Raw genomic sequence first — 81,291 nt, forward strand, 5'->3', positions numbered from 1 at the left:
CTGCAGCCTTGAGCTCTTCAAGGCAAATCGGTTTTTTCTATTCCCCTTCCCCTTTTGAATTAAAAGAACTTGCTACGTTCTATGCCGCTTATATTCAGCCGACTTCGATTGCCACATTTTCGGCGGGATTAATGAAATACGGGTTTGAACTCTATAACGTAAAGACGATTCAGACGGGCATTGCATTCAGCTTTTATGAACATTTTTCAGCAGGTATAAATTTTTCGATGCAAAATCTCGCTATCGCCAATTACGGCTCGCGGAATTTCTTTTTTGCAGACGTTGGTTTGACCGCTCAAATAAACGACAGAGTAATTACCGGCGTATTCGTAAAAAACATAACCGGCACATCAATCGGCGATTTCGACAATCAATTCCCGACGGTTTTTTGCGCCGGAGTTTTCTACAAAATAATCGACGCGATAGACCTATACGCAAGCCTATACAAAGAAATCGGATACATACCGGCTTTGCAATACGGCGTCGAATACAATTTGGCGGAATTTCTGAACCTGCGAGCGGGTATATCGGATTTTCCGGAAACATACAGCGGCGGCATCGGAATAACGTTCAAATCTTTCGAATTGGGTTACAGCGTTAATTCCCATTTCGAGCTCGGACTATCACATCAGTTCGATATCATACTCAGGACAGATTAAAATGAAATATCTTTCGGCAATATTGATGACGCTATTCTTAATGTCCGAAACGGTCGCTCAGCGGGACACCGCTTATGAAGAAGTAATGTCGCAATTACTCGAAGATAATTTGGGCGAAATTGAGGAATCGGAAATCGCAGATGAAATCGAAGAACTGCTCGATAATCCGATCGATATCAACAATGCATCTCAGGAAGAACTTTTAAGAATACCGTTGCTCGACAATCGCAGAGCAGTCGCTATTATACGATACAGAAAATCTCACGGAGGTTTCGATAACAAAAATGAACTCTTTCTTGTGCCGGAATTGAACGATAAGATTGCAAGGTGGATTTCGTATTTCATTACTATCGCGCCTGCAACGGAATCAGTTAATATTTTTTCCTATTCAAAAATTACGCTCCGCTCGAGAATTCAAAGCGACCTTCAGCTCCGCAGGGCTTACACTGAGAACAAATTTGCCGGCAACAGACTAAAATCTTACAATCGTATTCTTTATTACGGAAATTATTTCAGCGCCGGAATATTAACCGACAAAGACCCCGGCGAAAAGAGCTATACCGATTTTATTTCAGGATTTATTCAAATCAATACAAAAACTTTTTTGAATAAAATTATCTTAGGCAATTATATAATCGAGGCGGGCGGCGGATTGATATTATGGTCGCCTTACAACTATCGCAAAGGGAGCGAAGTTATTATACCAATCTCAAATTTCAGGAACAGGAGCAAGCCTTATAAAAGCTCGGGAGAATACGGTTATTTATCCGGCGCAGCGGCAAGTCTTTCTTCCGGGATTATCGAATTCACTCCTTTTCTATCTTTGAAGAAAATTGACGCGTCGCTCGACTCGACGGGCAACATTAATTCGTTCAGATACGACGGCTATCACCGCTCTTCGACCGAACTGGCTGTCAATTCTAATACAAAAGAATTTACTTACGGCGCGCTCATTAAAATTAATCCTTTGGAAAATTTAACCGTAGGATTAACTACCGTTGCATATCAATACGACAGAGATATTGCTTCGCTTGCTTTGCGTAAGATTCAAAATCATTCTATAAATTTTGTTTACGTCAATTCGCTGATAAATGTCAACGGCGAAACCGCTATGTTCAAGAACCATTTATCCTCAATAACTTCGATCGTATTTACTCCTGTCGAAGATATGAAAATAGGATTTTCCTACCGGAATTACTCTCCCGGCTTTTATTCTGTAACGGGCAATTCTTTCGGAGAGAATATGAATTCAAAGAACGAAAAAGGATTTTACTGTTCGGTCGAAGCAAACACGCGATTCGGTCTATTCTCGGTTTATTATGATATTTACTACTTCCCTAACGTTAAAAATAATTTTCCGTCGAAGGGAAAAGATTTTCTTATGACTTATAAATACAAGCTAAATAAAACAAACGGGCTATATTTATTATATAAAAACGAATCAAGCGAGAAGCTATCCGACAAAGAGACTTATCCTTTTTTGGAGCCGCAATCAAGGAGACGTTACAGAATTGAGCTTACAAATTTTTTCAGGGACAGGATAAGATTCAAAACCCGTTTTGAATATGTGCGTTTCTTCTCCGCGTCGAAAAAAGAGAACGGTTTTTTAATTTATCAGGACGCGCGCTACAAACCGTTTGAAAATTTAACCGTATATGCCAGAATCGTGTTTTTCGATACTGACTCATACGATTCCAGACTTTACGTTTATGAAAACGACCTGGAGGGCTTATTGACCAACGGATTGATGTACGGAGAAGGGATAAAATGGTATTTATTGATTAAGTATATAATCAAAGAATTTTCGATATCTCTAAAATATTCGGAATTATATAAACCTTTTGAGGACAAACTGGGAAGCGGATATTCCGAAATCGGAGGCAATACGGACAACAGAATTTCATTTCAAATCGACTATGCATTAAAATAAAGCGCGTCCCTGCGTCGAATAGGCGCAGGGACGCATTGAACTCAGATTTCGAATTTAATTCCCTGAGCGAGCGGAAGTTTAGCGCCGAAGTTTATCGTATTGGTTTGTCTGCGCATATAAAACTTCCAGGCGTCCGAACCCGATTCGCGGCCTCCGCCGGTGTGTTTTTCTCCTCCGAAAGCTCCGCCGATTTCCGCGCCCGAAGTTCCGATATTCACATTTGCAATTCCGCAATCGCTTCCCCATGCGGAAAGAAATTCTTCAGCCTCTCTCAAATTATTCGTAAATATCGACGAAGAGAGTCCCTGCACTACGTCGTTCTGAATATTTATCGCATTCTGAACGTCGCCCGAATATTTAATCAAATACAGAATCGGGGCAAATGTTTCCTCCTGTACAATCTTATAATGATTTTCGGCTTCGACTATTGCCGGAACAACATAGCATCCCGATTCATACCCGTTGCCCGACAGGACGTCGCCTCCGTATAAAATCTTTCCGCCTTCTTCTACAACCTGTTTAAGAGCGCTTTTGAAATCTTCAACGGCGGCTTTATCGATAAGAGGTCCGACATGATTTTTCTCGTCCAGGGGATTCCCTATTTTCAAACTTTTATATGCGGTTATCAAAGATTCTTTTACTTTGTCGTAAACGTCCTCGTGCACAATAAGTCTTCGGGTCGTGGTGCATCTCTGTCCGGCGGTTCCAACCGCACCGAAAACAACAGCGGGAACTGCAAGGTTAAGGTCGGCGTTTGGAGTTATAATTATTGCATTGTTGCCGCCCAGTTCGAGTATGGAACGCCCGAATCGTCCGGCAATTATGCCCGCGGCTCTTTTACCGACGGCAATCGACCCCGTAAGTGAAATCAACGGAATCCGTTCGTCGCTCAATAATTTGTTGCCGATAACGGAGCCTTTGCCGATAATCAGATTGAAAATACCTTCGGGCAGGTTGTTTGATTTAATAACGTTCGCCAAAATATTTTGCACCGCAATTGCGGATAACGGCGTTTTGGATGAAGGTTTCCAGAGATTGACGTCGCCGCATACGGTAGCAATCATTGCATTCCACGCCCATACTGCAACGGGGAAATTAAACGCCGTAATTATACCCACGATACCGAGCGGATGATATTGTTCGTACATACGGTGTTTTTCTCTTTCGGAGGCAATCGTTAAACCGTAAAGCTGCCTCGACAATCCGACGGCAAAATCGCAAATATCGATCATCTCCTGAACTTCGCCCAGCCCTTCCTGCAGAGATTTTCCCATCTCGTAGGAAACCAATTTACCGAGCGGCTCCTTATATTTTCTCAGTTCAATGCCGATTTGTCTTACGATTTCGCCTCTTTTTGGAGCCGGTACCGTTCGCCAATATTTGAAAGCCTGCGCGGCTTTTTCTACAACCCGGTCGTATTCTTCTTCTTCAGCCTGCGCCACTTTCGAAATCAATTTGCCGTCAACCGACGAAACCACATCGAGCTCTTCGCCTTTAGTCTTCATCCAATCGATGCCTGTGGAAGCTCCGTTATTTTTTTCGCCGATCAATAATTGATTTAAGAATTCCATAATTTTTCTCCTCCCTTTTTTTATGGGATTTTTTTGACGGTGTTTATGACGATATCAATTTCGTTATTATTATTTTCCCTCCCCGTCGTAAAATCGAACAATATCAGCTCTCCTTCGTCTTCGAATAAATTCTTCCTGTTGACGTTACTTTCTAATTCCGAAATTATTTCTGCCGTCTCATGCCCGTTAATGAAGTAACGATTTACATTGCCATTAAATCTCGTGGCGAGATATTCCAGATACAATTCCGCATTTTGTCCGACGCTATTTCCGCCGGCAAAGGAAATACGCGAAACGATCAAAATCGAGTTAGTCGAATCGTCATAAAATATTCTGCACGGTTGTATTCTGAATTCAATATTCTTAAAGATTTTCGAAATGCTTTTGACTTCGGCTGGAGTTTCTTCTCTCCATTCGGCGGGTATGTCGTAAGCGTACCCTACGAGAGAATCCGTCACCCTAACAAAGTTCATGTCGGTTTCATTTAATTCATACTTATCGCCGTCGCCGCAATAAGTCAACAGCAATACGCCGAAAAAGAATCCCCCTCTTAATAAATACAGATAGCTGAAATAGTTTTTATAATGATTCATTATTATTCCGATATATCAGAAGGGATTTAACGCATCCCTTAATTACGTTACCTAATTTAGTAAATTGAACGGTGCCAGGAAACAAAAATTCTTTTTTGAAAACTTGACGAATAGCAACTCATTCGATATATTGAGGCGTTAATATCGATATAAGATGAAGAACTTCAGAAAATTAACGGGCAGAAACACACTTCGAAACTATCTGGTTTCCCGCTTCGAACACGTCTTTTAAATTCCTTCTCCCTCCGCGCTTCATTAAATTAAAATAAGGGAGAAAGAAACATGATAACAAAAGAAAACGCATTGGAATTCTTACGTCGTTATATGTTAATCGACGGTTTTGATATTCTGCTCGATCTTTCCGGAAGCAGAGGAATTTATCTTACCGACAAGAGGAACGGGAACAAATTTCTCGATTTCTATTCCTTCTTTGCTTCCTCGCCGTTGGGCATGAATCACCCCGAATTATTCGACAAAGAATTCCTCGAAGAGATACAAAGAGCCGCTTTGACCAAACCGTCGAATTCCGATATTTACACAATGGAAATGGCTAAATTCGTAGAAGCGTTTTCCAAATATGCTTTACCTCCTGATTTCAAACACCTCTTTTTTATTGACGGAGGCGCGCTCGCTGTAGAAAACGCATTAAAAGCCGCTTTCGATTGGAAAGTAAAAAAGAATTTCCAAAAAGGTTATAAAGAAGAAAAAGGGACGCAGGTAATCCATTTTAATAACGCTTTTCACGGCAGGACGGGTTATACGCTCTCGCTTACCAATACCGACCCGAACAAGACGGCGTATTTTCCCAAATTCAATTGGCCTAGAATTTTGAATCCTAAGATTATTTTTCCGCTTGAAGATAATCTGGAGAAAATAATTAAAGCCGAAGCGGAAGCCGTCGATCAAATTTATGCCGCCATAAAAAATAATCCCGACGATATCGCCGCTCTCATAATCGAACCGGTTCAGGGCGAAGGAGGCGACAATTTTTTCAGAAAAGAATTTTTCGAAAAATTGCGCGACATAACATTGGAAAACGATATTATGATGATTTTCGACGAAGTCCAAACCGGTATCGGAATTACGGGTAAAATGTGGGCGTTCGAACATTACGTTCAACCGGATATGATTTCATTCGGTAAAAAAACTCAGGTTTGCGGTTTTATGTCGACCGGCAGAATCGACGAAGTTGAAGACAATGTATTTAGAAAATCGAGCCGTATAAATTCAACCTGGGGCGGCAATTTAGTCGATATGGTGCGTTCGCGAAAATACCTTGAAATAATAGCCCGGGAAAATCTTGTTAAAAACGCAGAGACAACGGGCAATTATCTTCTCGATAATTTAAAAATGTTGGAAACCAAATTTCCAAATCTTGTGTCGCAAGCCCGAGGTTTGGGGCTTATGTGTTCGTTCGATTTGCCTAATCCGGAATTACGAAAAAAATTTCTGGCAAAACTATTTGAAAAAAGGATGTTGATGCTCGGATGCGGCGTAAGCACGGTTCGTTTCAGACCGCCTCTCATTGTAAATAAAAACGATATTGATACGGGCATAGGAATTATTGAAGAAACGCTTGAGTCTCTTTAAACAGACTGACTAAAAAGTAATGCATTTGGGATCCGGTCGTCCGTGACTCGGTCTGCATCGATTACTTTTTAGTCAGTTCTTATTAATTGCCGCCGATTCCCTGGTCGTGCTTTTTGCTCATATTTTTTACGAGTTGAAAGCGGATCGGACCGTTGATTAATGTGCCCGAATTCCAGAGTTTATATCCGCCTGCCATACTGAGGTCCTCGCCCAGCCAGGCGTCGACATCTCCGTTGAGATCACCCATATTGGTGTCCTTCAGCTGGAATGTAAAAATGGTATGTTTATTTACCATCGTGCCTTCAAAATTGAATGTAATAGCATTCCAACTGCCGGTTCCGTAGACCTTGTTTCCTTCCTGTGTGTAAAGAAGAACTACGACGGGTTCTTCGGAAGCCGAGTTATAGGGCACCGATTGATACTGTCCGCTGAAGACTTCCGCATCGACGGGTTCGACTATCTTTTCGGCATTGCAGGCAAAATAAGAACGGCAGCAATACGAGAGCGATTAGCTTTTTCATAGTATCCTTCCTATGATTTTATTGTTTAGAAAGTATCCTTACTTCTGTCCTATTATCGATTGCCGCCTCTCTTTTGTTTAGTATTCTTCTAATAAAAATTTGAGGGATAAATTTTTCATTAAAATTATTTTTCCTGATTACGATAATCGAATTTATACCCCGTTCGGATTAATAATCGCAAGGATTTTATTACATTTGATTAAAAGAATGGTAATTTTTATGGCGGAAAAAGAATCGGGCAAAATCTACGTCGTTGCCACGCCCATCGGAAATTTAAAGGACATTACGTTCAGAGCGGTTGAAGTGTTAAATAATGTCGATTTTATCGTATGTGAAGACACGCGCGTTTCCGGCATTTTATTGTCGCATTACGGCATCGAAAAAAAACTGAAAGTATTAAACGCGCGAAACGAATCCGGAACAACCGATGAAATAATAGAAGAAGTCAAAAGCGGGAAAGATTGCGCATTGATATCGGACGCCGGCACGCCGCTTATTTCCGATCCGGGGAGCCGGTTGATAAATAAAGCCGTCGCCGAAGATATAAACGTTGCGCCCGTACCGGGTCCCAGCGCTTTGACGGCGGCGCTCAGCGTCAGCGGACTCCCTTCCAGTTCTTTTGTATTCGACGGTTTCCTGCCGCAGAAAAAAGGAAGACAAAAGAAACTCGAACAACTTTCGCGCGAAAACCGCACAATCGTACTCTATGAATCGACTTACAGAATAGAAAAACTTCTGAAAGAACTATCGGAATATATGCCCGAAAGGACAGTGGTGGTCTGCAGGGAATTGACTAAAAAATTCGAAGACGTTTGGCGCGGTAAACCTTCGGAACTATTGGAAGAACTCCCCTCCAAAAATACCAAAGGGGAGTTTGTAGTAATAATATCGCCATTGGAATGGACCGATCAAGATTATTCCGAATCGTAATCGATAAGCGAGTGGATTTCGTAACCGCTTAATTTATCGCGTCCGTTCAAAAACGACAATTCGATTAAAAATGAGATCTGAACTATTTTGCCGCCCAGCTTTTCGACCAGTTTACAAGCCGCTTCCATCGTGCCGCCGGTAGCCAGCAGATCGTCGTGCATCAGAACAATGTCGCCTTTTTGAATTGCGTCTTTGTGAATTTCGATTGTATCGGAGCCGTATTCGAGTTCGTAGGTTTCGGCCAATTTTTCGGCGGGTAATTTACCGGGCTTGCGAACGGGGACAAAACCCGCATTCAATTTCAGAGCCAGAGCCGCTCCTAAAATAAAACCCCTTGATTCGATTCCCACTACTTTTGTAATGCCTCTATCCTTGCTTATTTCGTACAATCTGTCGACGGCATAATTCAAAGCCCTACCATCCTTTAAAAGCGTTGTCACGTCGCGAAACATAATTCCCTTTTTGGGAAAATCAGGCACCGTTCGAATGTAATCTTTCAAATCCATTTTGAGCATCCTCATTTATTAATTGGAAAGTTGGCTTTCTGTCGCGTTCAATTCTTCGAGATATCTCATCAGTAAGTCTTCAATGGGAGCATATTCCGTATATTTCATCATTTCCTGTTTAACTTTGGAAGAATTTTTCAGCCCTTTCAGATATCCCGACCAAAATTTTCTGAAGGGAATAATAGCGGTTCTTTCGTCATTTTTTAATTCAATAGAATATTTAAGATGTCGCAGAGCAATTTCGAATCTTTTTTCGGGAGTATCCTCAAATTTAATTTCTCCGTATTCTAGAAGTTCTTTGGCTTCCCGGAAAATCCAGGGACGCTCGATCGCGCCACGGGCAATCATAACTCCGTCGGCCGCCGAAGTTTCGAAAGCGCGTTTAACGTCTTCTGCGGAAAATATACCGCCGTTTAGTATAACCGGAATTGAAACAACCTCTTTAACCCTATCGATCCACGACCAGTCCGGTTCGCCGCTGTGGCCCTGGCTTCTGGTTCTGCAATGGATTGTCAGCGCGGCTGCTCCCGCTTCCTCTAACCTTTTAGCAACTTCCTGAATATTAATCGTAGTTTCGTCCCATCCGATTCGGGTTTTAACAGTGACCGGCAATTTTACGTTTTTTACGATTTCTTTTACCATCGTTCCCATAAATTCCGGGTTTTTTAACAGCCCGGCTCCTGCGCCTCTATTGGCAACTTTTTTTACCCAGCAGCCTGCATTGATATCGATAATGTCGGGATTCAAGCCTTCGACTATTTTAGCCGATTCAATCATCGGTTCCAGATTGCCTCCGTAGATCTGAATTCCTACAGGGCGCTCCTGTTCAGTGATTTCCATTTTACGATGAGTTTTTTTATTCGAACGCACCAGCCCGTCGGAATTAATAAATTCAGTATAAACTATATCGGCGCCCAATTCCTTGCATAATTTACGGAATGCAATATCAGTAACGTCTTCCATCGGCGCCAGCAGCAGAGGTTTATTCAATTCGATATTACCAATTTTTAACATGCTCAATCAGTCCTTAAATAATAGTACGTCAATACGAGAGTAACAAACGTAAAGAAAGCGCCGGTTAAAAAAGGCGCATAGTAACCCAGATAGTCGAACGAAAATCCGCCCCAAAGCGGTCCCAGAACGCGCGCCAGAGACGCCAACGACTGATTTATTCCGAGTATTGCGCCCTGCTCGTTATCCGGCGAAAATTTTGATACCAAACTTAATATTGTCGGTTGTAAAATACCAGTGCCAATAGACAGGATAACCACTACAATCGATACGCCGATAAAATTATAACCGTACGGAATTGCGCCCAATCCTAACATCATCAAGACCGTTCCCCATATGACCAATTTCCTTTCGTTAATTTTGCCGCCGGCCGTTTTTACAAAAAATCCTTGAACCAATACGCCAACCGCTCCCATAATTCCGTAGAGGAATCCGTTTTGCTGATCCGTAAAGTTGAAATGTTTATAGCCTAATAACGCAAAAGTACCGTATAAATTTGCAATAGAAAAAATTATGATGAAAAAGAGAACAATCAGCAGTCCGACGCGCGGAATTTTCAAAACCTTTATAATGTATTTTACGTCGATTAACTTTAATGATATCTTGGAATCTTTCGATTTACTTAGATTGGATTCGGGCAGGAAAAAGAACGCAAAGAGAAAAGCCATAAAAGAAAATGCGGCGCTCCCGAATCCCGCAACGTAGTATCCGAATTTAGAAAGGAAGGCACCGATTAAAGGACCGAATACAAAACCGAGTCCGAATGCCACTCCGATTAATGCCATTCCCTTTGCCCTGTCTTCTTTCGAAGTTACATCTGCAATATAAGCCTGCGCCACTGCGATATTGCCGCCTCCGATACCCGCAAGCATTCTGGAAATGAGCAGAATCAGAAACGAGTCGGCAAAACTGAAGATTATATACGATGTAGCCGTCATCAAAAGCGTGGTTGTAATAATCGGTTTTCTGCCGATTCTGTCGGAAAGTTTACCCAAGATTGGATTGAATAAAAATTGCATCAGTGAAAAAATCGCCACAATAATTCCGATACCGAAATCGGAAACGGCAAGCTGCTTACTGGCAAATGTGGGCAGTAAAGGAATCAGTATTCCGAATCCCATTAAATCGATAAAAATCGTAAAGAATACGATTACAAGAGAAGTTCTATTTTTCATATATCGAAAATTTCTTGAGAAATAAAATTCAAAGATAGGAATTTTCGGATAAATAAGATGCGAAGTACGTATAAAAAGGAGGGCGACCCGAAGATGAGCTTGCCGGGTCTGCCCCGTTTGATATTATTCTTTTGGAGCCTTTCTTTGCGCTTTAACTTCCTGAACTTCATTGCGAATATCCTGAGCCATTTTTTTCAATTCGCTCAGTCCTTTTCTAAGGCGCGTTCCTGCTGCAGCCTGTCCTTTTTCGTAAAATTTGACTGCATCGGCTTCCAAACTTTTAACGAATTCTACCAACTGTTGATATTTTTGCATACTTCCTCCTTTTTTAGTTATTAATAACATTTTCGAGAATAATTTCAGCAATATCTTTAATTTCTATTTCTTCGGATTTATTGAGACTCTTCATACCGTCGTTCAGCATAGTCATACAGAAAGGGCAAGCCGAAGCGATTTTCCTGGCTCCCGTTTCAACAGCTTCTTTTGACCGGTTGATATTAATCCGTTCGCCCTCTTTTTCTTCAAGGAACATTCTTCCGCCTCCGGCTCCGCAGCAAAAACCTTTGTCTTTCGAACGTTCCATTTCGACCAGTTCAAAATTTCCCAATTTATTCAAAATTTCGCGCGGCGGATTGTAAATATTATTATACCTGCCGAGATAACACGAGTCGTGATAGGTTACCTTAATCTTTTCTTTGACTTCCTTACCGATCTCGATTTTACCTTCTTCGATTAATTTCGTCAACAATTCCGTATGATGCACAACCTCGAATTTGCCTCCGAACAGGGGATACTCGTTTTTAATCGTGTTCAGACAATGCGGACACGCAGTAATAATTTTCTTCACGCCATAATTATTCAAAGTTTCTACATTTTCCTGAATAAGCATCTGCGCCAGATACTCATTGCCCAGTCTTCGAGCCGTATCTCCGTTGCATTTTTCCTCAACGCCGAGAATTCTGAAGTTAATATTCGCAATTTGCAGCAATTTTGCAATTGCTTTCGTCACATTTTGATATCGGGCATCGAACGAACCGGCGCAGCCGACCCAGAAGAGATATTCGCATTCAGGGTCTTCCGCCATTGTTTTAATATCCATTCCTTCAGCCCAATTGGCTCGATCCTGCCAATTGAACGCCCACGGAGTGAAATTCGTTTCGATATTTTTGAAAACGGTATTTAATTCCGGCGGAAAATTCGATTCCATTAAAACAAGATTTCTGCGCATATCGATAATTGCGTCGAGATGCTCAATCGAAACGGGACATTCGTTAACGCAAGCGCCGCAAGTAGTACATGCCCACAATTCTTCATCGGATACATAATTATGGACGAGAGACTTTTCGAATAATTCGTTTTCTTTGTCGCCTCGTAATATCAGCGGGGCTTTTTCTTCGGTTCTGTGACGAATGCTGACGATTATTTCCCTCGGCGATAATTTTTTCCCCGTATTTGCGGCGGGACACGCGACTGTGCATCGTCCGCATTCAGTACAGGAAAAACCGTCGAGCAATTGCTTCCAGGTTAAATGCTCGATATCCGCCGCGCCGAATTGTTCGGCATCTTCGTCTTCAAGATCAATTGTTTTCGGAACAAATTTATCGTTGCCAATCTTTGAAAAGAATACATTCGGAATCGAAGTGACAACGTGGAAATGTTTTGAATACGGCAAAAAGTTCAGGAACAATAAGATCAAACCGATATGCATCCACCAGAAAAATTCGTAGTACGACCAGTTGATTTGATGCGGGTTGTCGAATAACACGCCGCTTAAAAGCATTGAAACAGGCTTAAACTCGTTTGCTGCATAATGAAAATCGTTATTTACAATATGAATGATATTTTGTCCGAACATTGAAAAGACAATGCCAAATATCATCAGAAGAATAAACGCCGCATCGAGATTGCCTTTCTTCCCCACATTCAGCCGGGGCACTTTAATTACAAATCTTCTGAAGAGCGCCGCCAGCACGGCTATCGTTACGAACAGTCCGAATAAATCCTGGACAAAAGTTATAATTAGATAAATTTTTCCAAGGAAGCTGAAATTAAAGCCTTCAAAAAATCCCTGAATTATCGATTCGACTACAGCCAGTAAGAAAAGCATGAATCCCCAAAAAATCAGAAAATGGATTGCGCCCGCTACCGGTTCTCGCAATAATTTGGACTGACCGAAAGCAATTTTAATTACGTTTTTAATTCTCTCAGGTATATTATCGAATCGGTTTTCAGGCTGCCCTACTCTCAGATACGAAAGGATTCTTCTTAAATTGAATAAGAAGAATCCCATCGCAGTTAAAAATATAATTGTAAAAACTATGGTTTTTGTAGTCATCAGTCTCTTCTTTTAAGTTTGATAAAACAAGAGCGATTTTATTTTTTCCTAATGGTAACTACCAAAAAAGCGGCTGCCGTAATTTTCAAAATATCCCATACCGAGAAGAGAACGGCTCCGCTGAATAAAGCCGCCTTGAGATTACCTCCGAAGAATACTGAAAGATAGAGCGCCCCGGACAATATAATCATAGCGTCGGCAAGGAGGAACGAAACGAAAACTCTCAAAAAGCTACGATTCTTTTCGAGCAGATAGCCTGCAATAAACGCCGCGAAAGGAAAAGCAAGCAGATATCCTCCCGTAGGTCCGAATAACTTCATAAAACCGAATCCGAAGCCTGCAAATACGGGAATTCCGATAGCGCCTGCGGCAATATATATAATTTGACTGTAAGCGCCGTTGCGCGCGCCCAGAAATGCACCCGAGAGCAACACTACCATTGTCTGCAATGTAAAAGGCACGGGTTGAGCCGGTATTATAATTTGAGCGCTCAAAAATGTAAGAGCTGAAAAAAGCAATACGAGAGCCGCGTCTCTGGATTTAGTCGCCGAAAGCGGCAGAATAAAACGCTTTGCATTTTCTTTGGTTGTCATAGTATCCCCTTTATTTGAGATTGTTATTAAAAAATGTCACAGTTTTATCGAGCAATTTATCAAATTTTTCGTTTGAATGCTTAAAAGGATGAACTATTCCGAAAGTATGTCCGGTATTGCGGATAATGTAGAGTTCGGTCTTTTCTTTGTTTGCCCAATTATAAAGTTCTTCTGCCTCCTCGGGTGGAACAGCCAAATCCCGGTCGCCGTGAGCAATCAACAAAGGTCGATCGAAATTAGAGACTGCTTTTTGAATATTGAGCAAATCCTCGCCGTTTTTTTCGATATCTTCCAGGAGAGTGAGGTTTAATTTCATTTTTTGTTTAGTGCGCATATTCATAACCTGGAAATAACCTTTCTTACGCCATTCTTCCTTTTGCCTTTCGGAATAGCGGTCTAATTTCGATACCGAAGCCCACAAAGCAACGGCGGGAATGTCGGTTCTGCGCGAAGCCGTCAGAATCGAAATGGCTCCTCCCCTGCTGTGTCCGATATATCCGATTTTTCCTTTGAAGTTCAGATTCAGACAATCATTGTAGACGGCGTCGGTAATTTCGTTTAATTCTCTTATCTCCCTGGAAAAAGTATTGTCGGCAAATTTGTCGAGCCGGGTAAATTCGTTATTCTCGTCTACTCCGTTGTGCGAAAAGTTAAAAGCCACGGTAAGATATCCGTTATCGGCAAAGAATTGCGAGGCATACGGACCAAATCCCCAGTCTTTAAATCCTTTAAAACCGTGGACAAGAACGAGTGCATTTCCCGAAAAGCGAGTTTCATTCAGGTATGCAGTAGCAAAAATCCGCTCGTTATCGGAAGCCGTAAAAGTGAAATTTCTTATCATATTGCACGAAATATCAAGATTCGCCCGTCTAAAGTCAAGTAATTTTCTTTAAAACTAAAGTCTTTTTACTTTTATCCGATTATTAAAGTAGAATAAATAAATACTAGTGCCATGACAATTGAAGAAAAAGCAAAATGGTTTGACGTAGCAATGAGATTTGGATTGGAGGGAAAGATACATCTTGTCATGAAATCGTATAAGGACGGTGTTGCAAAGTGGGCTATAGTCGATACAGCCAGTAACAAGGTGCTCAATTCAAATCTGGAATGGGAGCCGGAACCGCCGTTAAAACAACGGGACGAAAGTTTTTTAATAAGAACGCGCTTCGATTTCGAAAGCGCCGTTGCTCTTTATAAACAGTACAAAATGTTCGCCGTTGAAACGTCCGAAGCGGTTTAATTTTCTTTTAGCTCTCATTTATGTATTTTTGACCTTCAAAAAGGTCGAAAATCATCTATGTATCTGAAATTTACCGAAGAACATCTAATGCTGCGCCAAACCGTGAGGGAATTTGCGAATTCTGAAATTAAACCGCTTGCCCGAAAAATCGACGAGGAAGAATATATTCCGCGCGATTTGATCGAAAAAATTGCCGAAGTCGGACTTCTGGGAACGGCTTTTCCTGAAAAATACGGAGGAGGAGGATTCGGCGAAGTCGGCTATTGTATAGCTCAGGAAGAAGTTGCCCGGGTGTGCGGTTCTACCGCTACTTTTATCGGCGCTCATCAATCGATCGGAACAAATGCCATTTTTATCGGCGGTTCCGAAGAATTAAAAGAAAAATACCTTCCCCTTCTTACGTCGGGCAATAAAATTGCGGCATTCTGCCTTACCGAAGCGCAAGCCGGTTCGGATTCTTTCAATATAAAAACCTCAGCGGTTAAAAAAGGAAATAAATGGATTATTAACGGGGAAAAATTATGGATTACCAACGGCGCTATAGCCGACATATTTACGGTATTCGCCCGGACAGACAAAGGAATAACTGGATTCGTAGTTGAAAAAGATTTTGGCGGAGTAGAAGTGGGACCTAACGAAAAAAAAATGGGAATTCGCGGAAGCGTTACGAATCCGATCCGTTTTAACAACGTAGAAGTTCCGGAAGAAAATTTAATAGGCAAAGAAGGCAGAGGATTTCCGATTGCAATGAAAGCTTTGGACGCCGGCAGATTGACGGTGGGCGCCTGCTCGCTCGGCGCTGCCAAAGAGATGCTCGAACTTTCGGTTCAATATGCAAATCAAAGGATACAATTCGACCAGCCGATTTCCCGCTTCGAAGCAATTCAGTTTATGATTGCGGATATGACTTCAAAAATATATCTTATGGAGAGTATATTATTCCGAGCCGCGCAAAAATACGACGAAGGTCTCGATGTCAGTCAGGACGCGGCAATTGTAAAATTATATGCTTCCGAAGCCGTCCAGGAAATTGCGGATATGGCTCTTCAGATCCACGGCGGAATGGGTTATTCGCGGGAACTGCCGATAGAACGTTTTTACAGAGACGTCAGGATTTTGAAAATTTTCGAAGGCACAAGCGAGATTCAAAAGTTGATTATCAGCAGAAAGACAATTAAAAATAACGGTAAATGGCGCTTCGATGGCTAAGAAGATTTTAATTATACCTTCGATTGATATTCAGGACGGCAAAACCGTCAGGGTTGTTCAGGGCATTCCGGAATTAAACTGTCCCTCATACGGCAACGACCCGGTTGAGATGGCTCTTATCTGGCGCGCCGAGAACGCAAAATGCCTTCATGTGGTCGATTTCAATTCCGCATGGTATCATTCGCACGTCAATCACGACGTAATCAGAAGGATATGCGAAAGCGTAATAATTCCCGTAGAGCTCGGCGGCGGTATAAGCAATCTGGAAGACGCGGAAAAAGCATTCGATCTGGGAGCGGCAAGGATTGTTATCGGAACTCTAGCTCACGAAAATAAAAACGAGTACGTAAAAATACTCGAAAAATTTTCGCCCAATAAAGTTGTCGCCGCAATCGATGTTATTGAAGGTCAGGTGGTCACAAGAGGCAGAAGAGTTTTCACGGGTATCGATGCGCTCGATTATGCAAAAATGTTGAAAGAACTGGGAACCGAACGTTATATTGTCACCGACGTAAGGCGCAACGGAATGTTATTGGGTCCGAACATTGAATTATCCAAAAAAATTGCCGAAATTACAGAAAAGAAAGTTACACATTCGGGAGGCATTTCCGGATACCGCGATCTGATACAGTTGCAAAAAGAAGGCGGCAATCATATCGATTCGGTAATAATCGGAAGAGCTTTATACGAAAACCGTTTTTCGTGTCAAAAAATTTGGCGTGTGGCTGAAGCGGGATTATTTAATTGAGCCGAGATAAAATGGAACCCCAAATAAGAATACCGGAAAAAAGCAGTTTCTGGGCAAACCTGTTCAAAAGCCCGACGGACAAGAATGAATTGGAAGAAGTGCTGGCTTCAATACCTCCGTTTAAAAATCTAACTCCGAAATACCTGAAATTACTGATGAAATTAATACACAATCGTTTTTATAAAGCCAACGAATACATCTTTTATCAGAACGATCCCGGAATAGCTCTCTATATAATCGTCAGCGGCGAAGTGTTAATTACACAGGAAAACGAGGACGGCGAACAATTCGATCTTGCTCACCTTACAAGAGGCGACTTCTTCGGCGAGTTGGCTCTGATAGACGAAGAACGGCGAGCCGCCAGCGCCGTCGCTCTGAAAGATTCTTTTATAGCTGCCATTTTCAAACCCGACCTCGACGAATTTATCGAAGCTCATCCCCAGGAAGGCATTAAAATCCTGAAAGGTCTTATCCATATTATTGCAACTCGTCTGCGTAATGTTAACAAAGAATATCTGGAGCTTTATAATCAAATAAGAACAAGGGAGAAGCAGCTATGAATCTGATTAAAAAAATTTTGGTGCCCGTTGATTTTTCCGATTATTCCAAAGACGCCTTGAAATACGCAGTGCAATTTGCAAAACAATTCGACGCCAAACTTTATATTATCTACGTAATCGAACCGGTCATTTATCCTGCGGACTTCAGCATGGGTCAGGTTGCCATTCCGTCGCTCGAAAACGACATAAAGAACAGAGCCGAAGAAGAGATGGATTCACTCATAAAATCTTACGTCGACCCTTCGCTCGAAGCAGAAAGAATAATTAAAACCGGCAAGCCGTTCGTCGAGATAATCGAAACGGCGCGCGATGTGGACGCAGATATAATTATAATGGCTACTCACGGTCATACCGGCGTTGAACATCTTCTCTTCGGCAGCACGGCTGAAAAAGTCGTTCGCAAAGCTCCCTGTCCAGTTCTGACTTTGCGTAAACCGATCAAAGGATTCCAGTTTAACGCTCAAAACGGACAAGTCTGATTTTACCCGAGTCGATATGAAAAATTTCACGGACGACAATATTTCGGGCAGCAGCGAACTGCTCGAAGAAATGCATAAACATTTAAAATCCCAAAAGAACATACTCCCCCTTTTTCCCGACCTGCTCGATAATTTCGGAAATAAATTCGCAACTTTCGAAAATATCCGACATTATTTGCATGAATTAAGAAAAGCTGTTAAAACTAAAAAAAGCCTCGATGAATTTTTTGAAAAATACGACAAGCTCATATTAAATATCTACGATAATATCTATCAAAATTGCCGTAACCGGCTTATTAGATACTCCTCTTTCATAACCATATCCAACAGCAAAACTGTTTACGAGATATTGAAGCGGCTCTCCGAAGAAAGAGACAATCTAAAGGCGGCGGTAGCCGAATCTCGACCGCAGTTCGAAGGACGCGTACTGGCTCGCCGGTTACATAAAACGGGTATTAATGTTAAACTGATAACCGAAGCGATGATATATAATGAGACCTCGAAATACGAAGCGGGAATTATAGGCGCAGACGCAGTGCTTAAAAGCGGCAATGTGGTTAATAAAACCGGAAGCGGCATTTTGGCTCTGGCGTGTAAACACCGGAAAATCCCTCTCTACGTCGTGTGCGATAGAAAAAAATTTTCAGGCAAAAACAAATTCGAAAATAAAATAATGCCGCCCGAAGAAATCTGGAAGACCCGTTCCGGAATAAAGATTGAGAATTACTATTTCGAAGAAGTCGATAAAAATTTAATCAAGGAAATCTTTACCGATTAACGGTTTTAAGACTTTCCAGAATCTCCTTGGCGTTTTGAGCAGCCCGGCTGTTCGGATGTTTTTCAATCAATTTTTCCCAGTATCTGCGCGCCTCTTTTTCGTTGCCTTTCACCTGCTGGATGACGCCCATATTATAGAGTCCCAGCGGATAGTTCCCGTCGATTTTCAAAATTTTTGCCGTATATTCTTCGGCTTTGTCGAGTTCGCCGAGGTTAAAATGAATAAACGTAAGCTGCAGCATTGCGTCGATTCGTTTCGGATCGATTGAATGGAGTTTTTCATAGAGTTTAAGAGCCTCTTCCGGTTTATGCGCCATTGTAAGCATATCGGCATATTCTCTTATTCTAAGCGTGTCGTTCGGATTTTCTTCGTACGCCTTTTTAAGAGCGTTCAGTTTCTGAATTGCTTGTTCCATAACGTTCGAACCGGAGGGCATTTCCCCTTTCTTCTGCGACATCCCTTTATGGATTTCGTCGTTCGGCATATTCGGATGCGGATTGGTAGTATCCGTATTTACCGAAAGAAAAATTACCGTTACGATAAAAGCGGTAAAGAGCAATAAATATATATAAACTGATTTGAATTTCATTTCTGGCTCCGTATTTATAACTCCACAAACTTAGTAAATTTCGTAATAATTTATCTTCATTTTTTTTACAGAATTGAGACAAATTGAACTAAAAATACCCTCTGTCTGTTAATAAGATTAAATGTCATATTTAAAGGAAGAAAATGGCCAGAACAAACGAAAGCAGACGTAAAGAATTCGACTATGAGATAACGCCGCACATTCCGTCTCTAAAGTCGTTTGCGTTAAAATTATCGAGGGATTCGGATGATGCGGAAGACCTGCTCCAGGATACATTGTTGAAAGCATTCCGCTTTTTTGATCAATACGAAAAAGGAACTAATGTAAAAGCCTGGTTATTTCAGATTATGAAAAATTCCTTTATTAATTCTTACCGCAAAATCAAAAGACAGCCGGGGAAAGTAAATTATGACGATATCGAAAACTTTTATGAAAATATACGTTCTGAAGAAATAACCTCATCGCATGTGCAAAACGACGCCTTCAGCGACGTAATGAGCGACGAGATAGCCGATGCCTTGGCAAAACTTCCAAATGATTTCAGAACAATCATTTTCCTGAGCGACATCGAGGGATATTCTTACGAAGAGATAGCCGATTTTATCGATTGTCCGGTTGGTACGGTACGCTCGCGCCTTCACAGAGCCCGCAAAATGCTCTATACGCTCCTCTATTCGTATGCAAAAGGTAAGTCTTTAGTAGGCGGAGAAAGCAAATTAATTTTAAATTAAAAATAAAATTTTCTGAATTTTTTCTGGACAATGATATTTATTTTGCGTATTTTTGCCGGATGAGAAATCGAGCAACATATCTACGAGCTACTATCGAAGACCTTTACATTACTATCATTAAACACTTCTCTGTAAGAGGAGAAATTAAATAGCAATACAAAAATAAATCAATTTTCCGACCGGGCAAAATTAGAGCCCCGTGGAACTATTATGTATTGATTGAAGTTAAAAACAGAGTAATTCAATAATATAATAAGGAGAAATGAAGAGTTGAAGATAACCAAGCAATTTACGAACCGGGAAAGCAAATCTTTAGACCAATATCTTCAAGAAATCGGAAAAGTTGACCTCCTTACCCCGGAAGAAGAAATCGAATTAGCCAAAAGAATCAAAAAGGGAGACAAACAAGCCCTCGATAAATTGACAAAGGCTAATTTGAGATTCGTTGTCAGCGTGGCAAAACAATACCAGAATCAGGGTCTTCCTTTAGGCGACCTGATAAACGAAGGAAACTTAGGCTTGATTAAAGCCGGTCTTCGTTTCGACGAAACGCGCGGATTTAAGTTCATTTCTTACGCCGTCTGGTGGATTCGACAATCGATTATGCAGGCTATTGCCGAACAATCCAGAATGGTGCGCCTCCCGTTAAATCGCGTTGGCGCTTTGAATAAAATGGGCAAGGCTCTCAGTCAGCTCGAGCAGGAATACGAAAGAAAACCGAGCGCCGAGGAAATTGCAGAACAGCTCGACATGGACGTCCAGGACGTCAATTATGCAATGCAGATTGCCGGAAGACACATTTCAATGGACGCTCCTTTTGCACACAGCGACGACAGCAATAATAGTCTGCTCGACGTTATGCCAAACGAGGATCAACCTTCGCCCGACCATACTCTGTTAAAAGAGTCTCTCAAAACCGAAATCGAACGCTCCCTTTCAACACTGACTGAAAGAGAAGCCGAAGTGATTCGTCTCTATTTCGGTTTAGGCAAGGAACATTCATTAACTCTGGAAGAAATCGGAGAAAAATTAAATCTTACACGCGAACGCGTGCGCCAAATTAAAGAAAAAGCTCTTATCAGACTGCGTCATTCTTCCAGAAGCAAAAATTTGAAAGCTTATTTAGGATAATCTTCATTTCTACCCCCTTTTTTAGTGTAAGCCTCTCATCTATTCTTATGAGAGGCTTTTTTTTTACCCTCAGAATAAAATCTTCTTATATTTGTACTAAAAAATGGATGCATATGAATACTCTCGAAAAGCATTTTGAAAAATTCAGACGAAATATTACGGGCATCGACCAGACATTCGACGGTCCTTACGGCAAAAAAAAGATAGTCTATGCCGACTGGATTGCAAGCGGCAGGTTATACGACCCGATCGAACAAATAATACGAGAGCGTTTCGGACCGTTTGTTGGGAATACGCATTCGGAATCATCCGTTACGGGCACTTCGATGACTAAAGCTTACCATGAAGCGCGAAATATTATCAAAAAACACGTCAACGCTTCGGATAAGGATGTTTTGCTCTTTGCAGGCTACGGTATGACAGCCGCTGTAAACAAATTTCAGCGACTCCTCGGTTTGAGATTGCCCGAACAGCTTCAAAAGCATGTTAAAATTCCGAAAGAAGAAAAGCCCGTAGTATTTCTGACTCATATGGAACATCATTCCAATCAAACGTCATGGCTGGAAACAATTTGCGACGTTGTTCTGATAGAACCCGACGAAAGAGGATTGGTCGACTTAAATCATTTCAAACATTTATTGGATCTTTATAGCCACCGGAAATTTAAAATAGGCTCGTTTACGGCAGCATCGAACGTTACGGGAATAGAACCTCCTTACCATGAAATGGCAGAATTGATACACCAGTACGACGGTTATTGTTTTGTCGATTTTGCGGCGGCGGCGCCGTATGTGAAAATCAATATGCACCCGGAAAATCCCGCATGGAAACTCGACGCTATCTTTTTCTCGCCGCATAAATTTTTAGGCGGACCGGGCACTTCGGGCGTTTTGATATTCGATTCCAAGTTATATAATCGAAGAGTGCCCGATCACCCCGGCGGCGGAACGGTTGACTGGACAAATCCGTGGGGCGAACACAAATACATACAAGACATTGAAACTCGAGAAGACGGCGGCACGCCCGGCTTTCTGCAGGCAATTAAAACCGCGCTCGTCGTCAAATTGAAAGAAAAGATGGGAGTCGACAATATACGTATGCGAGAGAATCAATTGCTCGCTAAAGCGTTCGAACGCTTGAAAAAAATCAAAGGACTCCATATCCTCGCGGCTGAACACGAAGAGAGAATCGGCGTAATCTCTTTCTACGTTGAAAACGTTCACTACAATTTAATGGTTAAATTGCTGAATGACAGATACGGAATACAGATGCGAGGCGGATGTTCCTGCGCCGGCACCTACGGCCATTATTTACTTCACGTCGATCCGACCCGCTCCAAATATATCACCGAAAAAATTAACAAGGGCGACCTATCGGAAAAACCCGGCTGGGTAAGACTCTCGCTTCATCCGACCATGACCGACGCGGAACTTGAATTTATTCTCGACGCAATCGAGGAAATAATTCAGAATGTCGATAGTTGGTCGAAAGATTATGTCTACTCGCCCAGGACAAATGAATACAGTCACACTTTCTATAACGACAACAGCTGGCAGCATATTGAGAAGTGGTTTGAGATTAGTGATTAGGGATTAGGGACTTGGGATTAGGGGTTAGGATTGGGCTCATTCTTTGATTTCTGAAATATACTTGGCGCCGCAGCGGTAGCAGACTGCGAGCGGTTTATTTCTTCTGTATTTTCTGAAAGCCTCTGCTTCGGCACTATGCCATAGTTCTTTAATGGAAGAGGTTTTCACATTTCCGAATTTGTAATCCGGGAAATCGACGCAAAAATTAACATCTCCGTTTGGTTGGATATCAATCAGATTCTCTATATTATTGCAGGCTAACGAACCGACGGGAGTTGATGAATCATTAAACCAAATTTTATACTCATCCATTTTAAAGGGCATATAGGGAAAGTTTTCGATTCCGTTCAGATCTTCCAGATAGTCCGAATATTCACGCTCGAAGCGGCTAAAATTCACGCCGGAGTCATTATGATTAAATCCTTTCCACGAAAATGCCTTTATATTAAAATTTTCCTCCAGTTCTTTTTTATAGAGATCGCCGGTTTCCTTGGAAAAATAATAATAAGGCACGGTATTGATCGAACCGATTCCCATGCTTCTTGCAACTGCGGGCATCTTACTCAATACGGTATAGTTATATTTACTGATTGTAAAACAAATGCTTTTGCTTATTTTGTTGTTGTGCTTGTTTTCCATTTCGTTCAATAATCTTATGTTGTTTTTGATTTTCTCAAAACTTCCATTCACCATTCTCACATTGTCGTGCGCCTCTTCATCGCCGTCTACTGAAAAAGTAATATGCATGTTAGTAATTTTTGCAAGCTCTCCGGCATATTTGTCTATAAGCGTTCCGTTCGTATCGACGGAGAGAAAAATTCCTTTACCGTTTATATATTTCAATAAATCGATTATACCATTGAAAAGGAAAGGTTCTCCCCCTCTTATCAGTATGAATCTTATTTTATAATTTGCAATCTCGTCGACCAGTCTTTTCCAATCTTCTAACTTTAACGTTCCTTTATTATCGATAACGCGATTCTTCACATAGCCGTTTTCGCTCCATTGACCGCACATTTGGCACCGTAAATTGCATCCGTTTGTAAGCGTAAAAGATATAAATTCAGGAAACGAATTCATTTTCACCTGCATTTCGGTTTCGGGGAATCAATTCATCCATCTAATAAATAAAAATACCAACAACGCAACTTAATAAAAAGTATTTGTATTAATCATGAATCCTACAACAATTCTTCTTCCGAGATAATTTCCGTTATCAAAATCCGGCGCCCAGCTTATCCAGTACAGATATTCATTATTATTGTTTATAACTACGCTGGGAGTGATAAAGCCCGGAGTCCCGACATTAAACTGCGCAGATGCAAGAGTCTTCTCCGAAACATTTAACGCAAACACTGGAAACAGAGTAATCATAGGGAAAAGCACTCCTTGCTCGCTTTGAATCACCCCCTCGCTGTTGGCTCTTTTTCTGAACGAATAATAACCTCCTGTTTCCGCGGCAATCCCTGCTGAAAGTCCGAACCCAAGCTTAAACGAGTTAATTTTCATGTTAAGAACGCCGTTAAATTCTCCTCCGACTCCAAAAATACTTTTCGTTCCGTCATATTTTTCCACTCCCGAAACTCTGTAAATTCCCGTATAAACGTAAAGTCTGGTGTTAACATTATTATGCTTATTTGTGTTAACTACGGTATAGCTTCCGCGCAGCATATACAAAGATTCGTTTTCATAGTCTCCCCTGGATGCGGTAAAGTCTGCCTCTGCATATTTAGACTCATAACGTTCTTTTGTTTCAACTTCGAAAATCACAGGTTGAGCGCTTGTTTGATAAATCGCGGGATAATATGTACGAAGACATCCGGATAAAATTAACGGACTTAAAAGAAGAATAATATTCAATAGCTTATTCATTTAATCCGGACTCCAATTACAAGGACGCGCTGCCATTAAAAAATACATTTTTCAATTTGAATGTTAGCACTGAATATTTCAGAATAGACATAAGAATTTGCCGCTTTATAATAAAATTGAAGATCATGCCTCCCGGCAGATTTGATTCTGAAGACAAACATAGTTTCATGCCGGCAAACGCATCTAGAAACTATACTGTTAGTATCTTGTAAAAACACCCTGATTTTATAATTGTCGATATGCACGCTGTCCTTGAATAAAGCCGAGCAATGCGTGTTGAACATCACTTTGAATTTCAAGCTGTCGTTAATAATCGCCCATGCCCAGTACGGCTCGTCGATACTGTCGCGTTCCGCAATGCAACCGTATTCTTCGAACGATAGATAGTCCATTGTTTTACTTCCCGATATTTCGGGAGAATACGACTCGCATTTTAAAACCGCAATGACTATAAAAACAAGAAAAATCAGATTCTTTTTCATTATATATTGCTATGTTAATTGCCTCCAGATGTAATGAATATTATATGCCAAATACCTAAATCAAGTCCGTAATATTTTGATATCCGGGGCGAAACGCTTTAAGTTATCCAGAATATAGTTTATTCCTGTGAAAGCATTAATCGCATAGAAGCTCTCTCTGCCCGCTTTGATAATAAAAATACCATGTTTAATTTCAATCGCCCAAATCTTAATAAGTTCAAGCGTAATTTCTTTCCCGAATATACTTTTCAGGACTAATTTATTTTCATAAAGGTTTATCTTTTTAGGCATCTTAAAAAAGTTAATAGATTTCAGAAGCGCTCCAAACAAAATTAAAATAAGCAAATAAACGTAACTTAATTTTGACTCTTCATCAAAAGAGAAATATAAAATCATCAGACCGATCAGTCCGGGCAATATTGTAAGAACTATTAAATAAAACGGTTTCAATGATGTTGAATATTTAGGCTCGTTCATATCTCTTCCCTCTCCATAAAGTAGAAATGACAAGTAAGATTGTTATTCTTCTTGCAAGATAATTTTCAATCCATAAATTATCAAGAAATCGTACTGCCGGCGCAGGCGGGAAAAATTTGATAATTATAATTTAGGAGGATATTGACTTAATGGTATAATTTTCTCTATCTTTGCATTCAAATGATGAATTTAAAATCAACATATAACATGAAAAATAGAAATCACTGGTGGTGGTGGCGCAGTGTTATACCCGTCATCTCAGTGATAACATAAATTAGTTTAAATAATTCAATACAAGAGACCCTTCTTAGTTATCACTGAGAAGGGTTTTTTGTTTTAAAGGTGAATCATGGAATACAATAAATTTTTATCGCTGGCAGAAAAATACAATACCGTTCCGGTATACGACAGACTTGCCGCGGATCTACAGACTCCGGTTTCCGCTTATCTAAAATTGCGCAAGCATTCCGACTCTTCTTTTCTGCTCGAATCGGTTGAAGGAATCGGCAGGCTGGCGCGTTATTCGTTTATCGGCATCGATCCGGAAATCATTATTTCCAACCGACACAAAAAAATTAAGATTGAAAAGCCGGATAAATCCGAAATGATCGAGAATAATCTTTTCGATTATCTGCAACGCTCGACAGAGCGTCGGGACTATCCTGTTATCGACGAACTTCCCTATTTCACCGGCGGCTGGGTAGGTTATATCGGTTTCGACAATATTTCATTAATAGAAGACGTTATCGATTATAAAGACCGCAACGGTCACGAATTCCCCGATTCGATACTCGGCTTTTTCAGAACCATTATAGTTTTCGACCATTTCAAACATCAGCTGATTTTAATTAATAACTCAGATTGTACAGATAAAACAAAACTGAAAAATTCATACGAAGTTTCAATTAATAAGTTGAATAAAATAAAAAAAATACTGAACGAAGAATTAAACTATAAATCGGATTTCAAAGTGATTCCGAAAGAATTCCACAAAGACGAGGAAGAAGAATTTCTAAACTCGGTAGAAAAAAGTAAATCGAATATCTACAACGGAGACGTATTTCAAATTGTACTTTCTAGGAGATTCGAAGCCGAATATAGCGGGGACCTTTTTAATGTTTACAGGGCTCTGAGAATGATCAATCCTTCGCCGTATATGTATTATATAAGTTTTGGGAATGATATTAAGGTGGCGGGAACATCGCCCGAAGACTTACTCAAAGTAAATGACCGGAAAGCTGAAATACTTCCGATTGCCGGCACACGCCGCCGCGGCAAAAACGAGGAGGAAGACAAAAAGCTCGAAGAAAATTTGATTAACGACCCGAAAGAAATAGCCGAACACGTAATGCTCGTAGACCTGGCGCGCAATGACCTGGGAAGAGTTTGCAAAACCGGCACCGTAAAGATAAGCGAGAATATGAAAATCAATCGTTTTTCGCATGTTATGCATATAGTGTCGAGAGTAGAGGGAATATTGAAAGACGGGCTCGATTCAATCGACGCATTGAAAGCCGCATTCCCTGCGGGCACCGTTTCGGGAGCTCCGAAAATAAGAGCTATACAATTAATTAATCAATACGAAAAGCTCAAACGCGGTCTTTATGCCGGCTCGGTCGGCTATATCGACTTCCGCGGCAATCTCGATATGTGCATCGCAATCCGAACGTTGTGGGCCAATAATCAGTCAGTCTTCTGGCAAGCCGGCGCCGGAATAGTGGCAGACAGCCGCCCCGAACTGGAATTAAAAGAAATTAAAAATAAATCCGCCGTTCTTCTTAGCGCATTAAAATTAGCCGAGGTAATTGATGAAAATATTGATAATAGATAATTACGATTCGTTCACATACAATCTCGTTCAACTCGTCGGCATGTACGCTTCCGACATTACGGTAGAACGAAACGACAAGGTTTCAATTCCCGATATAATCGGGATGAAACCGGATAAAATAGTTATATCACCCGGACCCGGCACACCCGAAGAATCCGGAATTTCGGTCGAAGTAATCCAGACTCTCGGAAAGGATATTCCCATTCTCGGAGTTTGTCTCGGTCATCAGGCCATCGGTTACAGTTTCGGAGCCCAAATAATTAACGCCCCCTCTCTGATGCACGGCAAAACTTCGTTGATTCGACACGACGGAAAAACAATCTACTCCGGTATCGAACAGGAATTTCAGGCGGGAAGATACCATTCGCTGGTTGTCGACCGCGCTACGCTTCCCGATGAGCTCGAAATTTCTTCAACTACTCCGGATGGAATAATAATGGGCGTGAGACATAAATCTTATCCTATTGAAGGCATTCAATTTCATCCCGAATCGATATTAACTAAAGTGGGCAATTTAATAATCAAAAACTGGTTGGAAGTATGTTAAAGGAATACATAGAAAAAATAAGCGGCGGGGAAAATTTAACGTTTCTCGAAGCTCAAACCGCCATGTCCCGTATAATGAGCGGAGAATGCAATAATTCGCAAATAGCAGGTCTTTTGACAGCCTTGAAAACAAAGGGTGAAACAGCCGAAGAAGTCGCTGGCTTTGCCAGCGCCATGCGTCAATTCAGCGTTAAAATTGAAATTGACGACGAAAATGTAATTGACGTTTGCGGAACGGGAGGAGACAATTCAGGCACGTTCAATATATCTACAGCCGCCGCGTTTGTCGTGTCGGGCGCCGGCGTTAAAGTAGCCAAACACGGCAACAGATCGATTTCCAGCAAATGCGGTAGCGCGGACGTCCTTTCCATGCTGGGCGTCAACATAAATCTTACGCCCGAACAGTCGAAACTCGCTCTCGAAAAAACGGGCATAGCCTTTTTATTTGCCCCGCTTTATCATCCCGCTATGAAATACGCCGCGCCTGTGCGCAAAGAACTCGGTATGAAAACTATATTTAACATACTGGGTCCCCTGACAAATCCTGCGGGCACAAAAAAACAACTCGTCGGAACATTCAATAATCGAACGTCGGCTTTAATGGCTGAAGCCGCTTCTTATCTAGATATGGAATCGGTATCTTTCGTATGCACCGCCGACAGATACGATGAAATAACTTTGACCGATAAAAGCGACGTTATCATCTACAAAAAAGAAAAACCGGCGGAAAAGTTTACTATTGACCATTCGGATTTTTCGTTCGACAAAATTAATATGAACAATATAATCAGCAACACTCCCGAAAAGAATGCGGAGTTTATTTTGAGAGTCATTAAAGAAAAACAAAAAAGCGACGCATACAACGTAGTGGTTGCTAATTCGGCTTTAGCGCTTTTAACAGCCGGCGCAGCCGCGTCGCTCGATGAAGCCAAATCTCTCGCAATCGAATCGATTGAATCGGGCAGCGCTTACAAAAAATTATCAGAGCTAATTAATTTCGGAAATTAAGCAATGAGCTTTCTCGAACAAATAATCAACACAAAAAAAGAAGAAATAAAAAACTTACATAACAGATACTCGCTCAGTTTTTTCGAAGAACAGGAATTTTTTCATTCTTCTACGCTAAGTCTCGTTGGTTCATTATTCGAATCTAAAAGATTGGGCTTGATTGCGGAAATTAAAAAAGCAAGTCCTTCAAAAGGAATACTGAGAGCGGATTTCAATCATGCGGAGATTGCGAAGATTTACATGAACAACAAAGTTAATGCAATCTCGGTTTTAACCGATTCCAAATACTTTAAGGGGTCGATCGAATACTTAAAAGAGATTGCAAAGTTCAAGACCGTTCCTTTGCTGCGAAAAGATTTTATAATAGACGAATACCAAATTTTCGAAGCGAAGGCTTCCGGCGCGGACGTTGTATTGTTGATTGGCGAAGCTTTGTCGGCGGAACAATCCGACTCATTAATCGCCGCTGCCAGCGAATGCAATCTTGAGATTTTATACGAAATTCACTCGCCCGCCCAACTCGATAAAATCGATTTTGACAAAATTAAATTAATCGGAATAAATAACCGCAATCTTGACACATTCGAAGTCGATATTCGGACCACCAGGCTAATAGCAGATATGCTGCCCGAAGGAACTGTTGCAATTTCAGAAAGCGGCATAAATACGCCTGATGACATTAAGATTATTTCTCACCCAAAAGTTAAAGGTCTTTTGGTCGGCGAGTATTTTATGAAATCGGAAGACATCGATAAAACGCTCAAACAATTTATTAATATACTTGAAGAAACAAACAATGAGAATTAAAATCTGCGGAATAACGAATTTCGAAGACGCAATTGCTGCATACGAGGCAGGCGCCGACGCGCTGGGATTTATCTTCTATGAAAAAAGCCAAAGATACATTGAACCCGGAACAGCGTCAAAAATTATAGGTAAACTGCCGCCGTTTATCACCACGGTCGGAGTATTTGTTAATTCATCCGCGGACGAAATAAACCGAATTGTCGACGCAAGCGGCATTCACATGATTCAATTGCACGGAGAGGAAACCCCGGATATTATTCCTAAACTTATAAGACCTGTGATTAAAAGTTTCAGGGTGCATAATGAATTCCGTTTCGAGGAAATGGAACAGTATAGAAATTGTTATTACTTGCTGGATACCTATTCCGAGCTCGGATACGGAGGCACAGGCGAGAAATTCGACTGGAATTTGATACCAGCAAACCTCAAGCACAAAATAATTCTTGCCGGAGGAATCGGTAAAGACGATCTGGGAAAGATTCAACGATACGTCAATCCGGCTGCTATCGACGTATCGTCGTCGATAGAATTAAAACCCGGCAAAAAAAATATCAACAAATTAAAAGAATTAATCGATGAGTTACGCAGAATTAACCCCAGACAGATGCATACACTCCGACCGGGTCTTTGAGTTCGTTTACCCGACGGACAGAAGGCCCGGCTTATTTTTTAATTATTCGGGAAAAGGATAATGAGAAACTATAACGCACCTGATAAATCGGGCAAATTCGGAATCTACGGCGGTAAATTCGTTCCGGAAACATTAATCGGCGCGCTCGAATCGCTCGAAAAAGTTTATCTGGAATTAAAAGACAATAAAGATTTCTTAAATCAGTTAAACGAACTGCAAAACGAATATAACGGCAGACCTACTCCGTTAACTTTTGCCAACCGTTTAACCGATTATTACGGTAAAGCTAAAATTTATCTAAAGAGAGAAGACTTATGCCATACGGGCGCTCATAAACTCAATAATGCTCTCGGACAAATTTTACTGGCTAAATATTTGGGTAAAGAAAGAATAATAGCCGAAACGGGCGCGGGTCAACACGGAGTAGCGACAGCTACGGTTTGCGCCAAATTCGGAATGCAGTGCGTTGTGTATATGGGAGAAGAAGATATCGAAAGGCAAAAACCCAATGTCTTTAGAATGAAACTGCTCGGAGCCGAAGTAAGACCGGTTTCATCAGGAAGCAGAACTCTAAAAGACGCTACCAACGAAGCCATCCGCGACTGGGTAACAAATGTCGAGAACACACATTACATTATCGGTTCGGTCGTAGGGCCGCATCCTTATCCAATGATTGTACGCGACTTTCAATCTGTAATAGGCAATGAAACCCGTTATCAAATTTTACGCAAAGAAAATCGTTTGCCGGACTATATAATCGCATGCGTCGGAGGAGGCTCAAATGCAATCGGCATGTTCTATCCTTTTATTAACGACGATTCGGTAAAATTAATTGGAATAGAAGCCGCGGGCGAAGGTCTCGATACAAATAAACATTGCGCCACTCTTAGTTTGGGATCGCCGGGCGTTTTTCAGGGTATGCATACCTATCTTATTCAATCGGATGAAGGTCAGATTTCCGAAGTCCACTCGATTTCTGCCGGACTCGATTATCCGGGCGTAGGACCAGAACATTCTTATTTAAAAGACGAAGGCCGTGTCAAATACGGAGCAGTGACGGATAATGAAGCGCTTAAGGCGGTAAACCTGCTAACCAGGTTGGAAGGCATTCTGCCTGCCTTAGAGTCCGCGCACGCAATAGCATATCTGGAAAAAATGATAGAGTCTACGAATAAAGACGAAATTATTGTCGTTAACCTGAGCGGACGCGGCGACAAAGACCTTTCCACTTTAATCAATCACAACGGAAATTAAGTATGAAAATCAGAGACTCAATTGACGTCGTAAATAAGGATAACAAAAAAGCTCTGGCTGTTTTTTTGACGGCTGGATTTCCGGACAAAAACAAGTTTATCGAATATGCAAAAGCGGCTATTGACGGCGGAGCCGATATACTGGAAATTGGGATTCCATTCAGCGACCCTCTTGCCGACGGACCCGTCATTCAGGCGTCCTCTTCTATAGCCTTAAAAAAGAAGTTCACAATTAAAGATATATTTAATTTTATAGAGACAATAAGAAATTATTCCGATATACCTGCCGTACTAATGGGTTATGCAAACCCGATCAATAAATACGGAAAAGAAAAATTTCTGATCGACTCGTCAAACTCGGGCGCGAATGGTTTAATCGTTCCCGACATACCGCTTGAAGAATACGATTTTTTCTTCCCTGCCAATAAATATGGACTTGATATAATTCTTTTAACCACACCCGCTTCTTCCGACGAGCGGATAAAGAACATCGACAGGAAGAGCGCAGGCTTCGTTTACTGCGTAAGCGTTACAGGCACTACCGGCGCCGACAAAAAATTCGACGATTCCACCGTCGAGCATCTTAAACGCACTTATTCGTTGATAACAAAAAACAAAATGATGATTGGATTCGGCATAAGCAAACCCGAAGACATAAGAAAATTTTACGATTATGCAGACGGCTTTATTGTGGGAAGCAGGATAATTAAATCGATACTCGAAGGCGTCGAGCCTGCCGGGATTTCTGAAGCAATAAAACAATTTAGGAATGCATGCAATTAGTGTTTTCGCTTCGGATAACCATGTTCAATGGGCAATGAAAAATCACGCGACCATTCGTTCCACGACGCCAGATAATTAAAAACTTTTTCGAATCCGGCCATTTTTAACGCCACGAAGAGGTTCGACGTGCGGGCGCCTTTGAAACAATAAAGATACAACTCTTTATCTTCCGAAAGTCCGAACCTTCTGAACATTTCATTTAGTTGCTCGGGACTTTTGAACCACGGGATATAATCTTTATATTCCATGCTGTTATACCATTCAATCCAGATCGAACCGGGAATCCTGCCCTTTCGGGGCGTAAATTCCGGACCGTACGGCGACGAGCTAACTCCGACCCATTCTGTTCTGTCACGGCAATCAATAATCGTAATAGCGGGATTTTCGATTGCTTTAAGCATTTGCCTTTTATTTAAAATAATCGAGTTGTCCGCGACAATTTCGAATTTTTTGAGTTCGGGATGCGGCGTATTTTTTTCCACTCTCATATTTTTATCGAGCCAGGCTTGATAACCTCCGTGAAGTATTCTGGTATTCTTATGCCCCATATGACTGAAAATAAACCATCCGCGGCACGATCGTCCGTATCCGTTATCCATAGCGTCTTCATAAACAACAACTTCTTTAGACGAATCGATGCCGTTTAAGCCGAATAAGCCGGCAAAGTGATTTCTCATTTGTTCATAACCGCCGTTGGATTCGGTCGCAAGATAGCTGAAAATATCATAAATATTTATTGCCCCGGGAATATGATCAATCAGATAATCTTCCGGTTCCCGTGTGTCCACTATTACCAGGTTATCTTCATTTAATTTATCGTAAAGCTCGTCAACTTCTATCAGATATCTATTTGCCATAGAATAGGATACGATCCTTTTAAGAATAATATCGGTATTATACTATCGAAATTTTGCGGAAATTTTTTAGGCGCAGTTCGGAATAGTTATTTTTTTGTATGTCGTTGGATTAAATTATTTACAATTTCATCAAGTCCGATATCGAGTTCCGCCATAAGCACAAACAAATGATAAATTAAATCGGAAGATTCGTCTATAAATTCTTTTTTGTCTTTGTTTTTTGCGGCAATAACCGTTTCGATCGATTCTTCCCCCACCTTTTGAATAATTCTGTCGATTCCGCTTCGGAATAATTTTGTCGTATATGAATTCTCCGGCAAATTTTTCTTTCTTTCTTTGATTAAATCGTAGAGATAAGAAAGAAATTTTACATTTTCTTTATCGATCCCGAAGCACGAATATCGGTTCATGTGACATGTGGGTCCTTCCGGTACGGCTGTAACCAGAAGAGTATCATTGTCGCAATCGGTCGTAATCGAATCGAGTTTGAGATAGTTGCCGGAGGTTTCTCCTTTTGTCCACAATTGATTTCTGCTTCTGCTGTAAAACGTAACAAGTCCGGTATCTATAGTTTTTGTGAGCGCTTCTTTATTCATATAGCCGAGCATAAGAACCTGTCCCGTAAATTTATCTTGTATGATTGCCGGTACCAATCCGCCCGATTTTTCAAAGATGATATTGTCGATGTTAATCATATTCTTATGTTTACCTTATTTTCCAATAAATATTGCTTTAATTCCCGAATAGAAAGTTCGCCGTAATGAAAAAGACCTGCAGCCAAGCAGGCGTCAACATTAGCCTTTTGAAATGCTTCCAAGAAGTGTTCTTTTTTCCCCGCCCCTCCGCTTGCTATAACGGGTACGGTTACGTTTTGAACAACTTTAGACAAGAATTCGACGTCGTAACCGTTTCTAGTGCCGTCGTGGTCCATCGATGTAAGAAGAATTTCGCCGGCGCCCAGTTCGCAAACTCTTTTACACCATTCAAATCCTTCGAGGTCGGTTTCTTCCTTGCCGCCTTTTATAAATACTTTTTTAATACCGTCGACAATTTTGACGTCGACAGCGGCTACCACTGCCTGCGAACCGAATCTTTTTGCTGCTTCGGTAATAAGTCCGGGATTCCGAACGATCGATGAATTGAGAGAAACTTTATCGGCTCCGGCGTTTAGCAATTCTTCAATATTGTTCAATTCAGAAATGCCTCCGCCCACCGTAAATGGAATTCTCAAAACTTTGGCTACATCTTTGACTAATTCAACCAGAGTTTTTCTCTTTTCTTCCGTTGCCGTTATATCGAGGAATACAAGTTCGTCCGCCCCCTCCTTGTAATATCTTTCGGAAAGTTCGACGGCCGAACCGGCGTCTTTAAGGTTTACGAAATTAGTGCCTTTAACCACTCTTCCGTCTTTAACGTCAAGACAAGGTATTATTCTCTTTGCTACCAATTTTTGCCAAATCCTTAATGTTTATTTTGTTTTCATAAATTGCTTTGCCAACAATGACCGCATAGATATTCAACTGGCTTAAGACCAGCACATCGTGAATTGATCCGATACCGCCGGAAGCAATCAATTTAATATCGGGACTGTATTTCATAATTTTACCGTAAAGTTGTGTATTGGAGCCCGTCAGCGTTCCGTCCCGACTGATATCAGTACACAAAAAAGTATCGATGCCGAGCTCTTTGCAATAATCGATGTGTTCGTAAATCGAAACTCCGCTGTCCTCCGTCCACCCTTTAACCAGAATTTTTTCATTGTACGAATCGAGCGCCACAACAAATTTGTCGGCTCCGTATTCATCAACTATTTCTGCAAACGCCGCTTTATTTTTAATTGAGAGCGAGCCGATTACTATTCTGTCCGCGCCCGCATTCAATGCCTCTTTAACTTGAGAAGAATTTCTGATGCCCCCGCCAAATTCCAGTTTGAGACCGGTGTTGTTTTTTATTTCCTTTAGTACGGGCAGGATATTAATTTTTTTATCGAGCGTTGCGCCGAGGTCTACAATATGAATCCACTGGAATCCCGCTTCTTCATACTTGCGGGCAATTTCGAGCGGTGTGGTATCGTAATATTTGGCTTTGTTGAAATCTCCTTTGGTCAGCCGGGCGACTTTGTTATTCAATATGTCGATAGCAGGTATAATTAACATTTCTCTATAAAGTTTTTTAGAATTTGTATTCCTTTGGGTCCCGATTTTTCGGGATGAAATTGCACTCCGTAAAAGTTATCCTTTGCTATAGCCGCGGAAAACCTTACCCCATAATCCGAGACTGTGATTGTATTTTCATTTTGAGGTACGTAGTACGAATGGGCGAAATAAAAATATGAATTGTTTTCTATGCCGTCGAAGAGAGGGCTGTCTTTAATAACTTCAACTCTGTTCCATCCCATGTGAGGAACTTTGACTTTCGACGGTTCGAACATTTCGGTGGTAGTATTTAATACGCTCAGGCAACAAACATCCCCTTCCTTCGATTTGGCAGTCAACAACTGCATGCCGAGGCAAATGCCGAGGAGAGGTTTTTTTGTAATTCTCAGCATAGTAAAAAGATTGAGCAAATGCAGCTTTCTGATTGCAAAAGAAGCCTCGCCGACTCCAGGGAAAATTATTTTATCGCATTTTAAAATGTCGCTTTCTCTGTTTGTTACGGTATAAACGACATTCAAGTCGTCAAGCGCGTTTTTAACCGATTGAATATTGCCGGCGCCGTAATCGATAAGAGCAATCATAATTTACCCTTAGTTGATGGAAGTTGACCTTTGGCTCGTTCGTCTATTCTGAACGCCTCGTTTAATGATTTTGCAAAAGCTTTGAACATCGATTCTATTTTATGATGGTCGTTTTTGCCTTTGGCTTCAAGATAAATATTAGCCATCATGCCCAACGCCACTCCTCTAAAAAATTCCTCGGTCAATTCCGTCGGGAACTGTCCCACTTTCTCGCGTTCGAACTTGCACTTGAAATTGAGGTAATTCCTGCCGCTCAGGTCGATGGCGCATTTGGCAATCGAATCGTCCATCGGCAAAAAATATCCGAAACGTTTAATACCCTTTTTGTCGCCCAAGGCTTGTTTAATAGCCTCACCGAGGGCGATACCTGTGTCTTCGACCGTATGATGCTCGTCCACATCGAGATCGCCTTTAACATCGACTTTCAAATTTATATTCGAATGTCGCGCTATTTGATCGAGCATATGGTCGAAAAAGCCGATGCCGGTTTTGATTTTCGATTTCCCTTCTCCGTCGATATCAATTGCAATTTTGATATCCGTCTCTTTCGTTTTACGTTCAACTTTGGCGCTTCTCCTTTTTCTCAACAATCGAGTTACAATATCGAGCACATTCTTATTCGTCTTACCAACCGTATAAACATCTCCGGCCGTTTTACCTTTTATAAGAATTTTAATAGCAGGATTTTGTTTGTCGCAGCCGGTTATATCAAGACCGTTCTTGTTAAGAAATTCGAGTATTAGCGGATTAATTTCATGTATATCGCTTTCTATTGAATAAGAATAATCGCGTAAAAGGAATAAAGCTTTTAGCAAACCGTTCGAAGCTTTTGCCTTCATATTAAAAAATTCAGGCGCTATATAAATTCTATTCATAAAATTTCGTTTAGTTTTTTTAAGAATAATTTGTTTTCCTCCGGGGTTCCGACAGTCACTCTGAGATAACCTTGAAAATTAAATTGACCGCTCCTGTCTCTTATTATTATGCCGTTTTTTTCGAGATAGTTGTAAACCTCATGGGGATTTTCGACTTTAAAAGAAATAAAATTAGCGTCGGAAGGCAATACATTAATAATTTTTTTATTGTTTTTCAGTTCGTCAAACAGAAATTCGCGCTGTTCAATTATTTCTTTGACATATTCGTCTTTGACGCCTGCATTATCGACAGCTTTAGCCACCGTCATTGAGGTCAATTTATTAATATTATACGGCATCTTTACTTTGAAGAGTAAACCGATAATTTCTTCCTGTGCGATGCAATAACCGCACCTTAGTCCTGCCATTCCCCATGCTTTGGAAAACGTTCTTGTTACTACGAGATTGGGCGTATGCAAAGCTTCTTTCGCAAAGCCTTCGTCGCCGGAGAAGTCAATATATGCTTCGTCAATAACCACAATCAAATTCAATTCCGCAGTTAATTTACGGATTATATTTTTATCGAGTAAGTTTGAAGTTGGATTGTTAGGCGAACACAGGAAGAGGATTTTTGTATTTTCATTCACGCCGGAATGTATCGCATCATAATCGAGGTCATATTTTTCGTTTAACGGCGCATTAATCACTTCGACATTATTAATGTCGCAGGCAACTTTATACATACCGTATGTGGGCTCGCACACGATTACATTATCTTTGCCCGGTTCGCAGAAAATTCGTATCAACAAATCGATAACTTCGTCCGAACCGACTCCGAAGAAGAGATTTGTTCCGGGAATGCCGAGATAATCGCCCGTTTTTTTCCTCAACAATTTTTGATACGGATCCGGGTAGCGATTGAAGTCGAGATCATTGAGGTCTTCAGCGACGGTTCCGAAGCTGTTTTCATTTGCGTCGAGTAAAATTCCGTCGGTATGAGATTGCCGCGCGGAGGTATACGGTTTTAGATTGAGAATATTATTTCTGACCAGTTTTTCGATATTCATTTTTTCAACCTTATTTTGACTGCATTTGCGTGCGCATGTAGATTTTCTTTTTCAGCCATTGTAATTATAGCAGGGGCAAGATTCGACAATCCCCGTTTAGATAATTTCTGAAAAGTAACGGATTTCATAAACGATTCGACATTAACTCCGCCGTACGATTTTGCATATCCGTATGTGGGCAACGAGTGATTTGTGCCGGAGGCGTAATCTCCCGCGCTTTCCGGAGAATACGCTCCGATAAAAACCGAGCCGGCATTTTTTACAAGCCGTTTATATTTCGAAAAGCTTTTCAAATTCAGTATTAAATGCTCCGGCGCATAATCGTTTGAAATTTCGAATGCGGTTTCAATCTTCCGAACGACGATAATTTTCGAGTGTATTAACGCTTTGCGAGCGGTTTCCCTTCGTGGTAATTTTTTCAGTTGTAATTGAATTTCCGAGTATACTCTTTCTGCAAGTTTTTCGCTGTCGGTAATCAATAAAGCCTGCGAATCGGCGCCGTGTTCAGCCTGCGAAAGCAAGTCGGCGGCTATAAAAGAAGGGTCGCCGTTTTTATCGGCAATTACCAAAACTTCGCTCGGTCCCGCCGGCATATCGATAGCGCATCCCTCCGGATCAATACTCACAAGAGACTTTGCGGCGGTAACAAATTGATTTCCCGGTCCGAATATTTTATCTACTTTATTTACAAAAGCGAGCATGCCGATAGCCTGAGCTCCTCCCACATTATAAAATTCATCAATTCTCAATTTGCAGGCTGCATACGCTAATGCAGGTTCAATTTTATCTCCTACGGGCGACGCGACAATAATCTTTTCGCTGCCTGCGATCCGAGCCGGTATGGCAAGCATCAACAAAGTAGAAAACAAAACGGCGCTTCCGCCCGGTATGTATAATCCTACTTTTTCAATGGGAATAAAAGTTCTGCTGCATTCCACTCCGGGCATCGTTTCGACTCTATAACCCGAGGGATATTGTAACTTATGGAATCGAGTAATATTATTTACAGCCGTCTCAATTGCCTTTTTTGTCCGGCCGTCGAGCTGTCCGGCTGATTTTTCCAATTCATTTTTCGAGATCAATAAATTCTTATTCTTAGCATTATCGAATTTGCGGGCGTATTTTACTACCGCTTTCATCCCGTATTTCTTTATATCTTTCAAGACGGGTGAAATATATTCGTAAACGTCGCCCGTTTTGATGGCGGGTCTCCTTAATAATTTATCCCGCTCTTTTTTTGTAAGCTTGTTGTAATAAATAATTTTCATACGATCATATTCTCAATTGGTAATAATAAAATGCCGGAGGCGCCGGCTTCTTTCAGGTCTTTATAAATTTCCCAGAACTTGCTTGTCGGGATTACGGCGTGAACTGCTACCATCTCCGGGTCTGCAAGCGGCAAAATTGTAGGGCTCTTAAGCGAAGGTATAATAGACTCAATCTTTTCAAGCGAGTTTTTGGGAGCGTTCATCATCAAGTATTTCGACTTGCGCGCCGTCAACGCCGAATCGATTCTGACAAGCAGGTTATCGAGTTGGGATTTTTTATCCGGGTCATTTTCGATATTCTTATTGGCAATCAAAACAGCTTGCGATGAAAAAATATCGAACGACTTTTTGAGTTTATTGAATTTAAGAGTATTCCCGGTAGACACCAAATCGCAGATATAATCGGCAACTCCGAGCGAAGGTGCAATTTCGACCGACCCGCTGATTTCAACAACTGTGGCGTTAATATTATTCTGCGTCAGATAGCTCTTTAAAATATTCGGAAAAGAAGTCGCGATTCTTTTGCCGTTCAACTCGGACAGATCTTCGAGAGTTTGACTTTCGGGAATCGCCAATGAGAGTTTACATTTGCCGTATCCCAATTTCCTTACTACATCCACGTTTGCTTTTTTTTCATAGAGTACGTCCTCTCCTACAATTCCGATATCCGCCACGCCGTCCATAACATATTCGGGTATATCGTCGTCCCTCAACAATAAAATATCGAGATTGTAATTCCTGGCAGTTACTATCAGTCTGGCGGAGTATTCTTCTATGTCGATATCGCAGCTTTTAAGAAGATTCAACGACTTTTCGGTCAGTCTTCCGTTTTTTTGCAATGCGAGTTTCAAATTTCCGTTTAACATATTGTCTCCCATAAAAAAAAACCCCGACATGCGCCGGGGTCTGTTAAGAATTTTTCAATTTTATTTAAACCATACCGGCGCTACTGAAGTAGTTGTAATGATGATGCCAATTGCCGGTATGAATTTTTCTTTTCATAATTTTTCTTATTTTCGGACGAAATTTAATAAACTTAACAAAAAGAAACAAAATAAAAAAAAACGGATTCGCTTTGATTTGTTTTCATGTGTCCGACTTACACGGGCGTCAAGAGAGATACGAAAAATTATTTGCCGAAATTATCAAAGAAAAACCCGAAGTGGTTTTAATGGGCGGCGACCTCTTACCACACGGGATTTCGAATAATCGGTTTATTTCCGGCTATTTAAAAAATAAGCTAAGAACTCTGAAAGAAATTCTTAAAAAAGAATTTCCGAAATTTTTAATTATCATGGGCAACGACGACCCTAAAAAATTTGAAAAGGATTTCGAGAATTTGTCTGACGAGAATTTAATTTTCTATTTGAATCTCAAAAAAATATCCATAGGAGATTATCAGTTTTACGGTTATTCTTATGTGCCCCCGACGCCGTTCCGAATGAAAGACTGGGAAAAGTACGATGTCTCCAGATATACGGAACCCGGCATTATACCGCCCGAGGAAGGTTACATTACAAGCCAACGCGCTCAATACGACATCAAATACTCAACAATAAAAGAAGATATACAAAACTATCTCGGGAACGAAGACCTTTCGAAATCCGTGATACTCTTTCATACTCCTCCGTACAACACTAAACTCGATTTGGTAAGGCCTGTATTAATTGAAAACGTGGAAACCGACAAACATGCGGGAAGCATTGCAGTTCGCAATTTCATAGAGTTGAAGCAGCCTTTGATCACGCTGCACGGTCATCTGCATGAATCTTCGTGCCTGAGCGGCGCATGGCATGACAGAATAGGCAATACATATTGTTTCAACGCGGCATATCATAAGTCCGAACTCTCGATAATAAAATTCGACCTGTCAGCTCCTCAGGATGCAAAAAGAATCCTAATCTGATTTTTCAATTACTTTTAATGGTTTAGCGGCGTCCGTAAGAGCGTTTATCTTAACTGCATAACTCGTTTTATTTTTAATATCCTCGTCGGTAATAAAATGCACATCGAGGAGTCCGTCGGATTTTATACCAGTACGCATATAGTTAATTTGGCTCAAGCATAAGCTCCACCCTTCAAGCCAGGCTTCCAGTTCTTTTCGCGGACATTTATTCTCGTCGATATGAATAATAAGGTCGATATCGCTGCCGGGACCCGAAACTGCATTTTTAACGCTGCCGAACAAATAGATTCCTTTTACTCCCATTTTATCGGCATCCAATTCCTGTGCAAGATTTTCCGCTATTTTCAGTCTCCATCGCCAATGATCGCTGGGACTGTAATTTTCTACTTCGGTCTTTATTTCGGTTTCGTTAATTACTTCGTTAGTCGGATCGGCAAATATGGCGACGGCTTCTTCAAGATCGGCGTTCATCAATACACGCAGAATCATTCCTTCTTTTGATGCGGGAACGTCGATTACTTTTATAGTATCTTCCAGATAGAAATACTCCGGCAATATTTCCGAAAGGATATTTTTAGATTCATTGAAAAATTTCTCGTTGAAAATAATACCCGGATCGTCCGGATAAAGAGGCAGATATTTTATATTAGCCTCTACAAGATCCTGGAAAAAGTGAGTGCCGAAAGACACATCCGGGATATAGTTCCCTTTTTTACGTGCGATTTCGATTAACATGGCAGTATTGTTAATGTCGGAATAAGTAACGCTGACGCCCAGTTTAATATCCCCGCGACTTCCCCATCTGCCGGGCCCGAGCAGAATAAATTTTCGTTTCGGAAGGATTTTATTCAATTTCCCGATAACCCTGCCGACTTTCAATAATTTATTTCTGTCCGTTATTTCAGAGTATTTTTGAGGATCGACATAAACAATGTGAGTTATTTCCGGCACCTTCCCGTTTGAAACAAATTTTTTTGCGTTGAAAAGTATTTTCTCCTCTGGAATATCTTTCGGAATAGGATCGCCCGATGTTTCGCGGCTTCTGCTTTGAGGTCGGCACTGAAGCAAATACAAATCGTTACCGTCGGAAACAAATTCTATATCGACTGGAGTTTTCATTCTTGCCTGTAATGTCTTTAATATCGTATCCATTTTCTTGAGAAAATCCGTTTTCGCAAAAAGACCTTCGAAAGTGACCACATAATCGCTTTTATCGTCGTCCATTATGGAAGGCATTCGTATCATACCTCCGTCGAGAACCGAAAAAACATGATCGAATGCCGGATAATCTCTTTTAATTTCCTTTAATAGTTTTTCCAGCTCAATCGTTTCAAATTCATTCGTCTTTAAGTTGATAACGTCCACCTTTTTGGGAGAATAACGGATTACTTCTTCGGGAGTGACATTGACTCTGATTGAGGACTGACCCGGCGAAATTAAAATCGGATAGTCGTCGCTCAGTCTGTCGACGGCTCTGGTGCCTAGACCGGGAACTATTCTCAAGAGTCCGTCTTCTCTTTTTATTCTGGGCGACCACCTGAATTCATTAACGCTGAACGCTACGCCTGCATAGGCTGGAATAAAATAATCCCCTACGCGTTTTCCAATCACTTCCTGAATCATGATCCCCATTTCTTCATGGAAATCAAGAAGCCCCCTCTCGGCTCTGTATTCGATCGGGTCGGGACTGAAGGTCGAAGCGTACACTTCCGCAATGGCATCCATTAATGCCGCAAGACGTTCAGCCTTGCTCCCCTGATTCGCCAAAAACAAACTCTTATATTTACCCGAAAAGGAAGCATCCATCTGATCCTCCAGCAGACTCGAGCTTCGTACAACAAGCGGAACATCCCCGAAATCATCCAATGCTACAGACAAACCCTTTACGATATCTGGCGGAAATTCCGAATTTTTAAATAACTGAACTATATGAGGATATTCGATTCTGACCTCTTCTATTTCCTTATATTTTTGTTCAAGCACTTCCTCTAAATTATTATGCTGCATAAAATTAAGAATTCCATCGGAAGTAATATACCAAGTATTAGGTACTTTAATATTTTTCAGTAAGTCATTGTTCGAAGCCTCTTTTCGTAAAATATGAGAAGCTACAAAAAGCCCTGCGCTCTTGCCTCCAAGTTTACCATGACTTTGCGGCGGAAAAATCATTTTATCGATCAACTTATAAAAATCCGTCAGTTTAACGTATTCTTTTGCAATCGAAATAAAACTCAGTTGATCGGTAAAAAATCTGCGGAGCAAGGACACGCGTAAGCCTTTTATGGTTTGCGGCGGCAGCTCGAATTTTTCGGGAGCAAGATGATAATATTTTCTGAGCGCTTCTGCAATTTCCGTTAAAGAGGTATCCTGATTATCGACCACTTTAATAAGCGCGCTCGATTTATCTTCCTGAATCCATTTCTGAATTTTACTCAAAATAACTTCGTCGGGCAGATTCTCGTCTGCCAGACGTTGAATGGTATCGACATATTCGTCGTAATTTACAATCCGTTCTACTTTGGTAGGTTTATTTTCGTCTTCTTTTTCGACGTCGTCGTTCAAACCGATTTTAATTTTACGGGCAATGCTCGTATGTTTCATCAGTAATTCCGCTTCTTCAACGCCTTTCCAGCACAAGAGATGGAGTAATTTCCTCATTAAGCTCATGAACAGATTCGGATCGGTTTTGCGTATCATATCGAGCACAACTTTCCATTCGCCCCGCGCCGTTTTTCCGACAGATTGACGAACTGTTTGAAGTTCGTTAATTACGTTCTTCAATTTATTATGGAGTATGAAATGTCCCAATCTGTCTGCTATCGTTTTAATTAAACGAACTTCTTCTTTCAGGAAAGGACTGCCGTCCTTGGCAGGCACGCCTTCGAGGTAATAGACTTCTATGCGCCCGACCGTTTTATCCTGTACTTTAATATCTTCGGATATCATCCATTTGCTCTCGGGAAATTCTTCCGTTTGATAGACAATATCTCCGTATATTATTCGGGATTTACAATAATTCGGGTAGAGAAAAGCCGACGGGATTGTATTAATTACCGTATGGAAAGCCTGCCTGAGAGAAATTTCAGAGCGATTTAATGTATCTTCGATTGTGTAAAGGCAATTTAATTCTTTAGTCCTTTCCTGCAACTCAGTCATTAAAATTTCGATAGGTTTATTTTCCGCAGTCATTTAAGAATTACTCCCTTCCCTTTTTTACCGTCTACTTTAATTATTAAATTATTTTCCGTTCGGATGCGTTTTACAAACTTTAATTCTTCGATCGTATTCTGTTCTTCAATCCATTTCCAATCGATATAATCAGTGTCATAATTTAATGAAAAATAATAAACATCCAAATTCGACATGTTATGGAAAAAATGGGAACCCTGACTGAATTCCACATAAAAATTCTTCATATTTATTTCAACGATTGCTTTTGCGGCGTTTACATCCGTCCATTCCACCGGAATTCCGAGCCACGGATCGGCGCTTCCCCATCTGCCGTAACCGATTAATATATATCTTTTATTTTCATCAATGATTTTCTTGTTCATTTGTGAAATTTCATTTGCAATGGCGACCGAGTTCTTAATATCAAAATTTTCCATCTTTACCATTATTATATCAGTAATTTCCTCGCTTATTCCATGCCCCAATACTTTGTTTGATTTTAGTAGAATTCTGCCGTTTTCCTCCTCAATCTCATCCATACTGACGGCGTTGGCGTATTTTTTCATCGGGCGTACCTGTAAAAAAGCAAAATTCAGTATTCCTTTTTTATAATCCTGCCAACAAGCAAACTCGATTTCTACCGGAGAATTATACTCTTCTTCGCAGATTTCCAACAATATCTTAATAAAATCATTGAATCCGTACATATTCAGTTCAATCAAAGGAGCGAAATTTATTATCCTCGGACCGTCTTTACCGGAGCCCATAATAATTTTATCGTCATTCGGTATGTAAGTGGAAACAATATTTTTAAGAACATTATCGTACTCAGCCGTATTTAACTCTTCATGCGTCAAGTATTCCGTTTCTTTAAGAGGATCGTACTTGACACCCGGACTAATGTCAACCGCCCAGAATTTTTTTTGAGTGAGTTGCACTATGTCTCTAACGCTTTTGTAGGGCAATGAATGTCTTGGATATTTTGGACAATAAGACCATACTATATCGCCGTCCACGATAGTTTTGCCGAGTCCCAATGCAAGATGAACTATACCGTCTTCCGGTCGGGCTTTGCCAAAAGGATAAAAGTTGTATGATTTCGCCACTCCTGAAAAATCCGGGTAAAAGCGGTTGTAATGTTTTTGCCCGGCAATTCTCTGGATTATAACCGCCATTTTTTCTTTTTTAATCGGATAGCCCGCAAGCGTAAAATAATTTTTAGCCGCATTCGAATAGACAGAGGCGTACACGTATTTTATAGAGTCGATAAATCTCTTGAAACGTAAATCCGGCGCTCCGGGCTGAGGGTTAATCATTTTAGTTTTGTAGACTCCGGCAAAAGGTTCGTCCGTAGAGTCCTCCAGCAGTCCTGAAGACCTGACTGCCAGCGGAAATTTTGCTTCGTTCAGAATATTGTTAAGTTCTCCCAGGAACTCATTCGGAAATACGGAATCGAGAAAATTTTTAATCAGATATCTTTCATCATTTTCATTAGTTGCATATTCCAATAAATTATTGCGTTCGATAAATTTGTCGAAAATATCCGATGTAACGACCGCCATTCCGGGAATGAATAGGTTAATAGTTGACGGAATATTTTTCATCCCGGGAAGTATCGAAGCCGCTTTCAATAATCCGGCGGCTTTTCCACCCACTTCTCCATTGCCTATTTTTAAGCAGGTATTATTGGAAAAGTATTTTGATGTCTTCTCCATACAATAAAAGCCGGGCATTACCCGGCTTTATACAATTTAATTAATAGTCGATTATACCCAACCTCTATCCTTGCAAGCCTGAGCCACTCGGTTAATTGCAATTACATACGCAGCGTCGCGCATATACAATTTTTTGTTTCGGGCTAACTCGCTTACGGATAAATAAGCATTCGTCATTTTAGTGTCGAGTTTCGCCAATACTTCTTCTTTTTCCCAGTAATAATTCATATTAGACTGAACTTGTTCAAAATAGCTGCATGTGACGCCTCCGGCATTTGCCAGGAAGTCTGGAATGACGAAAATATTTCTTTCCTGAATTACCTTGTCGGCTTCGATAGTAGTGGGACCGTTTGCGCCTTCGGCAATAATTTTCACGCGTTTGCTTATCTTATTAACATTGTCGGCGTTGATTTGGTTTTCGAGCGCGGCTGGTATTAAAATATCAACGTCCTGCTCGATCCACGCATCGCCTTCGAGGATTTCATACCCGAGTTCTTTTGCCTTTGTTTTGTCGATACCGCCGAACTTATCGGTAATACCGAGCAGCTCGTCCCGGTTAATTCCGTCCATTTTTCTGAATGTGTATGAACATTTATCCTGTTCGTCCCAGCTTGCCACTGCAATTACTTTTCCGCCCAGTTGAGTGTATAATTCGATTGCATACTGAGCAACGTTGCCGAAGCCTTGCACAGAAGCCAGAGTTTCTTCGGGTTTTATATTCATTTCTTTCAATGCTTCTCTCAGAGTAAAAATAACTCCGTATCCGGTAGCTTCTGTTCTGCCCAAAGAGCCTCCCATGCCTACGGGTTTACCCGTGATGAAGCCCGGATATTTACCTCCGGTAATACTTTCATATTCATCGAGCATCCAGAGCATATGCTGCGCGTTAGTCATTACGTCCGGAGCCGGCACGTCATTTACAGGTCCTACGTTCTTAGCCATTTGACGCACCCATCCGCGGCAGATTTGTTCCTGTTCTTTCATACTCAGATGATGCGGGTCGCATATAACTCCTCCCTTGCCTCCGCCGAGAGGAATATTAACAACGGCGCATTTCCAGGTCATCCACATTGCCAACGCTCTTACCGTATCGACCGTTTCTTGCGGGTGAAATCGGATTCCGCCTTTCGAAGGTCCGCGTGCGTCATTATGCTGAACGCGAAAACCTCTGAAAATTTTTGTGGAACCGTCGTCCATTTTAACGGGAATACTGAAATGATATTCCCGGAGAGGATTTCTTAATAATTCTCGAGTGGATTCGTCTAAATTGAGTAATTCAGCTACTCTGTCGAATTGAGCTTGTGCCATTTCAAAAGGATTAAACTCTTTGGATTTCATAAAAACCTCATTGTTTGAATATGTTCATACGGGGAAAATAATTTCCCTTTTTTCTTTTATACCAAAAATAGATACGCTTATATTGTTAAGCAAACAAAATCAGTTTCAGTCGTTCTTATTACCGAATGCCATTTTCTTAATAATTATTGACTTATAATTATTTAGGCATATTTAGTTAATACGCACGTTGTCTCTGCCTGTAATAATTAGTTCGTATACATAATTATTATTAAAAAATAAAAAAGTTATTTTTTTTGCTTTTTTTATGCATATCAGCTATTTTTCCACTTAATTCCAATTATTTAAACTCATTCTATGATTTGGATATTTTAGATGCATCCGGTATTTTTATAGAAGTTATATCCTTAGGGTCACAATTTAGAGCTTCGCCATGAAAACAAAATTATACTTACTAATCTTAGGAATATTTTGCGCCGCAACATATTTCGGTCAAATCGCCAACTACCCGGAATCGAAGAAAATTGAACATAAGGACATTTATCACGGAACTATTGTCGAGGACCCTTATCGTTGGCTGGAAGAAACGAATGCCCCCGAGACAATACAGTGGATAGAAGCTCAAAACGAATTTACTCAAAAATACCTGACAAAGATTCCATATAGAGAAAAGCTGCGCAGACGCTTGGAAAAATTATGGAATTATGAACGCTACTCTACGCCGTTTATGGTCGGCGCAAATTTAATTTATTCAAAAAACGACGGACTTCAGGAACAGAACGTATATTATATTCGGAAACCTGATTCAGAAGCCGAAGTGCTGTTGGATCCGAATAAGTTCTCGGACGATGGTTCGGTTTCGTTGACGGGACTCTATTTTTCAAAAGACCATACTTACATGAGTTTCGGTTTATCGAGAGGCGGTTCGGATTGGCGTGAATTTTACGTAATGGATCTGAAATCAAAGAAGATCATCGGCGATACAATCAGATGGGCTAAATTTACAGGCAATGCATGGTATAAAGACGGATTTTTTTACTGCCGCTACGATAAACCTGAAAAAGGGACAGAACTGAAGAGTTCGAACGAATTTCATAAGCTCTATTATCATAAAATAGGCACTCCGCAATCGCAGGATTTATTCATCCTCAGCGATCCGAATCCGAAACGATTATTAGGCGCCGCCGTTACTGACGACGAAAATTTCCTTATTATCAACGTTTACGAAGGCTCTTCTTCGAACAATCTATTATGGTATAAAAATTTGGGAACTGACGGAAAATTAGTCAAACTGATAGACGAATTTAATGCGGAATATGAATTCCTCGACGCTATTGACGGGCAATTTTATTTAGTTACAAATTTCAAGGCGCCAAATAAGAGAATCGTCAAAATAGATCCAAAGAACTTTAATGGGAATAATCCCGAAACAATCGTCCATGAAACAGACGAGCCGATAAAGCACGCCTCGATTTTAGGCGATAAGATATTTGTGGTTTATATGAAAGACGCAAGCGACGTTGTAAAAGTGTATGATATAAAGGGAAAATTTTTGGAAATAATCGAATTGCCAGCTATCGGTTCCGTTAACGGTTTTAACGGCTCGAGGACAGATACGGTCGCTTATTTTACTTTTACGTCTTTTACTTATCCGCCCACTATTTACAAAGTAAATACGAATTCACTTAAAAAAGAAATTTTTATAAAGTCAAATATAGATTTTAATCCCGATGATTTTATAACAAAAAGGATCTTTTATAAAAGCAAAGACGGTACAAAAGTCCCGATGTTCGTAGTTCATAAAAAAGATTTGAATCTTGACGGCGGCAATCCGACATTACTCTACGCCTACGGAGGTTTTAATATTCCGATGTTACCGTCATTTTCAGTGCCGAGACTGATACTGCTTGAAAACGGGTTCGTTTTCGCGATGGCATGTCTTCGGGGCGGCAGCGAGTACGGCGAAGAATGGCACAGAGCCGGAATGCTCGAAAAAAAGCAAAACGTATTTGACGATTTTATTGCCGCTGCGGAATGGCTCATTGAGAACAAATATACATCGCGTGAAAAACTTGCAATTCAGGGCGCTTCCAACGGAGGACTGTTAATAGGGGCAGTTATAAATCAAAGGCCGGATTTATTCAAGGTTGCAATACCGATGGTCGGCGTTATGGATATGCTGCGTTTTCACAAGTTTACAATCGGTTGGGCTTGGGTTTCCGAATACGGCTCAAGCGACGATCCGGAGCAATTTAAATATCTGTTAAAATATTCTCCGTTGCACAACATTAAAAAAGGGACAAAATATCCGGCTACGATAATCACAACCGCCGATCATGACGACCGGGTGTTCCCGGCCCATTCATTCAAATACGCGGCTGCGCTGCAAAACGCCAATTCCGGGAATAATCCCATTTTAATCAGAATAGAAACAAAAGTAGGGCACGGCGCAGGCACAAGCGTTTCCAAATCGATTGACCTCTATACCGATTTGTGGTCGTTTGTATTTTATAATCTGCATGTAACACCCATTTACAAATAAACTAATACAGACTATGAATAAGAAAAAACTAAAAAAAATTATAATTAGCGTGGCGGGCGGAACATTATTGATAATCGGGATTATAATGATTATTGTTCCGGGTCCTGCTTATTTAATAATTCCAGCCGGTTTGAGTATATTGGGCACGGAATATTTATGGGCTAGAGAACTAAACAAAAAAATAAAAAATAAAATCGGTAAATTTTTCAATAAGAATAGGAAGTAAATTGGAACTGAGTCTTATCGACAGAAGCAACTATTTGAAGGGGATATTAATTCTTATCGGTAAAGATAAAAAACTTAGTATTGAAGAAAAAAACATGTTTAAATCTCTGGGCAAAGCTCTCGGATTCGGTGAAGAATTTTGCGAAGAAGTAATGGAAGATTTATTGGAGAATGAATATCTAATTGAAGAGCCTCCTCGCTTTGAAAAGAAAGAGATAGCCGAGCTTTTTTTTAAAGACGGACTAAAACTCGCTTTATCAGACGGGGAGATTCATCTGTACGAATTAAACTGGCTGAATCTCATCGCAGAAAAAAATGAACTCGATAAGGAATGGCGCCTGAATACATATAACAATTTCAAAGAAAATTATAACGGTTTTGACGGCAACTTTGAAATCGAGAAGATTCTGTCTCATCAGACATAATCTTCCGTTAGTCTGAGAGCCCGCTTTAATACTTTCTTAAGAATATTCAAATTGACATCGGATAGATTTTTTATATAAAGACACGATTTGCCGTTTTTATATTTTCCCAGTCCCTCAAGATTTTTTTCTTCAATGCACGCCATTAAGTACACGGCAATATTTTGTTTCCTCGGAGAGAATCCGATTCTGAACCAATCGCCCTCTCTACCGGTTTTGTAGACATAATGATACTTACCGAAGCCTACTATAGAATCTCCCCACATAACAGGTATGTCGCCGCTTAATTCTTCCATTAACTTAGCAAGTTCTCTGCAAGCATTTTTCTTGTTTTCGTCGGTTATTGAATTCAAAAATTTTTTGACGCTCTTTTTATTCGGTTTGGTTTTGAGTTCGCTCATAAAACCTCTATAAAATTTAGACCGGCTGTAATATACTAAAATCAAGATGACTTTTATAACAATCAAATATCTTCAAAAGGCGACCATTTTATGCCCAAATCGACAAACTACTTTTCAACTCATAATTTTAAGGTAGTTCGAGAAGATAACTGTCTTCAAAAATTCATCGTCGAAGAAGAGAATATTTTACAGAGGGCGAATATTAGAACATTGCTACGGTTCTAACGCTTCGATAAGGCTTTAATAGAGCCAGCCTTCATAAACCTTACTACTGTTTCCAAAAGTTTCATAGAAGACAATTTTTTGCGGTCTGCGTGATTTCGTGGAACGTACCTTACCGGCATTGTGAGCTTTCAGTCGTTCCTCTAAATTTGAAGCGCTTCCGTAATAGTAACGGCGGTCTTTAAGGCTTTGAAGTACGTATGTAAAATACATACTATTATTACGTTTTTACTTTGCGGAGAGGGAGGGATTCTCCGCAGGATGCTACGCAGAACCCTCGGTGGCGCTAATTTGCTTAATTAAATTCTTAAAAACTTTGATTATGCTGGAACTCTGGGATTAGCGTATTATACCCTCTTTCTTGAGCCATTCATATCCTTCTTTGCTCTTAAAGAAAAGTTCGCGTCTGTAGGCTTCGCTTCTGCTATCGAATGTTTCGTAGTAAATAATTTTTAATGGTCTGCGTGATTTCGTGGAACGTACCTTACCGGCATTGTGAGCTTTCAGTCGTTCCTCTAAATTTGAAGCGCTTCCGTAATAGTAACGGCGGTCTTTAAGGCTTTGAAGTACGTATGTAAAATACATACTATTATTACGTTTTTACTTTGCGGAGAGGGAGGGATTCGAACCCTCGGTGGCGCAAAGCACCACAACGGTTTTCGAGACCGCCCCGTTCAACCACTCCGGCACCTCTCCACATTTCATCAAAAACATCAATGTTATAAAGAACAACCCAATAATTTAGGCTGTAAAGATAATAAAAAATTTGTAATGGTATATAGTGATAATTTGAAAAAATTAATATATTTGTGACTCGATTATAGCAAATATTGAAACGGAAAGGTGCAGGAGTGGTTGAACTGGCACGCCTGGAGAGCGTGTAACCGCTTACGCGGTTCGTGGGTTCGAATCCCACCCTTTCCGCTCATTTTTAAGAACAGTTAGTGCTTATATTAGTATATATAATACAAATAATTTTTCCTCTTTTTCAATCCGATTTCGAAAATTGGGTGCCTGTTGAAAATTACAGGGAAGGTAAATTATACGTAGACGCATCCTCGCTTAAAAAATTCGACGACGATTATTATGTATGGGTACTGGAAGAACACGACCCTCCGATCAAAATCGAATCGATCGACAAAAAAATCTACAAAACCAAGACTTACTTTGTAATCAACAAGCCTTCCAAACGTTACAGTATTATTCAAATTATTTTCTACGATATTAACAACAATGTATTAAAGAGTTATTCTTACAATATTTCCGAACAAGTAAAGTATACCTCGCCTATATTGGAGGGGTCGAAAATAGAATCGGTTATGATACAATGCATAATGTTGACCGATGTCAGAAAACCGACGAACAATTAACTTTTCTTTTTATAAATTCCAGACCGCCCAGTAAATTCATTTGTCTGATTATTTCCCCCTGCCTTTTGATCAGATAAGGGGTTACTCTAGAAGGATTTCTCTTTTTAGGGCTGGGTAAAGTCGCCGCAAGAAGAGCCGATTGCTTAGCATTAAGCTTCTTAGGATTTGAACGAAAATATCTCGAAGCAGCCGTTTTGACGCCATAAATCCCGTCCCCCAGTTCGGCGCTGTTCAAATAAACTTCCAGAATTCGTTCCTTACTCCATAGCAATTCGATTAGTATTGTATAATAGACTTCCATACCTTTTCTTATCAAACTCTTACTTCGCCATAAAAATAAATTTTTCGCTACTTGCATTGTAATTGTGCTTGCTCCGCGTACAATTTTCCGTTTTTTATTTTCCTTTATTGCTTTTTGAATCTGAGCGATGTCAAATCCCCAATGGTCGAAAAACCGTTGATCCTCGGAGGCTACCACGCTTAATTGCATATACCGGGAAATATTACACAGACTTACCGGCGAATAGTTTTCCGAATAATCGCTCTTTAAAAATGAGTCTATCCCTAATTCATGATTTATAAAAGCTGTCGAAGCAGGATTAATAAATCTGAAAAATACAATTATCAACAGATTCAGAGCCGTAAATAGCCCTATCAATTTGAGCATAAACTTGATAATTTTCATAAATATTCCGTAAAAATGAACTAAATTTAGTTAAATTTGTTATTAGGATAAAATTTTCCTTTATAAAATAAAAATGAGAGGTAAAAGATGATTTCAGAAAAAATGACAAAAGCTCTAAATAATCAAATAAAAGAAGAACTCTTTTCTTCCTATCTTTATTTGTCGATGGCTGCATCCTTTGAAGCTCAAAATTGGCAGGGTTTTGCCAATTGGATGAAAAAGCAATCGTTCGAAGAATACGGACACGCCATGAAGATTTTCGATTACCTGAATGGAGTGGGTAAAAAAGTAGTTCTCGAACAACTCGACAAACCGAAATCCGACTGGAACTCTCCCCTTGAAGCATTCGAAGATGCGCTAAAACACGAAATTCACATTACAAACAAAATTAACGAGCTGGCAAAATTAGCCGAGGACGAAAAAGATTTCGCTACGGCGAATTTCCTGCAATGGTTTGTAACAGAACAGATTGAAGAAGTGGCATCGGCTACCGCCATTGTAGAAAAGCTGAAATTTATCGGCGACCAGAAAAGCGGGCTCCTCTTCCTTGATAATGAGCTCGGGAAAAGACAATAGTTTTTTTACCTGAACACTTTTTATAAATAAAATTATTTATTAAATTTGTGGTTCATAATAAATGAATAATGAGGATAAAAATGGCGCGTAGATGTCAGGTTACAGGCGTTGGTCCCGTAAGTGGTCATAACATTTCGCACGCTCACAATAGAACCAAAAGAAGATTTCTGCCGAATTTGCAGAAAAAAAGAATCTGGGTTAAAGAACTCAACAGATTTGTTACCGTTAAATTGACCACAAGTGCACTCAGAACTTTGGCAAAAAACGGTACCGGCGAATTGGCTAAATTGATTACTTCCGGTAAAATCAAAGTTAGATAGTCCAGATATTTTTCTAGTAAGGATTTTAAAAAGAGGCTTTCTCGAGCCTCTTTTTTATTTTAAATATGTTTAATTACGGATTTTTTAGTAATATTAATTTTTGATTTTTCGAGTTGCCATTATATATTTAAATATCCTATAGAATTAATAGGAGGACTAATGAAAATAGCCGTCTGTCTTAATCATGTGCCGGACACGGCATCCAAAATCAGTGTCGGGCCGGATAATAAATCGATCGACACAACCGGCATTACCTTCGTCGTCAATCCGTATGATGAATTTGCGGTAGAAGAAGCATTGAAAACCAAAGAAAAATTGGGCGGCGAAACTGTCGTAATCAGTCTGGGTAACGACAACCACAAAGAATCGATTAAAAAAGCGCTTGCAATGGGTATTGATAATGCGGTTTTACTCAAAACAGACGAAATTTACGATTCGCTTTCGGTGGCTAAAACTTTATCAAACGAAATTAAAGCCCAAAACGCCGAAATTGTATTTTTTGGCAAACAATCGGTCGACTATGACAACGGAGTCGTAGGGCAAATGTGCGCCGAATTACTCGGTTATAATTCGGTATCTGTTGTTGTCGCTTTGGAAATTGAGGGTAATAAAGTGAAGGCGGAAAGAGAAATCGAAGGCGGACGCGAAGTTGTAGAAACCGAATTGCCTGTAATTATAACAACGCAAAAAGGCTTGAACGAACCGCGTTATGCCTCGCTCAAAGGGATTATGGCGGCAAAGAAAAAAGCGATTGAAGAAAAAGCTCCTGAGACGGTATCGAATTATACCGAAGTTCTAAGTATGAAAAAGCCGCCGGCAAAACAACCTGGCAGAATTATAGGCACGGATGCCTCGGCTGTGCCGGAATTAATTCGTCTGCTCAAAGAAGAAGTAAAAGTCATTTAAAGGTGATATATGGCAAATAAAATTTTAGTGTTTCTCGAACAACGACAGGGACAAATAAAGAAATCTTCTTATGAGGCTGTCTCCGCCTCTATTGCGCTGTCGCAGAATTTGAACTCGGAAATCGAAGGAGTTGTCATCGGCGGCGAAGTCGAAAATGCCCGGCTTGCCGGAAATTACGGTCTGAAAAAACTATACCATATTAAAAACGAACTACTCGAAAATTATTCATCCAGCGCTTATACGGATTTACTTCTGGAACTTATCAATGCAACGGGCGCTCAAATAATCGTTTTTTCATCTACGGCAATGGGAAAGGATCTGGCTCCCCGTATAGCGGCTAAACTGGATTGCGGTATTGTAACAGACGTAACGGAATGGAAGGTTGAGAACGGCGAAATTATTGCGACAAGACCGGTATACGCCGGTAAAGCTTTAACCGATGTAAAAGTTAAATCCGAAAAGAAAATCTTTACTTTAAGACCTAACGTATTCAAAGCGGAAAAAATCTCGGAACAAGAGGCGGAAATTGAAGTAAAAAATCCCGGAGATTTGAATCTCAAGACAAGAGTAGTTGAAATTAAGAAGTCCGATACAAAACTCGACGTAGCGGAAGCCGACATAATTGTTTCGGGCGGAAGAGGTATGAAAGCGCCTGAAAATTTCAAACTTATCGAAGAGCTTGCGGATTTATTAGGCGCCGCCACGGGCGCTTCCAGAGCCGTAGTGGACGCGGGATGGCGCCCTCACAGCGAGCAGGTCGGTCAAACCGGGAAAACCGTATCCCCAACGCTTTATATTGCGCTCGGCATTTCAGGCGCTATTCAACACCTTGCGGGTATGCGATCGTCTAAGTACATTGTGGCTGTAAATAAAGACAAAGACGCTCCGATATTTCAGATTGCGGATTACGGAATTGTGGGCGACGTTTTCGAGATTGTTCCCGCAATGATTGAAGAACTAAAAAAAATTAAGAACAATTGAGCATGGATAAAGTTCAAGTTGAAATATTAGGTTTATCAGCCAGCCCCTCTACAGGAGGGGCTTATGCCCTTTTATTAAAAGAAGTTTACGGATTGCGTCGATTGCCCATAATCATCGGGTCATTCGAAGCTCAATCGATCGCTCTTGAAATCGAAGGAATAAAAGCTCCGCGTCCGTTAACGCACGATTTAATGAAAATTCTTCTCGACCATTTGGGAGCTACAGTTACAGAGGTTGTAATCGACGAATTAAGAGATAATACTTTCTACGCAAAAATTAAACTTGAGGTCTCTTCGCTTACTCACGAAATCGATTCCCGTCCCAGTGACGCTATCGCCTTGGCAGTGAGAACCGGCTCGCCTATTTATGTGTCCGAAGACGTTATGAGATTAGCTTCTTTCGTACCATCCAGCGAAGACGTAGAGGGAGGCGAAAATCCCGAGGAAGAAGACGAATACGAAGAACCCAAACCGATGCGCGAAAAAAGACCTATTTCGAAAGAAGGAAGAATAGCGGAATTGCAGGATCAATTGCGAGAAGCTATCGAAAAAGAAGACTATGAAAGAGCGGCTAAACTCCGGGATGAAATCAACAGATTGAAAGGGACAAATTAAATCATTCGAATACAACTTTGCCTATTTCACATTCGAGGCACTTATTTTTAGAACAATAATTCCTGAATAAATCAATCATCCCCTGCGCGTAAACAGTTTTCTTAACTTTACTTTGAACTCCGAGGGCGTCCGCTACATTGTGTATAATCTGGTTTTCCGCGCGCTGTTCATAAATTCCGTACGTTTTAACTACTTTATCTGTCAACTGCTCGTGGCCGTATATTTTAAAATAAACAGCAAAATAAGGCAGAATAACATTGATCATTATTTCGTCGGCTCGCGATGCGCCGACAAAATATTTAATATCGGTTGATGCGCGCTCGCCCAATACATAGTGGCTCTTCCAATAACCGTCCGATTTTATTACAAACAGAGATCTTACCGAATTGACAAGGACTCCGAGATTACGAATTTCTTTAATTTTTTTGGTAATAATTCCTATTAAGTCGTTATGCAACAATTGATATAGTATCCTTGCTCCTCCCGCAATCCTGACCGTCGGGAAATTCTGCGGACGTATTCTGAAGAATTGCCACTGAGTATTGTCCAGATAGTCTCCGTCGTAGAAAGGCTTGATTGAATTCCAATGCAACTCAGCCGCTTCCAGATACTCTTTCGTGTCTTTATCCAGTTCTTTCGGAAGAGCTCCGGTTAATCCGGAGATATGGAGCAGAGCCGATTCGTATTTTTGCAGAACGACTCCGTCCTTCTCAATTTTCTTAAGAAATCCGATATCGGCTTTTCTTGCCAGGGAAGTCATCGGATTTTTATTTTTCGAATAACCGAGGGCTTCGAATAATAGTTCGTACAACAACTGCATCCACACTTCTTTGCTATGAAAATCCTTATGGTGAAATTCTCTTTTCTGAAATTCCTCGGTCAAGTCGTAAGTAATAACCGGTTCTTTAATACCGGCATCTGTCAGGAACTGAATTTCTTTCAGACGTTCATATATCTTATTGCATTTTTTATTAAATCGTTCAATACCCAATTTGTATAAATGAGAATTACGCAGTTCTATAGGCGCGTTTTCTGCTACTGCAGAACATTTCAAAATACCGGAGATATCATTTTTTTCTTCGGAATGGGTTTCCTTAATCTTCTTTATTTCGTCGCTGTTAATCAAATTTGCGATTGTAACCGACGGAATTTTTCGCCCGCTTCTCGTATAAACGTATCCGTGATTATTTTTGTTTTCGAACGTTACATGAAGGATTACGCTATTGTATTTATTGTCGATATTGTGCCCGTGGAGTTTCCAGTCGGAATAGTCGTAATCGATTTCAATATCGCCCACGTAAGTAAGGTTGCCTATTCTGATCCTGGCATTTTTGAAGTCCGGCCCGGCGGAATCGTGATTGAGAGCGCCGCAGTCGAGCACTGCAATTTCTTCTCCGTTAATTGTTTCAAGAATTGTGTTGTGGTCTAATTTCTGCCAGACTTCGTAGAGAAACCCTTCGTGAAATTTTGATTCTGAACCCATTGGTCCGCCAATTTTAAATTGAGAATGAACTGATGATTCGATTGCTTATAAAATTAAGATTTTATTTTAGTAAAATCCACAATTTTATAAATTGACGTAGCTTAGAATTTTCTCCCTCAACGTTTCCGGAAATTTATCTGTCGGATCGCAATAGATCAATCCCCTGCTTATGTTTACAATAAAATTGCTCTTACCTTTATTTCCGAAAATCGCAAGCACGTCTTCGTAGCTTCCTCCCTGCGCTCCGACGCCGGGCAATAAAACCGGCATATCCCCGAAAGAATCGATTGCGCGGCCGAGCTCCGAAGAATTTGTGGCGCCGAAAACAAGTCCGATGTTATTGTGAATATTCCATTCGTTTGCTTTTTCAATAACCGCATTATATAAAAATCTGCCGTCGTTAAGCTCTAATTTTTCAAAGTCAGCCGAGCCGGGGTTCGACGTCAGAGCAAGTATAAAATTCAATTTATCTTCAAATTCGAAAAAAGGTTGGAGAGAATCGAAACCCATATATGGATGCAGAGTAACCGCATCGCAATTAAAATAATTAAAGACAGATTCGGCGTACATTCTCGATGTGTTGCCGATATCTCCTCTTTTTGCATCGGCAATAATCAGCAGATCGTCGGGTATCAGTTTTATTGTTTCAATCAAATTTTTTATACCCTCTATCCCGTCCTTTTCGTAGAATGCAAAATTAATTTTATACGCTGCCGCATAATCCATTGTGTTTTCAATAACCGTTCTATTGAAAGCAAGAACAGGGTTCGGTTCCTTCTTGAAATACTCCGGTATTTTTGAAAAATCCGTGTCCAAACCGACGCAGACATGCAATCCCGCATTTAATTTATTATTTAATTTTTCCCGAGCTGTCATATTATTCTCTATTTTGTTTAAAATTCTTGAACATCATCGATTCTACCGGATACTCGGTGCGCTTATTATACTTTGCGGATGATTTTTTATCATAAGAAATTTCAACCTCTCCGTCCAACTTGAAATAGATAATCTGCCCTATCGGCATACCAACATAAATCCGGACGGGTTGTTTGACGCTTATTTCAAGCGTCCAGGTATTGCAAAATCCCACATCGCCTTTACCGGCAGTCGAATGAATATCGATTCCGAGACGTCCGATACTCGACTTCCCTTCGAGGAAAGGCACATAATTGTAAGTCTCCGTATATTCTTCCGTAACTCCCAGATACAGTTTCGAAGGGAGAAGGATAAATCCATCTTCAGGTATCTCGAATAGTTCTATTTCATTGTGTTTTTTTGCGTCGAGAATATCGTTTTTATATACGCCGAGCCATCGGCCAAGATGAACGTCGTAACTGTTCGAGCCCAAATTTTCGCGCTTGAAAGGCTCAATTACGATATTCCCTTTTTCAATTTCTTCGAGAATTTTCTTATCCGAAAGTATCATAGTTATACCTCAAGTATGCAGCTTTCTGTTTTTATAAATATTCATGACAATGCCCGCTAATATCATATTAACCAGCAAAGAACTTCCTCCGTAACTCAAAAAAGGCAGCGGAATACCGATAACAGGCGTTATTCCCAAATTCATTCCGATATTAATAGCAAAATGCGAAAAATAAAGAGTCAGCGTACCTATAATAACAAGCGACCCGAATTTATCTTTTGAAATTGACGCGAAGTGGAGCAATCTCAAAAATACCATCAAGAAAAGCAGCAGAACAATAATGCTTCCCACAAATCCGAATTCCTCGCCGATAACGCAATAGATAAAGTCCGTCCACTGCTCGGGAATAAAACGTAATTGCGTTTGATTCCCTTGCATAAAGCCTTTGCCCAAAATTCCCCCCGACCCGATTGCAAGTTTTGCCTGCAACGCATTATAGCCGGCTCCCAATGGATCGGCATACGGATTAATAAACGTTTCTATTCTCTTTTGCTGATGAGGCTTTAGCAAACGGAAACCGTATTCGAAAAAGAAAGAGGCGCCTAAATTCAGCATGAATATTGCGATACTGTTGAACAGGTCCCTCTTAAATATAAAGAGCGCTATTATAACCGCAACGAGAGAGGCTATAAAATAGATAGTTCCCAAAAGCGATGCAAAAGTTACAATCAGCGGCGAAAGGACTACAAATAATGCGAAAAGACTTATACCGCTCCAGAAAACTATCGAAATAGTAAGTATAATAAAAATTATTGATGTGCCGGTGTCGGGCTCCAATAATATAAGTAAAGCCGGCAGAAAACCGATTCCAATTGCTATGGCTATGTCTTTAATATTATTAATATCTCTTTCTTTGTAAGAGATCCAATAAGATATTCCGAGAATAGCGCCTATTTTTGCAAATTCGGAAGGTTGAAACCCCACAGGTCCGAAATCGAGCCAACTTTTAGCCCCGTAGACTGTCTTTCCCGCTATCAAAACCACTATCAACAAAAACAACGAAAATGCATAAACAGGGACAGCCATATTTTTAAAAGCCTGTTCGGGAAGATTATATATTATAAAAAACGTTAACAGAGAAATAACGGCAAAAAACAATTGTTTGTTAAAATTTTGCGATGCGGTAGGATGATTAGCAGTCGAGCTGTAGATTGCCGCCAACCCGAATAATATCAACAGCAATACGGATGTAAAGAAGACGATATCAAATCGATCGTTTAATTTATAATCAATTTTCAATTTTACTTACTCCTGCTACAACTTCGTTCTTAATTATTTTATTATCGCTGTCAATATGTTTGTTTAAGTAAGCTTTTATAACATCACGGGCAATGGGAGCGGCAACAGTGCTTCCGTATCCAGCATTTTCAACGACTACCGCTACAGCAATTTTAGGATTTTCGTACGGGGCAAATCCAATAAAAATCGAATGGTCGTCTCCGTGCGGATTTTGAGCAGTGCCTGTTTTACCGGCAATCTTGATGTCCGGCAATCTGATGTTTGTCGCGGTGCCGGCGCCGTTGACAACGAGATACATTGCATGCCTTACGATATCGAATGAACGCCTGCTAATTCCGATATCAAAATACTGAGGTTCGATTCCGCGGAATTTTCCGTTTTTCAAGATACCTTTAACAAGATGCGGCTTTGCGGATTTACCGTAATTGGCAAGCAGCGCAGTATATTGCGCCAACTGCAAAGGCGTGACGCTGAGTTCTCCCTGACCGATTCCCAAACTCAACAATATTCCTTTAGGCCAACGGTCTTTACCGAAGGCATTCTCATAATATTGTACTGTCGGCAACAATCCCGATGTTTCTTCGCCTATATCAATTCCTGTTTTCCTCCCGAATCCGAATTTAGCCGCGTATTTAGACCAATTGTCGAGTCCGATTTTTAAAGCGAGCTGATAATAATATGAATTGCACGATTTTTCAATAGAAGTAACAAGATCGGTATTAGAATGATAATGGAGACATTTGAAAAAGCGATCGCCGAAATAATATCCCCCGTTGCAAAAGAATCGGGTCTTTTCCGTAATTATCCCTTCTTCAAGTCCCGCTATAGCCGACACCATCTTAAATGTCGAGCCCGGTGAATAGATCGACATTGTCGCTCGGTTAAACAGCGGTTTGTCCTCGTCTTCGTTCAGTTCTTTCCACACCTTCGGGAAATTCATCGAAGAAAAATTTTCCAGATCGTACATGGGCGAGCTTACCATTGCCAGAATTTCGCCTGTGGAAGGCTCGATGGCCACCAGCGCTCCGCGTTTATCGGTAAAGAGCGATTCGGCGACTTGCTGAGTATATTTATCGAGAGTGAGAATTAAATCATAGCCTTTTGTGGGAGCGATATCGCTTTTACCCGAATTATATCTGCCGATTGTTTTTTGGTGCGAGTCGACCAATAAATATCTAATTCCTTTTTCTCCGCGCAGAACCGATTCGTAATTTTTTTCTATACCGGCGTATCCGACTTCATCCCCCAGGCTATAGCCGGTCATCTTATCCATCTGACTTTTGTTTATTTCTCTCAGGTATCCGAAAATATGCGAGCCGCGCACGCCGAAGGAATAGTCTCTTCGCGTTTCGATAACGTAATCGACGCCGGGTAATTTTTCGGCATTTTCTTCATACCATGCAATAACCTTGTAATCTACATTTTTGGCTATTCTAATCGGCACATACGGCGACATGCGCCTGTTTTTTTCGAGTAAACCGTTTATATAACCTTTTTCGAGTCCGAGTATTGTCTCCAAATAACGATTGAGCGAGGTATCGTATTTATCCGGCGTAATTCTCAATGTAAAAGAAGGCTCGTTTCCTACTAGTATATTGTTGTTTCTGTCGTAAAGTATTCCCCTCGGAGCCGTAAGATAAACAGGCTTAATACTGTTTTCGTTCGCTTTGACCGTATAAATACTCCCTTGCAAAACCTGCATATTAAACAATTGGATAAATGAGACGATAAAGAATGAGATTATTATTACGTATAAAATTCTTCTCCGAACGTCGCGTCCGAAAACTTGTTCTTTCATCTTAATTCCCTTCTTGGCATTGCAATTACTACCGGCAATGCAAAAACAGAAGTATATAGAGCTGGCAATAGACTGCCTTCAATCAAAAGTATAAAGAGATTAAGGTCGGGTCTCGCTGCGGCTATCAAAGTGTACAAAAAGGAATAAGCTACAGCCGCAACCAGATTAATATAGAAAAAATTCATCGTCGCTGTGTTTATTTCAATTTTATTTTCATTATAAAAATATCCCGCCATAAAACCGCTTATAGTCATTGCAAACATATTGATTCCCACGGCTCCTCCCGAAATCAAGTCGTACAGAAATCCAAAAATAAAACCGAGCGACATTCCGAAAATCTGGCCGTAACTCAACGCATAAAACGTAATTAAAACTATCAAGAGATTAGGCGCAATTCCAGATATACTGATAAGGGGCACAACCGTCAACTGAACTGCGGCGACTAAAATAAATAACAAAACCGGCATCGAAAATTGTTTGATCATTTCTTAATAAGATTAAGTTTAATATCGTCGAGTTTTTTATCCGGCACTATTTGCATGATAAATACGTTATATAAAGTTCTGATATCGGTATAAGGGCGTACCGTAACCGAATGCAAAAATCCTACAGGCACTTCTTCCCGTTCAATTACTTCTCCGATAGGTAAATTCGGAGGGAAAATAGTGCTAAAATCGGAAGTTTCAACTTTACTTCCGATCTGTATATCATAAGTGGACGGGATATTTTTAATAATCAGTTTATTTCCGTCCCAGGTCATAATGCCGTTGAGATTCATCGGTTTTATTGTTACTGCAATTTTGAGTCTTGTATTATATAAATTTCTTACGACGGAATAATCGTGCGAAATTTCGGTTACTAAGCCTACCAAGCCGCTGGAACTAATTGCCGGCATCCCGATACGGATACCGTCGTTCAATCCTTTATTTATAATAAAAGAGCCGTCGACGTAGTTTACCGTTTTGGAAATTATATCCGCTGCAATAATGGGATAGTTGAGAGAGTCTCTCAAATTTAGAGCCGCTCTCAATTCTTTATTTTCTTCTACCCTGTTTTTGAGTCTGCTCAATTCTAACATCAATTGCGCATTTTCTCGTTTGAGTTTTTCGATCGATTCGCGCTGTCTGAAAATCGAAACCGGATAGTTTAATAATTCGCTAACGACCGCAAAATTTCCGAATGCAAATTGTTTTAAGCGTACCAACTGAGAGCTGTCGTTAAAAGAGAGTACAAGCAGACTAATAGCAGAGAGCGCAAAGAGCAGTATATATTCCTTATAGCTTCTAATTATCTTAAATAAAAATTTAACCATCAGTATGTTCTTTTACGCAAAAATACTTTCGAATACTTATTGATATTTTCCAATGCTTTCCCCGTGCCTCTCACGACTGCGGTAAGAGGGTCCTCGGCAACGTGTACGGGCAAATTGGTTTCCATTCTGATTCTCTCGTCCAACCCTTTCAACAGCGCGCCTCCTCCGGTTAACATTACGCCGCGGTCGAGAATGTCCGCCGACAATTCCGGCGGCGTACGTTCGAGTGTTTGCTTGACCGCGTCGACAATCTGTATAATATTTTCATTGAGGGCTTCTCTTATTTCAACAGAACTCACTTCAGTAGTTTTCGGGATACCGCCGACGAGGTCTCTACCTTTAACCTGGATAGTCACTTCTTCTTTAAGAGGCACGGCGGAGCCGACTTCGCATTTAATAGCTTCGGCAGTGCGTTCGCCGATCAGCAAATTATAATTTTTCTTAAAGAATTGCATTATGGCGTTGTTCATCTCGTCGCCTGCAATTCTAATCGATTCTTCGTTTACAATTCCGCCCAGAGCAATAACGGCTATTTCCGTTGTACCGCCGCCAATATCGATAATCATATTGCCTGCGGGAGCTTCAACGTCGATACCGATTCCGATAGCGCCTGCCATCGGTTCGGCAATCAAGTGGACTTCTTTAGCGCCTGCATGTTCTGCCGCGTCACGCACGGCTCTTTTTTCAACTTCCGTCACTCCGCTCGGAACGGCGACGACAACCCTTTTGCTTGCAAAGCTGCTCGAGGTTACCTTTTTAATAAAAGCCCTTATCATTCCTTCGGCTATTTCGAAATCGGCTATAACGCCGTCGCGCATCGGGCGCGTGACTCTAATATCCCGATGCTCCCTTCCCTGCATCTCTTTTGCTTTATTTCCCAGTTCTATAATTCTTTTGGTATTTCTATCGTATGCAACTATCGAAGGCTCGTTTAGCACTATCCCTTTACCCTTAATGTAGATAAGAGTATTAGCGGTTCCGAGGTCGATAGCAAGATCAGTCATAAAAAAGTCGAATAATCCCATATATCCTCCCACCTCGCAGACGAGGTCAGTGTTTAAAATTTCTAATTCCCGTAAAAATCATAGATATATTATTTTCATTGGCTGCATTGATAACTTCTTCGTCGCGCACAGAACCTCCTGGTTGAATGACGGAAGTAATGCCATATTTGGCAATTTCAATCAGACCGTCGGCAAACGGGAAGAAAGCGTCTGACGCCGCGACCGCGCCCTCGAGCTGATGTCCGAACTGCTTGGCTTTTATAGCGGCAATTTTTGCCGAATCGACCCGCGACATTTGTCCGGCTCCCACGCCGAGAGCTTTGCAGTCTTTTACGAAGACGATTGCATTGGACTTGGTATGTTTACAAACCACCCAGGCAAATTTAAGGTCTTCTATTTCCGACTGAGTGGGCTCTCTTTCGGTAACCACCTTCATCAAATTATCTGAAATTTTCGAATTATCTTTATCCTGGACCAGCAGCCCCCCGGGTACGCTTTTAATTACACGCTGATCTTCGTCAGGATATTTCTTAATAAGAATCAATCTTCTGTTCTTTTTCTTTTTTAATTCATCGAGCGCTTCTTGAGAGTAAGAAGGAGCGCAGATTATTTCCAGAAAAATATCGTTCAACTTTAGCGCTGTCCCGGCGTCTACCTCTTTATTGAAGGCTACAATTCCCCCGAATGCCGACACCGGGTCGCCGGACAACGCTTTTTCGTAAGCTTCCGAAACGGAATTTGCCACAGCGGCTCCGCATGGGTTTGTATGTTTAATTATAGCGCATGCCGTTTTATCGAATTCGGATACCAATTCTACCGCGGCCGTAAGGTCGATTATATTATTGTACGATAGTTCTTTCCCGTGCAATACTTCGAAATATTCGGAGAAGTCGCCGAACAAGGTTGCTTTCTGGTGGGGATTTTCTCCGTATCTTAATTGAAATGCTGTTTTGTAATTTAATCTTACAGCTGTCGGCTCGTCTAAAAATTCTTGCTCGAAAAAGTTGGCAATAATGGTATCGTACATCGAAGTATGAGAAAAAGCTTCGGCTGCCAATTTACTCCGCGTTTCCAAACTGATTTCACCTTTATTCAATTCGTCGAGAAAATAATCGTATTGAGTTGGATTTGTGAGAACCGATACATATTTATAATTCTTTGCGGCGGCTCTGATTAAACTCGGCCCGCCTATGTCGATATTTTCAATTTTAACTTCGAGCGAAATATCGTCACGATTAACTACCTGAGGAAAAGGATAGAGATTGACGCAAACAATATCAATCGGCGTTATATTATTTTCAGCCGCCTGTCGAATATCCTCTTCCAGATCGCGTCGCATTAAAATACCGCCGAAGATTTTCGGATTCAGCGTTTTAACTCGTCCGGAGAATATTTCCGGATAAGAAGTAAAATCGCTTATCTCAGTGCATTCGACGCCGTTATCCAGCAAAGTTTTGGCTGTCTTACCGGTGGCAAGTATGCCGTATTCATGCTTGGTAAGTTCCGAGGCGAATTCGACTATACTTGACTTATCAGATACGCTTATTAAAGCTAACTTTTTCAATTTGTTACTCCGTAATAATTACTCTGTTATTCTGAATGCTGATTTTCCCTTCGGCAAATTTTTCTACTACGTACGGAAGAATTTCATGTTCGATTTTCAACACCCGCTCTGCAATTTCCTCGGGCGATTTTACATCCGAGATATCAACGCATTTTTGCATAATAATTTTGCCGTTGTCGTAAATTTTATCTACGAAGTGAATCGTGGCTCCGGATACTTTTGCCGACGATTCAAAAACCGCCTTATGCACATTTAGTCCGTACATTCCTTTTCCTCCGAAAGCCGGCAGAAGAGCCGGATGAATATTAATAATCATATTTTCGAAAGTATCTACGAAGCGGTCGGGAATTTTCTTCAGAAAACCGGCAAGAACTATTAATTCCACACCGCGGCTCTTGAGTACTTCTATTAAGTCGTCGTAGCTTATAAACTCCCCTTTTGCCTCTTCCGCCGCGAAATAAACCGGGATATCATTCATTTTTGCGTATTCAACCGCCGGACAATCGATACGATTGCTAACTAAAGCAACAATTTTAATTTTATCAGCGGATACTTTTTCGCTAATGGCTCTGAAATTTGAGCCCCGTCCCGACACAAACACTGCAATATTAATCATAAATCGTTCAATATTTGCCGACTAATTAATTCTCTTGTTTAGTTTTCTCTTCAAATTATCTATTGACGCCTGTATATAATCGATAAAATCATATTTATTATTATCTTCCGCTAAAGTCAAGTAGTGCAAAGCTTTTTCATAATTTTTTTGCGAATAATACGAAGCAGCCGTCAGGAAATAAGATTTCGGAACAATCCAGAAGAATTTGTTAAACTTTATTTTATGGATATTTTCGGCATAATAAATCGATTCATCAAACTTCTTCAAATTAAAAGCCGCCTCGGACAAATAGAGCAATGCAAAAGCTTTTTTAACGCCGGTCAATGAATCCGCATAAACGCTTAACGTGTCATATACCGGTTTGAACGTGGCAGCGCAGACGTTATTACTCATACGAATTAACAGCAAATCTTTATCGGTTACGCCGGTATCTTTGAGATAAGAAGCCAGTTTTTTAGCATACGCATCCTCGAATAGATCCGGGTTGCCTTCGTCTATTCTTTCGAGGCTTACATAAAAAGAATCGTCCAGTCCGAGAAACTTAAAACAGAGAGCGGATTTCAGAGCGGTTTCGCTCAGGTAGTCCGGTTCGCGGGCTGTATCATAAAAGATTTTATAATTTTCGAGAGCTTTAGCAAAGTTATTTCTACAAAAATAAATATTGGCAATTCTGTAACGAGCCAGAGCTGAAATCTGAGGAAATTCCTCTTTGTTAATCTTAATTACCTTATTGAACAGTGAGAGCGCATTATCGAGCTTACGTTTTTTAAATTGAATCAGAGCTTGTTGATAAAGAAACAAACTGTTGCCGGGGAATTTAGTTACAAGGCTTTTAATATATATTTCAGCGCTGTCGTACTCGGCAATATAGTCGACATAAATTTTAGAGAGATGGAATGCGGCTTCCGTTTTGTCGTACTTCCCTTTTTCGTAAGCAAGTTTAACGTATCTCAAGCCGCGCGCTTTATCCGAAGAAAGCCCGGTAAGATTCAAAGTCCATCCCAAAAATTCGGGTATAAAACTCATGGCATAATCGAAAAGACCGAGTCCGAGATAAGCGTCGTAAAATTTAGGATTAATTTCCAGAGTAGTATTGAACAGTTTAACCGCTTTTTTGCTATACCAGAAAGCGTCTACTGCGGAATTATTAATAGCATAAGCCATCGCTCTTAACGAAGCCAGATTGCCGGACATATAAGTATAATATGCGTTCTGAGGTTTATTTGATAACAGGAGGTCTAATTTTTCCTCTGTCAATTCGGCAAATTTAAGAAAGACATAATATTGTCCGATATCATGACTAGCCAGGAACGACCAGAAATAAAGTTGTGCAATACGAAAATATCCGTCGGGTAAATTCGGTTCGGCGTCCAAGACTTTATTGTATAATTCTTCCGCGGCTTTGAATTCGAGATTATAAGCTTTATTCAATCCCTGATTTAATAAATACTCCCTTCTGCTTTGAGCAAACGAGCTCGTAAAAAAAAGAAAAGAAAGAAAGACAATAAATAATTTTCCGTTCACTTTTTCTCCCGGGAATAATTAAACGCCGCTTTGACAAATTCCCTGAACAACGGGTGAGCTTTAGTAGCTCTCGATTTTAATTCCGGATGGAACTGGCAACCGACAAACCAGGGATGGTCTTCAATTTCGATCATTTCCACCAGACTTTCATCGGGAGAAAGACCGCTAAAAATCATACCGTGTTTTTCCAGCACCGTTCTGAATTTGTTGTTAACTTCGTAACGGTGTCGATGGCGTTCTGATATTTTTTGTTTTTTATAAGCTTCGTACGCTTTGGTTTTCTTTTTGATTATACATGGATATGCTCCGAGACGCATAGTCGCGCCTTTCACTTTCACTTTTGCCTGGTCGGGCATAATGTGAATAACGTTGTAAGGGCTCCTGCTTCGGAATTCCTGGCTGTTGGCAGATTTAATTCCGCATACATTGCGCGCAAATTCAATTACGGCGCACTGCAGACCGAGACATATACCGAAGAATGGTATTTTCTTTTCTCTGGCGTACTGAATCGCTTTAATCTTACCCTCAATACCGCGTTCGCCGAATCCGCCCGGTATCAACAGCCCGTCGTAATCTTTCAATAACGGTTCGGCTCCTTTTTCTTCAATCTCTTCGGAAGAAATAAATTCGGTTTCAACCTTCAAATCGTTTTCGGCGCCGGCATGGATAAACGCCTCTGATATACTTTTATAAGCGTCTTTATTGTCTATATACTTACCGCAGACGGCAATCCTTACTTTTTCTTCGGCATGTATGACTTTATCTACAAATTCTTTCCAGCCGTCAAGTTTGATAGTAATATCGGGCAGTTTTAATCTGTCGAGTACGATCCTGTCCAATTCCTGTTCGTGAAGCACAAGCGGCACTTCGTAAATAGTCGAGCAATCATATGCCGAGATAACGGCTTCGGTTTTAACGTTTGTAAAGAGCGCGATTTTTTCGCGTATTTCCCGCGGCAGTTTTTCTTCAGACCTGCAGACGAGAATATTAGGTTGAATTCCGAGTTCGAGCAAATTTTTTACGCTGTGTTGAGTCGGTTTGGTTTTCATTTCGCCAGCGGAAGAAATATACGGCACAAGCGTCACATGTATACTAATTGCATTCTTTCTGCCGCTTTCGAGCATAATTTGTCTCATAGCTTCAATAAAGGGAAGGCTTTCGATATCCCCTACTGTTCCGCCTATTTCGGTAATAACGATATCGTATTTGCCCGACTCGCCCAAAAATCTCATTCTTCTTTTAATTTCATCCGTAATATGCGGAATCACCTGAACCGTTGCCCCTAAAAAATCGCCCCTGCGTTCCTTTGTTATTACTTCGTTATAAACCTGCCCTGTAGTTGTATTGTTTGCCCGCGACATATCCACATCGAGAAAGCGTTCGTAATGTCCCAAGTCGAGATCCGTTTCGGCGCCGTCGTCCGTAACATAAACTTCTCCGTGCTGAAAAGGATTCATAGTTCCGGGGTCGACATTTATATACGGATCGAATTTCTGAATCGTAACGCTATATCCTCTCAATTTCAGCAGGAGTCCGAGCGACGAGGCAGTAATACCTTTTCCCAACGAAGAGACCACTCCGCCTGTCACAAATATGTACTTTACCTTCTTCTTATGTGCCATTTTTCCTAATTTTTATTGGATTTTTTTTAAAATGAAAAATAAAAAAAATTGTCCACATCTGTAGTAAAATTTTTATAAAAAGCCGCTAAATTATCAATTGTCGGGAATTTTCAAGAGATAGATTTTGCCTTTGCTCGCCGGTAAGTAATTGTCTCGCAACCACGGATTCAATAATTTAAGTTCTTTGTATGTAGTCCCGTGGCGTTGCGCGAAATCTGCCAGATCTTTTATTCCGTTTCTTACATCAACTGTTTTGTATTTGTACGGTTTATAAAGCTTTTCACGCTCAATAAAATACCCGTATTTTTCAGGATGAGTCATGATTTCTTTAAGAGCCAAAATACGCGCTACAAAGCGGAAGGTCTCTTCGTTTAAATAGAGTTCGTAATAGGAATCTTTTTTCTGCCTTTCGATCTGGCGGTCGATTCCGTTTGTTCCGTAATTATATGACGCTGCAGCCAGAGTCCAGCTTTTATATTTCGCAAATGAGTCCTTAAGATATTTGCAAGCCGCTTCGGTAGCTTTTTCGACGTCGTACCTTTCGTCGACGACTTTTGAAATTTCCAATCCGTATTTAACCGCCGCGGGTTGTGTAAGCTGCCAGAAACCTACGGCTCCCGCAGGAGAAACCGCATTTGTTAAATTGCTCTCGATTACCGCCATATATTTGAAATCGTCCGGAACGCCATGCTTTTTTAGGATCGGCTCTATTACAGGGAACCATCTGTTTGCCCTTTTGATATTGAGTAAAGTTGAAGAATTCCAGTACGCATTTATCAAAATTTCACGCTCAACGCGTTCATAGACGTCTTCAATATTCATCGGAACAGGTTCCCCGCAGAAATCGAGCTGGAGCGGAATTTCGGGAATAAACACTTTGTATTCGGGATTCTTGAAGTCAACGGTAATTTTACGATTATATTCGGCGCGAAAAATATAAATCAACACAAGCGCAAGTATAATAACCGCAACCGACAGTAAAATTACCGGTATATAATAATAAAAGTTTTCTCTTCTCATATATAAAAAAAGCTGCCCTGACGGGGCAGCTTCAATTTGCTAAGATTTTTTTCCGAAGGCGATTTCTTCCAGCATATCGGTTGTAACGGATTTGGGACGTTCGATCGGATAACCAAGACCGCGCGCCCAAATAATATTTGAGCATACGCCTAAAGCTCTTCCTATGCCGAACAGTACGGTATAGAATTCATATTCTCTAACCCCGTAATGCCATTGAATAACGCCCGACTGAGCGTCGACATTTGGCCATGGATTTTTGGCTTTGCCCTGTTCCAGCAATATAGGCGGAACAACTTTGAACAACAGATCTACATATTTAAATATCGGATCATCCGGCAGGTGTTTCAAACAGAATTCCCTCTGCGCCATATATCTCGGGTCGGTTTTTCTCAATACGGCATGTCCGAATCCGGGAACTACTTTACCCGATTCCAGTGTATCCCAAACGAACTTTTTCATTTCTTCTTCGGTAGGAATTTTGCCGCCCATTGAATCCATAACGCCCTGGAGCCATCTGAGAACTTCCTCGTTGGCAAGACCGTGCAAAGGACCGGCAAGACCGTTCAACATTGCGCTTATTGAATAATAAATATCGGACAAAGCGCTGGCAACCAGATGCCCGGTATGAGCGCTTACATTACCGCTTTCGTGATCGCTGTGAAGTATAAAATAAAGACGGGCAACGTCGTCGTAAGGCCTGCCGATACCCATCATGTGAGCAAAATTGCCTCCCATATCGAGGTCCGGATCGCTGGGGATTATATCGCCGTCTTTATATTTCCATCTGTAAATATGAGCCGCGATTTCGGGTATTTTAGCAAGCAAATTCATTGCGTCTTCGTAGTAAGCCGACCAATAATCAGCTTTTTGTATTCCTTTTCTGTATTCTTTATCGAATACCGAGTCGAGGTGCATCGACATGATCGCGGTGGCAAACATAGTCATCGGGTGGGAATCTTTGGGCATTGCATGGAGAATATCGAATACATATTGAGGAACTTTTTTGCGAGCGTTGAATTCTTTGTGAACTTCTTCTACTTCCTGCATTGTCGGTATATCGCCCGTCAACAAGAGATAGAGAAATCCTTCCACATAAGGCATTTCGGCGCCCGGCACTTTGGGAAGCTTTTCAAGTACCTCAGGTATAGTGTAACCTCTGAAACGGATTCCCTCAAACGGGTCGAGATAAGAAATATCCGTAACCAGGCATTTAATGCCGCGCATCCCTCCTATAACCTGGCTGATTTTTACCTCGTCGACTTTTACGTCTCCGTATTCCTTAACCAGACGTTCGGTTCTGGGTCTGTGCTGCAGAATCTTTTCTTCGAGTTTTTTCTTAAGTGACGACATAATCCCTCCGTAATTTATTTGAGTGTTCTATTCACAATCAGTCGCTTACTCGAGATATATTAAAAATTTCACGAGATACTTTTTCCGCGCTCAGAACTGCGCTTTCGATCGTTGCCGGCAATTCCGGAATTGTCCAGTCGCCTCCTACAAACAAATTTTTTATATCCGTAAAATATCCGGTATTATTTAACAACCTGTCGCCGGCAGGAACAAAAGTTGCTCTTTTTTCTTTTATAATTCTGGAACTTCTTACCAATTTTCTATTAAATATAGGAAAAAATAATTCTAAATTCGAGTATAACTCGGATAATAACTCTGCATTATTCTTTTTTATTAATTTTTCCGCCGAGCTCGCTGTAATAGAGATATATTTCCCATGGTTGAAAAGCCAATGGTAATCCGTCCCAAGCAACGCATAATACCTTTCAGTAAATGGATTATCTTCCAAAATCAGGTGAACGTTCAGAATCGGAGAGTATTCAAAGGAAGGGACGCTTTTCAGTTGGGTTCCGGAAAATTTAATTTTTTTCAATGCATGAGCAGGCAATGCGGACACGACCATTTCAAAATCATCGTAAAGATTATTGTCGGTAACAATTTTATTTATTATACCGCCTTCAATTCGGAATTCGAGAACGCGCTCCGATAAATTAACATAGCCGCCTTTCGATATAATAAAATTTTTCGATTTGTCGATGTACATCGTTCTTAAATTCTTACGAGGCAGAATGAATTTATAACCTTCCGCGCCGGAAAAGAATATCCTTTTAATAACATTTTTGAAAATCGAAGCGGAGGCTTTTTCGGGGTCGGAATTCAGCGCGCCCACGCATAGTACCTGCCAGAAATTTTCAATCGCTTCGTCTGTTTGGTTATTATCTTTCAACCATCGAAATACATTTACATTTGATTCCCGTTCGTTCTTCTCATTTCTAATTTTCATCATTAGCGCAAGAATACGAGCGCGGCTTTTCCAACTTACGGCTTCAAAGTTCATTATTGCGTCGATTAAATTAAGAGGATAAAATTCGTCGACCGCCCTAAGGTAAGAAATTCCGTAATTCGGTCTTACAAACGGCACTTTTAAAGGCAGAAAAATTATTTCGGATTCTGCTCCGATAATTTTCAGAAAACGAAGAGTCGAACGATAGCACCCCATCAACAGGTGCTGTCCGTTATCGAATTCTAAATTCGATTCAGGCTCGGATAGCGTATAAGCTCTGCCTCCTAATTTGGGCGAAGCTTCTATCAAAGTAACTTTGAATCCTTTTTCGGAAAGAAAAACAGAGGCGGCTAAACCCGAGAGTCCCCCTCCTATAACAATGATCTTCATACTCAATAAACTAGATTATACTTTATCCACGTTCCCAAAGAAAGGGCGATTTTTTCCGTGGAAGAAACTTTGATGTTATTATTGAAGACGTCGTAATTAGCTTTCCGGATTTTCTTCAACAGTCTTTCGTAAATATGTTGCATAGCGCGCGCGGGAAACATCCTGGGCTTATCTTCGAAGTCCAGAGAATTATCGGCTTTCTCAAAATAGAATTCCGCCCGTTTGCTTTCGTAGTCCATCAATTGTATAAACCTGTCGTTGTATTTTTTGGTTTTCAGATCTTCAATAGAGTAGTTAAATTTATCGAGGTCGTATTTGGGCAAATAGATTCTGTCGTTCTCAATGTCTTTTCCTACGTCGCGGATTATATTAGTCAATTGTAATGCAATGCCGAGATTTACCGCATAATCCTTTGTTGAATTGTTTTTATAACCGAATATTTCAATACACATCAATCCGACGGTGGAAGCCACTCTGTAACAATATTGAACGAGATCGTCAAAGCTGAGATAGCTTTTCTTCTGCAAATCCATTTCCATTCCTTCTATTAGTTCGAAGAAGGGTTCTATAGGAATGTTGAATCTCGAAATAATCTGATTCAGCTTATTTAGCAGGGGATAATCCGAGCGACCTCTCAAACCTTTTTCGAATTCAATGCGCCACTTCCGTAATTTTTCATATTTAATATCGTCGGGTTCGGATGTTTCGTCGACGATATCGTCGGTCGTTCTGCAAAAAGCATAGACGGCGTTCATGGCTTCCCGCTTTTCGGGCTCGAGCAGCGAGAAGGCATAGTAGAAACTGCTTTTGCTGTTTTGCGTTATTTCTTTGGCTTCGTCTTTCATTTTAATAAAGCTTTAAAAAACAACATAATTAAATCGTACACTTTCAGCGTGGGTCTGTATTCAAACGTGTCGTAATCGTTATTTTCAATATAATCCAAAATTTTATTACCGCCAAGTATAGTAAGCTTCAACTGGCAAATCAATCCCCGGGTTGCATTAGGATGATTTTTTAGCGCGCTAATAATTTTTTCGCCTTGCTCGTAATATTTTCTGTTCCTGGCTACCTGCAACTTCATCAATTTCCTGAATCTTGCTTTTTCTTCGCCGTTGAGGATAAGCAATTTATTGTCGTCCAGTCGATATTCTTTCATTTCATCGAGAGGAATATAGAGCCTGTTCTTCATGAAATCAATCGAGATATCCTGATAGAAATTGGTCAATTGCAGTCCTGTACAGATTGAATCGGAATAATCGAATATTTCATCAACGCGTATATCGAACAATTCAAGTATAATTCTGCCTACGGGATTTGCAGAATTACGGCAATATTCCAAAACATTATCGAAGGTTTCGAATCGGTTTACGGTTATATCCGATTCAAACGCATTGAGCAAATTAAAAAAATTTTCTTCCGTTAAATTAAAATTTTTAATCGTATAGTCGAGAGCCGCCCAGAAATTATCGTAATAATTGCCATCGAGAGCGTTTGAAAGCTTGAAGCGGTATAAACTTATATTTTCGAGACGCTCTTTTACATTCGAATCGCCTTCGTCTGCAATATCGTCCGCCGTCCGGGCAAATTTATATATTATTGCAACATGTTTGCGGAGTTTTGCAGGTAAGAATAACGATGCTACGGGAAAATTTTCGTAGTGTTTCCTGGCAAATTCGAGAGCGTCGTTATACTCGTTGTCTATCTCTTTATTAATCACGCTTAATCTAAATTATGACGAATTAAGATAGTGAATTCCTGAGGAATAATAAATAAAAATGGGAGTAATTAAAGAATTGGTGCCCGGAACAGGACTCGAACCTGCACTGGCGTAAGCCAACTAGCTCCTGAAGCTAGCGTGTCTACCAATTCCACCATCCGGGCAAAAATCACGGGTCTAAATCTAAAAAATTTTATCGAAAAATAGAAACGGAATCTTTAGTTTCCGTTGTATCTTTTATTACATACTTTGTCGGCAATTTAACGTAATTATCGCGCATTGCATCGTAAGTATCCGGAATATCACGCACATTCGAGATATCCGTATAAATGCCGTTGCGGCAATCTCTCGAATAAAGTTTGGGATTACCGAGCTCGAAAATAGATTCCCTGCAATAATTGACTGTTACTATATTGCCGTTAGCCGGCATTTGAAAATCTTCGAGCGGCAGATCGAGATTCTGATAAACATCGTGCATAAAAAGAGCCCAAATCGGCAGCGCGGCTCTTGCGCCTTGTCCGTACTCGCCGGTAAACGAGACTTGTTGATCGTCAAAACCGACCCATACGCCTGCGGCAAGTTGAGGAGTAAATCCGATAAACCAGGCGTCGGCAAAATCCTGAGTTGTGCCCGTCTTACCGGCAGCCGGTCGCTGAAAATTAAACCGATATCTGATCGATACACCCGTACCTTCGTCGACTGCAGTGCGCATCATATCCGTTACCAGGTAAGCCGTCTCTTCCGGTATAGCTTCCCTGGCTTCCGAAGTAAATTTATCGATGAGAATACCGTCTTTGTCCTCTATTTTCAAAATCGAAATCGGCTCGTTGTAAATTCCGCGGTTGGCTAATGTTGCAAACGCAGACGTCATTTCCAAAGGCGAAACCAAAGAAGTTCCTAACGCAATCGACGGATATAAATCGAGTTTACTCTTAATGCCCATCTTCTCGGCAAACAGACCTATTTTCCAGAGAGGAGCATAATCTTCGATTATCAATCGGGCGGCAACAATATTGATTGAATGAGCCAAACCCGTCCTGAGCGTCGTAAATCCTCCAGTCGACAAATCGAAATTCTGAGGGCTCCAGCCGTTATAATCGAAAGGCTGATTCAATATCGGATACGCGGGATAAATACCGTTGTCGACGGCTACCGAGTAGACTATCGGTTTGAAAGCCGAGCCGGGCTGTCTTTTAATTTGCGTAACGTGGTTCAAACCGTATAGGAATCGCTGATTGCGCCCTCCCACCATAGCCTTTATTTCGCCCGTCTTAACATCTAGAACTACAAAACCGACTTCAATACGAGTGGCAGCTTTCTTAACCGAATCTACAAATTCCCTGTCGTATTTGAATCTGTTGTAGACTTCTTTTCTTGCTTCCGCATCTTGAGCGGTTTTATATTCAATTCTGTTTCTGACAGCCTTGTCAATCAATTCATTTAAGTCGCCTTTATATTCGCTCCATCTCCAGCTCCTGTCGAACTGTTTTTGAAAATCGTTCAGATGAAGTTCTACGGCTTTATTTGCTATTTCCTGCATTCTGCTGTCCAGAGAAGTATAGATATTTAAGCCGTCGCGGTATAAATCGTAACCGTATTTGGCGGCAATCTTTTCCATCTGTCTGCGTATGTGTTCCAGAAAGTGCGGGGCGATTGTGCTCCGGATGCCGTTTTTTATTTTTTCGTACGATAATTTAATCGGCGTCAGTTTATATTTATCGTACTCTTCTTCGCTCAGGTAGCCCATTTCCACCATATTTTTCATTACCAGGTTACGGCGTTGAAGCGCGCGTTCGTAACGATTATAAGGATCGTAGTAAACCCACGATTTGAGGATTGCCACAAGAACCGCCGCTTCGGGAATCGTGAGTTGCTGGAAGCTTTTGTCGAAATAAACTTTAGAAGCCATTCCGATGCCATAAGCGCCGTGACCGAACCATTGCACGTTCAGGTACATTTCGAGTATTTCGTCTTTCGTATAATTCTTTTCAATTTGAACCGCCGTAATCCATTCCCTTATTTTCCTGATTCCCGTATCGAATAATGTTTCGTTTTGAATTTTGAGATCGTAAAGATTTTTTGCCAACTGCTGAGTAATAGTACTGGCGCCTTCTCTCCTTCCGAGAAAAACATTTTTGATCATCGCTTTAATAAATCGTTCGAGGTCAACGCCCCAATGTTCATAGAATTTTCTGTCCTCAGTGGCAATCAAGGCTTGAATTACATGCGGAGGAACGTCTTTAATACTGATTTCTATTCTGTTTTCTTTAAAAAACTGTCCTATCAGCACTCCGTCGCTGCTGTAAACGTTGCTAGCGAGCTGAGGTCTCGGATTTTCCAGTTCCTCAAGCGAAGGCAGACCTTCAATAATATACCGAACAAAAATCGCCGAGCATGCAATTAAAATTAGTCCGAAAAAAATCAATAAATATCGTAACGCTCTCCTTTTTTTCTTAATCGTTTTTGCCATACCTTACCAATTGATTATTTGAAATGAATCGGTGAATTTGCCGTAACAAGGTTGTTCGAGCCACGACCCGAGATTAATGTATTTTCCGTTATTGTATTCAAACTCGGAGCGAATGTGCGTATGTCCGAATATTACATAATCATATCCTTGGTCGATTTTCCGCATTGCCGTTTCAATAAGACCGTCTTTCCTGCCATAGTCTTTTTGCGACGTATATGAGCGGCTCGTTTTACTGGTTCCGCTGGCTATTTTAATCCCGAGGTCGGGATGAATAGTTGAATAAATACGCTGCAAAACTTTATTTCTCAAAATCCATTTAAGAATTCGATAACCCGTATCGTTCGGCACCAGTCCGTCTCCGTGTCCGATAAAAAATTTTTTATCGTTCAGCGTAAAAGCGGCGGGGTCTTCGTATAAGATTGCTCCGATTTCTTCGCGAAAAAAATTCCGGTGAAGGAAATCGTGATTCCCAATAAAATAATGGATTTTTTTGCCCGACTCGGCAAATTCAATCAAAGCAGCCAGCGTTTTATAATATCCTTTCTGAATAACGCGCTTGTATTCAAACCAATAGTCGAATAAGTCGCCCAGTATAAAAAGTTCGTCGCAGTTCTCAGCCGCGTAATTAATCAACTTAACTAATTTTGCTTCCTTTTCTTTTTCTTCTTCTTTTAAGCCGAGTCCGAGATGAACATCCGATATAAAAAAATACGTGGAATAATTAATCATATTCTTTTTCTACTGTGAACTTTGCAAGTATTTTTGATTCCGGGTCCATAATTATTTCAACGGGTTCGAAATCGGTTATGACTTCAAAAATTTTTTTCCTTTTGTCAATATAGAGTTTTTCAAGTTTAGACTCAGATTCTTTTTTCCCCGACAATATGATTTCCAGAGGAAATATATAATTTTCGTATCCGCTTTGTAACTGTTCAACGGTAATTTTGTTCCTGTACTTATTGCCTTCTTTTCCGCTGTTCCATTTTGTTTCCAATTCGATAATTCCTTTGCCTTCGTATATCCATTGATTAAAAAAGTAATCGAGACTAACGCCGGCTGTGGTTTCACAAATATTTTGAAAATCTCCGGTTGAAGCGTTTTTATATTTGTATTTATTGAAGTAATTTCTAAGCGAAGCAAAGAACAGGCTGTCGCCAATTTCATTCCTAAGCATATGGAGCGCCCAGGCTCCTTTGTCGTATATCGTTCTGCTGAAAAGTCTGACGCCCGGATTATAGAGAGGCGTATCGGTAAAATTGCTAATCTTTTGTTTCATCGTTGAAATCAGAGCTGATTTGCCCGCTTTCGCTTCCCAGTAGAGAGCCTCGGAATAAGTCGCAAAACCTTCATTCAGCCAGATATCTTTCCAGGTAGCGGGACCGACAGCATTACCCCACCAGTGATGAGCAAGTTCATGTACCAGCATATCCTGAAAAAATTTCCTGCCTGTAATAAAATCCGAACCTACGCCCGTAAGAGTTTGATGTTCCATTGCCCCGTATTTCCATAAGAATTCGGCTACTGCGTACTTTTCTTTGGCAAAAGGATAGGAACCGAATAATTTTTCGAATAGGTTCAAGTATACCGGATGGTCTTCAAAATCCTTTAACGCCTGTTGGAATTTGTCAGGAAGAGCGTAATACTGCAGGCTGACCGTATCGCCCGCGGTCGAAACGTAATCAGTAAAATAAGATTGATACTCGCCCGAATAGATTGCAATCAAATATGTTGATATCGGATAATAAGTTTTCCAGTGATAAACTTTCTTACTATTCTTTCGTTTAATTTCGATAAGTTTTCCGTTGGACAGCGAGACATAATTTGAGTCGTTTTCAATATAGATATCGACGAGAGCTTTGTCGTACGGTCGATCGTTGCAGGGGAACCAGGTCGATGCAAATGTCGGTTCGTTCATCGTATAAACAAAATATGAATCTTCGAGGTTTTCAAAATTAAACGACCCGAAACCTTTTTTTAGGGGGGCGCCCGAGTAACTAACCTCGAGTAGTAGGGTATCGGGCAATGACGTCGTCGGCTCAACAATAATTTTGTCGTCGTCTCTTTTAAATACTATTTCCCTTCCGTTGAGTCTAATATTTTCAATACGCATATTATCATAAAAGTCGAATTCAATTTTTTTTGCAGTTTTCGATTTCGGGACGAACAATATTCCTGTTTCCCCTTTAATATACCTGCCCTTAGGATACAGGCTTACTTTAATATTATAATGGATAACGTCGATATCCGAATGAGATTCGGTACCCAGATCGTCTTCTGATAATAAGAGCGATTTGTACAAACCGTAAGCCATCCGGGCATCGGGTGAAAAGACGAAAGCGCCTATAAGCAAAAAAAGCGCTATGACCGTGAATATTATAAACGGAACCAGAAGTTTTTTCATTATGCGGAAAAATAAGTTAATATTAACACAAAATTAATTAATTCTGGCGTTGCCAATCAATTAATAATTAAATATATTTTATTGCAAATTGTCGAGGAAGCTATGGCATACACCGGTTCTGAAATTTTAAGAAAAACCTTAACCATGATTCTTGCAGGCGGTCAGGGGGAACGATTATTTCCATTGACAAAAGACCGCACAAAACCTTCGGTTTCCTTCGGGGGGAAATACAGAATCATAGACTTCACATTGTCGAATTGCCTTAATTCGGGATTCAGGAAAATTTATGTACTCACGCAGTATAAATCCGATTCGTTGAACCGGCATTTATACGAAGCATGGAACATTTTCAATCCCGAACTGGGCGAATTTATCTATTCGATACCGCCCCAGTTCAAAACCAGCAGCGACTGGTATCTCGGAACTGCGAATGCAATTTATCAGAACTTCAACCTGATCGAAGATCATCATTACGACTGGGTATTGATACTTTCGGGCGACCATATTTACAAGATGGATTACCTGAAAATGATCCAATACCATATCGAGAAGAAAGCCGATTTAACGCTGTCGGCTATTAATATTCCTAAAGATCAGGCGAGCAGGTTCGGAGTTATTCAGATTTCGGAAGATTATACAATCCAGTCGTTTATAGAAAAACCGAAGGATCCGCCAGCAATTCCCAATACTCCGGACCAAAGTTTTGTGAATATGGGTATTTATGTTTTCAGCGTGAAAGCTTTGAAAGAAGCCATGTACAAAATGGAAGAAGAAAAATTGCCGAGCCTCGATTTCGGTAAACATGTTATTCCTTATATGTTGAAAAAAAATTACAATTTGAAAGCTTACCGTTTTATAGACGAAAATAAAAAACCGGAACCGTACTGGGTCGACGTGGGAACGATAGAAAGTTACTATGCCGCGAGTATGGATTTAATAAGCGTCAATCCCCATTTCAATCTTTACGACATGCACTGGCCTTTACGAACCGAGCAAAGACAATTTCCCCCTGCCAAAACGGTATCGCACGAAGGCGAACGCGTTGGACGCGCAATCAATTCCTTAATCACCGACGGCACTATCATCTCGGGAGGTCTCGTCGAAAGGTCGATACTCGGT

The 81,291-nt window shown here is 40.7% G+C and carries 82 protein-coding genes and 3 tRNA genes (1 of these 85 only partly in view); 32 read left to right on the forward strand and 53 right to left on the reverse strand.

Features of this window, described 5'->3' with window-relative positions; genetic code table 11:
- A protein-coding gene (locus ACOYVE_RS10785; RefSeq protein WP_422881909.1) for a hypothetical protein crosses the window boundary here: on the forward strand, nucleotides 1-659 show its 3' portion. 145 nt of this gene lie to the left of the window's left edge; only the last 659 of its 804 coding nucleotides appear in the window; its start codon lies beyond the left edge, outside the window; it ends in the stop codon at nucleotides 657-659.
- A gap of 1 nt (nucleotide 660) precedes the next feature.
- Entirely contained in the window at nucleotides 661-2,589 is a 1,929-nt protein-coding gene (locus tag ACOYVE_RS10790; RefSeq protein ID WP_422881911.1) for a ComEA family DNA-binding protein, read from the forward strand.
- A 41-nt stretch (nucleotides 2,590-2,630) separates the two neighbouring features.
- On the opposite strand, the gene ACOYVE_RS10795 is transcribed toward ACOYVE_RS10790, so the two are convergent.
- Together ACOYVE_RS10795 and ACOYVE_RS10800 are read right to left on the reverse strand one after the other, a co-directional pair.
- Complete coding sequence (locus tag ACOYVE_RS10795) at nucleotides 2,631-4,160, reverse strand: aldehyde dehydrogenase family protein (RefSeq protein ID WP_422881913.1); 1,530 nt, start codon at nucleotides 4,158-4,160, stop codon at nucleotides 2,631-2,633.
- Nucleotides 4,161-4,180: 20 nt separating this feature from the next.
- A complete protein-coding gene (locus ACOYVE_RS10800; RefSeq protein ID WP_422881914.1) occupies nucleotides 4,181-4,753 on the reverse strand; it encodes a hypothetical protein in 573 nt (190 codons plus the stop codon).
- Between the two features lie 282 nt (nucleotides 4,754-5,035).
- Between ACOYVE_RS10800 and lat the strand changes: the two genes are divergently transcribed.
- Nucleotides 5,036-6,343, forward strand: a complete 1,308-nt coding sequence (lat, locus tag ACOYVE_RS10805) for an L-lysine 6-transaminase (RefSeq protein WP_422881915.1) — start codon at nucleotides 5,036-5,038, stop codon at nucleotides 6,341-6,343.
- Between the two features lie 82 nt (nucleotides 6,344-6,425).
- Here the strand turns inward: lat and ACOYVE_RS10810 are convergent, their stop codons facing one another.
- Nucleotides 6,426-6,755: a hypothetical protein gene (locus ACOYVE_RS10810; protein WP_422881917.1), complete on the reverse strand. Its 330-nt coding sequence runs from the start codon at nucleotides 6,753-6,755 to the stop codon at nucleotides 6,426-6,428.
- Between the two features lie 328 nt (nucleotides 6,756-7,083).
- Between ACOYVE_RS10810 and rsmI the strand changes: the two genes are divergently transcribed.
- Entirely contained in the window at nucleotides 7,084-7,794 is a 711-nt protein-coding gene (rsmI, locus tag ACOYVE_RS10815; RefSeq protein ID WP_422881918.1) for a 16S rRNA (cytidine(1402)-2'-O)-methyltransferase, read from the forward strand.
- On the opposite strand, the gene ACOYVE_RS10820 is transcribed toward rsmI, so the two are convergent.
- The 7 genes from ACOYVE_RS10820 to ACOYVE_RS10850 form a co-directional block, all read right to left on the reverse strand.
- Nucleotides 7,779-8,300, reverse strand: coding sequence for an adenine phosphoribosyltransferase (locus tag ACOYVE_RS10820; RefSeq protein ID WP_422881920.1), 522 nt, complete (start codon nucleotides 8,298-8,300; stop codon nucleotides 7,779-7,781). The two genes, rsmI and ACOYVE_RS10820, sit on opposite strands and share 16 nt — an antisense overlap.
- Before the next feature lie 18 nt (nucleotides 8,301-8,318).
- A complete protein-coding gene (gene dusB / locus ACOYVE_RS10825) occupies nucleotides 8,319-9,314 on the reverse strand; it encodes a tRNA dihydrouridine synthase DusB (protein WP_014857420.1) in 996 nt (331 codons plus the stop codon).
- A 2-nt stretch (nucleotides 9,315-9,316) separates the two neighbouring features.
- Nucleotides 9,317-10,486, reverse strand: coding sequence for an MFS transporter (locus ACOYVE_RS10830; RefSeq protein WP_014857421.1), 1,170 nt, complete (start codon nucleotides 10,484-10,486; stop codon nucleotides 9,317-9,319).
- Nucleotides 10,487-10,609: 123 nt separating this feature from the next.
- Nucleotides 10,610-10,801, reverse strand: a complete 192-nt coding sequence (locus tag ACOYVE_RS10835) for a hypothetical protein (protein ID WP_014857422.1) — start codon at nucleotides 10,799-10,801, stop codon at nucleotides 10,610-10,612.
- Between the two features lie 13 nt (nucleotides 10,802-10,814).
- On the reverse strand, nucleotides 10,815-12,821 hold the full coding sequence (locus ACOYVE_RS10840) for a heterodisulfide reductase-related iron-sulfur binding cluster (protein WP_422881923.1): 2,007 nt from the start codon (nucleotides 12,819-12,821) through the stop codon (nucleotides 10,815-10,817).
- A 38-nt stretch (nucleotides 12,822-12,859) separates the two neighbouring features.
- Nucleotides 12,860-13,414, reverse strand: coding sequence for a biotin transporter BioY (locus ACOYVE_RS10845; protein WP_422881925.1), 555 nt, complete (start codon nucleotides 13,412-13,414; stop codon nucleotides 12,860-12,862).
- A 10-nt stretch (nucleotides 13,415-13,424) separates the two neighbouring features.
- A complete protein-coding gene (locus tag ACOYVE_RS10850; RefSeq protein WP_422881927.1) occupies nucleotides 13,425-14,255 on the reverse strand; it encodes an alpha/beta hydrolase family protein in 831 nt (276 codons plus the stop codon).
- A 186-nt stretch (nucleotides 14,256-14,441) separates the two neighbouring features.
- Here ACOYVE_RS10850 and ACOYVE_RS10855 point away from each other — a divergent pair, with 186 nt between their 5' ends.
- Genes ACOYVE_RS10855 through ACOYVE_RS10880 form a run of 6 tightly spaced genes read left to right on the forward strand, consistent with a single transcriptional unit; the run spans nucleotide 14,442 to nucleotide 18,428 of the window.
- Nucleotides 14,442-14,654 carry a hypothetical protein gene (locus tag ACOYVE_RS10855; protein ID WP_014857426.1) on the forward strand — a complete coding sequence of 71 codons (213 nt, stop codon included), beginning with the start codon at nucleotides 14,442-14,444 and terminating at the stop codon, nucleotides 14,652-14,654.
- Between the two features lie 57 nt (nucleotides 14,655-14,711).
- Nucleotides 14,712-15,863, forward strand: coding sequence for an acyl-CoA dehydrogenase family protein (locus ACOYVE_RS10860; protein ID WP_014857427.1), 1,152 nt, complete (start codon nucleotides 14,712-14,714; stop codon nucleotides 15,861-15,863).
- Nucleotides 15,856-16,611: a HisA/HisF-related TIM barrel protein gene (locus ACOYVE_RS10865; protein WP_422881929.1), complete on the forward strand. Its 756-nt coding sequence runs from the start codon at nucleotides 15,856-15,858 to the stop codon at nucleotides 16,609-16,611. Before ACOYVE_RS10860 ends, ACOYVE_RS10865 begins: the two co-directional genes overlap by 8 nt.
- An 11-nt stretch (nucleotides 16,612-16,622) precedes the next feature.
- Entirely contained in the window at nucleotides 16,623-17,171 is a 549-nt protein-coding gene (locus ACOYVE_RS10870) for a cyclic nucleotide-binding domain-containing protein (protein WP_422881931.1), read from the forward strand.
- A complete protein-coding gene (locus ACOYVE_RS10875; protein ID WP_422881933.1) occupies nucleotides 17,168-17,650 on the forward strand; it encodes a universal stress protein in 483 nt (160 codons plus the stop codon). The genes ACOYVE_RS10870 and ACOYVE_RS10875 overlap by 4 nt, the downstream gene beginning before the upstream one ends.
- 16 nt (nucleotides 17,651-17,666) lie before the next feature.
- Entirely contained in the window at nucleotides 17,667-18,428 is a 762-nt protein-coding gene (locus tag ACOYVE_RS10880) for a hypothetical protein (RefSeq protein WP_422881934.1), read from the forward strand.
- Here the strand turns inward: ACOYVE_RS10880 and ACOYVE_RS10885 are convergent.
- Nucleotides 18,418-19,017, reverse strand: a complete 600-nt coding sequence (locus ACOYVE_RS10885; RefSeq protein WP_422881936.1) for a tetratricopeptide repeat protein — start codon at nucleotides 19,015-19,017, stop codon at nucleotides 18,418-18,420. The two genes, ACOYVE_RS10880 and ACOYVE_RS10885, sit on opposite strands and share 11 nt — an antisense overlap.
- Before the next feature lie 143 nt (nucleotides 19,018-19,160).
- Here ACOYVE_RS10885 and ACOYVE_RS10890 point away from each other — a divergent pair, with 143 nt between their 5' ends.
- The 3 genes from ACOYVE_RS10890 to ACOYVE_RS10900 all read left to right on the forward strand — a co-directional run bounded on the left by ACOYVE_RS10890 (nucleotide 19,161) and on the right by ACOYVE_RS10900 (nucleotide 22,468).
- Nucleotides 19,161-19,748 carry a sigma-70 family RNA polymerase sigma factor gene (locus ACOYVE_RS10890; RefSeq protein WP_014857433.1) on the forward strand — a complete coding sequence of 196 codons (588 nt, stop codon included), beginning with the start codon at nucleotides 19,161-19,163 and terminating at the stop codon, nucleotides 19,746-19,748.
- Nucleotides 19,749-20,018: 270 nt separating this feature from the next.
- The gene (locus ACOYVE_RS10895; protein ID WP_014857434.1) at nucleotides 20,019-20,879 is read left to right on the forward strand and encodes a sigma-70 family RNA polymerase sigma factor; all 861 of its coding nucleotides are present in this window, start codon (nucleotides 20,019-20,021) and stop codon (nucleotides 20,877-20,879) included.
- 113 nt (nucleotides 20,880-20,992) lie between these two features.
- Complete coding sequence (locus ACOYVE_RS10900; protein WP_422881938.1) at nucleotides 20,993-22,468, forward strand: aminotransferase class V-fold PLP-dependent enzyme; 1,476 nt, start codon at nucleotides 20,993-20,995, stop codon at nucleotides 22,466-22,468.
- Between the two features lie 36 nt (nucleotides 22,469-22,504).
- Here the strand turns inward: ACOYVE_RS10900 and ACOYVE_RS10905 are convergent, their stop codons facing one another.
- The 4 genes from ACOYVE_RS10905 to ACOYVE_RS10920 form a co-directional block, all read right to left on the reverse strand.
- Entirely contained in the window at nucleotides 22,505-23,548 is a 1,044-nt protein-coding gene (locus ACOYVE_RS10905; RefSeq protein WP_162098604.1) for a radical SAM protein, read from the reverse strand.
- Between the two features lie 69 nt (nucleotides 23,549-23,617).
- Nucleotides 23,618-24,340: a hypothetical protein gene (locus ACOYVE_RS10910; protein WP_014857437.1), complete on the reverse strand. Its 723-nt coding sequence runs from the start codon at nucleotides 24,338-24,340 to the stop codon at nucleotides 23,618-23,620.
- Between the two features lie 35 nt (nucleotides 24,341-24,375).
- Entirely contained in the window at nucleotides 24,376-24,822 is a 447-nt protein-coding gene (locus tag ACOYVE_RS10915) for a hypothetical protein (protein ID WP_014857438.1), read from the reverse strand.
- 60 nt (nucleotides 24,823-24,882) lie between these two features.
- Nucleotides 24,883-25,218 (reverse strand): hypothetical protein, encoded by a 336-nt coding sequence (locus tag ACOYVE_RS10920; protein WP_422881939.1) that lies wholly within the window; start codon nucleotides 25,216-25,218, stop codon nucleotides 24,883-24,885.
- A gap of 430 nt (nucleotides 25,219-25,648) precedes the next feature.
- Here ACOYVE_RS10920 and trpE point away from each other — a divergent pair, with 430 nt between their 5' ends.
- From trpE to trpA, 7 genes are read left to right on the forward strand one after another with little or no spacing between them, the layout of a single operon-like run.
- Nucleotides 25,649-27,130 (forward strand): anthranilate synthase component I, encoded by a 1,482-nt coding sequence (trpE, locus tag ACOYVE_RS10925; RefSeq protein ID WP_014857440.1) that lies wholly within the window; start codon nucleotides 25,649-25,651, stop codon nucleotides 27,128-27,130.
- Complete coding sequence (locus tag ACOYVE_RS10930; protein WP_014857441.1) at nucleotides 27,108-27,677, forward strand: anthranilate synthase component II; 570 nt, start codon at nucleotides 27,108-27,110, stop codon at nucleotides 27,675-27,677. The genes trpE and ACOYVE_RS10930 overlap by 23 nt, the downstream gene beginning before the upstream one ends.
- Nucleotides 27,671-28,684: an anthranilate phosphoribosyltransferase gene (gene trpD, locus ACOYVE_RS10935; protein WP_014857442.1), complete on the forward strand. Its 1,014-nt coding sequence runs from the start codon at nucleotides 27,671-27,673 to the stop codon at nucleotides 28,682-28,684. The genes ACOYVE_RS10930 and trpD overlap by 7 nt, the downstream gene beginning before the upstream one ends.
- Before the next feature lie 3 nt (nucleotides 28,685-28,687).
- Nucleotides 28,688-29,491, forward strand: a complete 804-nt coding sequence (gene trpC / locus ACOYVE_RS10940; protein WP_014857443.1) for an indole-3-glycerol phosphate synthase TrpC — start codon at nucleotides 28,688-28,690, stop codon at nucleotides 29,489-29,491.
- Entirely contained in the window at nucleotides 29,481-30,122 is a 642-nt protein-coding gene (locus ACOYVE_RS10945) for a phosphoribosylanthranilate isomerase (protein ID WP_014857444.1), read from the forward strand. The genes trpC and ACOYVE_RS10945 overlap by 11 nt, the downstream gene beginning before the upstream one ends.
- Before the next feature lie 60 nt (nucleotides 30,123-30,182).
- Nucleotides 30,183-31,376, forward strand: coding sequence for a tryptophan synthase subunit beta (gene trpB / locus ACOYVE_RS10950; RefSeq protein ID WP_422881943.1), 1,194 nt, complete (start codon nucleotides 30,183-30,185; stop codon nucleotides 31,374-31,376).
- 2 nt (nucleotides 31,377-31,378) lie between these two features.
- Entirely contained in the window at nucleotides 31,379-32,158 is a 780-nt protein-coding gene (gene trpA / locus ACOYVE_RS10955) for a tryptophan synthase subunit alpha (RefSeq protein WP_014857446.1), read from the forward strand.
- Here trpA and ACOYVE_RS10960 read toward each other — a convergent pair.
- From ACOYVE_RS10960 to hisG, 9 genes are all read right to left on the reverse strand, one after another.
- On the reverse strand, nucleotides 32,155-33,015 hold the full coding sequence (locus tag ACOYVE_RS10960) for a sulfurtransferase (RefSeq protein ID WP_014857447.1): 861 nt from the start codon (nucleotides 33,013-33,015) through the stop codon (nucleotides 32,155-32,157). The genes trpA and ACOYVE_RS10960 overlap by 4 nt on opposite strands.
- 86 nt (nucleotides 33,016-33,101) lie before the next feature.
- On the reverse strand, nucleotides 33,102-33,710 hold the full coding sequence (hisIE, locus tag ACOYVE_RS10965; protein ID WP_014857448.1) for a bifunctional phosphoribosyl-AMP cyclohydrolase/phosphoribosyl-ATP diphosphatase HisIE: 609 nt from the start codon (nucleotides 33,708-33,710) through the stop codon (nucleotides 33,102-33,104).
- Nucleotides 33,707-34,462, reverse strand: coding sequence for an imidazole glycerol phosphate synthase subunit HisF (gene hisF / locus ACOYVE_RS10970; RefSeq protein WP_041356135.1), 756 nt, complete (start codon nucleotides 34,460-34,462; stop codon nucleotides 33,707-33,709). The genes hisIE and hisF overlap by 4 nt, the downstream gene beginning before the upstream one ends.
- Entirely contained in the window at nucleotides 34,431-35,171 is a 741-nt protein-coding gene (gene hisA / locus ACOYVE_RS10975; protein ID WP_014857450.1) for a 1-(5-phosphoribosyl)-5-[(5-phosphoribosylamino)methylideneamino]imidazole-4-carboxamide isomerase, read from the reverse strand. Before hisA ends, hisF begins: the two co-directional genes overlap by 32 nt.
- Complete coding sequence (gene hisH / locus ACOYVE_RS10980; protein WP_014857451.1) at nucleotides 35,165-35,752, reverse strand: imidazole glycerol phosphate synthase subunit HisH; 588 nt, start codon at nucleotides 35,750-35,752, stop codon at nucleotides 35,165-35,167. The genes hisA and hisH overlap by 7 nt, the downstream gene beginning before the upstream one ends.
- Complete coding sequence (gene hisB / locus ACOYVE_RS10985) at nucleotides 35,749-36,627, reverse strand: imidazoleglycerol-phosphate dehydratase HisB (RefSeq protein WP_014857452.1); 879 nt, start codon at nucleotides 36,625-36,627, stop codon at nucleotides 35,749-35,751. Before hisB ends, hisH begins: the two co-directional genes overlap by 4 nt.
- Complete coding sequence (gene hisC / locus ACOYVE_RS10990; RefSeq protein ID WP_014857453.1) at nucleotides 36,624-37,673, reverse strand: histidinol-phosphate transaminase; 1,050 nt, start codon at nucleotides 37,671-37,673, stop codon at nucleotides 36,624-36,626. The genes hisB and hisC overlap by 4 nt, the downstream gene beginning before the upstream one ends.
- Entirely contained in the window at nucleotides 37,670-38,941 is a 1,272-nt protein-coding gene (hisD, locus tag ACOYVE_RS10995; RefSeq protein WP_014857454.1) for a histidinol dehydrogenase, read from the reverse strand. The genes hisC and hisD overlap by 4 nt, the downstream gene beginning before the upstream one ends.
- Complete coding sequence (gene hisG, locus ACOYVE_RS11000; RefSeq protein WP_014857455.1) at nucleotides 38,938-39,819, reverse strand: ATP phosphoribosyltransferase; 882 nt, start codon at nucleotides 39,817-39,819, stop codon at nucleotides 38,938-38,940. Before hisG ends, hisD begins: the two co-directional genes overlap by 4 nt.
- 197 nt (nucleotides 39,820-40,016) lie before the next feature.
- Between hisG and ACOYVE_RS11005 the strand changes: the two genes are divergently transcribed.
- Complete coding sequence (locus ACOYVE_RS11005; RefSeq protein ID WP_041356716.1) at nucleotides 40,017-40,847, forward strand: metallophosphoesterase; 831 nt, start codon at nucleotides 40,017-40,019, stop codon at nucleotides 40,845-40,847.
- Here ACOYVE_RS11005 and ACOYVE_RS11010 read toward each other — a convergent pair.
- The 3 genes from ACOYVE_RS11010 to ACOYVE_RS11020 are packed head-to-tail and all read right to left on the reverse strand — an operon-like array spanning nucleotide 40,839 to nucleotide 47,071.
- Entirely contained in the window at nucleotides 40,839-44,036 is a 3,198-nt protein-coding gene (locus ACOYVE_RS11010; RefSeq protein ID WP_422881948.1) for a PEP/pyruvate-binding domain-containing protein, read from the reverse strand. The two genes, ACOYVE_RS11005 and ACOYVE_RS11010, sit on opposite strands and share 9 nt — an antisense overlap.
- Nucleotides 44,033-45,733, reverse strand: a complete 1,701-nt coding sequence (locus ACOYVE_RS11015; RefSeq protein ID WP_422881950.1) for a PEP/pyruvate-binding domain-containing protein — start codon at nucleotides 45,731-45,733, stop codon at nucleotides 44,033-44,035. The genes ACOYVE_RS11010 and ACOYVE_RS11015 overlap by 4 nt, the downstream gene beginning before the upstream one ends.
- Nucleotides 45,734-45,784: 51 nt before the next feature.
- Nucleotides 45,785-47,071 carry a Glu/Leu/Phe/Val family dehydrogenase gene (locus tag ACOYVE_RS11020; RefSeq protein WP_014857460.1) on the reverse strand — a complete coding sequence of 429 codons (1,287 nt, stop codon included), beginning with the start codon at nucleotides 47,069-47,071 and terminating at the stop codon, nucleotides 45,785-45,787.
- Nucleotides 47,072-47,462: 391 nt separating this feature from the next.
- On the opposite strand from ACOYVE_RS11020, the gene ACOYVE_RS11025 reads away from it, so the two are divergent.
- From ACOYVE_RS11025 to ACOYVE_RS11035, 3 genes are read left to right on the forward strand one after another with little or no spacing between them, the layout of a single operon-like run.
- Nucleotides 47,463-49,571, forward strand: coding sequence for a prolyl oligopeptidase family serine peptidase (locus ACOYVE_RS11025; protein ID WP_422881952.1), 2,109 nt, complete (start codon nucleotides 47,463-47,465; stop codon nucleotides 49,569-49,571).
- A 13-nt stretch (nucleotides 49,572-49,584) separates the two neighbouring features.
- Complete coding sequence (locus ACOYVE_RS11030; RefSeq protein ID WP_422881954.1) at nucleotides 49,585-49,797, forward strand: PGPGW domain-containing protein; 213 nt, start codon at nucleotides 49,585-49,587, stop codon at nucleotides 49,795-49,797.
- A gap of 1 nt (nucleotide 49,798) precedes the next feature.
- Nucleotides 49,799-50,221 carry a hypothetical protein gene (locus ACOYVE_RS11035; protein ID WP_422881955.1) on the forward strand — a complete coding sequence of 141 codons (423 nt, stop codon included), beginning with the start codon at nucleotides 49,799-49,801 and terminating at the stop codon, nucleotides 50,219-50,221.
- On the opposite strand, the gene ACOYVE_RS11040 is transcribed toward ACOYVE_RS11035, so the two are convergent.
- The 4 genes from ACOYVE_RS11040 to ACOYVE_RS11055 form a co-directional block, all read right to left on the reverse strand.
- On the reverse strand, nucleotides 50,212-50,619 hold the full coding sequence (locus ACOYVE_RS11040) for a DUF1801 domain-containing protein (protein ID WP_422881957.1): 408 nt from the start codon (nucleotides 50,617-50,619) through the stop codon (nucleotides 50,212-50,214). The two genes, ACOYVE_RS11035 and ACOYVE_RS11040, sit on opposite strands and share 10 nt — an antisense overlap.
- A gap of 240 nt (nucleotides 50,620-50,859) precedes the next feature.
- Nucleotides 50,860-51,054, reverse strand: a complete 195-nt coding sequence (locus ACOYVE_RS11045; RefSeq protein ID WP_422881958.1) for a GIY-YIG nuclease family protein — start codon at nucleotides 51,052-51,054, stop codon at nucleotides 50,860-50,862.
- 126 nt (nucleotides 51,055-51,180) lie between these two features.
- Nucleotides 51,181-51,426, reverse strand: coding sequence for a GIY-YIG nuclease family protein (locus tag ACOYVE_RS11050; protein WP_422881960.1), 246 nt, complete (start codon nucleotides 51,424-51,426; stop codon nucleotides 51,181-51,183).
- Between the two features lie 23 nt (nucleotides 51,427-51,449).
- Nucleotides 51,450-51,537 (reverse strand) — tRNA-Ser (locus tag ACOYVE_RS11055).
- A 141-nt stretch (nucleotides 51,538-51,678) separates the two neighbouring features.
- Here ACOYVE_RS11055 and ACOYVE_RS11060 point away from each other — a divergent pair.
- A tRNA-Ser gene (locus ACOYVE_RS11060) sits at nucleotides 51,679-51,765 on the forward strand.
- 20 nt (nucleotides 51,766-51,785) lie between these two features.
- Nucleotides 51,786-52,211: a surface-adhesin E family protein gene (locus ACOYVE_RS11065; protein WP_422881961.1), complete on the forward strand. Its 426-nt coding sequence runs from the start codon at nucleotides 51,786-51,788 to the stop codon at nucleotides 52,209-52,211.
- On the opposite strand, the gene mtgA is transcribed toward ACOYVE_RS11065, so the two are convergent.
- Nucleotides 52,189-52,896, reverse strand: coding sequence for a monofunctional biosynthetic peptidoglycan transglycosylase (gene mtgA / locus ACOYVE_RS11070; protein ID WP_422881963.1), 708 nt, complete (start codon nucleotides 52,894-52,896; stop codon nucleotides 52,189-52,191). The two genes, ACOYVE_RS11065 and mtgA, sit on opposite strands and share 23 nt — an antisense overlap.
- An 87-nt stretch (nucleotides 52,897-52,983) precedes the next feature.
- Between mtgA and ACOYVE_RS11075 the strand changes: the two genes are divergently transcribed.
- The 5 genes from ACOYVE_RS11075 to ACOYVE_RS11095 all read left to right on the forward strand — a co-directional run bounded on the left by ACOYVE_RS11075 (nucleotide 52,984) and on the right by ACOYVE_RS11095 (nucleotide 56,293).
- On the forward strand, nucleotides 52,984-53,472 hold the full coding sequence (locus ACOYVE_RS11075) for a ferritin (protein ID WP_014857468.1): 489 nt from the start codon (nucleotides 52,984-52,986) through the stop codon (nucleotides 53,470-53,472).
- A gap of 80 nt (nucleotides 53,473-53,552) precedes the next feature.
- A complete protein-coding gene (gene rpmB / locus ACOYVE_RS11080) occupies nucleotides 53,553-53,792 on the forward strand; it encodes a 50S ribosomal protein L28 (RefSeq protein WP_014857469.1) in 240 nt (79 codons plus the stop codon).
- Between the two features lie 159 nt (nucleotides 53,793-53,951).
- Nucleotides 53,952-54,698: an electron transfer flavoprotein subunit beta/FixA family protein gene (locus ACOYVE_RS11085; RefSeq protein ID WP_422881965.1), complete on the forward strand. Its 747-nt coding sequence runs from the start codon at nucleotides 53,952-53,954 to the stop codon at nucleotides 54,696-54,698.
- Nucleotides 54,699-54,707: 9 nt separating this feature from the next.
- The gene (locus ACOYVE_RS11090; RefSeq protein WP_422881967.1) at nucleotides 54,708-55,679 is read left to right on the forward strand and encodes an electron transfer flavoprotein subunit alpha/FixB family protein; all 972 of its coding nucleotides are present in this window, start codon (nucleotides 54,708-54,710) and stop codon (nucleotides 55,677-55,679) included.
- 2 nt (nucleotides 55,680-55,681) lie between these two features.
- The gene (locus tag ACOYVE_RS11095; RefSeq protein WP_014857472.1) at nucleotides 55,682-56,293 is read left to right on the forward strand and encodes a bifunctional nuclease family protein; all 612 of its coding nucleotides are present in this window, start codon (nucleotides 55,682-55,684) and stop codon (nucleotides 56,291-56,293) included.
- A 1-nt stretch (nucleotide 56,294) separates the two neighbouring features.
- On the opposite strand, the gene ACOYVE_RS11100 is transcribed toward ACOYVE_RS11095, so the two are convergent.
- The 21 genes from ACOYVE_RS11100 to ACOYVE_RS11200 all read right to left on the reverse strand — a co-directional run bounded on the left by ACOYVE_RS11100 (nucleotide 56,295) and on the right by ACOYVE_RS11200 (nucleotide 80,172).
- Entirely contained in the window at nucleotides 56,295-57,776 is a 1,482-nt protein-coding gene (locus tag ACOYVE_RS11100) for a DUF2851 family protein (protein ID WP_422881968.1), read from the reverse strand.
- Nucleotides 57,777-57,860: 84 nt separating this feature from the next.
- Nucleotides 57,861-58,652, reverse strand: a complete 792-nt coding sequence (gene pyrF / locus ACOYVE_RS11105) for an orotidine-5'-phosphate decarboxylase (RefSeq protein WP_422881969.1) — start codon at nucleotides 58,650-58,652, stop codon at nucleotides 57,861-57,863.
- A gap of 1 nt (nucleotide 58,653) precedes the next feature.
- A complete protein-coding gene (gene dcd, locus ACOYVE_RS11110) occupies nucleotides 58,654-59,202 on the reverse strand; it encodes a dCTP deaminase (RefSeq protein ID WP_422881971.1) in 549 nt (182 codons plus the stop codon).
- Between the two features lie 9 nt (nucleotides 59,203-59,211).
- Entirely contained in the window at nucleotides 59,212-60,441 is a 1,230-nt protein-coding gene (gene rodA, locus ACOYVE_RS11115; RefSeq protein ID WP_422881973.1) for a rod shape-determining protein RodA, read from the reverse strand.
- Entirely contained in the window at nucleotides 60,431-62,239 is a 1,809-nt protein-coding gene (mrdA, locus tag ACOYVE_RS11120; protein WP_422881975.1) for a penicillin-binding protein 2, read from the reverse strand. The genes rodA and mrdA overlap by 11 nt, the downstream gene beginning before the upstream one ends.
- Nucleotides 62,236-62,724, reverse strand: coding sequence for a rod shape-determining protein MreD (mreD, locus tag ACOYVE_RS11125; protein ID WP_422881977.1), 489 nt, complete (start codon nucleotides 62,722-62,724; stop codon nucleotides 62,236-62,238). The genes mrdA and mreD overlap by 4 nt, the downstream gene beginning before the upstream one ends.
- Nucleotides 62,721-63,551: a rod shape-determining protein MreC gene (gene mreC / locus ACOYVE_RS11130; RefSeq protein ID WP_422881979.1), complete on the reverse strand. Its 831-nt coding sequence runs from the start codon at nucleotides 63,549-63,551 to the stop codon at nucleotides 62,721-62,723. The genes mreD and mreC overlap by 4 nt, the downstream gene beginning before the upstream one ends.
- The gene (locus ACOYVE_RS11135) at nucleotides 63,551-64,576 is read right to left on the reverse strand and encodes a rod shape-determining protein (protein ID WP_014857480.1); all 1,026 of its coding nucleotides are present in this window, start codon (nucleotides 64,574-64,576) and stop codon (nucleotides 63,551-63,553) included. Before ACOYVE_RS11135 ends, mreC begins: the two co-directional genes overlap by 1 nt.
- 25 nt (nucleotides 64,577-64,601) lie before the next feature.
- Nucleotides 64,602-66,119 (reverse strand): bifunctional phosphoribosylaminoimidazolecarboxamide formyltransferase/IMP cyclohydrolase, encoded by a 1,518-nt coding sequence (gene purH / locus ACOYVE_RS11140; protein ID WP_014857481.1) that lies wholly within the window; start codon nucleotides 66,117-66,119, stop codon nucleotides 64,602-64,604.
- Between the two features lie 4 nt (nucleotides 66,120-66,123).
- Nucleotides 66,124-66,735 carry a phosphoribosylglycinamide formyltransferase gene (gene purN / locus ACOYVE_RS11145; protein WP_014857482.1) on the reverse strand — a complete coding sequence of 204 codons (612 nt, stop codon included), beginning with the start codon at nucleotides 66,733-66,735 and terminating at the stop codon, nucleotides 66,124-66,126.
- Between the two features lie 21 nt (nucleotides 66,736-66,756).
- Entirely contained in the window at nucleotides 66,757-68,259 is a 1,503-nt protein-coding gene (locus tag ACOYVE_RS11150; RefSeq protein ID WP_014857483.1) for a tetratricopeptide repeat protein, read from the reverse strand.
- Entirely contained in the window at nucleotides 68,256-69,881 is a 1,626-nt protein-coding gene (locus ACOYVE_RS11155) for a CTP synthase (protein ID WP_041356137.1), read from the reverse strand. Before ACOYVE_RS11155 ends, ACOYVE_RS11150 begins: the two co-directional genes overlap by 4 nt.
- Before the next feature lie 93 nt (nucleotides 69,882-69,974).
- Nucleotides 69,975-70,901 (reverse strand): lytic transglycosylase domain-containing protein, encoded by a 927-nt coding sequence (locus ACOYVE_RS11160; RefSeq protein WP_014857485.1) that lies wholly within the window; start codon nucleotides 70,899-70,901, stop codon nucleotides 69,975-69,977.
- A gap of 39 nt (nucleotides 70,902-70,940) precedes the next feature.
- A complete protein-coding gene (locus ACOYVE_RS11165) occupies nucleotides 70,941-72,251 on the reverse strand; it encodes a citrate (Si)-synthase (protein WP_014857486.1) in 1,311 nt (436 codons plus the stop codon).
- 37 nt (nucleotides 72,252-72,288) lie between these two features.
- Nucleotides 72,289-73,584: a hydroxysqualene dehydroxylase HpnE gene (hpnE, locus tag ACOYVE_RS11170; protein WP_014857487.1), complete on the reverse strand. Its 1,296-nt coding sequence runs from the start codon at nucleotides 73,582-73,584 to the stop codon at nucleotides 72,289-72,291.
- Between the two features lie 2 nt (nucleotides 73,585-73,586).
- Entirely contained in the window at nucleotides 73,587-74,429 is an 843-nt protein-coding gene (gene hpnD, locus ACOYVE_RS11175; protein WP_014857488.1) for a presqualene diphosphate synthase HpnD, read from the reverse strand.
- Nucleotides 74,426-75,301: a squalene synthase HpnC gene (gene hpnC, locus ACOYVE_RS11180; RefSeq protein ID WP_014857489.1), complete on the reverse strand. Its 876-nt coding sequence runs from the start codon at nucleotides 75,299-75,301 to the stop codon at nucleotides 74,426-74,428. Before hpnC ends, hpnD begins: the two co-directional genes overlap by 4 nt.
- A gap of 77 nt (nucleotides 75,302-75,378) precedes the next feature.
- Nucleotides 75,379-75,465, reverse strand: a tRNA-Leu gene (locus ACOYVE_RS11185).
- Between the two features lie 29 nt (nucleotides 75,466-75,494).
- On the reverse strand, nucleotides 75,495-77,771 hold the full coding sequence (locus ACOYVE_RS11190) for a penicillin-binding protein 1A (RefSeq protein ID WP_014857490.1): 2,277 nt from the start codon (nucleotides 77,769-77,771) through the stop codon (nucleotides 75,495-75,497).
- A gap of 3 nt (nucleotides 77,772-77,774) precedes the next feature.
- Nucleotides 77,775-78,500 (reverse strand): UDP-2,3-diacylglucosamine diphosphatase, encoded by a 726-nt coding sequence (locus ACOYVE_RS11195; RefSeq protein WP_014857491.1) that lies wholly within the window; start codon nucleotides 78,498-78,500, stop codon nucleotides 77,775-77,777.
- Nucleotides 78,493-80,172, reverse strand: coding sequence for a M1 family metallopeptidase (locus tag ACOYVE_RS11200; protein ID WP_422881985.1), 1,680 nt, complete (start codon nucleotides 80,170-80,172; stop codon nucleotides 78,493-78,495). Before ACOYVE_RS11200 ends, ACOYVE_RS11195 begins: the two co-directional genes overlap by 8 nt.
- 102 nt (nucleotides 80,173-80,274) lie before the next feature.
- On the opposite strand from ACOYVE_RS11200, the gene ACOYVE_RS11205 reads away from it, so the two are divergent.
- Nucleotides 80,275-81,291: sugar phosphate nucleotidyltransferase (locus ACOYVE_RS11205; protein WP_422881987.1), on the forward strand; the 1,017-nt coding region annotated here is incomplete at its 3' end.

This window comes from Melioribacter sp. (genome assembly GCF_049325435.1).
GTDB lineage: Bacteria > Bacteroidota > Ignavibacteria > Ignavibacteriales > Melioribacteraceae > Melioribacter > Melioribacter roseus.

Coding starts and splice junctions, on each gene's coding strand:
- ACOYVE_RS10790 (WP_422881911.1), top strand. CDS start 661: ATGAAATATCTTTCGGCAATATTGATGACGCTATTCTTAATGTCCGAA.
- ACOYVE_RS10795 (WP_422881913.1), bottom strand. CDS start 4,160: ATGGAATTCTTAAATCAATTATTGATCGGCGAAAAAAATAACGGAGCT.
- ACOYVE_RS10800 (WP_422881914.1), bottom strand. CDS start 4,753: ATGAATCATTATAAAAACTATTTCAGCTATCTGTATTTATTAAGAGGG.
- lat (WP_422881915.1), top strand. CDS start 5,036: ATGATAACAAAAGAAAACGCATTGGAATTCTTACGTCGTTATATGTTA.
- rsmI (WP_422881918.1), top strand. CDS start 7,084: ATGGCGGAAAAAGAATCGGGCAAAATCTACGTCGTTGCCACGCCCATC.
- ACOYVE_RS10820 (WP_422881920.1), bottom strand. CDS start 8,300: ATGGATTTGAAAGATTACATTCGAACGGTGCCTGATTTTCCCAAAAAG.
- dusB (WP_014857420.1), bottom strand. CDS start 9,314: ATGTTAAAAATTGGTAATATCGAATTGAATAAACCTCTGCTGCTGGCG.
- ACOYVE_RS10830 (WP_014857421.1), bottom strand. CDS start 10,486: ATGAAAAATAGAACTTCTCTTGTAATCGTATTCTTTACGATTTTTATC.
- ACOYVE_RS10835 (WP_014857422.1), bottom strand. CDS start 10,801: ATGCAAAAATATCAACAGTTGGTAGAATTCGTTAAAAGTTTGGAAGCC.
- ACOYVE_RS10840 (WP_422881923.1), bottom strand. CDS start 12,821: ATGACTACAAAAACCATAGTTTTTACAATTATATTTTTAACTGCGATG.
- ACOYVE_RS10845 (WP_422881925.1), bottom strand. CDS start 13,414: ATGACAACCAAAGAAAATGCAAAGCGTTTTATTCTGCCGCTTTCGGCG.
- ACOYVE_RS10850 (WP_422881927.1), bottom strand. CDS start 14,255: ATGATAAGAAATTTCACTTTTACGGCTTCCGATAACGAGCGGATTTTT.
- ACOYVE_RS10855 (WP_014857426.1), top strand. CDS start 14,442: ATGAAATCGTATAAGGACGGTGTTGCAAAGTGGGCTATAGTCGATACA.
- ACOYVE_RS10860 (WP_014857427.1), top strand. CDS start 14,712: ATGTATCTGAAATTTACCGAAGAACATCTAATGCTGCGCCAAACCGTG.
- ACOYVE_RS10865 (WP_422881929.1), top strand. CDS start 15,856: ATGGCTAAGAAGATTTTAATTATACCTTCGATTGATATTCAGGACGGC.
- ACOYVE_RS10870 (WP_422881931.1), top strand. CDS start 16,623: ATGGAACCCCAAATAAGAATACCGGAAAAAAGCAGTTTCTGGGCAAAC.
- ACOYVE_RS10875 (WP_422881933.1), top strand. CDS start 17,168: ATGAATCTGATTAAAAAAATTTTGGTGCCCGTTGATTTTTCCGATTAT.
- ACOYVE_RS10880 (WP_422881934.1), top strand. CDS start 17,667: ATGAAAAATTTCACGGACGACAATATTTCGGGCAGCAGCGAACTGCTC.
- ACOYVE_RS10885 (WP_422881936.1), bottom strand. CDS start 19,017: ATGAAATTCAAATCAGTTTATATATATTTATTGCTCTTTACCGCTTTT.
- ACOYVE_RS10890 (WP_014857433.1), top strand. CDS start 19,161: ATGGCCAGAACAAACGAAAGCAGACGTAAAGAATTCGACTATGAGATA.
- ACOYVE_RS10900 (WP_422881938.1), top strand. CDS start 20,993: ATGAATACTCTCGAAAAGCATTTTGAAAAATTCAGACGAAATATTACG.
- ACOYVE_RS10905 (WP_162098604.1), bottom strand. CDS start 23,548: ATGAATTCGTTTCCTGAATTTATATCTTTTACGCTTACAAACGGATGC.
- ACOYVE_RS10910 (WP_014857437.1), bottom strand. CDS start 24,340: ATGAATAAGCTATTGAATATTATTCTTCTTTTAAGTCCGTTAATTTTA.
- ACOYVE_RS10915 (WP_014857438.1), bottom strand. CDS start 24,822: ATGAAAAAGAATCTGATTTTTCTTGTTTTTATAGTCATTGCGGTTTTA.
- ACOYVE_RS10920 (WP_422881939.1), bottom strand. CDS start 25,218: ATGATTTTATATTTCTCTTTTGATGAAGAGTCAAAATTAAGTTACGTT.
- trpE (WP_014857440.1), top strand. CDS start 25,649: ATGGAATACAATAAATTTTTATCGCTGGCAGAAAAATACAATACCGTT.
- ACOYVE_RS10930 (WP_014857441.1), top strand. CDS start 27,108: ATGAAAATATTGATAATAGATAATTACGATTCGTTCACATACAATCTC.
- trpD (WP_014857442.1), top strand. CDS start 27,671: ATGTTAAAGGAATACATAGAAAAAATAAGCGGCGGGGAAAATTTAACG.
- trpC (WP_014857443.1), top strand. CDS start 28,688: ATGAGCTTTCTCGAACAAATAATCAACACAAAAAAAGAAGAAATAAAA.
- ACOYVE_RS10945 (WP_014857444.1), top strand. CDS start 29,481: ATGAGAATTAAAATCTGCGGAATAACGAATTTCGAAGACGCAATTGCT.
- trpB (WP_422881943.1), top strand. CDS start 30,183: ATGAGAAACTATAACGCACCTGATAAATCGGGCAAATTCGGAATCTAC.
- trpA (WP_014857446.1), top strand. CDS start 31,379: ATGAAAATCAGAGACTCAATTGACGTCGTAAATAAGGATAACAAAAAA.
- ACOYVE_RS10960 (WP_014857447.1), bottom strand. CDS start 33,015: ATGGCAAATAGATATCTGATAGAAGTTGACGAGCTTTACGATAAATTA.
- hisIE (WP_014857448.1), bottom strand. CDS start 33,710: ATGATTAACATCGACAATATCATCTTTGAAAAATCGGGCGGATTGGTA.
- hisA (WP_014857450.1), bottom strand. CDS start 35,171: ATGTTAATTATACCTGCTATCGACATATTGAATAACAAAGTCGCCCGG.
- hisH (WP_014857451.1), bottom strand. CDS start 35,752: ATGATTGCTCTTATCGATTACGGCGCCGGCAATATTCAATCGGTTAAA.
- hisB (WP_014857452.1), bottom strand. CDS start 36,627: ATGAATAGAATTTATATAGCGCCTGAATTTTTTAATATGAAGGCAAAA.
- hisC (WP_014857453.1), bottom strand. CDS start 37,673: ATGAATATCGAAAAACTGGTCAGAAATAATATTCTCAATCTAAAACCG.
- hisD (WP_014857454.1), bottom strand. CDS start 38,941: ATGAAAATTATTTATTACAACAAGCTTACAAAAAAAGAGCGGGATAAA.
- hisG (WP_014857455.1), bottom strand. CDS start 39,819: ATGGGAGACAATATGTTAAACGGAAATTTGAAACTCGCATTGCAAAAA.
- ACOYVE_RS11010 (WP_422881948.1), bottom strand. CDS start 44,036: ATGACTGCGGAAAATAAACCTATCGAAATTTTAATGACTGAGTTGCAG.
- ACOYVE_RS11015 (WP_422881950.1), bottom strand. CDS start 45,733: ATGGAGAAGACATCAAAATACTTTTCCAATAATACCTGCTTAAAAATA.
- ACOYVE_RS11020 (WP_014857460.1), bottom strand. CDS start 47,071: ATGAAATCCAAAGAGTTTAATCCTTTTGAAATGGCACAAGCTCAATTC.
- ACOYVE_RS11025 (WP_422881952.1), top strand. CDS start 47,463: ATGAAAACAAAATTATACTTACTAATCTTAGGAATATTTTGCGCCGCA.
- ACOYVE_RS11030 (WP_422881954.1), top strand. CDS start 49,585: ATGAATAAGAAAAAACTAAAAAAAATTATAATTAGCGTGGCGGGCGGA.
- ACOYVE_RS11040 (WP_422881957.1), bottom strand. CDS start 50,619: ATGAGCGAACTCAAAACCAAACCGAATAAAAAGAGCGTCAAAAAATTT.
- ACOYVE_RS11045 (WP_422881958.1), bottom strand. CDS start 51,054: ATGTATTTTACATACGTACTTCAAAGCCTTAAAGACCGCCGTTACTAT.
- ACOYVE_RS11050 (WP_422881960.1), bottom strand. CDS start 51,426: ATGTATTTTACATACGTACTTCAAAGCCTTAAAGACCGCCGTTACTAT.
- mtgA (WP_422881963.1), bottom strand. CDS start 52,896: ATGAAAATTATCAAGTTTATGCTCAAATTGATAGGGCTATTTACGGCT.
- ACOYVE_RS11075 (WP_014857468.1), top strand. CDS start 52,984: ATGATTTCAGAAAAAATGACAAAAGCTCTAAATAATCAAATAAAAGAA.
- rpmB (WP_014857469.1), top strand. CDS start 53,553: ATGGCGCGTAGATGTCAGGTTACAGGCGTTGGTCCCGTAAGTGGTCAT.
- ACOYVE_RS11085 (WP_422881965.1), top strand. CDS start 53,952: ATGAAAATAGCCGTCTGTCTTAATCATGTGCCGGACACGGCATCCAAA.
- ACOYVE_RS11090 (WP_422881967.1), top strand. CDS start 54,708: ATGGCAAATAAAATTTTAGTGTTTCTCGAACAACGACAGGGACAAATA.
- ACOYVE_RS11095 (WP_014857472.1), top strand. CDS start 55,682: ATGGATAAAGTTCAAGTTGAAATATTAGGTTTATCAGCCAGCCCCTCT.
- ACOYVE_RS11100 (WP_422881968.1), bottom strand. CDS start 57,776: ATGGGTTCAGAATCAAAATTTCACGAAGGGTTTCTCTACGAAGTCTGG.
- pyrF (WP_422881969.1), bottom strand. CDS start 58,652: ATGACAGCTCGGGAAAAATTAAATAATAAATTAAATGCGGGATTGCAT.
- dcd (WP_422881971.1), bottom strand. CDS start 59,202: ATGATACTTTCGGATAAGAAAATTCTCGAAGAAATTGAAAAAGGGAAT.
- mrdA (WP_422881975.1), bottom strand. CDS start 62,239: ATGAAAGAACAAGTTTTCGGACGCGACGTTCGGAGAAGAATTTTATAC.
- mreD (WP_422881977.1), bottom strand. CDS start 62,724: ATGATCAAACAATTTTCGATGCCGGTTTTGTTATTTATTTTAGTCGCC.
- mreC (WP_422881979.1), bottom strand. CDS start 63,551: ATGGTTAAATTTTTATTTAAGATAATTAGAAGCTATAAGGAATATATA.
- ACOYVE_RS11135 (WP_014857480.1), bottom strand. CDS start 64,576: ATGGGATTATTCGACTTTTTTATGACTGATCTTGCTATCGACCTCGGA.
- purN (WP_014857482.1), bottom strand. CDS start 66,735: ATGATTAATATTGCAGTGTTTGTGTCGGGACGGGGCTCAAATTTCAGA.
- ACOYVE_RS11155 (WP_041356137.1), bottom strand. CDS start 69,881: ATGGCACATAAGAAGAAGGTAAAGTACATATTTGTGACAGGCGGAGTG.
- ACOYVE_RS11160 (WP_014857485.1), bottom strand. CDS start 70,901: ATGAGAAGAGAAAACTTTTATTATTATATACCGGTAATTTTACTGTCG.
- ACOYVE_RS11165 (WP_014857486.1), bottom strand. CDS start 72,251: ATGTCGTCACTTAAGAAAAAACTCGAAGAAAAGATTCTGCAGCACAGA.
- hpnE (WP_014857487.1), bottom strand. CDS start 73,584: ATGAAGATCATTGTTATAGGAGGGGGACTCTCGGGTTTAGCCGCCTCT.
- hpnD (WP_014857488.1), bottom strand. CDS start 74,429: ATGAAAGACGAAGCCAAAGAAATAACGCAAAACAGCAAAAGCAGTTTC.
- ACOYVE_RS11190 (WP_014857490.1), bottom strand. CDS start 77,771: ATGGCAAAAACGATTAAGAAAAAAAGGAGAGCGTTACGATATTTATTG.
- ACOYVE_RS11195 (WP_014857491.1), bottom strand. CDS start 78,500: ATGATTAATTATTCCACGTATTTTTTTATATCGGATGTTCATCTCGGA.
- ACOYVE_RS11200 (WP_422881985.1), bottom strand. CDS start 80,172: ATGAAAAAACTTCTGGTTCCGTTTATAATATTCACGGTCATAGCGCTT.